The sequence below is a fragment of the Bacillus sp. R86525 genome (assembly GCF_042466195.1).
Classification (GTDB): Bacteria; Bacillota; Bacilli; order Bacillales; family Bacillaceae_G; genus Bacillus_A; species Bacillus_A nitratireducens.
Map to the genome: position 1 here is coordinate 170,343 of NZ_JAXHPX010000007.1, position 115,343 is coordinate 285,685.

The 115,343-nt window shown below is 36.8% G+C and carries 113 protein-coding genes, 2 pseudogenes and 1 riboswitch (1 of these 116 only partly in view); of the genes and pseudogenes, 84 read left to right on the forward strand and 31 right to left on the reverse strand.

Annotation, left to right across the window (positions count from 1 at the left end):
- Positions 1-31 precede the first annotated feature (31 nt).
- The 3 genes and pseudogenes from SJY24_RS03265 to SJY24_RS03275 all read right to left on the reverse strand — a co-directional run bounded on the left by SJY24_RS03265 (position 32) and on the right by SJY24_RS03275 (position 2,088).
- Positions 32-733, reverse strand: coding sequence for a methyl-accepting chemotaxis protein (locus tag SJY24_RS03265; protein WP_377867206.1), 702 nt, complete (start codon positions 731-733; stop codon positions 32-34).
- Between the two features lie 102 nt (positions 734-835).
- Positions 836-1,330: pseudogene (locus SJY24_RS03270) on the reverse strand (protoglobin family protein); the annotation flags it as partial.
- A 125-nt stretch (positions 1,331-1,455) separates the two neighbouring features.
- Positions 1,456-2,088 carry a trimeric intracellular cation channel family protein gene (locus tag SJY24_RS03275; protein ID WP_000924379.1) on the reverse strand — a complete coding sequence of 211 codons (633 nt, stop codon included), beginning with the start codon at positions 2,086-2,088 and terminating at the stop codon, positions 1,456-1,458.
- Positions 2,089-2,583: 495 nt separating this feature from the next.
- Between SJY24_RS03275 and SJY24_RS03280 the strand changes: the two genes are divergently transcribed.
- The 8 genes from SJY24_RS03280 (at position 2,584) to SJY24_RS03315 (ending at position 11,880) form a co-directional block, all read left to right on the forward strand.
- Positions 2,584-4,035, forward strand: coding sequence for an O-antigen ligase family protein (locus SJY24_RS03280; protein ID WP_377863731.1), 1,452 nt, complete (start codon positions 2,584-2,586; stop codon positions 4,033-4,035).
- 95 nt (positions 4,036-4,130) lie between these two features.
- Positions 4,131-5,240, forward strand: a complete 1,110-nt coding sequence (locus SJY24_RS03285) for a glycosyltransferase family 4 protein (protein WP_377863732.1) — start codon at positions 4,131-4,133, stop codon at positions 5,238-5,240.
- A gap of 21 nt (positions 5,241-5,261) precedes the next feature.
- Positions 5,262-6,002: a WecB/TagA/CpsF family glycosyltransferase gene (locus SJY24_RS03290; RefSeq protein ID WP_377863733.1), complete on the forward strand. Its 741-nt coding sequence runs from the start codon at positions 5,262-5,264 to the stop codon at positions 6,000-6,002.
- Between the two features lie 155 nt (positions 6,003-6,157).
- Positions 6,158-7,357, forward strand: a complete 1,200-nt coding sequence (locus tag SJY24_RS03295) for an MFS transporter (RefSeq protein ID WP_377863734.1) — start codon at positions 6,158-6,160, stop codon at positions 7,355-7,357.
- A 210-nt stretch (positions 7,358-7,567) separates the two neighbouring features.
- Positions 7,568-8,284, forward strand: coding sequence for a LytR/AlgR family response regulator transcription factor (locus SJY24_RS03300; protein ID WP_377863735.1), 717 nt, complete (start codon positions 7,568-7,570; stop codon positions 8,282-8,284).
- Positions 8,285-8,406: 122 nt separating this feature from the next.
- Positions 8,407-10,482 (forward strand): carbon starvation protein CstA, encoded by a 2,076-nt coding sequence (cstA, locus tag SJY24_RS03305; RefSeq protein ID WP_377863736.1) that lies wholly within the window; start codon positions 8,407-8,409, stop codon positions 10,480-10,482.
- On the forward strand, positions 10,475-10,678 hold the full coding sequence (locus SJY24_RS03310; protein WP_097831403.1) for a YbdD/YjiX family protein: 204 nt from the start codon (positions 10,475-10,477) through the stop codon (positions 10,676-10,678). Before cstA ends, SJY24_RS03310 begins: the two co-directional genes overlap by 8 nt.
- A gap of 146 nt (positions 10,679-10,824) precedes the next feature.
- Complete coding sequence (locus SJY24_RS03315; protein ID WP_377863737.1) at positions 10,825-11,880, forward strand: diguanylate cyclase; 1,056 nt, start codon at positions 10,825-10,827, stop codon at positions 11,878-11,880.
- A gap of 96 nt (positions 11,881-11,976) precedes the next feature.
- Here the strand turns inward: SJY24_RS03315 and pdxK are convergent, their stop codons facing one another.
- Positions 11,977-12,801, reverse strand: coding sequence for a pyridoxine/pyridoxal/pyridoxamine kinase (gene pdxK, locus SJY24_RS03320; protein WP_377863738.1), 825 nt, complete (start codon positions 12,799-12,801; stop codon positions 11,977-11,979).
- A gap of 134 nt (positions 12,802-12,935) precedes the next feature.
- On the opposite strand from pdxK, the gene SJY24_RS03325 reads away from it, so the two are divergent.
- The 3 genes from SJY24_RS03325 (at position 12,936) to SJY24_RS03335 (ending at position 15,996) form a co-directional block, all read left to right on the forward strand.
- On the forward strand, positions 12,936-14,507 hold the full coding sequence (locus tag SJY24_RS03325; RefSeq protein ID WP_377863739.1) for a GAF domain-containing sensor histidine kinase: 1,572 nt from the start codon (positions 12,936-12,938) through the stop codon (positions 14,505-14,507).
- A gap of 21 nt (positions 14,508-14,528) precedes the next feature.
- Complete coding sequence (locus SJY24_RS03330; RefSeq protein WP_098322702.1) at positions 14,529-15,176, forward strand: response regulator; 648 nt, start codon at positions 14,529-14,531, stop codon at positions 15,174-15,176.
- Positions 15,177-15,369: 193 nt separating this feature from the next.
- Positions 15,370-15,996, forward strand: coding sequence for an FMN-dependent NADH-azoreductase (locus SJY24_RS03335; RefSeq protein ID WP_377863740.1), 627 nt, complete (start codon positions 15,370-15,372; stop codon positions 15,994-15,996).
- A gap of 57 nt (positions 15,997-16,053) precedes the next feature.
- Here SJY24_RS03335 and SJY24_RS03340 read toward each other — a convergent pair whose 3' ends face one another.
- A complete protein-coding gene (locus tag SJY24_RS03340) occupies positions 16,054-16,725 on the reverse strand; it encodes a transcriptional regulator YeiL (protein ID WP_377863741.1) in 672 nt (223 codons plus the stop codon).
- Between the two features lie 106 nt (positions 16,726-16,831).
- Here SJY24_RS03340 and SJY24_RS03345 point away from each other — a divergent pair, with 106 nt between their 5' ends.
- Entirely contained in the window at positions 16,832-17,527 is a 696-nt protein-coding gene (locus tag SJY24_RS03345; protein WP_377863742.1) for a YjjG family noncanonical pyrimidine nucleotidase, read from the forward strand.
- Positions 17,528-17,714: 187 nt separating this feature from the next.
- Here the strand turns inward: SJY24_RS03345 and SJY24_RS03350 are convergent, their stop codons facing one another.
- Positions 17,715-18,944: a chloride channel protein gene (locus SJY24_RS03350; RefSeq protein ID WP_377863743.1), complete on the reverse strand. Its 1,230-nt coding sequence runs from the start codon at positions 18,942-18,944 to the stop codon at positions 17,715-17,717.
- 319 nt (positions 18,945-19,263) lie between these two features.
- Positions 19,264-19,368, forward strand: a riboswitch (SAM riboswitch).
- Between the two features lie 230 nt (positions 19,369-19,598).
- Here SJY24_RS03350 and SJY24_RS03355 point away from each other — a divergent pair.
- The 3 genes from SJY24_RS03355 (at position 19,599) to SJY24_RS03365 (ending at position 23,221) form a co-directional block, all read left to right on the forward strand.
- Positions 19,599-20,897 carry a bifunctional O-acetylhomoserine aminocarboxypropyltransferase/cysteine synthase gene (locus SJY24_RS03355; protein WP_377863744.1) on the forward strand — a complete coding sequence of 433 codons (1,299 nt, stop codon included), beginning with the start codon at positions 19,599-19,601 and terminating at the stop codon, positions 20,895-20,897.
- On the forward strand, positions 20,881-21,786 hold the full coding sequence (metA, locus tag SJY24_RS03360; protein ID WP_377863745.1) for a homoserine O-acetyltransferase MetA: 906 nt from the start codon (positions 20,881-20,883) through the stop codon (positions 21,784-21,786). The genes SJY24_RS03355 and metA overlap by 17 nt, the downstream gene beginning before the upstream one ends.
- 139 nt (positions 21,787-21,925) lie before the next feature.
- Positions 21,926-23,221, forward strand: coding sequence for a homoserine dehydrogenase (locus SJY24_RS03365; protein ID WP_377863746.1), 1,296 nt, complete (start codon positions 21,926-21,928; stop codon positions 23,219-23,221).
- A gap of 29 nt (positions 23,222-23,250) precedes the next feature.
- On the opposite strand, the gene SJY24_RS03370 is transcribed toward SJY24_RS03365, so the two are convergent.
- Entirely contained in the window at positions 23,251-23,877 is a 627-nt protein-coding gene (locus SJY24_RS03370; protein WP_097831415.1) for a YczE/YyaS/YitT family protein, read from the reverse strand.
- Between the two features lie 97 nt (positions 23,878-23,974).
- Here SJY24_RS03370 and SJY24_RS03375 point away from each other — a divergent pair, with 97 nt between their 5' ends.
- The 5 genes from SJY24_RS03375 to SJY24_RS03395 all read left to right on the forward strand — a co-directional run bounded on the left by SJY24_RS03375 (position 23,975) and on the right by SJY24_RS03395 (position 28,439).
- Positions 23,975-24,952 carry a LacI family DNA-binding transcriptional regulator gene (locus tag SJY24_RS03375; RefSeq protein ID WP_377863747.1) on the forward strand — a complete coding sequence of 326 codons (978 nt, stop codon included), beginning with the start codon at positions 23,975-23,977 and terminating at the stop codon, positions 24,950-24,952.
- Positions 24,953-25,033: 81 nt separating this feature from the next.
- The gene (locus tag SJY24_RS03380; RefSeq protein ID WP_098271146.1) at positions 25,034-25,843 is read left to right on the forward strand and encodes an SGNH/GDSL hydrolase family protein; all 810 of its coding nucleotides are present in this window, start codon (positions 25,034-25,036) and stop codon (positions 25,841-25,843) included.
- Positions 25,840-26,757 (forward strand): ABC transporter ATP-binding protein, encoded by a 918-nt coding sequence (locus SJY24_RS03385; protein WP_377863749.1) that lies wholly within the window; start codon positions 25,840-25,842, stop codon positions 26,755-26,757. Before SJY24_RS03380 ends, SJY24_RS03385 begins: the two co-directional genes overlap by 4 nt.
- The gene (locus tag SJY24_RS03390) at positions 26,750-27,742 is read left to right on the forward strand and encodes an ABC transporter permease subunit (protein ID WP_001206485.1); all 993 of its coding nucleotides are present in this window, start codon (positions 26,750-26,752) and stop codon (positions 27,740-27,742) included. The genes SJY24_RS03385 and SJY24_RS03390 overlap by 8 nt, the downstream gene beginning before the upstream one ends.
- Before the next feature lie 19 nt (positions 27,743-27,761).
- Complete coding sequence (locus SJY24_RS03395; RefSeq protein ID WP_377863750.1) at positions 27,762-28,439, forward strand: uracil-DNA glycosylase; 678 nt, start codon at positions 27,762-27,764, stop codon at positions 28,437-28,439.
- 52 nt (positions 28,440-28,491) lie between these two features.
- On the opposite strand, the gene SJY24_RS03400 is transcribed toward SJY24_RS03395, so the two are convergent.
- The 3 genes from SJY24_RS03400 to SJY24_RS03410 all read right to left on the reverse strand — a co-directional run bounded on the left by SJY24_RS03400 (position 28,492) and on the right by SJY24_RS03410 (position 31,437).
- Positions 28,492-28,782 (reverse strand): DUF3817 domain-containing protein, encoded by a 291-nt coding sequence (locus tag SJY24_RS03400; protein ID WP_002144657.1) that lies wholly within the window; start codon positions 28,780-28,782, stop codon positions 28,492-28,494.
- A gap of 209 nt (positions 28,783-28,991) precedes the next feature.
- Positions 28,992-29,813, reverse strand: coding sequence for a Cof-type HAD-IIB family hydrolase (locus tag SJY24_RS03405; RefSeq protein ID WP_377863751.1), 822 nt, complete (start codon positions 29,811-29,813; stop codon positions 28,992-28,994).
- A gap of 340 nt (positions 29,814-30,153) precedes the next feature.
- Positions 30,154-31,437 (reverse strand): purine/pyrimidine permease, encoded by a 1,284-nt coding sequence (locus SJY24_RS03410; RefSeq protein WP_377863752.1) that lies wholly within the window; start codon positions 31,435-31,437, stop codon positions 30,154-30,156.
- A 95-nt stretch (positions 31,438-31,532) separates the two neighbouring features.
- Here SJY24_RS03410 and SJY24_RS03415 point away from each other — a divergent pair, with 95 nt between their 5' ends.
- The 3 genes from SJY24_RS03415 (at position 31,533) to SJY24_RS03425 (ending at position 33,251) form a co-directional block, all read left to right on the forward strand.
- Positions 31,533-32,525 carry a potassium channel family protein gene (locus SJY24_RS03415; protein WP_377867207.1) on the forward strand — a complete coding sequence of 331 codons (993 nt, stop codon included), beginning with the start codon at positions 31,533-31,535 and terminating at the stop codon, positions 32,523-32,525.
- A gap of 6 nt (positions 32,526-32,531) precedes the next feature.
- On the forward strand, positions 32,532-32,819 hold the full coding sequence (locus SJY24_RS03420) for a YwdI family protein (RefSeq protein ID WP_377863753.1): 288 nt from the start codon (positions 32,532-32,534) through the stop codon (positions 32,817-32,819).
- A 63-nt stretch (positions 32,820-32,882) separates the two neighbouring features.
- Positions 32,883-33,251, forward strand: coding sequence for a DUF423 domain-containing protein (locus tag SJY24_RS03425; RefSeq protein ID WP_002016371.1), 369 nt, complete (start codon positions 32,883-32,885; stop codon positions 33,249-33,251).
- A gap of 31 nt (positions 33,252-33,282) precedes the next feature.
- On the opposite strand, the gene gerQ is transcribed toward SJY24_RS03425, so the two are convergent.
- The 4 genes from gerQ to hemQ form a co-directional block, all read right to left on the reverse strand.
- On the reverse strand, positions 33,283-33,711 hold the full coding sequence (gene gerQ, locus SJY24_RS03430) for a spore coat protein GerQ (RefSeq protein WP_377863754.1): 429 nt from the start codon (positions 33,709-33,711) through the stop codon (positions 33,283-33,285).
- A 27-nt stretch (positions 33,712-33,738) separates the two neighbouring features.
- A complete protein-coding gene (gene cwlJ / locus SJY24_RS03435) occupies positions 33,739-34,161 on the reverse strand; it encodes a cell wall hydrolase CwlJ (protein ID WP_000538152.1) in 423 nt (140 codons plus the stop codon).
- A gap of 174 nt (positions 34,162-34,335) precedes the next feature.
- A complete protein-coding gene (locus SJY24_RS03440) occupies positions 34,336-35,613 on the reverse strand; it encodes a serine hydrolase (protein ID WP_377863756.1) in 1,278 nt (425 codons plus the stop codon).
- A gap of 195 nt (positions 35,614-35,808) precedes the next feature.
- Entirely contained in the window at positions 35,809-36,552 is a 744-nt protein-coding gene (gene hemQ, locus SJY24_RS03445) for a hydrogen peroxide-dependent heme synthase (protein ID WP_377863757.1), read from the reverse strand.
- A gap of 278 nt (positions 36,553-36,830) precedes the next feature.
- Here hemQ and pta point away from each other — a divergent pair, with 278 nt between their 5' ends.
- Together pta and SJY24_RS03455 are read left to right on the forward strand one after the other, a co-directional pair.
- Complete coding sequence (pta, locus tag SJY24_RS03450; protein ID WP_377863759.1) at positions 36,831-37,802, forward strand: phosphate acetyltransferase; 972 nt, start codon at positions 36,831-36,833, stop codon at positions 37,800-37,802.
- Positions 37,803-37,945: 143 nt separating this feature from the next.
- Complete coding sequence (locus tag SJY24_RS03455) at positions 37,946-38,362, forward strand: hypothetical protein (RefSeq protein ID WP_377867208.1); 417 nt, start codon at positions 37,946-37,948, stop codon at positions 38,360-38,362.
- A gap of 40 nt (positions 38,363-38,402) precedes the next feature.
- Here the strand turns inward: SJY24_RS03455 and lipL are convergent, their stop codons facing one another.
- Together lipL and SJY24_RS03465 are read right to left on the reverse strand one after the other, a co-directional pair.
- Entirely contained in the window at positions 38,403-39,248 is an 846-nt protein-coding gene (lipL, locus tag SJY24_RS03460; protein ID WP_377863760.1) for an octanoyl-[GcvH]:protein N-octanoyltransferase, read from the reverse strand.
- 128 nt (positions 39,249-39,376) lie between these two features.
- Positions 39,377-40,072, reverse strand: a complete 696-nt coding sequence (locus tag SJY24_RS03465) for an RsfA family transcriptional regulator (protein WP_377863761.1) — start codon at positions 40,070-40,072, stop codon at positions 39,377-39,379.
- Between the two features lie 287 nt (positions 40,073-40,359).
- On the opposite strand from SJY24_RS03465, the gene SJY24_RS03470 reads away from it, so the two are divergent.
- From SJY24_RS03470 to SJY24_RS03495, 6 genes are all read left to right on the forward strand, one after another.
- Positions 40,360-40,584, forward strand: coding sequence for a YuzB family protein (locus tag SJY24_RS03470; RefSeq protein ID WP_000526075.1), 225 nt, complete (start codon positions 40,360-40,362; stop codon positions 40,582-40,584).
- Positions 40,585-40,819: 235 nt separating this feature from the next.
- On the forward strand, positions 40,820-41,875 hold the full coding sequence (locus SJY24_RS03475) for a FecCD family ABC transporter permease (protein WP_000388282.1): 1,056 nt from the start codon (positions 40,820-40,822) through the stop codon (positions 41,873-41,875).
- Positions 41,872-42,888 (forward strand): FecCD family ABC transporter permease, encoded by a 1,017-nt coding sequence (locus SJY24_RS03480; RefSeq protein WP_002089808.1) that lies wholly within the window; start codon positions 41,872-41,874, stop codon positions 42,886-42,888. The genes SJY24_RS03475 and SJY24_RS03480 overlap by 4 nt, the downstream gene beginning before the upstream one ends.
- Positions 42,889-42,903: 15 nt before the next feature.
- Complete coding sequence (locus SJY24_RS03485; RefSeq protein ID WP_000212073.1) at positions 42,904-43,716, forward strand: ABC transporter ATP-binding protein; 813 nt, start codon at positions 42,904-42,906, stop codon at positions 43,714-43,716.
- A 201-nt stretch (positions 43,717-43,917) separates the two neighbouring features.
- Positions 43,918-44,856 (forward strand): ABC transporter substrate-binding protein, encoded by a 939-nt coding sequence (locus SJY24_RS03490; protein ID WP_377863762.1) that lies wholly within the window; start codon positions 43,918-43,920, stop codon positions 44,854-44,856.
- Between the two features lie 145 nt (positions 44,857-45,001).
- Positions 45,002-46,306, forward strand: a complete 1,305-nt coding sequence (locus tag SJY24_RS03495; protein ID WP_000262736.1) for an HD domain-containing protein — start codon at positions 45,002-45,004, stop codon at positions 46,304-46,306.
- 39 nt (positions 46,307-46,345) lie between these two features.
- On the opposite strand, the gene SJY24_RS03500 is transcribed toward SJY24_RS03495, so the two are convergent.
- Complete coding sequence (locus tag SJY24_RS03500; protein WP_001147171.1) at positions 46,346-46,531, reverse strand: 2-hydroxymuconate tautomerase; 186 nt, start codon at positions 46,529-46,531, stop codon at positions 46,346-46,348.
- A 112-nt stretch (positions 46,532-46,643) separates the two neighbouring features.
- Here SJY24_RS03500 and SJY24_RS03505 point away from each other — a divergent pair, with 112 nt between their 5' ends.
- Both SJY24_RS03505 and SJY24_RS03510 read left to right on the forward strand, forming a co-directional pair.
- Positions 46,644-47,318 (forward strand): site-2 protease family protein, encoded by a 675-nt coding sequence (locus SJY24_RS03505; RefSeq protein ID WP_070145628.1) that lies wholly within the window; start codon positions 46,644-46,646, stop codon positions 47,316-47,318.
- A 25-nt stretch (positions 47,319-47,343) separates the two neighbouring features.
- The gene (locus tag SJY24_RS03510; protein WP_000136685.1) at positions 47,344-47,853 is read left to right on the forward strand and encodes a YwhD family protein; all 510 of its coding nucleotides are present in this window, start codon (positions 47,344-47,346) and stop codon (positions 47,851-47,853) included.
- A gap of 33 nt (positions 47,854-47,886) precedes the next feature.
- On the opposite strand, the gene SJY24_RS03515 is transcribed toward SJY24_RS03510, so the two are convergent.
- Both SJY24_RS03515 and SJY24_RS03520 read right to left on the reverse strand, forming a co-directional pair.
- Positions 47,887-49,938, reverse strand: a complete 2,052-nt coding sequence (locus SJY24_RS03515) for a transglycosylase domain-containing protein (RefSeq protein ID WP_377863763.1) — start codon at positions 49,936-49,938, stop codon at positions 47,887-47,889.
- 100 nt (positions 49,939-50,038) lie between these two features.
- Positions 50,039-50,764, reverse strand: a complete 726-nt coding sequence (locus SJY24_RS03520; protein ID WP_377863764.1) for a glycerophosphodiester phosphodiesterase — start codon at positions 50,762-50,764, stop codon at positions 50,039-50,041.
- Positions 50,765-50,916: 152 nt separating this feature from the next.
- On the opposite strand from SJY24_RS03520, the gene SJY24_RS03525 reads away from it, so the two are divergent.
- The 4 genes from SJY24_RS03525 to speB all read left to right on the forward strand — a co-directional run bounded on the left by SJY24_RS03525 (position 50,917) and on the right by speB (position 54,598).
- On the forward strand, positions 50,917-51,324 hold the full coding sequence (locus SJY24_RS03525) for a MerR family transcriptional regulator (protein WP_070145622.1): 408 nt from the start codon (positions 50,917-50,919) through the stop codon (positions 51,322-51,324).
- 5 nt (positions 51,325-51,329) lie between these two features.
- Positions 51,330-52,493 carry an MFS transporter gene (locus SJY24_RS03530; RefSeq protein WP_377863765.1) on the forward strand — a complete coding sequence of 388 codons (1,164 nt, stop codon included), beginning with the start codon at positions 51,330-51,332 and terminating at the stop codon, positions 52,491-52,493.
- 186 nt (positions 52,494-52,679) lie between these two features.
- Positions 52,680-53,507: a polyamine aminopropyltransferase gene (gene speE, locus SJY24_RS03535; protein ID WP_000424696.1), complete on the forward strand. Its 828-nt coding sequence runs from the start codon at positions 52,680-52,682 to the stop codon at positions 53,505-53,507.
- Between the two features lie 218 nt (positions 53,508-53,725).
- A complete protein-coding gene (speB, locus tag SJY24_RS03540) occupies positions 53,726-54,598 on the forward strand; it encodes an agmatinase (protein ID WP_001209821.1) in 873 nt (290 codons plus the stop codon).
- A 213-nt stretch (positions 54,599-54,811) separates the two neighbouring features.
- On the opposite strand, the gene SJY24_RS03545 is transcribed toward speB, so the two are convergent.
- Positions 54,812-55,849 carry a PTS sugar transporter subunit IIC gene (locus SJY24_RS03545; protein WP_000996331.1) on the reverse strand — a complete coding sequence of 346 codons (1,038 nt, stop codon included), beginning with the start codon at positions 55,847-55,849 and terminating at the stop codon, positions 54,812-54,814.
- A gap of 234 nt (positions 55,850-56,083) precedes the next feature.
- On the opposite strand from SJY24_RS03545, the gene SJY24_RS03550 reads away from it, so the two are divergent.
- Positions 56,084-56,446, forward strand: coding sequence for a YxeA family protein (locus tag SJY24_RS03550; protein WP_002130097.1), 363 nt, complete (start codon positions 56,084-56,086; stop codon positions 56,444-56,446).
- 25 nt (positions 56,447-56,471) lie between these two features.
- Here the strand turns inward: SJY24_RS03550 and SJY24_RS03555 are convergent, their stop codons facing one another.
- Positions 56,472-57,458, reverse strand: coding sequence for a S66 family peptidase (locus SJY24_RS03555; RefSeq protein WP_377863766.1), 987 nt, complete (start codon positions 57,456-57,458; stop codon positions 56,472-56,474).
- Positions 57,459-57,660: 202 nt separating this feature from the next.
- Here SJY24_RS03555 and SJY24_RS03560 point away from each other — a divergent pair, with 202 nt between their 5' ends.
- From SJY24_RS03560 to SJY24_RS03570, 3 genes are all read left to right on the forward strand, one after another.
- Entirely contained in the window at positions 57,661-58,098 is a 438-nt protein-coding gene (locus SJY24_RS03560; protein WP_000744340.1) for a YwiB family protein, read from the forward strand.
- Positions 58,098-59,768 (forward strand): arginine--tRNA ligase, encoded by a 1,671-nt coding sequence (gene argS, locus SJY24_RS03565; protein ID WP_377863767.1) that lies wholly within the window; start codon positions 58,098-58,100, stop codon positions 59,766-59,768. The genes SJY24_RS03560 and argS overlap by 1 nt, the downstream gene beginning before the upstream one ends.
- A gap of 1,605 nt (positions 59,769-61,373) precedes the next feature.
- Positions 61,374-66,896, forward strand: a complete 5,523-nt coding sequence (locus SJY24_RS03570; protein WP_377863768.1) for a Cna B-type domain-containing protein — start codon at positions 61,374-61,376, stop codon at positions 66,894-66,896.
- 748 nt (positions 66,897-67,644) lie between these two features.
- Here the strand turns inward: SJY24_RS03570 and SJY24_RS03575 are convergent.
- Positions 67,645-69,045 (reverse strand): M28 family metallopeptidase, encoded by a 1,401-nt coding sequence (locus SJY24_RS03575; RefSeq protein WP_377863769.1) that lies wholly within the window; start codon positions 69,043-69,045, stop codon positions 67,645-67,647.
- 553 nt (positions 69,046-69,598) lie between these two features.
- Positions 69,599-70,393 carry a type I methionyl aminopeptidase gene (gene map / locus SJY24_RS03580; RefSeq protein ID WP_377863770.1) on the reverse strand — a complete coding sequence of 265 codons (795 nt, stop codon included), beginning with the start codon at positions 70,391-70,393 and terminating at the stop codon, positions 69,599-69,601.
- Positions 70,394-70,550: 157 nt separating this feature from the next.
- Between map and SJY24_RS03585 the strand changes: the two genes are divergently transcribed.
- The 4 genes from SJY24_RS03585 to SJY24_RS03600 are packed head-to-tail and all read left to right on the forward strand — an operon-like array spanning position 70,551 to position 73,914.
- Positions 70,551-71,453, forward strand: a complete 903-nt coding sequence (locus SJY24_RS03585; protein WP_377863771.1) for an ABC transporter ATP-binding protein — start codon at positions 70,551-70,553, stop codon at positions 71,451-71,453.
- On the forward strand, positions 71,450-72,184 hold the full coding sequence (locus tag SJY24_RS03590; protein WP_377863772.1) for an ABC transporter permease: 735 nt from the start codon (positions 71,450-71,452) through the stop codon (positions 72,182-72,184). Before SJY24_RS03585 ends, SJY24_RS03590 begins: the two co-directional genes overlap by 4 nt.
- On the forward strand, positions 72,185-73,315 hold the full coding sequence (locus SJY24_RS03595) for a sensor histidine kinase (protein ID WP_377863773.1): 1,131 nt from the start codon (positions 72,185-72,187) through the stop codon (positions 73,313-73,315). It begins immediately after the preceding gene.
- Positions 73,312-73,914, forward strand: a complete 603-nt coding sequence (locus SJY24_RS03600) for a response regulator transcription factor (protein ID WP_377863774.1) — start codon at positions 73,312-73,314, stop codon at positions 73,912-73,914. Before SJY24_RS03595 ends, SJY24_RS03600 begins: the two co-directional genes overlap by 4 nt.
- A 12-nt stretch (positions 73,915-73,926) precedes the next feature.
- Here the strand turns inward: SJY24_RS03600 and SJY24_RS03605 are convergent, their stop codons facing one another.
- Positions 73,927-74,250, reverse strand: a complete 324-nt coding sequence (locus SJY24_RS03605) for a bacillolysin (RefSeq protein WP_377863775.1) — start codon at positions 74,248-74,250, stop codon at positions 73,927-73,929.
- A 50-nt stretch (positions 74,251-74,300) separates the two neighbouring features.
- A complete protein-coding gene (locus tag SJY24_RS03610) occupies positions 74,301-74,486 on the reverse strand; it encodes a hypothetical protein (protein ID WP_377863776.1) in 186 nt (61 codons plus the stop codon).
- A 175-nt stretch (positions 74,487-74,661) separates the two neighbouring features.
- Here SJY24_RS03610 and plcR point away from each other — a divergent pair, with 175 nt between their 5' ends.
- Complete coding sequence (gene plcR, locus SJY24_RS03615; RefSeq protein ID WP_377863777.1) at positions 74,662-75,519, forward strand: transcriptional regulator PlcR; 858 nt, start codon at positions 74,662-74,664, stop codon at positions 75,517-75,519.
- A gap of 87 nt (positions 75,520-75,606) precedes the next feature.
- Positions 75,607-75,753, forward strand: a complete 147-nt coding sequence (locus SJY24_RS03620; RefSeq protein WP_002034882.1) for a quorum-sensing peptide PapR — start codon at positions 75,607-75,609, stop codon at positions 75,751-75,753.
- Between the two features lie 17 nt (positions 75,754-75,770).
- On the opposite strand, the gene SJY24_RS03625 is transcribed toward SJY24_RS03620, so the two are convergent.
- The 3 genes from SJY24_RS03625 to cls form a co-directional block, all read right to left on the reverse strand.
- Positions 75,771-78,449: a DUF4084 domain-containing protein gene (locus tag SJY24_RS03625; RefSeq protein WP_377863778.1), complete on the reverse strand. Its 2,679-nt coding sequence runs from the start codon at positions 78,447-78,449 to the stop codon at positions 75,771-75,773.
- Positions 78,450-78,577: 128 nt separating this feature from the next.
- The gene (uvsE, locus tag SJY24_RS03630; protein WP_377863779.1) at positions 78,578-79,531 is read right to left on the reverse strand and encodes a UV DNA damage repair endonuclease UvsE; all 954 of its coding nucleotides are present in this window, start codon (positions 79,529-79,531) and stop codon (positions 78,578-78,580) included.
- A gap of 32 nt (positions 79,532-79,563) precedes the next feature.
- Positions 79,564-80,757: a cardiolipin synthase gene (gene cls / locus SJY24_RS03635; protein ID WP_377863780.1), complete on the reverse strand. Its 1,194-nt coding sequence runs from the start codon at positions 80,755-80,757 to the stop codon at positions 79,564-79,566.
- 389 nt (positions 80,758-81,146) lie between these two features.
- Here cls and SJY24_RS03640 point away from each other — a divergent pair, with 389 nt between their 5' ends.
- From SJY24_RS03640 to pyrG, 8 genes and pseudogenes are all read left to right on the forward strand, one after another.
- Entirely contained in the window at positions 81,147-83,255 is a 2,109-nt protein-coding gene (locus SJY24_RS03640) for a (Fe-S)-binding protein (RefSeq protein ID WP_377863781.1), read from the forward strand.
- Positions 83,256-83,264: 9 nt separating this feature from the next.
- Positions 83,265-84,548, forward strand: a complete 1,284-nt coding sequence (locus SJY24_RS03645; protein ID WP_128856191.1) for an acetyl-CoA C-acetyltransferase — start codon at positions 83,265-83,267, stop codon at positions 84,546-84,548.
- 55 nt (positions 84,549-84,603) lie between these two features.
- Positions 84,604-85,455 (forward strand): 3-hydroxybutyryl-CoA dehydrogenase, encoded by an 852-nt coding sequence (locus tag SJY24_RS03650; RefSeq protein WP_002078025.1) that lies wholly within the window; start codon positions 84,604-84,606, stop codon positions 85,453-85,455.
- Positions 85,456-85,527: 72 nt separating this feature from the next.
- Complete coding sequence (locus SJY24_RS03655; protein WP_377863782.1) at positions 85,528-86,658, forward strand: acyl-CoA dehydrogenase; 1,131 nt, start codon at positions 85,528-85,530, stop codon at positions 86,656-86,658.
- A 21-nt stretch (positions 86,659-86,679) separates the two neighbouring features.
- Entirely contained in the window at positions 86,680-87,819 is a 1,140-nt protein-coding gene (gene acdA, locus SJY24_RS03660) for an acyl-CoA dehydrogenase AcdA (protein ID WP_071744053.1), read from the forward strand.
- Between the two features lie 65 nt (positions 87,820-87,884).
- Positions 87,885-88,513 (forward strand): annotated as a pseudogene (locus tag SJY24_RS03665) (TetR/AcrR family transcriptional regulator).
- A gap of 154 nt (positions 88,514-88,667) precedes the next feature.
- Entirely contained in the window at positions 88,668-89,204 is a 537-nt protein-coding gene (rpoE, locus tag SJY24_RS03670) for a DNA-directed RNA polymerase subunit delta (protein ID WP_377863783.1), read from the forward strand.
- Positions 89,205-89,461: 257 nt separating this feature from the next.
- Positions 89,462-91,069 carry a CTP synthase gene (gene pyrG / locus SJY24_RS03675; RefSeq protein ID WP_000170445.1) on the forward strand — a complete coding sequence of 536 codons (1,608 nt, stop codon included), beginning with the start codon at positions 89,462-89,464 and terminating at the stop codon, positions 91,067-91,069.
- 31 nt (positions 91,070-91,100) lie between these two features.
- On the opposite strand, the gene SJY24_RS03680 is transcribed toward pyrG, so the two are convergent.
- Complete coding sequence (locus SJY24_RS03680) at positions 91,101-91,625, reverse strand: DUF2529 domain-containing protein (RefSeq protein WP_377863784.1); 525 nt, start codon at positions 91,623-91,625, stop codon at positions 91,101-91,103.
- 200 nt (positions 91,626-91,825) lie between these two features.
- Between SJY24_RS03680 and spo0F the strand changes: the two genes are divergently transcribed.
- From spo0F to SJY24_RS03755, 15 genes are all read left to right on the forward strand, one after another.
- Complete coding sequence (gene spo0F / locus SJY24_RS03685) at positions 91,826-92,194, forward strand: sporulation initiation phosphotransferase Spo0F (protein WP_000398592.1); 369 nt, start codon at positions 91,826-91,828, stop codon at positions 92,192-92,194.
- Between the two features lie 211 nt (positions 92,195-92,405).
- Positions 92,406-93,263, forward strand: coding sequence for a class II fructose-bisphosphate aldolase (locus SJY24_RS03690; protein WP_001131858.1), 858 nt, complete (start codon positions 92,406-92,408; stop codon positions 93,261-93,263).
- Positions 93,264-93,612: 349 nt separating this feature from the next.
- Complete coding sequence (gene murA / locus SJY24_RS03695; RefSeq protein WP_377863785.1) at positions 93,613-94,902, forward strand: UDP-N-acetylglucosamine 1-carboxyvinyltransferase; 1,290 nt, start codon at positions 93,613-93,615, stop codon at positions 94,900-94,902.
- Positions 94,903-95,023: 121 nt separating this feature from the next.
- Entirely contained in the window at positions 95,024-95,989 is a 966-nt protein-coding gene (gene glpX / locus SJY24_RS03700) for a class II fructose-bisphosphatase (RefSeq protein WP_098500505.1), read from the forward strand.
- Between the two features lie 503 nt (positions 95,990-96,492).
- Positions 96,493-97,764 (forward strand): transcription termination factor Rho, encoded by a 1,272-nt coding sequence (rho, locus tag SJY24_RS03705; protein WP_001053894.1) that lies wholly within the window; start codon positions 96,493-96,495, stop codon positions 97,762-97,764.
- Between the two features lie 426 nt (positions 97,765-98,190).
- Positions 98,191-98,436 (forward strand): type B 50S ribosomal protein L31, encoded by a 246-nt coding sequence (locus SJY24_RS03710; RefSeq protein WP_000643447.1) that lies wholly within the window; start codon positions 98,191-98,193, stop codon positions 98,434-98,436.
- 110 nt (positions 98,437-98,546) lie between these two features.
- Entirely contained in the window at positions 98,547-99,131 is a 585-nt protein-coding gene (locus SJY24_RS03715; RefSeq protein WP_377863786.1) for a thymidine kinase, read from the forward strand.
- Between the two features lie 273 nt (positions 99,132-99,404).
- Complete coding sequence (gene prfA / locus SJY24_RS03720) at positions 99,405-100,472, forward strand: peptide chain release factor 1 (protein WP_128856224.1); 1,068 nt, start codon at positions 99,405-99,407, stop codon at positions 100,470-100,472.
- The gene (gene prmC / locus SJY24_RS03725; protein ID WP_377863787.1) at positions 100,472-101,323 is read left to right on the forward strand and encodes a peptide chain release factor N(5)-glutamine methyltransferase; all 852 of its coding nucleotides are present in this window, start codon (positions 100,472-100,474) and stop codon (positions 101,321-101,323) included. The genes prfA and prmC overlap by 1 nt, the downstream gene beginning before the upstream one ends.
- 112 nt (positions 101,324-101,435) lie before the next feature.
- Positions 101,436-102,299 (forward strand): stage II sporulation protein R, encoded by an 864-nt coding sequence (spoIIR, locus tag SJY24_RS03730; RefSeq protein ID WP_377863788.1) that lies wholly within the window; start codon positions 101,436-101,438, stop codon positions 102,297-102,299.
- A 49-nt stretch (positions 102,300-102,348) separates the two neighbouring features.
- Positions 102,349-102,807 (forward strand): GNAT family N-acetyltransferase, encoded by a 459-nt coding sequence (locus tag SJY24_RS03735; protein ID WP_377863789.1) that lies wholly within the window; start codon positions 102,349-102,351, stop codon positions 102,805-102,807.
- 108 nt (positions 102,808-102,915) lie between these two features.
- On the forward strand, positions 102,916-103,956 hold the full coding sequence (locus SJY24_RS03740; RefSeq protein ID WP_377863790.1) for an L-threonylcarbamoyladenylate synthase: 1,041 nt from the start codon (positions 102,916-102,918) through the stop codon (positions 103,954-103,956).
- A 77-nt stretch (positions 103,957-104,033) separates the two neighbouring features.
- Positions 104,034-104,582, forward strand: coding sequence for a manganese efflux pump MntP (locus tag SJY24_RS03745; protein WP_113936188.1), 549 nt, complete (start codon positions 104,034-104,036; stop codon positions 104,580-104,582).
- Between the two features lie 19 nt (positions 104,583-104,601).
- On the forward strand, positions 104,602-104,733 hold the full coding sequence (locus SJY24_RS03750) for a hypothetical protein (protein ID WP_001037634.1): 132 nt from the start codon (positions 104,602-104,604) through the stop codon (positions 104,731-104,733).
- Positions 104,734-104,814: 81 nt separating this feature from the next.
- Positions 104,815-105,093 (forward strand): DUF3935 domain-containing protein, encoded by a 279-nt coding sequence (locus SJY24_RS03755; RefSeq protein ID WP_000197479.1) that lies wholly within the window; start codon positions 104,815-104,817, stop codon positions 105,091-105,093.
- 190 nt (positions 105,094-105,283) lie between these two features.
- Here the strand turns inward: SJY24_RS03755 and SJY24_RS03760 are convergent, their stop codons facing one another.
- Positions 105,284-105,895, reverse strand: coding sequence for a flavin reductase family protein (locus SJY24_RS03760; protein ID WP_377863791.1), 612 nt, complete (start codon positions 105,893-105,895; stop codon positions 105,284-105,286).
- 179 nt (positions 105,896-106,074) lie between these two features.
- On the reverse strand, positions 106,075-106,461 hold the full coding sequence (locus tag SJY24_RS03765; protein WP_377863792.1) for a DoxX family protein: 387 nt from the start codon (positions 106,459-106,461) through the stop codon (positions 106,075-106,077).
- Between the two features lie 387 nt (positions 106,462-106,848).
- On the opposite strand from SJY24_RS03765, the gene SJY24_RS03770 reads away from it, so the two are divergent.
- The 14 genes from SJY24_RS03770 to atpA form a co-directional block, all read left to right on the forward strand.
- Positions 106,849-107,346: a PTS sugar transporter subunit IIA gene (locus tag SJY24_RS03770; protein WP_002016294.1), complete on the forward strand. Its 498-nt coding sequence runs from the start codon at positions 106,849-106,851 to the stop codon at positions 107,344-107,346.
- A gap of 315 nt (positions 107,347-107,661) precedes the next feature.
- A complete protein-coding gene (locus SJY24_RS03775) occupies positions 107,662-108,102 on the forward strand; it encodes a low molecular weight protein arginine phosphatase (RefSeq protein WP_377863793.1) in 441 nt (146 codons plus the stop codon).
- Positions 108,103-108,198: 96 nt separating this feature from the next.
- Entirely contained in the window at positions 108,199-108,642 is a 444-nt protein-coding gene (rpiB, locus tag SJY24_RS03780) for a ribose 5-phosphate isomerase B (RefSeq protein WP_000869917.1), read from the forward strand.
- A 66-nt stretch (positions 108,643-108,708) separates the two neighbouring features.
- Positions 108,709-109,281 carry a TIGR01440 family protein gene (locus tag SJY24_RS03785; protein WP_002130064.1) on the forward strand — a complete coding sequence of 191 codons (573 nt, stop codon included), beginning with the start codon at positions 108,709-108,711 and terminating at the stop codon, positions 109,279-109,281.
- A 253-nt stretch (positions 109,282-109,534) separates the two neighbouring features.
- Complete coding sequence (glyA, locus tag SJY24_RS03790) at positions 109,535-110,776, forward strand: serine hydroxymethyltransferase (protein ID WP_141535361.1); 1,242 nt, start codon at positions 109,535-109,537, stop codon at positions 110,774-110,776.
- Positions 110,777-111,048: 272 nt separating this feature from the next.
- Positions 111,049-111,678 carry a uracil phosphoribosyltransferase gene (upp, locus tag SJY24_RS03795; protein WP_000517539.1) on the forward strand — a complete coding sequence of 210 codons (630 nt, stop codon included), beginning with the start codon at positions 111,049-111,051 and terminating at the stop codon, positions 111,676-111,678.
- Between the two features lie 375 nt (positions 111,679-112,053).
- On the forward strand, positions 112,054-112,167 hold the full coding sequence (locus tag SJY24_RS03800) for a DUF4024 domain-containing protein (protein ID WP_033712414.1): 114 nt from the start codon (positions 112,054-112,056) through the stop codon (positions 112,165-112,167).
- Between the two features lie 26 nt (positions 112,168-112,193).
- Positions 112,194-112,418: an AtpZ/AtpI family protein gene (locus tag SJY24_RS03805; RefSeq protein WP_001171218.1), complete on the forward strand. Its 225-nt coding sequence runs from the start codon at positions 112,194-112,196 to the stop codon at positions 112,416-112,418.
- Positions 112,418-112,810 (forward strand): ATP synthase subunit I, encoded by a 393-nt coding sequence (locus SJY24_RS03810; RefSeq protein WP_000567600.1) that lies wholly within the window; start codon positions 112,418-112,420, stop codon positions 112,808-112,810. Before SJY24_RS03805 ends, SJY24_RS03810 begins: the two co-directional genes overlap by 1 nt.
- Positions 112,811-112,817: 7 nt before the next feature.
- Positions 112,818-113,537, forward strand: a complete 720-nt coding sequence (atpB, locus tag SJY24_RS03815) for a F0F1 ATP synthase subunit A (RefSeq protein ID WP_061680019.1) — start codon at positions 112,818-112,820, stop codon at positions 113,535-113,537.
- Between the two features lie 56 nt (positions 113,538-113,593).
- Positions 113,594-113,812 carry a F0F1 ATP synthase subunit C gene (gene atpE / locus SJY24_RS03820; RefSeq protein WP_000052064.1) on the forward strand — a complete coding sequence of 73 codons (219 nt, stop codon included), beginning with the start codon at positions 113,594-113,596 and terminating at the stop codon, positions 113,810-113,812.
- 128 nt (positions 113,813-113,940) lie between these two features.
- A complete protein-coding gene (atpF, locus tag SJY24_RS03825) occupies positions 113,941-114,447 on the forward strand; it encodes a F0F1 ATP synthase subunit B (protein WP_212088650.1) in 507 nt (168 codons plus the stop codon).
- A complete protein-coding gene (gene atpH, locus SJY24_RS03830) occupies positions 114,444-114,986 on the forward strand; it encodes a F0F1 ATP synthase subunit delta (protein ID WP_090813717.1) in 543 nt (180 codons plus the stop codon). The genes atpF and atpH overlap by 4 nt, the downstream gene beginning before the upstream one ends.
- A gap of 11 nt (positions 114,987-114,997) precedes the next feature.
- Positions 114,998-115,343, forward strand: the beginning of a protein-coding gene (gene atpA, locus SJY24_RS03835) for a F0F1 ATP synthase subunit alpha (RefSeq protein WP_000027511.1). Its footprint extends 1,163 nt past the window's final position; the window shows 346 of its 1,509 coding nt (coding positions 1-346); it begins with the start codon at positions 114,998-115,000; the stop codon falls past the right edge of the window.

The following is a 115,343-nucleotide window of genomic DNA, read 5'->3' on the forward strand; positions in this document are numbered from 1 at the left end:
ATGAAGAATCTCCACTTTATATCGATTCGTCTTATCGGTTTAGTTCTAGTTGTAAATTATCCGCTGTTAAGGCCATTGTTGAGGAATCGTCTTGAATACTCTTCATTACTTGTGAGATAGTCTCTAATTCATTTTCAATTTTTTTATTTTGTTCTTTAGAGTTAGACATATCTTTTACGATTTCTTGGAAATATTGATCTGTCGCATGCATACTATCTGTCCCTTCAGATACGAGAGAGCTTATTTGTTCCACGGAAGAAGAGACGTGTATAATTTGTTCGTTAGTTTTTTCAACGAGTTTTGTAACGTTGGAAATTGATTCTTTCGTTTGCTCTGATAACTTTCGGATTTCTCCCGCTACGACTGAAAAACCTTTACCAAATTCGCCAGCACGTGCAGATTCAATAGCAGCATTTAATGCTAGTAAATTTGTTTGCTCGGCGATTGATTTTACAATATCAATGATTTCGTTAATTTTGTTAGAAATATCAAGAAGTTCACGAGTATCAGTAATAATAGTTTCCATATTTGCTTGAATGCTTTCCATTCGTTTGTTTTGCAAATTTAATTGTTCTTTTCCTTTATTGGCCTTTTCTTCTGATGTCGTAGCTAATGATGTACCTGTTTTTGCAATTCCTACGATACTTTCTGATTTAGATGTTAACTGTTGAATAGAAGAGCTTGTTTTTTCAGATACTGCCGCTAGTTCTGTTGCAATATGTGTAATCGTCATAGCTGTCAGCTCTTTTTCTTTTTCATGTTCTTTTTGAATTCTTTCATATTCAGATTCATAAGCCGCAATAACAAGTTCTTGCTCTAATGTGAATAATTTATTTATTACATTTATAGAATAAGAAAAATCATCTATCGTTGAAATTTTCGTTTGTAAAATCTTCATGACGGAGCGGAATAATTCTTGATAAGCTGCAGTATACCATTTTCTATGTAAACCAATTTGTACATGCCTTTTTGCAATTCTAACACGTTGTTTAATAAAATCTTCATTCATATCCCCGCTGAACAATTCTTTAATATGTGTCTTTAAAGTTTGCTTTAATTTTGGAATAGAGCTGTAGCGTTCAATAACAGCAATTAAATTAGGTTGTTTTGTGATGTTGGTGTAAAATTTTTCTGTTATCCAATCTATTTCCTCATAAATAAACGGCTGTAACACTTTTACAATTTGTAAATCTTCCTTTGAAATATGTAGCATATCCATTTGAGTTTTTAGTTCAGAATTAGCAGGCACGTTAAATATTATTTGTTGGCCCTTACTTAATTCGAGTATACTGGTGTTTGTTTTATTTTTTTTGAAAACCCCAAGCATCATTCTTCCCCCTGTTTGTGAAGCGTTTTCATTTTTGTTATTATTATATAATTATATATTTTTATATACAATTACTCTATAGTATATGGAATTGTATATAAATTAAGAGAATTCTAGGTAGAATTCTCTTAATGGCCTTTATTAATTTTTGCATGTGTTTTAAAGAAAACTGGGAAATGTACATTATATATTACGGTGACTACACGAATAATGAATGTTATTAATAAACAAACATAGAAAGCTAAGACGTGTGCCCCCATTGCATGTGTAATTAGGAAACTAACTGCTCCTAAAATAGAAGCAATTGCATATATTTCTTTCCGGAATACATACGGGATATCTTGAGCGCAAATGTCGCGTAAAATACCGCCCCCAATACCTGTAATAACTCCCATTGAAACGACTAAAAACGAGGCGTCAACGTGATGTGACATTGCTGCATTTGCACCAATAGCTGTAAATACACCTAAACCAACAGCATCAGAAAGCATAATAACAACTTGAAGTTTATTAATGCGCTCAAAAAACATACATGTGAATAATGCTGATAGTACACTTACGAAAAAGTAAATGGGTTTTACAAATGCGACAGGAGGCAGGTTACCAATCATAATATCACGAATAATACCGCCGCCGAGCGCAGTAGCTACAGCTAAACAAAGGACACCAAATAAATCTAGATCTTTTTTCAAACCAACTAATGTACCAGAAATGGCAGCGGCGATAATGCCAAGAAACGTAAATATATCGATTAACAACATGGCTTTAATTCCTTCCTCTTAAAGATGTTCCAGAGAAAAAATATACACTAAAGTTTTGGAAATAACAATTACTTTTCGTTACATGTAGAAAAATGGATGAAATAGCTAAAGAAAGCGTTTGAAAATGCTTGATAAGTAGCAATAAAGTAAAGCGAAAAAGTGTGGAAAAATTCGTTGTATAGTTTTTTGATGTAGCTTAGTTGGATGGATGGTACAATAAGAGAAGTCCGATTTGTACATTTGTATAAAATGATAAAAAAATATTTTTGTGCGGTCGAAAATAAGTGTATATGTGTTAGATAGTTTTTATAGGGATAGGGAAGGATAGCTAAAGGACAATGTTTTCGGTTACTAATAATGCTGGATTTGACTAGTTTTGGCATGAAAAATAGTTCTCAATTTAAATATGAGTTATGTTATAATTGCTAGGTGTGTTTAAACAGTAGAAAACTATGATTAAAAGATAATGTAAAGATTTTGTATGGAGGTCTTGGAATGTTAGCAAATCAAGCTAGGGTTAGATTTGAGCATTTTTTGCTCTTTTTTATTATTTTACAGCCTGTTTTAGATTTATTAACGTCTCTTAGCATCGTTTTATTAAAATCAAATGCCACTGTTGGGATTTTGGTCAGATTTCTTATTATGGCTGTGGGTGGTATTTACATTTTAATTCAGGCAAAAGAGAAGGAAAATAGGAAGTTTTTAATTTACTTAATATTATTAGCAGTAGTTTTAGGGATAGGGTTTATTAATAATAAACTAGTTAAGAATCCTATTGTACTTAGTGAAGAAGTTAAGTTTGTTGCGAAGGCATTATATATATATATCATGCTAGGATCATACATTTTAGCTTTAAAATCATTGAAAAAGAAAGTAAATATTAGCGACAAAGTCAGAAATAGTATTGTGTATTCAACATTAATCATTAACGCTATTATGGTTATTTCTATTTCGACATCTACAGACTTTGGTAGTTATCAATGGATGAAGGTTGGTTCCCGAGGATGGTTCTATGCAGGTAATGAACTAGGGTCGATCTTAGCTATTATTTTCCCTATTGTAGTACTATATTCTATTCAAAAAACAAAGAGCGTGAAGCACGTTTTATATTGGATTCCATCGCTTCTAATGATTTACTCTTTAATTCAAGTTGGTACGAAAGTAGGAATGGGCTCAATTGGTGCTACATTAGCGGCAGCAATCGGGATTATTGTACTACAATTATTATTTGATAGAAAAAACCCGAACAAAAAATCTCTTGTACTTAATGGATTAATTGCTATTGTTCTATTAGCTGGTGTTGTCGGAACGTTTAAAATGACGCCATTAGCACAAAATATGGGTATTCATAACAACTATTTATCAGAACAAAATGTAGCGCAGCAAGGTCAAAAAGAAAAAGAAATTAAAGAGAAAATTAAAAAAGAAGAAAAACAACATAAAGTTGAGAAGCCAGAAGAAAAGGCGAAGGTAGAAGCGGAAGTTAAGAAAGAGCTTGAGAAAGAGCAAAAGAAAGAAAATCAAGAAAATCTTATTTTCAGTGGACGTCAAGTATATGAAGAGAGACATAAGCAATTCTTTAAAGAAGCGCCAATGTCACAAAAGTTATTAGGAATGGGTTATGCAGGTAACTATAAATATAATGAACAAAAGCAGCCAGATCCAAAGCTAATCGAAATGGACTTCCATGATTGGTTTTATGATTTCGGAATTATTGGTTTTGCGTTAATGATGATTCCATTTATTTATTACGGCGTAAGAATCCTACTAGCATTTGTTACAAGATTTAAGGAAATATTTAATGTGAAATATGGAATGATTACAGCGAGCTTAGTATTAGCATTAGGTATTGCATATATTGCAGGACATATTTTGACAGCACCAGGAGTAGGGATTTACTTTGTAGTGGTGTTAGCTTATCTAATCGTAGATCTAGAAATTGAATGATAAAAATAAAAGCTAACTTTTGTTAGCTTTTATTTTTTAGTACAGTAAAATAAAGATAGATGGAAATGTAGCGAGGATTTAAAGGAGGAAAAAATATGAGGATATTGCATATGAATGCAGGAGCAGAAGATGGTGGAGGAAAAACACATATTATTTCACTGCTCGATCAGTTTCCGGATGGTGAAGTAGAATTAGCAGTATTTGAAGATGGAATTGTTGCGAAAGAAGCAAGAGAGCTAGGAATAAAAGTTCATGTGTTTTCACAAAAATCTCGCTATGATTTATCCATTTTAAAAAACATAAGTGAATTCATTAATAAAGAAAAATTTGATGTAGTTCATACACACGGTCCTAGGGCAAATTTCTTTGTTTCTTTAATGAAAAAGAAATTCGCGGCAAAATGGGTAACGACAATTCATAGTGATCCATTTCAAGACTTTACTAAACAAGGTCTAAAAGGTTGGATTTTTACTAAGTTAAATTTAAAAGCTTTAAAAAATATAGATTTATTTTTTGTTGTAACGAATAGGTTGAAAAAAAGCTTAGCGGCAGTAGGTATTTCAGATGAAAAGATGCATGTTATTTATAATGGTATTGAATATGATCAGGAAAAAGCAGCTGGCTATAATAAAAAGGAAATGTTTAATATTGATGAAGATGTGTTTACGGCAATCCAAGTAGCACGTCTGCATCCTGTTAAAGGACATGAAGTTTTATTCGATGCGTTACAACAAACAAAATTGGAGAAGATTAAAGTATTATTAGTTGGTGACGGGCCGTTAGAAGGAGAGTTAAAGGCGTTAGCTACTGAAAAAGGAATTAATGATAAAGTTGAATTTTTAGGGCACCGTCAAGATGTGAAACAATTATTTGCTTCATCACATGTAAATTTATTAACTTCCCATAGCGAAGGATTTCCATTAGTTTTATTGGAAGCAGCAAATCAACGTGTACCATCAATTGTGACTAGAGCGGGAGAAATCGAGCCGTTAATTGCAGATGAAACTTACGGATGGATTGTGCCAACTGGTGATGGAAAAGCATTAGCATCGGCATTAGAAGAAGCGTATGATAAGTGGAAAACTGGAGAGTTAGCAGCAATGGGCAAACATATTTATGAGCATGCTACTATGAACTTCTCACTTCAAAAATTATATGAAGATACGAAAGAAACATATCAGCAATTAATAACGAAAAACCTTTAATGATAGAGAGGATAGTTAAATATGGCAGTACAAACAGTTGATATTCTAGGTGTTCCTTTCTCTACAATGACAATGGATGAAACAATCCAATATTTAAAGAAACAACTAGAATTGGAGCAAACTCATACTTTTCAGGTAGTAACAGCGAATCCTGAAATTGTTATGTGCGCAAAAAAGGATGAAAAATTCCATAAAACATTACTAAATACAGATTTAATTACACCTGATGGTATCGGGGTTGTTAAAGCAAGTGGTATGCTTGGTACACCTTTAAAAGAGCGGGTAGCTGGATTTGATTTAATGAGTAATTTATTTGCAAAGTTATCAGAAGAGAATAAATCAGTATCTGTTTTCTTATTAGGTGCAAAACCACATGTTGTACAAGCCGCAGCTGATCATTTAACGAAGACATATTCGGCTGCATCTATCGTGGGTATACAAGATGGATATTTTAAACAAGAAGAAGAAGAGAATATTGTTTCACGTATTCAAGAAGCAAAACCAGATCTATTACTTGTTGCACTTGGCTTCCCAAGGCAAGAAAACTTTATCCAAAACAATAAGCATCGCTTAGAAACGAAAATGGCCGTTGGAGTAGGCGGTAGTTTAGATGTGTGGGCTGGAGAGGTAAAGCGTGCGCCAAAATGGATTCAAGCTATTCATTTAGAGTGGTTTTACAGATTGTGTAGTAATCCAACACGCTGGCGTCGTCAGTTAGTATTAGCCGAGTTTTTAAAAGAAGTAATGCGTTCAAAAAAGTAGCGGAATATCGCTACTTTTTTTATTTGTTCATTTTTGATAAACATTTTATTTTTTGGGAATGATGAAGGAGAAATTTTTTACACGAAAGTATTTTACTTATGCAATACACACATGTAAAATGATGTGTAAAGACAGCTGTGTAAGGAGGACTTCTTGTGAGCAAGGTAAAAGAAATTTCGAAGCGAAAGCTACTTGGTATAGCAGGGCTTGGATGGCTATTTGACGCAATGGATGTTGGAATGCTTTCATTTGTAATAGTGGCGTTACAAAAAGATTGGGGATTAAGTACTCAAGAGATGGGTTGGATAGGTAGTATTAACTCAATTGGTATGGCTGTAGGAGCACTCGTCTTTGGGGTGCTATCAGATAAAATAGGACGGAAATCGGTCTTCATTATTACATTATTACTATTTTCTATTGGTAGTGGCTTAACAGCCTTAACGACGACACTCGCAATGTTCCTCGTATTACGCTTTGTAATTGGTATGGGACTCGGCGGAGAACTCCCAGTTGCATCTACCCTTGTATCAGAGAGCGTTGAAGCGCATGAACGTGGGAAAATAGTTGTACTATTGGAAAGCTTTTGGGCTGGTGGCTGGTTAATTGCAGCACTTATCTCGTATTTTGTGATTCCTAAATACGGTTGGGAAGTTGCGATGGTATTAAGTGCAGTTCCGGCTTTATATGCTTTATATTTAAGATGGAATTTACCCGACTCTCCAAGGTTTCAAAAGGTTGAAAAGAGGCCATCTATTATTGAGAATATAAAATCAGTTTGGTCTGGGAAGTATCGTAAAGCAACAATTATGTTATGGATTTTATGGTTTTGTGTTGTCTTTTCCTATTATGGAATGTTCCTTTGGTTACCTAGTGTAATGGTACTGAAAGGTTTTAGTTTAATAAAAAGTTTCCAGTACGTACTTATTATGACATTAGCTCAATTACCAGGATATTTTACAGCCGCATGGTTTATTGAACGTCTTGGTCGTAAATTTGTATTGGTTACTTACTTAATTGGTACAGCATGTAGCGCTTATGTGTTCGGAATCGCTGATTCATTAACAGCATTAATAGTTGCGGGTATGTTATTATCCTTCTTTAACTTAGGTGCTTGGGGTGCATTATACGCTTATACACCTGAACAGTATCCAACAGTTATTCGCGGTACAGGTGCAGGAATGGCAGCGGCATTTGGACGTATTGGTGGTATTCTTGGACCATTATTAGTAGGGTATCTAGTTGCTTCACAAGCTTCACTATCGCTAATATTTACGATTTTCTGTGGATCAATTTTAATTGGGGCACTTGCTGTGATTATGCTTGGGCAAGAAACGAAACAGCAGGAATTGGTATAAAGTAAAACTTTAATTAGTGGAGGTTTCGCCCGTTTCCCGCTGATTATTAGCACGCACCAATCGAGATAAAAGAAAAGGGGAAACCAAAGTGGTTTCCTTTTTTCTGTTTTTTTAGATAAATAATGGTATAGTAAGAAAAAGGGATTGTTTCTTACTAAAGCGAATGTATACAACAGGACATATGGACAAAGGAATTAGGTGGTTGGATAAATGAAAATTTTACTTATCATGGAAGAGACAGAAGAGCGAAGAAAATTAGTTGAGTACTTTACTGAGAACATTCGAAATGTAGAATGTTTTGAAGCGAGAACCGGAACAGAATCTTTGCTAATAATGAAAAAACATACACCTGATTTTGTTTTTTTAAATTCGCAATTAGTAGACGGCACGGGTTTTGAATATTCGAGCTTGTTACGAGAAGTGAATTGTTATACAAAATTTATTTTTATTGGTGAGGATATAGAAGAGACAATTACAGCTTTTCGTTTCCAAGCATTTTATTATTTATTGCAACCATTTCGTGAAGAAGATTTACAATTCATTTTATATAAAATGGGGAAAGAAAAAAGTGAGAAAGCAAAGAGTCATTTGCGTAAACTGCCGATAGAAGTCCATGAGGGAATTAGATATATTTTTCCAGAGGATATTATATATGTAAGTAAAAATAAGGAAAATAAAACAGTTTCAATTTATACAACGAATAATCATCATATTTCAACATATACACTTCAGGAATTAGAAAATAAGCTTAATGCATATGATTTTTTACGTGTACATAAAAGTTATTTAATTAATATGTTATATGTACAAGAACTTAAGCCTTATTATAATGGCACGTATAATTTGTATTTAGACGGGTACGATGAGCAACCGATTCCAGTAAGTCGTAATTATGTAAAACGACTTCGAAATAAAATTGAACTATGACAAGTAATGAGAGAATTTTAACATGATAAACTAGAAATCCTTCATGATAAGGAGGATTTAACTTAAATATTCAGAAAATTTAGTACAATCTCCACTAAGAAGTAGTAATGGGGGGATTGTATGTGAAAACGTTGAAATCAATTTTACTTTGGGGAGTTATTGCAGCACTAGGAGCATCTGCTTTTGGTGTAATAGCCTTATCTCAAGGCGAAACAATTAATGCTATATGGCTATTAGTTGCTGCTGTATCAGTGTATGCGATTGCTTATCGCTTTTATAGTAGATTTATAGCGAGGAAAGTTTTCGGACTAGATAATAATAGGCAAACACCTGCTCATACATTAAATGATGGGAAGGATTATGTTCCGACAAATAAATGGGTTTTATTTGGCCATCACTTTGCAGCGATTGCAGGGGCAGGTCCTTTAGTAGGCCCAATTTTGGCGGCGCAGATGGGCTATTTACCCGGGACGATTTGGATTATTGTTGGAGTAGTTATTGCTGGAGCTGTACAAGATTTTGTAATTTTATTTGCTTCAATGAGACGTAACGGTAAATCATTAGGAGAAATGATTAAAGATGAGATTGGTCCTGTTACAGGATTAATTGCGATGATTGGTATTTTAGGTATTATGATAATTTTATTAGCAGTATTAGCTTTAGTAGTGGTGAAGGCGCTTGTTGGAAGCCCATGGGGAATGTTTACAATCGCAGCAACGATTCCGATTGCTATTTTAATGGGAGTTTACATGCGTTACATTAGACCAGGGCGAGTAGGGGAAGGATCAGTAATTGGTATTGTTTTACTAGTCCTATCGCTTATTGGTGGACAGTATGTAGCAGAAAATCCAACACTTGCAAGTATGTTTACTTTTAGTGGCGAAACAATTGCTATTATGCTTATCGTATATGGATTCATTGCATCGGCATTACCAGTTTGGATGCTCCTTGCACCACGTGATTATTTAAGTACATTTTTAAAAATAGGAACGATACTTGGATTAGCAATTGGTATTTTAATTGTAGCTCCAGATTTGAAGATGCCGGCAGTATCTAAGTTTATTGACGGAACAGGCCCTGTTTTCTCGGGGAATTTATTTCCGTTCTTATTTATTACAATAGCTTGCGGTGCTGTGTCTGGATTCCACGCTCTCGTTTCATCAGGTACGACGCCGAAAATGATTGAGCAAGAAGGTCATGCACAGCCAATTGGTTATGGGGCAATGTTAATGGAATCATTTGTAGCAGCGATGGCTATGATTGCAGCTTGCGTATTAACACCAGGAACTTATTTTGCAATTAATAGTCCAGCAGCACTGATAGGAACAGATGTATCACAAGCGGCTCAAGTTATTTCTTCGTGGGGATTTGCTATTACACCGAATGAATTAAAAGAACTTGCTGTTAACGTCGGAGAACAGACTATTTTATCACGTACAGGTGGCGCACCAACATTAGCAATTGGTATGGCACATATATTTTCACAAGTAATAGGTGGAACGGCGATGATGGCATTTTGGTACCATTTTGCCATTCTTTTTGAAGCACTATTTATTTTAACAACGATTGATGCTGGAACACGTGTAGGACGATTTATGATTCAAGATATTTTAGGGCATGTGTACAAGCCGTTTGCGAAAACAGATTCCACAATAGCGAATGTGGTTGCTACAACGTTATGCGTATTAGGCTGGGGGTACTTCTTATATCAAGGGGTGGTAGACCCTCTTGGCGGAATTAATACGCTATGGCCACTTTTCGGTATTGCAAATCAAATGTTAGCAGGGATTGCACTATTACTTGGAACGACAATTTTATTCAAAATGGGAAAAAAGGCATACGTTTGGGTAACGCTTATTCCGACTATAGGATTACTTATTGTAACGATGACAGCTGGTTATCAAAAGCTATTTCATGAAAATCCTAAAATAGGATTTCTATCCCATGCAAAGGTGTTTCAGGGAGCATTAGATGAGGGGAAAGTGTTAGCGCCAGCTAAAAATGTCGCTCAGATGAAGCAAATTATTTTCAATGATTATATTGATGCAGCACTTTGTGGGATTTTTATGATAGTTGTAATCGCTGTATTAATCTCTGCACTTCGAATTTGGATCCAAGTATTAAGAAATAAGCCGATGCCGCTAAAAGAGGCGCCATATATTCCTAGAGATGAAAGTGAGTCGAGGAACTATGCTTAAAAGTTTACGGAACGTATGGGGAAAGAGAAAGCAATTTATTAGTTTACTTGTTGGAGTTCCGAGTTATGAAACGTATGTAAATCATATGAAAGCACATCATCCAGAAGAGAAAATTCTATGTCAAAAGCAATTTTTTGCTGAGGCACAAGAAGCTAGATTTAATGCAAAAGGTGGAAAGATATCACGATGTTGTTAATGGGGGAGACGAAATTTCGTCTCCTTTTTATTTTGCTGTTCCACGTGGAACAGTAAAATGAAAAATATTGGGAATTATAGGGATTCCGTAATACAATAGCATATAGAAAGGGATAGATGGAAAAGAAAAAGTAGGGAGATTATTTTATGTTCAGAGATCTATTTGTAAATATGACAATCATTCTTTCCTTTATCTTTGTGGGTGCTCAGCTTTTAAGAGATAAGCCATTAAAAGAAGGATTCTCTTTTTGGCAGAAATGTTTGATCGGTATTTTAACTGGAATATTGAGTATATTGTTGATGCATTTTGGTGTACATATTGAAAATATTATGTTGGATTTACGTTATTTAGCTGTTGTTTTGGCAATTATAATTGGCGGCCCAATAGCTAGTAGTATAACAGTTATAATCATTTTAATAACGCGGGTATTTTTTACTGAGTATTCTTTAGCCTCTGAATTGGCTTGCTATACTATCGTGGCAACAGGGATTGGCATTACCCTTATTTGGCGAATGGAAATTTCTATATTTACAAAATGGATATGGTTTAATGTGTACAGTTTGTCTATTTTAATACTGCCACTTTATATTTTATTTAAGGATATATATGTAGTGTCATTATATTTAGTTTGTTGTATTGTAGCGGCATACATCACATTTGTAAGTGCAAGTTACGTATTGCAATCGAATGAATTATTTCAAACGATGAAGCATTATGCAACGATAGATGCATTAACGAATCTAGGGAATGTAAGGCAATTTGATTTAGAGATGAATCGTCATATTGGTAACAAGTATATGAAAAATGATTCACTCTGTTTATTACTTATCGATATTGATCACTTTAAGTATGTAAATGATACATACGGTCATCCTGCTGGGGATGAAGTGTTAAAACAAGTAGGGCGTATTTTGTTAGAGAATGGACCATTCTCTAATTTGGTTTTTCGAAAGGGTGGCGAAGAATTTGCCCTGTTGATACCGAAAAAGGGATTAGTATTTGGGACTCGTATAGGGGAACAAATTCGACTAGCTGTTGAAAAGCATTCATTCCACCTGAAAAACGGGACAAAAATTAAAATTACAGTTTCTGTTGGGATTTCAGAGTATAAAAAATCACCTGAGCAATTTATTCAAGCAGCGGATGATGCATTATATTATTCAAAAAGAAATGGTAGAAACCAAGTTAGTTCAGCATCATAGAAATTAGGGGAGTACTTTAAAACATTTTGCAAAACATACTAAAACCGACAGAACAATGAATGCTCTGCCGGTTTTAGTATGTTTTTTAATTTATTATTAGACAAGCTCTTTCTGTGCAACGAATTTGCGGTATGCACCGTGATGTGTTGGTCCTACATATTCGTTAATTTTGAATGAATGACGAATCGCAGCTGTGATGAATTCTTTTGCAGTTTTTACCGCTTCTTTTACAGTTTTTCCTTTTGCAAGTTCTGCTGTAATTGCAGCAGAATATGTACAACCTGCACCGTGTGTATTTGTCGTATCAATCTTTTCTGATTCTAGAAGATCGAATGTTTCACCATCATATAATACATCAATAGCAGTTTCTGTACCTAGTTTGCTACCACCTTTAATTAGTACGTATTTAGCACCTAAAGCATGGATTTTCTTTGCAGCTTCTTTCATGTCCTCAAGAGAATTAATTTTCACACCACTTAATTGATACGCTTCAAATAAGTTTGGCGTTACAACTAATGCCTTTGGAACAAGAACGTCACGTAAACAATCATTCGTTTCAGGATGTAATGCTTCATCAGCACCTTTACATACCATAACAGGGTCAACTACTACATTTTTGAAATTATGTTTTTCGATTGTTTCAGCAACCATTTCAATAATTTCTACTGATCCAAGCATACCTGTTTTTAAAGCATCTACTCCAACACCTTCAATTGTCGTTTCTAATTGTGGTTTTAATGTAGAAGCTGGGATTGGGAATACGTTATGTGCCCAACCGTTATGTGGATCCATCGTTACGATTGTCGTAAGAGATGTCATTCCGTATACACCAAGTTCTTGGAATGTTTTTAAATCTGCTTGTATACCAGCACCGCCACTTGTGTCAGAACCAGCGATAGTAAGTGCCTTATTTAATGTCATTATGAAAGCCCCCTCAAGTGATATAATGAAAACTATGTTTTCACCATTATATCAATGTTACGAATAAGTACAAAGTGAAAAGTAGATGATTTACTTTAGGAGAGATTTAAAATCTTGTATGTAGGAGATTAGGTATGTTTCGAGATAATCGTACAAATGAATTAGTTATATTAAAAGAAATTGCAGAAACGCTAAATACATCAAATGATACATATCATGTATTGCAAGCAGTGCTAGAAAAATTACTTAGTGTAACAGGTTTAACGACAGGATGGATTTTTCTTGCGGATGAAAATGGGAGATATACGAAATTAATCGATTACCAGTTACCAGAGGCACTTACATATGAAAACAAACGCCCGATGTGTGAAGGTGAATGTTGGTGTTTACGTGGCTTTGTGGATGGAAAGTTAGAGCGAGCTGTTAATATTATTGAATGTAAAAGAATTAATAATGCAATTGAATATAATTGGGGAGATACAGAAGGAATTCTTCATCATGCTACGGTTCCTTTAAAGGCTGGAGGGGAAAAATTTGGTTTGTTAAATGTGGCAAGCCCAGGTAAAACACATTTTTCAGAAGAAGAATTAGTATTGCTTCAATCAGTTGCTTTCCAAATTGGAACGGCTTTAAAACGAGCAAAGTTATATGAAAATGAAAAGCGAAGAGCGCATTATTATGTGAAATTAGAACGGTTCATTCAAGTTTTAAGAACGATTCATCAATTTAATATATTGCCTGAAAAAGTTGTAAATCAATTAGGTGAAGTGTTTCAGTGGAATCAAGTCGCATTCTTTATTAGGGAAGAGAAAGAATTAGCTTTGCGGGCATCTTATTGCCAGGAAGAATTACAAGAGGATATAAAAGAAGCAGCGAAAGAAGCACTAGAAAAAGGTGAACCTATTTTATTAAACCATCAAATCAGTCATAAGATAGCCTCTAATAGGACGGTTATTGCCTCACCAATACAAATTCAAAGTCACATATTTGGTGTTTTATGTGTTAGTTCAAATAATGGTGAATTTGATGTGAATACGACAGATGTACTTCAAGCAATAACAAATCATATTTCTTTCGTGATAGAAAATTTAAGGTTAAATGAGCAACGACGCGAACTTGTACGAATGGAAGAAAGGAACCGGTTAGCAAGAGATTTACATGATTCTGTTTCACAAAAGCTATTTTCGTTAACCTTTATGACAAAAGGGGCTGAGGCAGTTTTAAAAGGTCAAAATGAAAAGGTGGATCGATCTTTGCATGAGATGCGTGAACTAGCGCAAGGTGCCTTAAAAGAAATGAGGACGTTAATTTGGCAACTACGTCCAGCGGGATTAGAGAAAGGACTATTACCAGCTTTAAAACAATATGGTGAAAGTTTGGGATTGAAAATTCGGGAACAAGTTACAGGTGTTCGTGATTTGCCCCGCGTAGTAGAAGAAGCGCTCTGGAGAATTGGACAAGAAGCTTTAAATAACGTAAGTAAGCATGCAAATGTCAGAGAAGCGACGATTTATTTCAAAGTGACGGAGAAGAATGTATCATTAGAAATAGTCGATCAAGGAAACGGCTTTGTAGAAAAGGATATAAAAGAGAAGAAATCACTCGGTATGACTACGATGCGCGAAAGAGTAGAATTAGTTGGTGGGACGATTAAAATTACAAGCAGCGAGAAACGAACGAGTGTAAAAGTAAATGTACCATTATGATGTGAAAAATGAGGGAAGTTTGTGAAAATAAAAGTATTGTTAGTTGATGATCATACAGTCGTTTTAAAAGGATTAGCGTTTTTTCTAAGTACACAGGAAGATTTTGAATTAGTTGGTGAGGCCAATAATGGAAAAGAGGCGTTAGTGAAAGTAGGCGAAACGAGTCCAGATGTCGTATTAATGGATTTATATATGCCTGAGATGGATGGAATTGAGGCAACAGCCTGCATTAAAAAAGAATACCCAAATGTGAAAGTAATTGTCTTAACTAGTTTTTCTGATCAGGCTCATGTATTGCCAGCATTGAAAGCTGGAGCAAGTGGTTATATTTTAAAAGATGTAGAACCAGATCAACTTGTTGAAGCTATTCGAAGCGCGTATAAGGGTAATATTCAATTACATCCCGATATAGCAAATGCTCTTCTCTCTCAAACATTACCGGAGGAAGAGAAAGAAGAAGAGCCTTCCATTCAAGTGGATGTGCTAACAGCAAGAGAAAATGAAGTATTGCAGCTATTAGCGAAAGGAATGAGTAATAAAGAAATCGCCGCTGTTTTAGTTATTACAGAAAAAACTGTTAAAGCTCATGTGAGTAGTATTTTGAGTAAGTTACATTTATCCGACCGCACACAAGCAGCGTTATATGCAGTGAAAAACGGAATTGTATAAGACCAAAGTCGTAGGACCTAGTTCGCCTTTAGAAGGTGGACTTTTTTTATGAAAAAATACGTCTATGTGAGGACGAAATTGTCTTGATATAAAGATAAAATATATTTGTAAGCAACAACAATTACAAGGGAGTAACCCTTTTTCGTAAGTAATATATAACAACATAAGAGTGAGTAGTAGGAGGAAAAGAATCATGGCAACAGTTTTATTTGTAAAAGCAAACAACCGCCCAGCGGAACAAGCAGTAAGTGTGAAATTATACGAGGCATTTTTGGCAAACTATAAAGAAGCACATCCAAATGATACAGTAGTAGAACTTGATTTATATAAAGAAGAATTACCATATGTAGGCGTAGATATGATTAATGGTACATTCAAAGCAAGCAGAGAATTTGATTTAACAGAAGAAGAAGCAAAAGTAGTAGCAGTTGCTGATAAGTATTTAAATCAATTTTTAGAAGCTGATAAAGTTGTTTTCGGTTTCCCATTATGGAACTTAACGATTCCAGCCGTATTACACACGTATATTGATTATTTAAACCGTGCTGGTAAAACGTTTAAATATACACCAGAAGGTCCAGTTGGACTTATTGGAGATAAGAAAATTGCGTTATTAAATGCACGCGGCGGCGTATATTCTGAAGGACCGGCAGCTGAAGTGGAAATGGCTGTTAAATATGTAGCAAGCATGATGGGCTTCTTCGGTGCAACAAACATGGAAACGGTAGTTATCGAGGGACATAACCAATTCCCAGATAAAGCAGAAGAAATCATTACTGCAGGTCTTGAAGAAGCAGCTAAAGTAGCAAGCAAATTTTAATTTAAATTATAATCGCCACTCAAAAAACAGCATTAACTTTTATGTTAATGCTGTTTTTTATATTTTCAGCTCGTCAGCAAGTTTTTCTAATTGATTTCGATCTTGTATATAATATGTTCGGCCTTCTTTCTTTAAATAGTTTTGCTGGCAAAACTGGTTTAATACATATAAAAGGTGACGGTAGCTGACATTTAAGTATTCCGAAGCCTCGGTATGTTTTTCTGTATAACTGTTATTTTGTTCTGTTAATAGAATAAATGCTGCTAATCGATTTTCGAACGGATAACTATTGTTTTTTGCGTAACTTTCTGTTCGGGTAATTGTTTTTTCGCCGATAAATTTGCATAGTTTCTTTAGAAAGGTAGCATCTTGCAATAAAAGATGCTGACAATCTTTAAGAGGAAGTGCTAAGCACATACAATTTTCAATCACTTCCACCGTTTTCGTAACGGACTCTACGCCAATTAACCCTAATTCTCCAATGAACGAAGGTGCTTGAATAAGGTTAATTAAGGAGACCCTTCCATTTTTGTGACTCATATATATTTTCGCTTTTCCAGAAATTAAGTAATAAAGATAAGGGAAATCAACTCCTTCATTACATATCCTTTCTTTCTTTTGAAAGGAATGTAGTTCAACATACGGTAAGACATCAAAAGAAAAAAGGGTATGGAAGTTGTGAGTTTGCATGTAATGAGAGATTTCTTCGCTATTTTTACTGACTTTCATGTTTTCACCTCATGTTTAGTATGAGATATCTCCTATTATTTTTACAAGGAAGAATGATACGATTTATGTAAATTTGTTTTTGTAGAAAAGAGAGTGTGAGGGGTTTATGAAAAAATATAAAACATTGCTATTTGATGTAGATGATACATTGTTAGATTTTCAGAAGGCGGAAAAAGTGGCGTTACGTATGCTCTTTGAAGAGAAAGGGATTCCTTTAACTAGCGAGGTTGAAGCGCAGTATAAAAAAATTAATAAAAGCCTTTGGGATGCTTTTGAAGAAGGTGAAATAAACCGTGATGAAGTCGTAAATACACGATTTTCGATTTTGTTTAAAGAGTACGGGGAAGAAGTAGATGGGATATTATTCGAAAATAATTATCGTATCTACTTAGAAGAAGGAAACCAACTCATGCAAGGTGCATTTGAATTTATAAATCAAATTCAAAGTGAGTATGATTTATATATAGTGACAAACGGTATTTCTAAGACGCAAGATAAACGTTTACGTAATGCAGGATTACATTCATTGTTTAAAGATATTTTTGTTTCTGGAGATACGGGATTCCAAAAGCCAATGAAAGAGTATTTTGATTATGTTTTTGAAAGGATTCCTAATTTCGCTTTTGAAGAAGGGCTCATTATTGGGGATTCGTTAAGTGCTGATATTAAAGGTGGATATGTAGCGGGAATTGATACTTGTTGGTTTAATTCAGAAAAGAAACCAAATAATAGTGAGATTGTGCCAACATATGAAGTGCATAGTTTTGAAGAGTTATACGCGCTATTAAAGCAGCATGTTTAATAAAGTGAAACTTTAATCAGTGTGGATTTTGGCCATCCCCCACTGATTATTAGCCTTCACCAATCGGGCAGTAAGACTCCCACCCAACTCCCTCGCACTTGCCGGATTTTGAGGTGGGAGTCTTACTGCTCGCAAATAGCGGGATAAAAACAGGCGGTGGAACTTTTGTCCCTACTGCCTGTATGTATTAGTTTGTAGCTTCATTGCTTTTAGGAAGTGGAAATGCATTACCAATTGCTGCCGCTCCGAGCATTGGTAATAATAAATTGAGCGGGAAAAACATGAGTAATAGTAATGTTATAGCTATTGGTTTTCTTAATGCATAGCTTGAAATGGCTGTGGTGACAATGGCCACAGAGGCTATTGGATCTATAGGGATAATAGAAGCTATAGCATATCCGATACTTGATCCAGCGAATATAATTGGGAAAATATGTCCGCCGCGCCAACCCGTATTTAAACAAACGGCAGTAATACATAATTTTAAAACCCCGGAAAGAAGTAGTACCCAGAAGGATAAATGGCTCCATTCAACGACTAAATCTTTTAATTGATGTTCCCCTGAAAATAACGTGTACGGGAGAAAAGTTCCTGTGATCCCCAATAAAATACCGCCTATAATTCCAAGTGATACCTTGTATTCCTTGAAGGGGTGGATTAATTTCTCTAATGTGAATTCTAATTTGAAATAAAAGAAACCAACTATAGCACCAATGCTAGCAAGTGGTAGAAAGGCGATCCATTCATTAAGAGAAAGGGAACCTTCCCCGAAATCAACAATAAAGGATCCACGATTATCGAGTTTACTAAGCAATAAATAAACGGAAAAACCAGCAAAAGTGGTAGCTAAATATACAATTGCTTTTTTTCCTTTAGAAAATTCGTTAATTTGTTCACCCTCATTTTCATTCGGGGCTAAGTAACCGAATAATGGTGCATTAAAAATTACACTTAAAGTAGCGCCAATTCCAACCTCTGTTAGTTCATTCATTCCCTTTAAAGCAAATTTAAAGCGATCTCCTACCCATGTACAAAGTCCGCCGATAATTCCAACAAGTGCTGCTTCCGGGCCTAAACTAGCTCCAAATATTAAAACGATAATCGCAGTTAAAGTAGCTTTATGTACAAAAGTGTATTCAATTCTACCTGTTTTTTTATATTCAGCCATCACTTCGGGCATGAGACGTGGATATGTACCGAAGTATTTTTGTGTTAAACCAACGAGGATACCACCGATAATTGTTACACAAATGGTGTAATAAGGGGGAGAAGAGAAAATAGTAGGTAAGTATCCCCAAATAAAGTGAATTCCGATATTTATCGTAACTAAAAATAACCAGACTGTAGCTCCTACTATAGAGCCTAAAAGAATGCCATATAGGACGAGTATATAGTGCCTGTCCTTTTTATTTGTCATGTTATACCTCCGTTATGTAAGTTTTAATGTAGAAAGGATTAAATATGCTAGTGTGAAATGAATTGAATATATATAGTATCTTTTTGAAAGGTTGGCTTATTCAATATATTGAGGTCTCGTGAGAATCTTGAACCTATACGCTTAAACTACTTATTTAATTCTATATATTGATCGAAGTTTTTAAAAGGTCTTTTTTAAATGAATATGGAATATATTTCTTTTGTTGTTTATATTAAAGTTCTCGCATTTAATTTAGAACATTCAGAAAAACAGATTGACATCAGGAAATTATTGCTATAAAATCAACGGTAATTGCATAGTCTTATCAAGAAAAGGTGGAGGGACAGGCCCGATGAAACCTTGGCAACAGCCGTATAACGGAATTGTGCCAAATCCTGCAGGTAATAATCCTGAGAGATAAGAAAGAGCCTTTAGAGCGTGTTTTCAAACTGCTCCTTTCTTATTTTCAGGAAAGGGGCAGTTTTTTATTTTGCATAAAGTGAAACTTTAAATCAGTGGGGTTTTGTCCCTCCCCACTGATTATTAGCCCACACCAATCGGGCAGTTATCTCCCGCCTAACTTGCATTCGCTGAATTTTGAGGTGGGAGTCTTATTGGCCGCAAATAGCGGGATAAAAGAAAGGAGAATGAGAGATGGGAGAATCATGGGGGAAAGGAACTATTTGTGTGCAAGGTGGCTATACGCCAAAAAATGGTGAGCCGCGTGTTTTGCCACTTTATCAAAGTACAACGTATAAATACGATACTTCAGATGATTTAGCGGCATTATTTAATTTAGAGGCAGAAGGATATATATATACGCGTATTGGAAATCCTACTTTAGCTGCATTTGAGCAGAAGTTATCAGATTTAGAAGGCGGTGTAGGGGCTGTTGCGACAGCTTCTGGGCAGGCGGCCATTATGCTAGCAGTTTTAAATATTTGTAGTAGTGGAGATCATCTTCTTTGTTCTTCAACAGTTTACGGGGGAACATTTAATTTATTTGGAGTAAGTTTACGTAAGCTTGGCATTGATGTTACGTTCTTTAATCCTAATTTAACAGCAGATGAAATTGCGGCACTTGCTAATGATAAGACAAAACTCGTTTATGCGGAATCGCTAGGAAATCCAGCAATGAATGTTTTGAATTTCAAAGAACTTTCAGCGGCAGCAAAAGAATTAGAAGTACCTTTTATCGTTGATAATACATTAGCGACGCCTTATTTATGCCAGGCGTTTGAACATGGGGCAAATATCATTGTCCATTCCACAACGAAATATATTGATGGCCATGCAAGTTCTCTAGGCGGCATTGTAATAGACGGAGGGAACTTCGATTGGACAAATGGGAAATATCCTGAACTTATTGAACCGGATCCAAGTTATCACGGTGTAAGTTACGTTCAAAATTTTGGTGCAGCAGCTTATATTGTGAAGGCACGTGTTCAATTATTAAGAGACTACGGAAACTGTATGAGCCCATTCAATGCGTATATTAGCAATATCGGCTTAGAAACGCTGCATTTAAGAATGGAGCGTCATAGTGAAAATGCTCTCGCAGTTGCTAAGTGGCTTGCTAATCATGATCGTATTGAGTGGGTGAATTATCCAGGATTAGATAGTAATGAAAATTACTCGTTAGCACAAAAGTATTTGAAAAAAGGTGCTAGTGGAGTTTTAACTTTTGGTATTAAAGGCGGATTAGAAGCAGCAAAAGAATTTATCGCAAATGTAAAACTTGCAACTCTCGTAACGCATGTAGCTGATGCGAGAACTTGTGTAATACATCCTGCTAGTACGACGCACAGACAGTTAAGCGCAGAAAATCAGCGTTTAGCTGGCGTTACATCTGATTTAATCCGTTTATCGGTCGGTATAGAAGATGTTTCTGATATTATTGCAGATTTAGAAGCGGCGCTAGTCGGAGGCAAACAACATGCCGATCATAATTGATAAAGACTTACCAGCTCGCAAAGTATTGCAGAAGGAAAATATTTTTGTAATGACGAAGGAGCGAGCAGTAACACAAGATATACGTGCTTTGAAAATTGCCATATTAAATTTAATGCCTACAAAGCAAGAAACAGAGGCGCAATTACTGCGTCTAATTGGAAATACACCGCTGCAATTAGATGTTCATTTACTTCATATGGAATCGCATCTGTCTCGCAATGTAGCGCAGGACCATTTAACGAGCTTCTATAAAACATTCCGTGATATTGAGAATGAAAAATTTGATGGACTCATTATTACGGGAGCCCCAGTTGAAACTCTTTCTTTTGAAGAAGTAGATTATTGGGAAGAGCTTGGACGTATTATGGAGTACTCAAAAACGAATGTAACATCTACGCTTCATATTTGCTGGGGGGCACAAGCGGGTTTGTATTATCACTATGGTGTGCCGAAGTATCCTCTTGTGGAAAAAATGTTTGGTGTATTTGAACATGAGGTTCGTGAGCAACATGTGAAATTGTTACAAGGGTTTGATGAAGTATTTTTTGCTCCACATTCTCGTCATACAGAAGTACGAGAGAGCGATATTGAAAACGTAAAAGAATTAACGTTATTAGCCAATTCTGAAGAAGCGGGTGTTCATCTTGTTATTGGGCAAGAGGGAAGGCAAGTTTTTGCACTCGGACATAGTGAATATAGTTGTGATACGTTAAAGCAAGAATACGAACGGGATCGCCAAAAAGGATTAAATATTGATGTGCCAAGAAATTACTTTAAACATAATAATCCAGATGAGAAGCCGCTTGTTAGGTGGAGAAGTCATGGGAATTTATTATTCTCTAATTGGTTGAATTATTACGTGTATCAAGAAACCCCTTATGTATTGTAAAGAAAGATTGTGTAACACGTGGTAGCGTTTTCCTTGTAAAGATTAACCTTTATTTTTCCGAATGTTCTAAATTCATTGTTTTTCAGATTTTTCGTCTATATAATTCATCTAAACACAATTTTGAGGGGTGGACAGTATTATGAAAGAAATTCAAGTGGGCTTATTAGGTCTTGGGACAGTTGGTAGCGGTGTAGTTCGTATTATTACAGATCATCAAGAACGGCTTATACACCAAGTAGGTTGTCCAGTGAAAGTAACGAAAGTGTTAGTGCAAAACATTGAGAAGGAGAGGGAAGTCGAGGTATCTTCTACTCTATTAACACAAGATGTGAATGAAATTTTAGATAATCCTAATATTGATGTTGTCATCGAAGTAATGGGCGGCATTGATGATGCAAAAGCATATATTTTACAAGCTTTACAGAGTGGGAAGCACGTTGTGACTGCAAATAAAGATTTAATGGCGTTACACGGAGCGGAATTATTAGCGGTAGCAAAGGATAATAAGGCTGATCTATTTTATGAAGCAAGTGTAGCGGGAGGAATTCCGATTTTACGAAGCATCGTAGAAGGACTTTCTTCAGATCTTATTACGAAAGTAATGGGAATTGTAAATGGAACGACAAATTTTATTTTGACGAAAATGTCAGACGAAGGGAGAGCATATAACGACGTGTTAAAAGAAGCTCAGCAGCTTGGATTTGCAGAAGCAGATCCAACATCAGACGTAGAAGGTTTAGATGCAGCAAGGAAAATGACGATTTTGGCTACTCTCGGTTTCTCTACAAATGTAGAGCTTGGAGATGTGAAGGTAAAAGGAATTACTTCTATTACAGCAGAAGATATTGAATATAGTAAGAGCTTAGGCTATACAATTAAATTAATTGGTCTTGCAAAGCGAGATGGTGAAAAATTAGAGGTTACAGTTGAACCAACTTTACTTCCAAATGCACATCCTCTTGCGGCAGTGCAAAATGAATATAATGCTGTGTATGTGTATGGTGAAGCGGTAGGAGAAACGATGTTTTATGGACCGGGAGCAGGAAGCTTACCGACAGCGACAGCTGTTGTGTCAGATCTAGTTGCTGTAATGCAAAATATTAGGTTAGGTGTAAACGGAAATAGTGCGGTATCTCCTCAGTATAAAAAAGTATTAAAAGAGCCAGATGAAATTGTTGTGAAAAAGTTTTTAAGACTGCATGTGAAAGATGAAATTGGTGTGTTTGCAAAAATCACGTCATTGTTCTCAGAGCGCGGTGTTAGCTTTGAAAAAATTATTCAAATGCCGCTTGAAGAGAAAGGAAAAGCAGAAATTGTAATTGTAACGCATCGTGCGTCTCTTGCTGATTATGATTATATTCTACATACGTTGCAAGGGTATGAAGAAATAGATTGTTTGAAAGCAAACTATCGAATTGAAGGAGATGCTAAGTAGTATCTCTTCTAATAAAATGAAAAAACCTATTAAGCGGCTTGCTTAATAGGTTTTTTTCTATTTAAAATTTGCGTACCAACTTGAATAAATGCTTGAATAATCCAACCTGTTGTAAAGGATAAGATAATTGTTCCAAAATAGATTGGCCCATCCAATAAGAAGCTTAATGTTAAAAATAAAAAAGCTAATGAAATTTCTGTTCTTCTAAATGTCCATTTCTTTTTCTCAGCAACAGTTAAAACGAAAGCCTCTTGAGGTGCTGCGCAAAGGTTTGTAGAGACGTAAAGACCGATTCCGGCTCCGATGAATAGATTTCCACAAATAAGTGTTATATATTTTGGAAGAGAGCGGATAGCGTCCATAATAGTTGTAATAGAACCAACCCAATCAACAAAAAGAGAAATAAGAATCATCGTTACAATTGTGCCGATTGTAATTTGTTTTTTGTCCCAAAAGAGTACGATAAGGGTAAAAACAAAGTTAATCATGAAAATCCAAAAACCAATACTTATGCCGAAATTTTGATATAGTGCAATAAAGAAGGAATCATAAGGGCTAAGTCCAAAAGAAGTAATTGTCGTCATCATATTAATACCGATGGCGAGAATGAGTAAACCGCCAATGAAAAATATATATTCTAATTTGAATCGAAGCATAGTTGTATATCCTTTCAAAATGTATTTGCTAGGAAAGGATATATTGTGAAAAGCTTACCAGGTCAAGGGAGAATTTTTGTGAGAAGAGGAAAATGAGATGACGAATATAAGAAAGATTGCTGAACTCGCTGGGGTATCTGTTTCAACAGTTTCACGTGTGCTTAATAACCATCCGCACGTAAATGAACAGAAACGAAAAGAAATTTTAGCAATTATAGAAGAATTGAATTATACGCAAAATATAAATGCAATTCATTTAGTGAAAGGAAAAACAAATGTAATCGGTGTTTTATTGCCGCATGTAAATGATCAATATTATAGCGCTATTATTGAGGGAATATCAAAGGAAACAGCACAGAAAAATTATAATATGATGCTTTGTCAGACGAATTATAGTGAGGAAAGAGAATTAGAAATTCTGAATATGCTAAAAATGAAAAAGCTTGATGGGGTTATTATATGTTCCAGGGCAAACAGTAAGGAGAAGCTTGAAGAATATACGAAATTTGGTCCAATTGTTATGTGTGAAGAAATAGATTCAAAATACATTTCAAGTGTACATATTGATTACTATAAAGTTTTTTCGCGCGGTATGAAAAACTTAATAGATAACGGCCATACACGTATTGGATATTGCATTGGAAGAAGTAATAGCATTAATAGTCAAAGAAGAAAACAGGCGTATGAGGATTCGCTTCAACAGATTGCTGTAACACCGTTAGAGGCCTGGAAATTTAAAGGTTGTTTTACAGTAGAAGATGGGCGTAATGTAGTCAGGGAATGGGCTCGTATGTCTGTAAAACCGACGGCGTTTCTTGTATCCTGTAACCATATTGCTGCGGGAATGGTAACAGAAGCGAAAAAACAAGGAATTCGAATGCCAGAAGATATTATGATTATCGGATGTGATGATCAAGAAGTGGCAGATATATTAGGTATAACAACGATTTCGCATCCTAGTAAAAATGTTGGGATAAAAGCGTTTGAATTATTATATGAAAAGGTTAATGAAGAGAAATTAGATGTGAAGCATGTAGAGTTATTACCAGAGTTAGTAGATAGAGAAACAACTTAATGGAGAAGGTGTGAAAATCGCTTTTCAAAATTGCGTTTGGTATAATTATGGACAATCTATGAGGGCTAAAGGGGTTTTGATATGAGATCAAAAGTAGTAAAAGTAATTCTACTCATTACAATTGCATCTTTCTGTTTATTTGCATATGGCTTTGTTTCAGGTGTAAATGATGTATTAAATCCGAAAGCTTCAAATTTAATTAAAAAGACCGATGTAGTGGCAAAAGAGAAAAAGAAAACGGGAACGTTACAAATCGTTAGTTTAGGTGATTCATTAACACGTGGTGTTGGTGATAAAGAAGGAATTGGCTATATTGGACGTATGAAAGAGGATTTACAAAAAGATTATAAGCAAAAGGTTGCGTTAACAAATTTAGCTGTTAGTGGTGCGAAAATGCCCGACTTATTAAAACAAATTGAGAGTAGTGGCGCTCAATATTCAATTAAGCAAGCAGATGTAATCGTTTTGACAATTGGAGGAAATGATTTATTTCCAGGTTGGGAATCGCTTGGAAAGATAGATTTAGAAACATACCGTCCTGATACAGCGACGTTCCAAAATGAAGCAAAGAAAATAATAGAAGAAATTCGTAAGTTAAATACAGATAGCCCTATTTTTTGGCTGGGTTTATACAATCCTTTTGAAGATGTAGAAGATTTAAAAGGTTCTTCAAACATCGTTGTAGACTGGAATGCATCTTTAGAAAAATTAGCGCTAAATGATAAAAATGTATATATTACACCGACATTTGATTTATTCCAAAACCGCGGGAAAGAATTATTATACTCCGATCATTTTCATCCGAATGAAGTAGGGTATACATATATGGCAGACCGATTAGTTCAAAATGTAGTGAGTAAATTAAAACTAGAACAAGGAGGGGTAAAATGACGACGATACTTTCCGTACGAGACGTGAAGAAGGTAATTGGAAAGAAGACAATTGTAGAGAATATTTCCTTCGATGTAAAACAAGGGGAAGTGTTTGGCTTCCTAGGGCCGAATGGTGCCGGAAAAACGACTACAATTCGAATGTTAGTTGGATTGATTAAAGAAACAGAAGGTACGATTTCTATCGGTGGTTATTCTATTAAGGAAAATTTCAGAGAAGCGATGCGTCAAATAGGGAGTATCGTTGAAAACCCAGAACTGTATACATATTTAACTGGATGGGAAAATTTAAAACAATTTGCCCGTATGCTAGGTGGTATATCAGATGAACGTATTGTTGAAATTGCTCAAATGGTTCATTTGGATGAAAGAATTCACGACAAGGTAAAAACATACTCACTCGGTATGAAACAGCGCCTTGGAATTGCCCAGGCGCTTCTTGGAAATCCCAAATTGCTCATATTAGATGAGCCAACAAATGGTTTAGACCCAGCTGGAATTAGAGAACTTAGGGAATTTATACATAAGCTTGTGAAAGAAGAAAATATGAGTGTGTTTATTTCAAGTCACTTGCTAAGTGAAGTACAAATGATATGCGATCGTGTTGCTATTATTCATAAAGGAAAAATGATAACAGTTGCACCGATTGAAGAGTTAATTAAAACAGCAAGTGATCGTGTGGAATGGATTGTTACACCGATCTCTAAGGCGAAAAATATGCTTGAAGATGCTGAGGAAGTAAGGGAAGTGAGTATAGAAGGTGACCGATTATTATGCCGCATGGATATTGCATCTATAAGTAGTTGGAATAAACTCTTTGTAGAAAATGGGATAGATGTGCATAGCGTTAAGGAATTGGTATTTACGCTAGAGGATTTATTTATTGAACTCACAAGGGGTGAGCAGCATGCGTGAATTTGCGAATTTAGTTTTAAATGAATCGGAGAAAATTTATCGTAAGAAACGTATTTTTGTTGTCATGCTTATTTTAGCAATCTTGATCCCACTTTTCGTGTATGCTCAGTATCGCGAAATAGAAACAACACAAAAAAGACTTGGTACAACGGATTGGAAAGTTTCATTACAACAACAAATTGTTGATTCACAGAACCGTTTGAACAACTCTAGATTGCCAGAAGAATGGCGTGATTGGCTAAAAGTAAGAGTGGAGCAACAACAATATTATTTAGATCATGATATTAACCCGATGGCGCCGGGCGCGCCGACTTTTGTAAGAGCATTTATTGAGCAAGGAATTACATTATTTATTCCGCTTCTTGTAATGATTGTCGCTATTGATATTGTTTCAGGAGAACGAAGTGATGGAACGATGAAGATGTTACTTACGCGGCCGATCCGGCGCTGGAAAATACTTCTTAGTAAGTACGTGACGATGTTATTTTTCATTTCACTCATACTGCTTCTTGTAGGTTTGTTTGCTTACGTATTATCCGGTCTTGTATTTGGATACTCTGGATGGAACTTGCCTGTTTTAACAGGATTCGTCATTGATAAGGAGACATTAAATACGAATTTTGTACATCTTATTCCGCAGTGGCAATACATCTTAATGGCGTATGGATTAGCTTGGTTTGTTGCTATCGTTGTCGGAACTATATCATTTATGGTCTCTGTTTTAATTCGTAATACACCAGCTGGTATGGGCGTTATGCTAGCCGCATTAATTGCAGGAGGCATTTTAAGCTCATTCGCAACATCTTGGGAAGGTGCGAAATATATTTTTAGTGTGAACTTAACGTTAACGGATTATTTATCAGGAAAATTACCTGCATTACAAGGTTTATCGATGGGATTTTCTTTAATGAATTTAACTGTTTGGGCAGTTGTTTCCCTTATTATTTCGTTTGTAGTATTTACAAGGCAGGATATGGTGAATTAATTGGACAGGAAGTGAAAGCATGAAAAATGTTTTAAAGAATGATTGGGGGCCATTATTGGCACCAGAATTTGAGAAAGAATATTATCGTACGCTAGCTGATTTTTTGAAAGAAGAGTACAGTACACATGTTGTTTATCCAAAGGTAGAAGATATTTTTAACGCTCTTCAGTATACAAGTTATGAAAATACAAAGGTTGTCATTTTAGGACAGGATCCATATCATGGACCGAATCAAGCGCATGGTTTAAGCTTTTCTGTACAACCTGATATTAAGACACCACCGTCATTGTTAAATATGTATAAAGAACTTCGAGATGAATATGGTTATGAAATTCCAAATAACGGTTATTTAGTAAAGTGGGCGGAGCAAGGAATTTTATTATTAAATACTGTATTAACAGTTCGACAAGGTGAAGCGAACTCTCATAAGGGAAAAGGATGGGAGCATTTCACAGATCGCGTAATTGAGCTATTAAATGAACGTGAAAAGCCAGTTATTTTCATACTGTGGGGACGTCACGCGCAGGCGAAGAAAAAGTTAATTACGAATACGAATCATCATATTATTGAATCTGTACATCCAAGTCCATTATCAGCAAGACGAGGTTTCTTTGGTAGTAAGCCCTACTCTAAAGTAAATGAGATTCTATCTAACATGGATGAAAAAGAAATCGATTGGCAAATTCCGAATATATAAACGCAAAAAAGGTAGCTAACAATTGTTAACTACCTTTTTACTCTTTTTACTATTACTGTTCATTTTTTAGTTTTGCATCTAGTACAAAAGTACCAAATGGGATAACTGATGCAACAAGCGCACCAAGTGCCCATAAAATTGTTTTACGGTGTACGATTGTTACTTGAATTACCGCAAAGATGAATAGAATAAATAAAACGCCATGAGCCATACCTGTAATTTTAACAGCTGTTGCAAACCCTGCAAAATATTTTAATGGCATTGCTACAAATAATAGTAATAGGAAAGAAATCCCCTCAATTAAGCCGATTGCTCTTAATCTTCCGATTGGTGTAGATAACATGAAGTAGCCTCCTTTAATGTATGCTTGTTTATAGTAAATTTGTATTCTTTTTCAAAATGAAATAGTCTATTTTGTTTCATTATATACAAAAAGAAAGTTTACACTACGAGAATAGTGCAAAGTTCAAAATATAGTCACAAAAGCGTTGTAATTTAAATAAAAACCTATTTGAAGTATTTGACTTCAAATAGGTTTTATGAATGAAAATATTAAACAAGTACTTCCGTTTTTAAAACGAATTTCTCTACAACTTTTGCAACGCCATCGTTCATATTTGTATCTGTCACGTAGTTTGCAATTTCTTTAATATCATCTGGTGCATTGCCCATTGCAACACCAAGACCGGCGAATTCAATCATTGCTTGGTCATTATAGCTATCGCCCATTGCGATAACTTCTTCACGCTTAATACCAAGTTTTTGGATTAGCTGGTTTAGGCTTGTTCCTTTTGTAACACCATATTCAGTAAATTCTAAGAAGAATGGTTTAGAACGCATAACGCTTAATTGGCCGTCTAGTTGTTTTTGTAGTTTCTTTTCTACTTCAACAAGGCGTTCAGCTTCTTTATTCATTAATACTTTTACTACAGGCTCTTTAACAGCAGCCTTAAAGTCATCTACTACAACAATTGGCATACCAGTAATATCGCCCTCAATTTCAGTATAAGGATTATTTTCTTCTGTCACGATATCATCGCCAATATAAGTATGAATCCATACATCTTCAGTTTTACTAATTTCAAATAGGTTGTGAACGATTTCAGGAGATAGCGTACTACTAAAGATCTCTTCGTTTGTTCTACAGTTAATAATTTTTGCACCATTAAAGGATAGAATGAAACTGTCGTATTCTTCTAAACGAAGTTCCTTTGCAACATTACGCATACCAAACGTTGGACGCCCAGAAGCCAGTACAACTTTAACTCCTTGCTCTTGTGCTGTCATTAAAGCCTCTTTCGTACGAGGTGAAATGGTATGGTCATCACGTAATAAAGTATCATCTAAGTCTAAAACAATCATTTTATAAGTCATATAGAAAATTCCTCTCTTTGTTGGAATAGAAATAAATTTTTATGAAGATATTGGGGAATATATAGTAAGACATCGAACCTCTTTGCATGAAGATAAGAAAGGTTCTGCATTGTTAGTATAAAATATCATGAGCGTGTTGCCCATGATATTTTATCCCGCTATTTGCGGGCAGTAAGACTCTCACCTCAAAATTTAGCTGGGAGATTAACTACCCGTAAACGCCCGATTGGTGTGGGCTAATAATCAGTGGGGATGAACAAAAACCCCACTGATTAAAGTTTCACTTTATCATTATCGTAACAACTCTAAAGGTAGAGTGCAATAATGGAAGTTTTCCAATTTACGATAGTTGCTTTTCGTTCGAACGAGAAAATAGTATTTCCAGCAAGATAGCCATTACGGATCCGAGAACGAGACCATTACTTAAGAATGATGCTAAAAATGGTGGTAGCGTAGAAAATGCTCCTGCCGGAATGAACATAACTCCCACTCCTGTAAATATTGAAAGACCTGCTACTTTAAATAATTGTTCTTTATTTTGTACAGTGTTATATTCGCGAAAAGCGAGACCAATCATGCTTGCAAATACAGGGTAAATCGCAGCATACCCAACTGCAACGGGGATTGCTGCAAAGAATGAAGTAATCTTTGGGAAGATACTAACAAGAATGATAAAGCTTGACCCTAACATAAATGGGAGGCGTTTATAAATATTTGTCGTTGCGATAAATCCTGCTGATCCAGAAATGGCAACAGGACCAATGGCTGAAAATAGGCCGCCTAGTAATTGATTTATTCCTGTTATAATGCCAGCTTGTTTGAAGCGATCTGGAGCGGCATCTTTTTCATATTTAGAAACAACCTTTTGTACAACGCGAATACTTGCTAACATATTTGTTAGAAGTAGTAGTGTGACGAAAACTACTGTAATTGCCATGTTCCATTCAATGCGAGGCATTCCGAAAACAAATAGAGATGGAAGACGAATTATATCTGTCACAGGTGTCACTGGATTAGATAATCCGAAGCATGCGAATAATATCCAGCCGAAGACGATACTGAAAAGAACGGAATATTGTCCAATAATAGGTAGCTTCATAATGAAAAAAGATAGTAAAATAACAATGAGTGAAAGAATAAATACGTTAGCCTGTACTTCTGTGTGTTGTCCATCAAGACCAAACATGCCTTTTAAGAAGGAGCCACTAAGTTGTGCGACAAGAAGGAATAGATATGTTCCAATTACTGTCGGTGTAAAGTAACGAACTAGTTTATCGATAAGTCCAAAAACACTAAGAATAATACAAATGATTCCGCTTAATAGGAAAGCGTACTGGAGGACCTTAAGCGTTTCATTGCTTGATCCAAATAATACGACGCCTAAACTTGCATAAAGGGAGAAAATTCCCCACCAAAGGCCTGCAGGACCTTCTTGGATAGGAAGTTTATGCCCAAATATAGCTTGCAAGAGACCAGCAAATCCGAGAACAAATAATGTTCTTTGTACAAACGCGATGGCTTCAGCGCCATCAAGACCGTAACTAGTTGCGACACTAATTGGTACAATAAGACTTCCAGCTAAAATAAATAGTGCCCATTGCAAGGCAGAAAGAAATATCTTCATTATATCGACCTCTTTCATAGATTCCGTTTCTAGTATATACGTATTTCATTTCCTCTGGCAAAGATTGTAGATAGAGAAAAGAGTTGAAACATAATATGAGTGCACGTAAGCAATTATGGATAGCAGTTGTATGTATGACTTTTGTTGTAATTCTAGGAACACTAGGATTTATGACAATTGAAGAGATTAGTTTATTTCAAGCATTTTGGATGACGATGATTACTGTGTTAACTGTTGGATATGGAGATGCGGTTCCTGTAACGCAGGCGGGAAAAGTTTTTGCTCTTCTTATTATACCTATTGGCGTCGGTATCGTTACGTATGCAATTGGGGTAGTAGCAGCTATGATTATTGAAGGGAATTTATTTCATGCAGTGCGGAGGAAGAAGATGGATAAACAAATAGCACAGTTAGAAAATCATATTATAGTGTGTGGATGCGGTAGAGTAGGGCTTCAAGTTGTACATGAATTGCAGGAAAAGAAAATTCCATTTGTAGTTGTGGATAAAGATGAAAGTATATTGGAGCAGGAAAAACTTTTATATGTACACGGAGATGCAACGGAAGATCAAGTATTACATAACGCTGGAATTTCGAAGGCAGCGGGTCTAGTTGCTATCGTAGCAAACGATGCTGAAAATGTATTTATTACATTAACAGCAAGGGGACTGAACGATGCAATTAAAATTGTAGCAAGAGCTGAAAAGCCAGAAACAGAAGAGAAATTACGACGCGCTGGTGCAAATAAGGTTATTAATCCATCTAGTATGGCAGGAATTCATATCGCAAAAGGTATTGCGAATCCGTTAACAGTTCATTATATTGATACAGTATTGTATGGAATAGAGCAATCCTTTGTAATTGAAGAAATTCAGGTGGGGGAAGGTTCTATTTTAGCCCAAAAATCCTTACTAGAGAGTGATGTAAGGAATCGATTTGATGTAACGATTTTAGCGATTTTAAGAGATGGGTATATTATCCATAATCCAACAGGGCAGGAAAAATTGCAAGAACATGATATGATAATAGTATTTGGTTCAGTGGAGAAACTGGGGCAATTTGAGAAAGAACTACAAAGTAAGAGGTGACAAGGAATGCAAGTATCTAGCGATAAGGTTTTAAATAAAATGGCGAGTGAAATTGCAAAGGCAAAAAGTAGTGAAGGACAAAAATCAAAAGAGCATTTATTAGTTGTGCGTGCATTATGTGATTTATTATTAGATGAACAAGTCGAGCCTCCTACGTATAGAGAACCACAAGTTCAATCACAAATAATCGGATCTCAGCCTATAACAACAGTTCAACCGGTTATGCCAGTTTCTGGAGAGCCTGTGTATATAAAAGAAGAAGGTGCAAATGGTAATTCTTTATTTGATTTTTAAGGATTAAATCGTTTGGATTATATGTGAAAATTGCTTATGATAAAAATAAAAAGGGGAATTAAGATGAAAATTTTCTTTTTACTAGGTTGTATTGCAGCAGGATTATCTGTTGCATTAGGGGCTTTTGGAGCACATGGTTTAGAAAATAAAATTTCTGCAAAAATGTTAGAGGTGTGGAAAACAGGCGTTACATATCAAATGTTTCATGCAGGTGGCTTATTTGTAGTTGCCCTATTAATGGACAAAATGCAATCATCACTTTTAAGCACTGCAGGTTGGCTTATGGTAGCTGGGATTATTATGTTCTCAGGTAGTCTTTACGCATTAAGTACAACAGGTATTAAATTCTTTGGCCCAATTACACCTCTCGGTGGTGTAGCGTTTATTGTGGCGTGGATCTTAGTCGGAACTGCAGTTGTAAAAGGGTTATAAAAAACAAAAGCTGGCATTCGCCAGCTTTTTTTTATGGTCTTGGAGCATAAGTTGCTTGTTGACCAGGTAAATACGCAATTTCTCCTGGGAATTCTACATAATCTAAATAAATCATTAGTAGTAAAAAGCGTTTTCCAGATTTTGGCTCACTAATAACGATATGATCACGGCCGGCTGCCTCGATGATCCCTGTATAAGATTGTGTGCCAAGCGAGCTACCACGTTCATAAGTCATTACAACTGTAGCCTGCTTACCTTTGTTTAAACGAAGGATATTTTCAATATAAGATTGCTCTAGTGGTAACATACCTTGAGAAACTGCAAGTTGAGCTTGAGCAGCTTGTTGTTGCATCGCTTGCTGTTGTTGCTGTTGCTGCGCGGTCATTTGTTGCGGTTGTACATAAGTTCCAGATGGTTGATAAAAACCTGTTCCATAGTATGGATTTTGTTGCTGTGCCATTCAAAAATCCCTCCTCATTTTCATTCCTTAATATACGCTTGGACAATCCTCACCGGATGGTTGGAAGAAGCAGTGCTTTTTAAACCGTCCAGAGTTTTGTTGGTCATACCAAGTTGGTGGGCAAGGACCTTCAGGTCTGAAAAACCATAAAGCGAAATTTGCAGGCCAAAAACGTTGTCCTTGAATGGTCCGTCTTGCTAAGGCAATGTCTTGTTCGCGTGCTCGTTGATAAAAATACCCTTTTTGAGTAGCTTCAAAACCACCAGGATTTTGATAAACCATCTGACGTAAGTTCCGTACTTTTTTAAAATCTAAACAATTTCCGCGGACACGATTTACACCGACATTTCCAACCATTAGCATGCCTTGTTGGCCTTCTCCTTCAGCTTCAGCACGCATGAGTCTAGCTAATAACTTTACATCTTCTTCTGTATGTGCGATAACACCCATTATGTGTCACCTCTCTTTTTGGAATACCCTTTGGAAAGAGGTTTTTTCTAGATGAAGTGTGGAACAATTACTAGTTCATACGTATGAGAAAAAGGACTCAGATATGACAACCAAACGAAGTTTTACATTTAGAGGGGAAAATAAAAAAGCTAGCTCGCGCTAGCTTTTTTATCATTAAAATATTTTAGACCATAAGTTTGAGAAGAAATCACCAACGGAACGCATTGTTAATACGAACCAATTTGCTTTTTCTACTTCTTCTGTCGTTTTTGCAGTAACTTTCATACTTTTATTTCCGTCTAAGAAACCGTATTTATCAGTTGGTTCTAAAACGATGGAACCGACCTTTGCATCTTTCTTAATAGGAGCAACTAAATGTCCATCTTCAGCGAGTGACTTATCCGCTTCAGTAGAAATTTTGTAAGGTGCTTTGCTACCCTTTGCAGCAACTACTGTCACTTCTTTTTCTGGTGCAACTGTTATGTAGTCTTCTTTGCCTTTTACTACAGAAATTTTGTTGTTTTTATCTACTTTTAATTTCTGTTTTTCGAAGTTATTAAACCCATATTCAATTAATGCACGAGATTCTGTGAAACGCTCATCCATTGATTTTGTTTTAATAATAACTGAAATAAGGCGTAAATCACCACGTTTTGCTGTAATAGTGAATCCATATCCAGCGGTATCAGAACTTCCTGTTTTTAAACCATCTGCTCCTTCATAGGAGAAAGCAGCACCTGGTAACATCCAGTTCCAATTTTCCATACGAATTGGTTTCGGATGATTATCTGGGAAGTTTCTAAATCTTTGTTTTGTATCCTCTAGCATTTCTGGATACTTTGTAATAATTGTTTTTGAAAGAATACCCATATCGCGGGCTGACATAGAGTTTTCTCCATTCGGATCAGTTCCTTCAGGATGTTTCCCTTTTAAATCAGCGTTATTCAACCCAGTAGCGTTTACAAATTTATATTTCTTTAACCCTAGTTTTTTTGCATGTTCATTTGCAAGATTTAAGAAGTTTTTCTCACTGCCTGCAAGTAATTCTGCTAAAGCAATACTAGATCCATTCGCAGAGAAGATAACGATAGAATGATATAATTCTTTTACAGTATATTGGCGTCCCTTTTCGAACGGTACGTTAGAGAATTCATTATTACGTGAAACTTCATAAGCGTAATCAGAAATGTTTACTTTCGTATCCCAAGTGATTTTTCCTTCTTTAATTGCTTCTAATACGGCATAAACAACAATTAATTTTGACATACTAGCGATAGCTAGTAATTCATCTGGATTTTGTTCATGCAGTATTTTTCCTGTATCTGCATCAAATAGCAGTGCAGCAGCTGCCTCTATATGTATTTTTTCTTCCGCATGGGATGTTGTTACTCCTAAGGAAGAAATTGACAATAGAAACGCTAGTAAAATAGACAAGATTTTCTTCATATACATTATCACCTTCGCATCGTTATTAGCATATAGCTCGTACCATTTTAGCATAAACTTGGATGTGAAAAGGTTACAATCTTACAAGAAATTTGAAAAGAATTTGTCGATTTTTGTTCAAATTTGCAGAGAAAAGAAGTTTTTTGTGGGTAAATATAGAGGATAATAAAAAAAGGAACGAAATTCGTTCCTTTTTCATTATTATATGTGAAAAAATTTCTCTACTTTTTCGTCTGGTAAAATGTTCCCAACGAAGAATGTACCGAATTCACCGTAACGAGCACTTACTTCATCGAAGCGCATTTCATATATAAGCTTCTTAAATTGAAGAACATCGTCAGCGAATAATGTTACGCCCCACTCGAAATCGTCGAATCCGACTGATCCTGAAATTACTTGGCGTACTTTCCCTGCGTATTGGCGACCGATTTTACTGTGACTGTACATCATTTTTTTACGTTCTTCCATAGGAAGCATGTACCAGTTGTCATCACCTTGGCGACGCTTGTCCATTGGATAGAAGCAAATATGATTTGCTTTTGGTAACTCAGGATATAAGCGAGCTAAGATTTGTGGGTTTTGGTATGGATCTTCATCAGCTGGAAGGTAGTTGCTTAGTTCAACAACAGATACGTAAGAATATGCAGGAACTAAATATTCAGCTAATGTTGTTTTATTTAATTCTGTTTCGATTTCATTTAATTCTTCCATTGTTGGACGTAAGATCATAAGCATAATATCTGCTTTTTGACCAACAACTGTATACATTGCATGACTGCCTTTTTTCGCAGCAGCTACTTCGTTCCATTTTTCAACGACATTTAAAAATTCAGACATTGCTTGTCCGCGTTCGTCATTAGATAATGTTTTCCATGCTGCCCAATCAATAGAACGTAAATCATGTAAACAATACCAGCCATCTAACGTTGTTGTTGCTTCACTCATTCTATTCACCTCAGTTAATGATATTTTACACGTTAACTATAGCATATATAGGATTAAAAACATCTACATAAAGTTTCGGCGCATAAAATTGTCACATTTAAATTTACTTAAAAATAGGAGGAGATAAGGCTTAAAGGGGCTTTATTTCTATGCTGAATTTTATGAAAATATAATCATTTTCATTTTATCTATTTTTTGGGAGCTATAAGTTTAAAATATAGAGGAAAAGCAGTATTCTTAAAGATAGAGTTTTTTAACATATGTAGGAGGGTTTATTCGTGAGCAACTTATTTACAACAGTAAAAGAAAAAGTTCAAGGGAAAGGCATTTCTATCGTACTTCCTGAAGGAACTGATGAAAGAATTTTAGGCGCTGCAGAGCGTTTAGCAAAAGAAGAGTTAGTAAAACCAATCTTAGTTGGTAATAAAGAAGAAATTAGCGCAAAAGCAGCTAGCATGAGCTTAACATTAGCAGGCGTTGATATTTATGACCCAGCTACATATGAAGAGATGGATGCAATGGTAGCATCTTTCGTTGAACGCCGTAAAGGTAAAGCAACAGAAGAAGATGCTCGCAAAATCCTTAAAGACGAAAACTACTTCGGTACGATGCTTGTATACATGGGCAAAGCACAAGGTTTAGTAAGTGGTGCAGCTCACTCTACAGCTGATACAGTTCGTCCAGCACTTCAAATTATTAAAACAAAACCAGGCGTTACAAAAACTTCAGGCGTATTCATCATGGTACGTGAAGAAGAGAAGTATGTATTCGCTGATTGCGCAATTAACATTGCACCAAACAGCCAAGATTTAGCTGAAATTGGTATCGAAAGTGCGAAAACTGCTGAACTATTCGGCATTGATCCACGCGTTGCTATGTTAAGCTTCTCTACAAAAGGTTCTGCGAAATCTCCAGAAACAGAAAAAGTTGTAGAAGCAACTCGCATTGCTAAAGAAATGGCTCCTGAATTAACTTTAGATGGAGAATTCCAATTCGATGCTGCATTCGTACCATCTGTAGCTGAGAAGAAAGCTCCAGGTTCTACAATTAAAGGTGATGCTAACGTATTCGTATTCCCAAGCCTAGAAGCTGGTAATATCGGCTACAAAATCGCTCAACGCTTAGGTAACTTCGAAGCAGTAGGACCAATCTTACAAGGTTTAAACATGCCTGTAAATGACCTATCTCGTGGATGTAATGAAGAAGAAGTGTACAAGTTAGCTTTAATTACGGCAGCTCAAGCACTTTAATTCTATAATGAATTAGTATGAAAAAAGACCACCCTATTTCTTTTGAAATGTGGGTGGTCTTTTTTGTTTATCCTTTAAAAAATTAAGTAGTTTTAAACCTTTAAGGAATATATATAATTTTAATAATAGGGGGAGGGATGAAAGTGACAGTACACCACTTTATTGCGGCAAATAAAGAACCACCAGTAGGGGATTACGGAATGATTGAAGGGGATTTTATAACGATTGTGAAACTAGAAACGTACTATGAGCTAATCAAAAAACACTTTCATAAAATGTTCGTATATGAAATGGGTGGATATTTAGGGAGACCGGGGGAAGGTGTGAAAGTATTATTTCATTATATACATAGCAATTTAAATGATGGTGAAGAAATAGAAATCTACAGTTGTTTAGATGGAGAAGAGGAACATGAGAAAGATGATAAGCTAGACCTTACAATTGATTTGAAAAACCTTCAATTCGGCAAGCACATTAAGTTAAATAAGAAAAAATATATTGAACAATTAGGAGAAACATTTTTCTTAGAAGATAAGCAATTTGTTGTGGTGAAAAAATAAAAGCATGTATATAAAAAAACCGTCGCTATAGCGGCGGTTTTTATTTCTCTAAGCCAAGTGCTTTATTGTTACGATCAATAATACGTTGTAAATTTGTCTCATATAAAGGAACTTCATCTACTGTTAGCTGAGATGGTGTTAACTTTGGAGCGAATTGTTGCAACGTTTTTAAAAGGCGCATCATTAAATCTTGTACTGTAATTGTTTCGCCAAGTAATTCGGAGAGTGAAGCCATCGTACTCGGTACAATTTCAGGGTACGTAAATCGCGTTTCTTCTCCTTGAATTGCTACGTTGTAGAAATCACGAACGAGTGCGGCACGCTCAGAACCGCTTCCTGTCGCGCATAAGTAAATTTGTACAGCAACGCCTCCGCGAATACGACGCTGAGAAATACCAGCAAATTTTTGATCGCGAATGCTCAAATCATAGCTACCAGGACAATAAGAACCAACAATCTCTTTTGCCTCGATAGTAACGTCGTAATCTTTTAACATTTCCTTAATTAAATGCCACATCGTATCGTATCCAAGATCGATGTCGATACCTTTTTCTGTTTCTTGGAATAAAAGTGATACGTTTAAAACACCTTCATCAAGTACGACCGCAAGTCCACCGGAATTACGAACGATAACATTGAAGTCGTTTTCTTTTAAAAAGGAAATACCTTCTTCTAAATGCGGCAGGCGTGAATCTTGAATGCCAAGAACAATTGTATTGTAATGAACCCAAGAACGCATTGTTGCAGCGGATTGGCCTTTTCCGATGCTTGTGCATAAAGTGTCATCCATTGCGAATGACTGAAGTGCATGAAATGTTGGTCCTAAACTAGACTGATCCACAATACGCCACTCTGGCTGAGATAAAATCGAACGGGAATTGCTCATATAACTAACCCCTTATTTTTAAAATGACAATCTCTATTATAGCAAAAAATGTAGAAAGGGGTTTTCTCATATATAAAGGGAAAGTTTAGAGGTGAAAGAATAAAAAGGATGCATTTCATGCATCCTTCTTATTCTGCAATTTTTTCTAAATTACCATTTCGATCCATTCGGAAAGATGTTTGTGAGCGTTCCTCATCATCCATTACTGCTAATTTACGAGCACGGTTCATAATATTCATAAGTGTTTCGTAATCCTCTTGTACAGTATGAGATTGTTGTTCTAATTTTTCTAGTTTCTTTTCTAGTTCTTCATTTCGCAAGATTTGCGCTTTAATTTCTTGCTTCAATCTCGTATTCTCGTTTTCAAGAGCTGTTACTTTTATATTTGAAGATCCAACGGTTTGTAAAAAGTAAATAACATCTTGCATTGTTATTGAGTTTTTTGAAGCAGGAACAGTCGGCTCTTGATATGGAGTAGCTTCTGTATATTGAACAACTGTTTCATGCGGTACGTGTTCTTCATAATCAGTTATCGCCGCCGCTGAAGCTGGTGGTGTATAAAGCAAACGTTTTTTTGCCTGTTCACCGCCCGCAGCACGCATTTTATCTTTACGATGTTTTTTTGCTAGTTGAAGAGCTTGTTCATAGCTATAGCGAACAACAGCATTCCAGCGGAAACCACAAGCAGCAGATGTGCGGTTTAACTGATCTCCTACTTCTTCAAAAGCATTTAATTGAGTACTTCCTTCTCGAACATGGCGAAGCACTGTTTCAGCAAGTAATAAATCGTCCTCGTCTGTCCAAGCATCTTGTCTTACTTTCATAGATTCAACTCCCTTTCTTTTTATGAACTTCCTATTTTTATAATGGGCAAAAAAATGAGCTTTTATACAAAGCTTTTAAAAATATGGTAGATTTCAATGAAGAGAAAAAATGTGGCTATGAATGATGAAAGCTTTTGAAGGAGAAAATATAAAAAATAGGTAGCCTTATATAGGAATAGAGCTATGCCCGGAGACTTGCAACAAGCTTCAAAGAACGGTAAAATACCATTTAGTGTTTATTTTTAAATGTACTTGTGAAAAGTTTAAAATAGAGGAAGTGTTATATAATGGGAAACGAATTTCGTGTGTGTGATGATTGTCAGGCAACGAACGTTAAAACGTTGATTCCGAAGTTAAAAAAAGTAGATTCATGTGCAACGATTGAGGTTGCATGTCAGTCTTACTGTGGCCCTGGTCGTAAAAAATCATTCGCGTTTGTAAATAATCGTCCAGTTGCGGCTCCAACAGAAGACGAATTAATTGTAAAAATTGAAGCAAAGTTAAATAAGTAAGAAAAAGAAGAGTGAACAGATTACTCTTCTTTTTTTATGTCCATAAGATAGCGTTTTGTATGAATTCGTATTTCAAAATAATGGTTGACAGTCTTTTGACGTGGTAGGTAGAATAGAAAGTGTCTGATTCTGAGAATCATTATCAGGAGAATATCAATTCATCTAATTTTTTATTACTATTTGAGAATAAATTTCATTTTATTAAATATATGTTGTTGGTTAGGATGGTTGAGGGATGGAAGCGAGCGCAAGGAGTATAGAACAGCAAGATGTGAATGTTAAAGAGATTAAGAGCAGACCGCTCGTTGCCTCTATTATTTTAATAGCAGGCACAATTTTGTTAGCCTTAAGCATGGCAGTTTCTATTTCGTTTGGTGCTGCAGATATTAGTTTAAAGACCGTTTGGCAAGCTGTATTTCAGTTTGATGGGTCTATAACGCATCATAACGTAATTCAAGAACTTCGCATGCCTAGAGCAATAGGAGGCGTAGTTGCAGGTGCCTTTTTAGCAGTATCAGGAGCAATTATGCAAGGGATGACACGGAATCCACTTGCATCACCATCGTTAATGGGGATTACAGATGGTGCTGTATTCGGGATTGCAATTATGTATGCATTCTTCCCTAATTCACCTTATTTAATGTTTGTTATAGCATCTTTTATTGGAGCTGCGTTTGGAGCGAGCATTGTATATGGTATTGGGTCTTCTTCACCAGGTGGATTAACACCTGTGAAATTAGCTTTAGCTGGAGCTGCAATTAGTGCTTTATTAGGAGCAATTTCATCTGGAATCGCATTGTACTTCAATCTTGCCCAAGAGGTGAGTATGTGGAATGCAGGCGGCGTTGCCGGAGTGAAATGGCAAAGTATTAATATGTTGGTACCGATTGGTCTTGTTTGTCTCATTATAGCAATTATGATGTCGAGATATATTACCATTTTAAGCTTTGGTGAAGAGATTGCGATTGGGCTAGGTCAAAATACTACATTAATTAAATTCATTGGGACAGTACTTGTTCTTGTATTAACGGGTTCTGCGGTTTCTATGGCAGGATCAGTTGGATTTGTTGGTCTTGTAATTCCACATATGACTCGTTTCCTTGTAGGCTCAGATTATAGATGGGTTATTCCATGTTCTGCGGTCTTAGGGGGATTGTTAATTGAATGTGCAGATATGTTATCTCGCGTTATTAATCCACCATTTGAAACGCCAATTGGAGCAATTACAGCGCTAATTGGAGTTCCATTCTTCCTCTACTTAGCACGTAACGAAGGGAGAGGGAAAATGTGAGGACGAGCGTCTTAACAAAGAAGAACGTTTCTATTTTAACGATTTTAGTAGGATTAATCGTTGCTGTATTTTTAGTAAGCTTAAATACAGGAACATTTAAAATACCTCCAATGGATGTATTAAAGTCATTGGTTGGATTAGGTGCAGAAGATCAATCTGTTATTTTATTTGAATTTCGTATGCCACGTATGGTTATTGCTATATTAGTTGGTTCTGCATTAGCTATGTCAGGTGCAATTTTGCAAGGGTTATCACGAAATCCACTTGCTGATCCAGGTATTATCGGTATTAACGCCGGAGCGGGATTAACAGTTGTTGTATTCGTCTACTTTTTCTTTGGAAAAGTTGGAACTGGTACATTTTTATCTGTATTTATCCTTCCATTCTTCGCGCTAGTTGGTGCGATATTGGCAGCGGTTATTATTTATTTACTAGCATGGAAAGACGGCGTTTCATCAACTCGATTAATTCTTGTTGGTATCGCTGTTGCAGCCGGATTTGGTGCTGTTAGTTTAATTTTTTCCATGAAGATGACATCGAACGACTTCCGCTTTGCAACGATTTGGTTGGCAGGAAGTTTATGGGGAACAGATTGGAAGTTCGTACTAAGTGTACTCCCATGGATGGTTATTTTCTTACCACTTGCCATTAGTAAAGCGCACATATTAAATGTAATGAATTTAGGCGACTCTACAGCAGTTGGCCTTGGTGTAAACGTAGAAAAAGAAAGACGTAAATTATTATTTATTGCAGTTTGTTTAGCGGGTGCATCTGTCGCTGTTGCGGGCGGCATTGGTTTTATCGGTTTAATGGCTCCGCACTTAGCGAGAAGCCTCGTTGGTGGTAAACATCAAATTATGCTACCAACAGCTGCATTAATAGGAACGTTCTTGCTTTTATTTGCAGATGTAATTTCAAGAAGTGTGTTACCAACTTCAGAAATACCGGTCGGTCTTGTTATTTCTGTAATTGGCGCACCATATTTCATATATTTACTTATGAGGACAAAATAAAGGGAGGCTTTTTGTATGGCAACTTTAGCAGTTGATGCGGTATCTGTTGGCTATAATGAAGGGTTAATTATAGATGGATTAACAGTTGAAATTCCGGAAGGACAAATTACAACGATTATTGGACCAAATGGTTGTGGGAAATCCACATTATTAAAAACGGCTTCTCGTATTTTGAAAGCAAAGCGAGGTACTGTTTATCTTGATGGAAAAGCAATTGAGAAACAGCCAACGAAAGAAATCGCAAAGAAAATGGCGATTTTGCCACAAACTGCAGAAGTGCCAACAGGCCTTACTGTGTTTGAACTTGTTTCATATGGACGTTTTCCTCATCAAAAAGGATTTGGAACATTGAAAGAAGAGGATTATCGCTACATTCATTGGGCACTTGAAGTGACGGGGATGACAGAATTTGCAAATCGCCCAGCAGAAGCTTTATCAGGTGGTCAGCGTCAGCGTGTATGGATTGCGATGGCTCTTGCACAAGGAACAGATTTACTCGTGTTGGATGAACCAACAACATATTTAGATATGGCTCATCAACTTGAAGTATTAAACTTACTGAAGAAGTTAAACAAAGAAGAAGGCAGAACGATTGTTATGGTTATTCACGATTTAAATCATGCTTCTCGTTTCTCTGATCATATGATTGCATTAAAAGCAGGTAAGTTAATGAAACAAGGAACGCCAGATGAAGTTATGACGAGTGAAACACTTCGTAACGTATTTGAGATTGAAGCGCAAATCGTTCCATGTCCAGTAAACTGTAAACCGATTTGTTTAACATACGATTTAGCGATGATTAATAATCAATTGCGTAAAAAAGCATAATTAATAGAATTTCCCCCTCTTAAAGAGGTGAGAGGGGGGGTCTAATGGACGTTGAGCTTCTTACCCATAGATGGGAAGTTGAACGCCCGTTAGAACGGGCTATAAACAACAATTAATAAAAATATATTAATTAAATGTTGTTTTCGTTTCTTATAGTTACATGCAAATTATAAGAGAAATACAGCTAGAAGGAGTGGGAATATGAAGAATTTTAAAATGGCACTATTAGCAATGGTACTAGTTGTTACTTCTGTACTATTTGCAGCTTGCTCTAACAAAGAAGAAGAAAAGAAAGCAGATGCGAAGGTTGAAGAGCGCACTGTACAGCATGCAAAAGGGGAAATTAAAATTCCTGCAAATCCAAAGAAAATTGCTGACCTTAGTGGTTCAACAGAAGAATTATTAATTTTCGGTATGAAACCGATTATTACTGCAAATACAACACAAGAAAAAATTGATGGACATATTGCAAAGAAATTAGAAGGTGTGAAACCAGTAGGTTCTGCTTGGGGCGATAAAATTAACATCGAAGCAGTAGCTGCCGCAAAACCAGACTTAATTCTTGTAAACAATCGCCAAGAAAAAATTTATGATCAATTATCTAAAATTGCACCAACAGTTATGTTGAAAACTCCATTAGACCAATGGCGTCCAAAATTCGAAGAAGTAGGTCAAATCTTAGGTAAAGAGAAAGAAACAAAAGAATGGTTCAAACAGTATGATGAAAAAGCAAGCAAATTACATGACAAAATCATCGCTAAAACTGGTGATGCAACATTCATGAAAATGGCTGCATATCCAAATGCTTTCCGCGTATACGGTGACTACGGTTACGGTAGCGTAATCTTTAATGACTTAAAGTTACCAGCAGTTAAAGGTACACCAACGGACAAACCGCTAGTACAAGTACAAAAAGAAGCTTTAATCGATTACAATCCAGATTACTTATTCGTATTTACAACTGGTGACGGTTCTCAGCGTCTAAAAGAATTCCAAGAAGAATCAATTTGGAAAAATATGAACGCTGTTAAAAACAATCACGTATTCACAATTAGTAATGAAGACCTAAACAAAGGATACTTCCCACTAGGTAAAGAAATGATCTTAGACGAAGTTGCTGAGTTTGTTTTAGGAAAATAATATATAAAGAAAAATCACTTTTACGTCGGTAAAAGTGATTTTTCTTTATATAACAGGAATTAATATAGTCTTTCATTTCTTTCTGTTTCTTATTTCGTTTATAATATAAAGTAAGAATGTAGTAAAGGAAGGGGGATGTCGGAAGGTGGTATATTTAAACGACAAACTCAGCGAAACAAAAGTGTTTAAAGACCCAGTACATAAATATGTGCACGTGCGTGATCGCGTTATTTGGGATTTAATCGGAACGAAAGAATTTCAACGCTTGCGCCGTATTAAGCAGCTTGGAACGACATTTTTTACATTTCACGGTGCAGAGCATAGTCGCTTTACTCATTCGTTAGGTGTATATGAAATTATTCGTCGTATGATTGATGATGTGTTTGATGGCAGACCGAACTGGAATGCTGAAGATAGATTGTTATGTTTATGTGCGGCATTACTTCATGATGTCGGTCACGGCCCATTTTCTCACTCGTTTGAAAAAGTATTTTCGTTAGATCATGAGAAATTTACGCAAAAGATTATCGTTGGTGATACGGAAATTAATCGTGTGCTAAGCCGTGTTGATAAGGATTTCCCGCAAAAGGTAGCAGATGTCATTGCGAAAACATCTACTAATAAATTAGCGATTAGTATGATTTCAAGCCAAATTGATGCTGATCGTATGGATTATTTATTAAGAGATGCATATTTTACTGGTGTAAAGTATGGGAACTTTGACATGGAGCGCATACTGCGTGTCATGCGCCCGTACGGTAATCAAGTTGTCATTAAAAATAGTGGTATGCATGCTGTAGAGCATTATATTATGAGCCGTTATCAAATGTATTGGCAAGTATATTTCCATCCGGTAACACGTAGTGCAGAAGTTATTTTAACGAAGATTTTACACCGAGCTAAATCGTTGCATGAGAAGTATTATGCGTTTAAAAATCATCCTGTTCATTTCTATTCTTTATTTGAAGAAGAAGTAACAGTAGAGGATTATTTAAAGTTAGACGAGAACGTAATGTATTATTACTTCCAAGTATGGCAAGACGAAGAAGATCAAATTTTAAGTGATTTATGCCGCCGCTTTATGAACAGAAATCTATTTAAATACGTAGAGTTTACTGATAAGCACGGTTTAGATAATTGGATGGAATTAAGTAGCTTATTTAAAAAGATTGGACTCGATCCAGAGTATTATTTAGTTGTTGATTCAACATCAGACTTACCGTATGACTTTTATCGTGCAGGAGAAGAAGAAGAACGTCTACCAATCTTACTTCTTATGCCGAATGGGGAACTTAGAGAGCTTTCGCGTGAATCGGATATTGTTGAGGCGATTACAGGTAAGAAGCGAACGGATCAAAAATTATTCTATCCGCATGATTTAATCTATGAAGATGGAAGAAGAGGAAAATATAAAGAGAGAATTATCGAGTTGTTAGAGGGAAAGAAATAAGAAGCAGCTAAGAACTGCTTCTTATGAAAAAATTTGAGATTATTTGTCGCTTAAGCGTTTTCCACCAACTGCATAATGGTTTTTAGACATTTCTTCGATGAAAACAACGATGTTTTCTTCAGGAGCACCAGTTGTTTCGCTTACTGCTGCTGTTACTTTCTCAGCAAGAGCTTTCTTTTGTTCCTCTGTGCGTCCTTCTAGCATTTTCACTGTTACGTATGGCATGTACAATCGCTCCTTTTATGTAAGTTACACTCTTATTATAGCGGATTATGAGGAAGAACAATCGAAAAAACAAATAATTTCTTTTTTTGACATATTGAAGAGGAGATGAGTTATGGATCAGTTATTTAGATACCCGTTGCAACAAATTCCATTGGTAGCAATGGCGATTATTATTGCGCTATCTGTGCATGAATTTGCACATGCGTATGTTGCATATAAATTTGGAGACGATACAGCGAAAAAGCAAGGACGTTTAACGTTATCACCGATGGCTCATTTAGATCCTATCGGTATGATTGCTGTACTAATTCTTGGATTCGGTTGGGCAAGACCAGTACCTGTTAACCCGTATAACTTTAAAAGACCGCGTCTTGCGGGAATATTGGTTTCTATTGCGGGACCGATCAGTAATTTAATTTTAAGTGCAATTGGTTTAATTATTTGGTATAGCTTAATAACATTTGGTGTGTTAGATGCGATTCCACCTGCAGTAGCAGATACGCTGGGTCAATTCTTCCAGATTTTTATTATGCTTAATATTGTTTTACTTGTATTTAACTTATTACCAATCCCGCCACTTGATGGTTATCGCGTTGTGGAAGATTTAGCACCAGCAAATATTCGTGCGAAAATGACACAATATGAAAAGTATGGAGCAATTGCGTTATTAATTCTTGTTATTACACCGCTTAGCAATTACACAATTCAACCTATTTTCAATGTTGTTATTCCATATGTATTAGTATTTTTACAAAGTATCATTGCGCCTATTTTTGGGCTCCTATAGTTATTAAGCGAGGAGGAATTTACATATGACAGAGAAAAAGAAAAAAATCGGTTTTAATATCGTGAAGAATGACTCAACAGATGGACATGGTGGTTTTGGTGTTGGGGCATTAAGCTTAGAAAATATTTCTCCTGTATTTGTTGATGTATTAGAGAAAACTGCGTTCGTTGATATCGGTGCGATGCATGCGCGTAGTACAGTAGAAAAAGGTATTAAATTTTTAACAAATAAAGATGAAGTTCCAAACGGAAAACCATTTTGGCTTGTTTGGGTAACAATTGAAAGAACACCAAATGGTGCTTATTACGCAGGTGTAACTGCTTGTGAAATGACAGTTGACCGTGAAATTCGCCGCGGATATAAATCACTTCCGGAGCATGTAAACAAAATGGATAAATCATTAAAGCGCCACATCATGATTGATCATATGGATGAATCATCTAAGAAAGTACTTGGTACATTCTTAAAAGAGCATAATGAAGCAATTTGGAACGAGTCTAGTGAAGAATTGCGTCATGCATTATTAGGTGAATAAAAAATAGCTGACGGGCCACCGTCAGCTATTTTCTTACCATGGAAGATATTTTTTCCACCAACTTGTTTTTTTCTTTTCCTCAGTAGTTTTTTCAAATTCCTCTTTATCATCGACATGATCCATACAATATTCAGTCGGTTCTGTGCCTTTAGCGAAATACATTTTAACTGAAATTGGACAATTTTTTGTAGCAATCTTACCGTTTTCAGGGTTAACATCGACTGCAACAACATCTGTTGGCTGTTTGAACTCTTTTTTAGGCTGTCCATCCAATCCTTTTTCCATTGTATCGGTCCATATTTTTTTCGCGTATCCTTGTTCTGCTACATTTGAAATGGATTTAGGTTGATCGTATCCAATCCAAACCCCTGTTACAAGTTGCGGAGTAAATCCGATCATCCAACTATCTGTTTCAGTAGAACCAGACTTTCCGGCATATGTTCTTGATAGTTTGGATAACATCGATTGTCCGGTCACAGCGGCATAACTACTTAGTTTTTTATTAAACATGCCTGTCATCATTTCTTCCATCACAAATGCTTTGCTCTTATCGAGAACTTGTTTACTCTCCAAATGAGCGTCGTATAACATGTTCCCTTCATGATCCATAATGCGGCGAATAAAGATAGGTTTTACTTCTTTTCCGCCGTTTGCAAACATGCTATAAGCGTTCACCATTTCAATCGGTTTTACAGGAGACGTACCGAGGGCTAGAGAAGGCACATCTTTTAATGCACTCTTAATTCCGAATTGCTTTGCTGTTTTTGCGAGCGTGTCATCTCCTAAAAACAAATTTGTTTTCACAGCATATATGTTATCAGAGACTGCGAGAGCTTGTGCCATCGTTACGAAATCATCTGCATAATAATCTTTATAGTTTTTCGGTTTATACTTTGAAACGCCGTCACCTAAAGTGAATACAGTGTATTCGCTTTTTAAGCGCGTAGTAGGGGTGAATCCTCGTTCCAAGGCTGCGTAATATAGAAATGGCTTAAATGTAGAGCCAGGCTGACGAACAGCTTGTGTAGCCCTGTTAAATTGACTCGTATTATAATCAGTTCCTCCAACGAGAGCAGCCACTTCACCTGTTTTTGGATTCATAGAGACGAGGGCAGTTTGTATATTTGCTGTTTCAGGTATATGATCTTTGACAGCTTGTTCTGCTACAGATTGTAACTTAGGATTTAACGTTGTATAAATACGTAAGCCACCTCGTTGTAAGGCTTGCTCATCTAATCCGATATCCCGAAGAAGAGAAGCTTGTACAGCATCTTGGAAATAAGGCGCGACCTCTGCCACTTGTTTCGTATCTAATGAGGCGAAAGTTAGCGGTTCTTTTTTTGCTGAAGCTGCTTGCTGTTTCGTAATATACCCTTGTTCTACCATTTCATCTAATATGAGAGATTGGCGTCCCTTAGCACGTTCTTCTTTTAAAAAGGGAGAGTAGACACTAGGTCCTTTCGGGATCCCTGCAAGCATACTAGCTTCTGCTAATGTTAATTTTTTTGCAGTTTTATCAAAATACAGGCGAGAAGCAGCTTCGATTCCGTAAGCACCGTGCCCGTAATAAATTGTATTTAAATAGCCTTCTAAAATATGATTTTTATTGTAGTTTACTTCAAGGCGAACGGTATACATTGCTTCTAATAGTTTACGTTTCCACGTTTTATCATGATCTAAGTATAGGTTACGAGCATACTGTTGTGTAATCGTACTAGCGCCCTGTACTTTTGCCATTGCTTTTAAATCGGCAACAATGGCACCAACAATGCGCTTCATATCAAAGCCATGATGTTTGTAGAATCGTTGATCTTCAATAGATAGTGTCGCCTCTTTTACATAAGGAGAAATTTCATCAAGAGATACATTATAGCGTTTTTGTATTTCATTACTTTGTCCTATAACGGTGTCATCATTAGCGTAAAAGACACTCGTTTGCGGAACTGCAACAGGGGGAGGTCCCATAATTTTTGCAGCTATAATGATAATGAAAAAGGAAAAAACGAACAAAAGAACACAAGAAAACATTACGGTGAAGAAAAGACGTTTATATTTTTTAAGTTTTGGATTCATAGTTTGATCCATCTTTTTCAGCCCCTCATTAATACAAGCATTATTGTATTAGTATTGAGGGTTTTGGTTTATTTTAAACAATGAAATTTTGAAAACAAAAAAGCCCCTTCAATTAAGAAAGGAGCTCAAAGGCACGTGCTGGCCAATCGGTAATGATGACATCTACGCCATAGTCAATCATAGTTTGTAAATCTTTATATTCGTTAATTGTATAAGGGCGGAAAACGTACCCTTGTTTTTGCGCAAATTGAACAAATTCTTTTGTTAATAGCTGAAAGTTTGGATGTAAACCAGTTGCTTCTCTGATTTTAGCTTCAGCAATAGGATCAGCAAGTGGCGTATCATATAAAATCGCCCTTGGGATTTCAGGGGCTATCTCTGCTAATAATGAAACAGAGTCATGGTTAAATGATGAGAATACAATTTGATTAGATAGATGGTATTCTCGAACAAGAGCAACAACTTTCTCTTCAATATTAGGATAGTGAATCACATCTGTTTTTAACTCAATGTTAAGTTGTAAATTTGTTGTAGATAGCCAAATGAATACTTCGCGTAACGTTGGAATTTTTGCTTCATGGAAAGAAGGATCTTTATGGCTACCAGCATCTAGAGTTTGTAATTCCTCTACAGTTTTTTCAGAAACAAGTCCTATACCATTTGTCGTACGATCGACAGTTTCGTCGTGAATTACGACAAGTTCACCATCTTTTGATAAATGGACATCAAGTTCAATTCCATGAGCACCAATGCGCTCGGCTTCTTGAAAGGCAATCATCGTATTCTCTGGATGTGTCCCTTTTACCCCGCGGTGAGCGAAAATAAGTGGTTTATTCATGTGAAAATCTCCTTATCATCTCTTTTTCTTCATTATGAAACTGCCTTGGAAAAAATACAATTGAATAGGACAAACATTTACAAAAGTCTAACAGTTGCATAAAAGTTAACGTTAACGTAAAATGTAATAATTAAGTGAAGGGAGGAATAAACATGTATAAAATCGATGAAGTAACAAAGCAAGTTGGTTTAACAAAGCGTACACTTCGTTATTATGAGGAAATTGGTTTAATTCATCCCCCAGAACGAAGTGAGGGGAACATTCGCCTGTATACAGATGAGGACATTGCAAGAATTAAAAAGATTGTGGAAGCGAAAGAAGTGCTAGGAATTACGCTTCAAGAAATGCAACATTTCTTATCGTTAAAAGAAAGAATGGAACAAAGAAGAAATAGTGAAAATCCTCGTGACCGTGAAGTTATTCATGAGATTAAAGAGATGCTCGAAAAACAAGTGCAAACGTTAGACGAGAAAATGGAGCAAATGCAGCGCGTGAAGGCGGAGCTAGAGGATAGTTTAAGCCGAGCGGTTACATTTTTAGAGAATACAAAAGGAGAGTAATCAAAATGGAGAGCAAACAAAAATTAGGGAGATTGATTACAGTGGTGGCTACCTTCCTTGCCTTTTCAGGTATAGGAGTAGTCGATCCAATTTTACCAAGTATTGCTGAACAAATTGGTGCTTCGCATTGGCAAGTCGAGATGTTATTTACAGCCTATATTTTGACGATGGCAATTATGATGTTACCAGCTGGAATATTTGCATCAAGATTTGGTGATAAACGAATGATGACGATCGGTCTTGCGATTGTAACTGTATTTGCATTTATATGTGGTATATCGCAAACGATTGCTCAATTATCTCTTTTCCGCGCTGGGTGGGGATTAGGAAATGCGATGTTTTTTGCTACAGCAATGACACTTTTAATAGCATTAAGTAAAGAAGTTCATGAAGCAGTAGGATTATATGAAGCAGCTATCGGTTTAGGGATGGCAGGTGGTCCATTGTTAGGTGGTATATTAGGTGGACATTCTTGGCGTTACCCATTTTTCGCAACGAGTATTTTAATTTTTTTAGCATTTATTTTAGTTTTCTTTTTTGTAAAAGAACCGGAGCGAAAAGTGAAGCGTAAAGCGGCAGGCGTAGGGGAATTACTTAACCTGGTGAAATATAAGCCGTTTATGCAAGGTGCTATTTCGGGAATGTTATACTACTACGGATTTTTCGTCGTGTTAGCATATTCACCACTGATTATGCATTTATCTGCTATTCAATTAGGATTTGTATTTTGCGGATGGGGATTAGCGTTAGCTTACGGATCAGCAATTTTAGCGCATAAGCTAGAAGGTAAATTTGAACCAAAAACATTGTTAAAAGGTAGTTTACTCGTATTTGCGATTTTCTTAATTGCACTATTTTTCGTTAAAATCATGTGGTTACAAATCGCGTTAATCGTTCTATCAGGATTAGCATCCGGGTTAAATAACGCGTTATTTACAAGTTATGTAATGGATATTTCACCTTATGAAAGATCTGTTACATCAGGTGTTTATAACTTCGTTCGTTGGTTAGGAGGCGCGATTGCTCCAATTTTATCAGGAATCATCGGTCATACAGTTTCACCACAAAGTCCGTTTTTAGTCGGTGGAATTGTTGTGTTAGTTGGTTGCGTAATGATCTTAATTCCGATTCGTAATCCGGTAGAAATAGAGACAAAAACCCTTTCTTAAGAAAGGGTTTTCTTTCCTATTACAAAGCAAACCCTTTTCGCATATATGTTAGAACCCTCTGACTAAAATATATTTTCGGTATTTTTGTACTTTTAACTATACTTTTTGGATGTTTTGTTTTATTTTTGTTAGGGGACATTAATGATGTCCCTATTATAAATTTGCATTGAAAGGCGTGATTGTACGATGGAACTATGGTTCACTGAAAAACAAACAAAGCATTTTGGAATTACGGCGCGTATTAACCGCACATTACATACGGAGCAAACAGAATTCCAAAAACTTGATATGGTTGAAACGGAAGAGTTCGGAAACATGCTTATTTTAGATGGCATGGTTATGACAACAGAAAAGGACGAGTTCGTTTATCATGAAATGGTAGCGCACGTACCTTTATTTACACATCCAAACCCTGAAAACGTATTAGTTGTAGGCGGTGGCGATGGTGGTGTTATTCGTGAAGTGTTAAAACACCCAAGCGTAAAGAAAGCAACTCTTGTTGAAATCGATGGAAAAGTAATTGAGTACTCTAAACAATACTTACCATCAATTGCAGGCGCATTAGATAATGAGCGTGTAGAAGTAAAAGTAGGAGACGGTTTCCTACACATCGCAGAAAGCGAAAATGAATATGACGTAATTATGGTAGATTCTACTGAGCCAGTAGGCCCAGCAGTAAACCTATTTACAAAAGGCTTCTACGCTGGAATTTCTAAAGCGTTAAAAGAAGATGGTATTTTCGTTGCACAAACGGACAACCCTTGGTTCACACCAGAACTAATTACAACTGTGTTTAAAGACGTAAAGGAGATCTTCCCAATTACTCGTTTATACACAGCGAACATTCCAACTTACCCAAGTGGACTTTGGACATTCACAATCGGATCTAAAAAACATGATCCACTAGAAGTAAGTGAAGAGCGTTTCCACGAAATCGAAACGAAATACTACACAAAAGAATTACACAATGCAGCATTCGCATTACCGAAATTTGTTGGCGATTTAATTAAGTAAGAGCGTTAAATTGAAATAAATAAAGTGTAAGTAACTCATTTAAGGTGTTTGTCTAGAAGGCTTGAACATGCTAGTTACTTACACTGCTACAAATGAAGTAGTCTTCTTGTGATAACAAGAAGGCCCAGGTAAATCGAGAAAGAGGAGCAATGCGCTCCAAATTTGAGAAATAGTGAAAGGTTGGGATACCTTAAGTTCCACATAAGGAGGAAAAGAATATGCGTTTTGATGAAGCTTATTCAGGTAAAGTATTTATTAAAAGTCATCCAAGTTTTGAAGAGTCAGAGGCAGTTATTTACGGGATGCCTATGGATTGGACAGTAAGTTTCCGTCCAGGATCTCGCTTTGGCCCTGCACGTATTCGTGAAGTATCAATCGGTCTTGAAGAATATAGTCCGTATTTAGATCGTGAACTAGAAGAGGTAAAATATTTTGATGCGGGTGATATCCCATTACCATTCGGAAATGCACAACGCAGCTTAGACATGATTGAAGAGTATGTATCAAAACTTTTAGATGCCGGTAAGTTTCCACTAGGTCTCGGCGGTGAGCACTTAGTGTCTTGGCCAATTTTTAAGGCAATGGCAAAAAAATATCCGGATTTAGCAATCATCCATATGGATGCCCATACTGACTTACGTGAGTCATATGAGGGAGAGCCTTTATCCCACTCTACACCAATTCGTAAAGTGTGCGATTTAATTGGTCCGGAAAACGTATATTCTTTCGGTATTCGTTCTGGAATGAAGGAAGAATTCGAATGGGCAAAAGAAGTAGGTATGAACTTATACAAATTTGACGTGTTAGAACCGTTAAAAGAAGTATTACCGAAACTTGCAGGACGTCCAGTCTATGTCACAATTGACATTGACGTATTAGACCCAGCTCATGCTCCTGGAACAGGAACGTTAGAGGCTGGAGGTATCACATCTAAAGAACTATTAGATTCCATCGTAGCAATTGCAAATTCAAATATAAATGTAGTTGGAGCAGATTTAGTAGAAGTAGCTCCAGTCTACGACCATAGTGATCAAACACCAGTTGCAGCAAGCAAATTCGTGCGGGAAATGCTGCTCGGCTGGGTGAAGTAAAAGCGGAGATTCTAGCTGCTGTAGCTAGATAAAATAAAAGTGAAGCCGACTCAAAAAGTGTTTTGAGCCGGCTTCTTTTATAATAGGTAGGTTATTATTGTCTTATTTAGTAGTTAAGTCGATATATGTGGAGTTGTGTTCAAAATAATTTCACTTACCGTCACGCGACATAAAAAAGAGCTATTCTCAAACGATGAGAATAGCTCCATTTCTTTACGCAACTTTCTCTTCCGAAGTAATTCCGCGAATTTCATCAGCAGAACGGATTGGATATTTGCGGAATACAATTGATCCGATGTATCCAACAATAGTGGTAACGATTCCACATAGTACAGCAGCGAGCGTTACTTTTATTACATCATTGAATCCGAACAAGACGAGAAGTCCTGGAATTGGTGATGCTGTCCCTGGTGCATTATTAACGAGCTGGAATAGCGACGTAATAATACCGGCAAGCGCACCGCCAACAAAGTTGGTCATATAAATAGGGATTGGGTTTGCTGAGACAACATCGGCTTGTGTTAACGGCTCGATTGCTACAGCGATTGTATCTTTCTTTGAACAAATTTTTAGTCGTTTAAAGAAAATAAAGTTCATTGGTGCAGAAGCTGCTACGGCAAGACTACCAATTGCCATTGGTAAACCTGTTAATCCAAGCATTGCAGTTAGTGCCATAGAACTTAATGGAGATGTAGAAATAACTGTTATTAATCCACCAAGCATAATACCCATAATGATAGGACTTTCTGTAGTTGCAACTGAAATCATAGAACCGATTTTACCAAGTGTTGCGTTAACGAGTGGATCCATAAGCATGGCCATTCCACGTGAAATTGGTGCAGCGATAAATAGAATTGCTAAAAACTCTACACCAGCTGGTAATTTCTTTTCGAGAAACTTCACGACAAAGGCACAAACGTATCCAGCGAAAAATCCTGGTAAAATACCGAATCCGCTAGTAGCGATACCGATTAAAACAGCGTATACGGGTGAGACACCGATTGCTAATGCGACTAAAATTGCCGCTGCGACACCGCTCATACTACCAGAAGCTTCTCCTACTGATTGCAAAAAGTCATTATGAAACATTTCTCCACCAATATAACGGTGAAATGCTTCAATAAGAAAACTTGCGATTGCTGCATTAGCTAAAGCACCCATCGCTTTCATTCCGTAAGGCGCACGGTAACTGAAAAGTGTAAATAGACAAAGTACAACAAGTAATAGTGCTAAACCTTGCAAGATAGCCATTTGAAAACTGTCTCCTTTGATTTTTGTAATAAAAATTTGTATCATTCAATAATAATATAAAAGTTTGTTAAACGGAAAAATTTTTTATTGGGAAATTACTGTAAGGTGAAAAACTCTTACAATAATGTAAGGAAAGTGTAAGGCATTTCGATAGAGTATAGTATGCTTTTTTTCGTATAATACAGGTATAGACATACGGTTAGTGAGAAAGCAGTGCAAACAGGAGGCGCATTTATGAAATTGGTAATTAAAGTTTTAGCTGTGTTCGCCATTATTTTAGGAGGAACAGCGTATTATTTAAACACAAAAACAGAAGGTGTGCATGCTTTTGTAGACAACTTCTTTTCAAATAAAGAAATACAAGATTATTATGCTGTTATAGATAAAAGTGAGAAAAAAGACGATGAATATTTGTATACATTTAAAGGGTATACAGAAGATGGAAAGCTACAAGTTATTAAAAGAATGGTGAACCGTGAATTGCATACGGGTGCTTTTATAAAAATTTATGCAAAAGGTATGCAGGGAAAAGGATGGGCTGAAATCTCGAAAGAATCAATCCCGCAAAAAGCGTTGCAAAAAATAGAAAAACCATAAAAGGAGCGAATCGTTCGCTCCTTTTTTAGTGCGTTAAAATGGTGATAGCTGAACTTTCTTTATTAGAAATGATTTTTGCCCTTCCGCCAATTGGGAAAGTAAAGATTGGAGTTGTATGTCCGAAATTTGCATTTGCAATAATAGGGATATGTGCAAGTTCAGGCTTCGAAGCAATCATTTCTTGAATGTCCTCTATCATACATTCTGCTCCTTTTTGCATTCTTCCTATAACGATACCTTTTACGTATTCAAAATCAGTTTGCTGCATAAGAGAGTGTAAATATCGATCGAAAGTTTTAAGTGTAGCTTTTCCCGTTAAACTATCTTCTTCAAGAAATAAAACTTTATCTCGTAAGCTTGGCATATATGGTGTACCTTGTAGTAAATTTAAAGTGCTCATATTTCCGCCGATAATATCCCCTGTAGCTTCTCCTTCTTGAATCGAAATATATCCTTCATTTTTAATAAATTCTCGATTTTTCTGATCTATATACCAAGAATCATCGCTCCACGTTTCAGATGGTAGGATTTCAATAGAATCATTAGAAGTTAAGCATTTAAAAAAGTAATCGGTTGTATACTCGAGACCTTTCTCCATTCCAAATGAAGAGAAGTGAGGACCTGAATATGTAATAAGACTTGTTTTTGTATAAATTGCGTTATTTAAAGCAGTAATATCAGAATAACCGCAGAAAAACTTTGGGTTTTCGCGAATTAAATCGTAATCGAGATGTTTCAATAAGCCGTTAGAGTTATATCCGCCAAGTGTCGTCAAAATTGCTTTTACATTAGGGTCTCTAAATGCTGCATGAAGATCTTGAACTCGTGAAGAAATAGAGGAGGAAGAAAAACGATCTATCTCATCAGCGTTTTTTGAGAATGTGACTTGAAAGCCCATATCGGTTAATCTTTTCGTAGCAAGCTCTCGGTTCATATTTGAGACAATACTTAAACTACAAGATGGTGAAATAACCCTTATTTCATCACCTTTTTTCAATTTTTTTGGTAACATTAGATTCGCTCCTTTAAATGAAGGAATATTTAGATTTAAAAAATATTTTAACATGTGAAATAAAGGGGCGGTGAATTATTTTTTGAAAAGGAGTTTTCCTGATTTTTCAGCAGACAGACAGCATCTTTTTTTGATATGATAGGAAAAGTGATTTATTATAAGTAATATTTAATATCTATAACATTTGAAGGGTGTGCAAGACGTGAAGAAACAACTTGCAGGCTTGCCGGTACACGTTCATTTCGTAACAGAAATCCGTGAAGGGGCGAGGAAGGAAACCGTTGCTTTTGAAGCAAATGGTCAATACTATGTAAAAGGTCAAGGTACATATATAACATTCCAAGAGCCGAACGAACAAGGCGAAGTGAAAACAATTATTAAAATTCAAGATGAACAAGTTCTCATTATGCGTTCAGGTGCTATTTCTATGCGTCAGACGCATGTGAAAGGTGAATGGACAACTGGTACGTATACGAGTGAACTTGGTACGTTTGCATTGCAAACGAAAACTGATAACGTTCTTTTTAAATGGTCGGATGAAAAGAAAAAAGGACAACTCTTCTTAACGTACGCATTGCTTCTAAGTGAACAAGAAGCTGGCAGATATACAATTACAATTAATTTGAAGGAGGCAAAATAATGAATTCTTTAGAACAAGTAAAAGGATTGATTAAAGAAGAAATTCAAGCCGCTGTATTAAAGGCAGAATTAGCAACAGAAGAACAAATTCCAAGCGTTGTATTAGAATCTCCAAAAGATAAAACAAATGGTGACTTCTCTACAAATATGGCAATGCAACTTGCACGCGTTGCGAAAAAAGCACCTCGTATGATTGCAGAAGAATTAGTTGCAAACTTCGATAAAGCAAAAGCTTCTATTGAAAAAATTGAAATCGCAGGTCCTGGTTTCATTAACTTCTACATGGATAATAGCTACTTAACAGACTTAATCCCAACAATCGTTAACGCTGGCGAAGCTTACGGTGAAACGAATACTGGTAAAGGTGAAAAAGTACAAATTGAGTTCGTATCTGCGAACCCAACAGGTGACCTTCACTTAGGACATGCACGTGGTGCGGCAGTAGGTGACACTTTATGTAACGTATTAGCAAAAGCAGGGTACGATGTATCTCGTGAGTACTACATTAATGACGCTGGTAACCAAATTCATAACTTAGCTCTTTCTGTTGAAGCTCGTTACATGCAAGCTTTAGGTCTAGAGAAAGAAATGCCAGAAGACGGATACCATGGTGCGGACATCATTGGAATCGGTAAACGTTTAGCTGAAGAATTTGGTGATCGTTATGCAAAGGCTGATGCAGAAGAAAGCTATGAGTTCTATCGTTCATACGGTTTAAAATATGAGTTAGCAAAACTTCAAAAGGACTTAGAAAGCTTCCGTGTTAAGTTCGATGTATGGTTCTCAGAAACATCATTATACAAAAATGGAAAAATCGATGCTGCACTTGCAGTATTAAAAGAGCGTGATGAGATCTTTGAAGAAGGCGGAGCAACTTGGTTCCGTTCAATGACTTACGGTGACGATAAAAACCGTGTGTTAATTAAAAACGACGGTTCTTACACATACTTAACACCGGATATCGCTTACCATCGCGACAAATTAGAGCGTGGTTTTGATAAGCTAATCAACATTTGGGGTGCTGACCACCACGGTTACATTCCTCGTATGAAAGCTGCTATTCAAGCGCTAGGTTACGATAAAGAAACACTTGAAGTAGAAATCATCCAAATGGTACAACTGTACCAAAATGGTGAAAAAATGAAGATGAGTAAGCGTACAGGTAAAGCAGTTACACTTCGTGAGCTTATGGAAGAAGTAGGCGTGGACGCAATGCGTTACTTCTTCGCAATGCGTAGCGGTGATTCTCATTTAGACTTCGATATGGACTTAGCTGTATCAAAATCTAATGAAAACCCAGTATACTATGCACAATATGCTCATGCTCGCGTATGCAGTATCCTTCGTCAAGGTGAAGAGTTAGGATTAGCTACAGGCGGAGACGTGAATTACAAACTTGTTACTTCTGAGAAAGAAGTAGAATTACTGAAAAAACTTGGTGAATTCCCAGCTGTAGTTGCGGATGCAGCGCAAAAGCGTCTGCCACACCGCATTACAAGCTATGCATTTGAATTAGCAGCAGCATTACACAGCTTCTACAATGCAGAAAAAGTATTAAACCAAGATAACTTAGAATTAAGTAAAGCTCGTTACGAATTAATGAAAGCAGTACGCACGACACTTCAAAATGCATTAGCAATCGTAGGAGTATCTGCACCAGAAAAAATGTAATAGACAAAAGAAAAGATACTTATTTTTGTTTAGAAGTGATATACAAGTTGATATAAAGACATCTAATCAGTCTATACACTGATTAGATGTCAAAAAAGAAGATCAACGAAAAGACGTATGGGGGAGAGCCTCACGTACGTCTTGATGAGGGTAAACTGAAATAAAAAAGAGATGGCAGAGCTGTCTCTTTTTTTTATTTCAGTTTATTAATATAAATATATGTGACAAGTATATGTTATGGTGATGAAGTGAAAATAGTAAAGTACCAATTAACTATTGATTTTTAGGAACGATTCTAGAATAATAGACTGCTGGGGGTAAAATTATCAAAAATCCATATATGTATTATTAGTTGGTGGAATGTTACTAGGAAATGGTGCGATTGTTGTAAAAAAACATTGTTACAGCTATGCCAAATACTAAAATAACAATTCATCTAACAAAGTATCTAACCAATTAGTAATTAATCTTGAAAACTTCCAGCTTAGTCAAGAAACTAGGAGGATATGTTTAAAATAGTACATATAGTACAATTGAAGTTTTCATGATTTGATAAAAAATAATGAAAGGATATAAATCTCTCGGTTTTGATATTATCATCATATATAAGCTCATTTTAATTCTTCGACATAGCCATGGAACCCATTAGGCAAAGTGTTTTTTCTCGACACTCATTTATATACTCCAAAAATGAAAAGGCTGAATTTCGTATTTCTATGCGATTTACATGAAATCAGTTGACAATCATACTCTTTTTTATTTACCCCCAAATTCGGTCCACTGTATTCAAATTTGGAGAATATGACTATCATCTTGCATAGGCAAACAATACTTCATCCAGAGCGTTTTTAATTATATAATGCTGGCTGTGGAACGCTTCTTGTTCTACTTGTTTCGGTGTGTAGGTCGGCTGTGTAACTAAACACAAAAGGTTTTAACATATGGCCAATTTCACCGCAAATTATAATGGCAGAAAACGCATCTTCAATAACATCTTTTAGAATACGAGTATCCAAGTATGTTTCACAGTTCGAACTTTCCTTGGCTGATATGCTAATTTCGATTATAGATGGTACTTCTTGTTATTCTTTAGGAGGATAAGTAAGGAAGTTGACCAAATGCATATTTACTGTGAAGTAGCTATGCCATACTTGTCGGTAACGAATTTTTCTGTATTTATAGAGCAAACGTTTGCGCTGAATATGAAGAAATTTCGAGAACTCTACGGCATAATAAGACGAAAGACTGTTATGAGTTTTATCGTGAGTGTTTTTCGAACTGTCTTCTTCTGACTTTGAAGTTATTCTATGGTCCGTTCATGTGTACTTGTAATTTGAATTTCTTTATCAAAATTTGTCCTATATCTGTTTTTGTTAAACAGTATATACGAGAAATGAAATGTCAGAGATATTAGATGAATCTATATAAGAGCCAAACTGCAAGTTTCTAAGTAATAGAAGGATTGAAAAAGAGAAAAAGATGATAATAGCTGTCAAACATATTTTAGTAAATTGGCTTAATGACATTGAATTGTAGAACCTTTGTCATAGTATGCTTGTACCAGGATTTATCTATTTTTAATTTTATAGGAGGATAACATAATATATGTATTTAAAAAGAGTTACTTCGATTTTTTCGATTATAATGATTTTCATGTTTACTATAGGTCAGAGTTTGCTACCTATAGTAGCAAATGCACAAGAGTTAAACACAGCAGGACTTGTAGATAGTTTTAAGATTGATAAAACAGACCTTTTTATCGGACAACAGACTAAAGTCACTGTAAACTTCAGTGAAAAAGATGGCCTTAAGCTGAAGTCTGGAGACACACTAACATTAACATTGCCTCCAGAATTAAAAGGATTAGATACAGAGTTTCTATTAAATGACTATGGTACTTGTAAAGTCACTGCAGGTACTGTGGTATGTACATTTAATGATAAAGTGAGTACACATGAAAATATTGAAGGGTATTTAAACTTTTTCGTGGAAGCTGCTAATGTAGGAACGGATGAAAAGAAAGAAATTGAAACCAATTTTGGTACAAATGTAGATAAGCAGTCTGTAACAATTACCGGTCCAACAAGCGGTGGTGGTACAGATCCTGGAAAGGGGCCGTTTTTTTATAAAACTGGTGATATGAGAGGTAAGCCGGGTGAGGTGCGTTGGTTCTTAAATGTAAACTTAAATAAAGAAGAGTTAAGTCGTGATATTGTTGTGACTGATAATTTACAGGAAGGTCAAACACTTAATAAGGATAGTTTCTATATAAGTATAGATGATAATCTAGGTCGACGATCTTTAACGTTACAAGAGTTTGAAAAGCAAGGTTACGGAACGATTGCCTTTAATGATGACAATTCATTTAAAGTTGTGCTTAATAAGGATAAAGCACGCCTTGCTGCCTTTACGATTGGTTATACATCTACTATAACGGAAGCTGGGAAGAAGCAAGATTCTTTTAAGAATGATTATACGATTGATTACCAAGTTCCAAACGAAGAACTAGTTATTGAATCGGGTACTCATCCAGTCGAAAATATGACAGCTGGCGGTGGTGCTACTGGTAACAAGGTTCCAAAAGGAAAGCTGAAAATTGTTAAGCATATTGAAGGAAATAAAGGAAAAGTAATTCCGAATGTTTCGTTTAAGTTGTATAAAGAGTCTGGTGAACAAGTTGGGGACGAATATAAAACAAATGAAAAAGGGATAGTTGAAACTCCTCAATTATCACCAGGTAAATATTATGTACAAGAGGTTTCAGCTCCAGACTATATTGATTTCGATCCTCAGAAAAAAGTAGCGTTTGAAATAAAATCAGATGATGAAAATGGAGTCGAACTGGATATTCCAAATAAAGTAAAAACTACATCTGTTTCAGGAACGAAGATGTGGGAAGGCGACAACGAGAAAGATCGTCCAAGTTCAATCAAAGTAGACTTACTACAAAATGAGAAAATAGTAGACACGAAAGAAGTAACAGCGGCAGACGGTTGGAAATACAAATTTGACAACCTAGCAGTCTATGATGCAAATGGAGTAGCGTACAAGTATGAAGTGAAAGAACAACCGGTAGATGGATATCAAACAGAAGTCAAAGGTTATGATATTACGAATACAAAAGTGGTACAAACAACAAAGGTAGAAGGAACAAAAACATGGAAAGGCGATAACGGGGAAGATCGTCCAAGTTCAATCAAAGTAGACTTACTACAAAACGATAAAGTAGTAGATACGAAAGAAGTAACAGCGGAAACAGATTGGAAGTATGAATTCAAAGAATTAGCGGCATATGATGCCGAAGGTAAGGTATACGAGTATAAAGTGAAAGAACAGCCGGTAGCTGGATATGAATCAAAAGTAGAAGGTTACGACATCACAAATACAAAAGTAGGCAAGATATCAGTTTCAGGAACGAAGAAATGGAACGATAACAACGCAAAAGATCGTCCAACAACAATCAAAATAGACTTACTACAAAACGATAAAGTAGTAGATACGAAAGAAGTAACAGCGGAAACAGATTGGAAGTATGAATTCAAAGAATTAGCGGCATATGATGCCGAAGGTAAGGCATACGAGTATAAAGTGAAAGAACAGCCGGTGGCTGGATATGAATCAAAAGTAGAAGGTTATGACATCACAAATACAAAAGTAGGCAAGATATCAGTTTCAGGAACGAAGAAATGGGAAGACTACAACAACAAATTCAACACACGCCCAGGAAGTATCACAGTACAATTACTTCAAAATGGAGCAGAGTTCCAAACAAAAGAAGTGAAAGCTGATGAAAAAGGCAACTGGACTTTCAGCTTCAAAGATCTACCAAAGTACGATGAACAAGGAAATGAGTTTAAGTACACAGTAAGTGAAGTGAAAGTTGACCGCTACGAAACAAAAGTAGAAGGAACAACAATTACGAATACTTACAAGAATACGGACAAAACAGAAGTAAGTGGTAAGAAAGTCTGGGAAGACTACAACAATAAGTTCAACACACGTCCAGAAGGCATCACAGTACAATTACTTCAAAATGGAGCAGAGTTCCAAACAAAAGAAGTGAAAGCTGATGAAAAAGGCAACTGGACTTTCAGCTTCAAAGATCTACCAAAGTACGATGAACAAGGAAATGAGTTTAAGTACACAGTAAGTGAAGTGAAAGTTGACCGCTATGAAACAAAAGTAGAAGGAACAACAATTACGAACACGTACAAAAATACAGAAACAACAGAAGTAAGTGGTAAGAAAATCTGGGAAGACTACAACAACAAATTCAACACACGTCCAGGAAGTATCACAGTACAACTGCTTCAAAATGATAAAGTGTTACAAGACGTGAAAGTGGAAGCAGATAAGGAAGGAAACTGGAATTTCAATTTCAAAGACCTACCGAAGTACGATGGACAAGGAAATGAGTTTAAGTACACAGTAAGTGAAGTAAAAGTTGATGGCTACGAAACAAAAGTAGAAGGAACAACAATTACGAACACGTACAAAAATACAGAAACAACAGAAGTAAGTGGTAAGAAAGTCTGGGAAGACTACAACAACAAATTCAACACACGTCCAGAAGGCATCACAGTTCAATTACTTCAAAATGGAGCAGAGTTCCAAACAAAAGAAGTGAAAGCTGATGAAAAAGGCAACTGGACTTTCAGCTTCAAAGATCTACCAAAGTACGATGAACAAGGAAATGAGTTTAAGTACACAGTAAGTGAAGTGAAAGTTGACCGCTACGAAACAAAAGTAGAAGGAACAACAATTACGAACACGTACAAAAATACAGAAACAACAGAAGTAAGTGGTAAGAAAATCTGGGAAGACTACAACAATAAATTCAACACACGTCCAGGAAGTATCACAGTACAATTGCTTCAAAATGATAAAGTGTTACAAGACGTGAAAGTGGAAGCAGATAAGGAAGGAAACTGGAATTTCAATTTCAAAGACCTACCAAAGTACGATGAACAAGGAAATGAGTTTAAGTACACAGTAAGTGAAGTGAAAGTTGACCGCTATGAAACAAAAGTAGAAGGAACAACAATTACGAACACGTACAAAAATACAGAAACAACAGAAGTAAGTGGTAAGAAAGTCTGGGAAGACTACAACAACAAATTCAACACACGTCCAGAAGGCATCACAGTTCAATTACTTCAAAATGGAGCAGAGTTCCAAACAAAAGAAGTGAAAGCTGATGAAAAAGGCAACTGGACTTTCAGCTTCAAAGATCTACCAAAGTACGATGAACAAGGAAATGAGTTTAAGTACACAGTAAGTGAAGTGAAAGTTGACCGCTACGAAACAAAAGTAGAAGGAACAACAATTACGAACACGTACAAAAATACAGAAACAACAGAAGTAAGTGGTAAGAAAATCTGGGAAGACTACAACAATAAATTCAACACACGTCCAGGAAGTATCACAGTACAATTGCTTCAAAATGATAAAGTGTTACAAGACGTGAAAGTGGAAGCAGATAAGGAAGGAAACTGGAATTTCAATTTCAAAGACCTACCAAAGTACGATGAACAAGGAAATGAGTTTAAGTACACAGTAAGTGAAGTGAAAGTTGACCGCTATGAAACAAAAGTAGAAGGAACAACAATTACGAACACGTACAAAAGTACAGAAACAACAGAAGTAAGTGGTAAGAAAGTCTGGGAAGACTACAACAATAAGTTCAACACACGTCCAGAAGGCATCACAGTTCAATTACTTCAAAATGGAGCAGAGTTCCAAACAAAAGAAGTGAAAGCTGATGAAAAAGGCAACTGGACTTTCAGCTTCAAAGATCTACCAAAGTACGATGAACAAGGAAATGAGTTTAAGTACACAGTAAGTGAAGTGAAAGTTGACCGCTACGAAACAAAAGTAGAAGGAACAACAATTACGAACACGTACAAAAATACAGAAACAACAGAAGTAAGTGGTAAGAAAATCTGGGAAGACTACAACAATAAATTCAACACACGTCCAGGAAGTATCACAGTACAATTGCTTCAAAATGATAAAGTGTTACAAGACGTGAAAGTGGAAGCAGATAAGGAAGGAAACTGGAATTTCAATTTCAAAGACTTACCAAAGTACGATGAACAAGGAAATGAGTTTAAGTACACAGTAAGTGAAGTGAAAGTTGACCGCTATGAAACAAAAGTAGAAGGAACAACAATTACGAACACGTACAAAAGTACAGAAACAACAGAAGTAAGTGGTAAGAAAGTCTGGGAAGACTACAACAATAAGTTCAACACACGTCCAGAAGGCATCACAGTTCAATTACTTCAAAATGGAGCAGAGTTCCAAACAAAAGAAGTGAAAGCTGATGAAAAAGGCAACTGGACTTTCAGCTTCAAAGATCTACCAAAGTACGATGGACAAGGAAATGAGTTTAAGTACACAGTAAGTGAAGTGAAAGTTGACCGCTACGAAACAAAAGTAGAAGGAACAACAATTACGAACACGTACAAAAATACAGAAACGACAGAAATCAGTGGTAAGAAAGTCTGGGATGATAACAACGCAATAGATCGTCCAATATCCATTAAAGTAGACTTATTACAAAATGGAAAAGTTATTGACACGAAAGAAGTAAGCGTGGCAACAAACTGGAAGTACACGTTTGAAAAACTACAAGTATATGATGCAAACGGAGTAGCGTACAAGTATGAAGTGAAAGAACAACCAGTAGCGGGATACAAATCCGAAGTAAATGGTTATGACATCACGAATACAAAAATCAAGGACGAATCAGGTGTAGATCCAAAAGACCCAAGCACAGATCCAAAAGATCCAAGCACAGATCCAAAAGACCCAAGCACAGATCCAAAAGATCCAAGCACAGATCCAAAAGACCCAAGCACAGATCCAAAAGATCCAAGCACAGATCCAAAAGACCCAAGCACAGATCCAAAAGATCCAAGCACAGATCCGAAAGATCCAGGTACAGTTCCAAACACAAATACAGACAAAAATAGCGATTCAAAAGTTCCACCTACTACAGAAAATGATAAGCCAACATTACTTCCTAACACAGGAGGAACATCAGCAGAAATGAGTTCAATTCTTGGAGGTATGGTATTGTTCCTTTTAGGTGGAATCCTACTCGCTCGTCAGCGAATAAAATAATAAAAAGATTTAGGTTATTGATTACACTGTAATCTTAGTAGCAGACAAATTAAAAAATTACTATTGGTATTACGCCCTTTAGGTAAGTATTCAAAAAACTTCACGATAAAGTGAAGGGAAGAATGCAACCTGAAGGGTTTTTTATAGAAAAAAGAGAACAGTTTCAAGTTGGACTCAACCAGCGTCCGAATAATATAGGCAGCTTTCATAGAGGTAAGCGGCTCTAAAGTGATATTGAAAACGCTTTCGAAAAGCCTGTTATCCATTGGACCATAAGCTTAGAATGTGGTGTAGTATCTCATGTAATTTAAAATCAATGCCCATGTTCCATTAAGTTTTGGCTGAACGCATAGTCATTTTTATAGCTAATTTAGAAATAGTATTTTGTAAAGCTTTGTTTTTGCGTAGCTGCTGCAACGTTTATTTCAGGAATAAAAGCATTAGTTCCTGAAATAACTGTTGAAACTAACACAACTGCAAGAATAATTTTTTCATAATAGAAAGCCTTCTTTATTAGATGTAATTACTATTATTACAATTTTTATTCTACATGGTAATACCATTAAACAATACAATCGAATTAATATATTACATTTTATATTATACACTATAAATCGTGTAATTAATATACTACAATTTATATATTAAGACTTTTTCGGGTAATAATTCTATGCAATAAATATACTTTTATACATATTTATTTCTCCTTAATAAAAAGCCACCGATTAATCGGTAGCTTGAAATAGTATTAAGCAGCTTTTTGCCCTGTTTGAGTAACAGGTTTTTGAAGAGTGTTATAAACACCAGTTCCAATAACTTCCAATGCCATTTTCATACGTTCTGGTGAAATGTTCTCAAATACATTATCTTGAGGCGTGTGATATACCTTTTCGATATGATAGATTAATGGATTCCAACTATCGACACCCATCCAAATAAATAGTGCAGAAGGAATACCCACTTCAGCAAATGGTACGTGATCACTAGAGCCGAATTTTCCTTGAAGAACGAGATCATTATTTAATTGTTTACCTGCTTGTAAGGCAGCATCTGTTACAAGGTTCGTTGATCCATCAGGAGTCATTGCATATAAATTCTTTGCTTTATCATAATTTGTTGCAACCATGTCTGCGTTAAAGACACCTAAAATTCGATCGCGTTCTTTTTGGGATAGACTATTAACATAATAATCAGAGCCAAGTAAGCCAGTTTCTTCAGAACCAAAAGCAATAAAACGAATTTCTTTATCAGTTTCTACATTTTGAAAAGCACGAGCTAATTCTAATACTAATCCTGTACCAGAAGCATTATCATTTGCCCCAGGTGCTCCAACGACACTATCATAGTGTGAACTTACAACAACAGCTTTTTCATTACCTGTACTATTTTTTGGTTTCTTTTTAGCGATGACATTTAGTGATGTTAAATTAGATTCATGTCTCGCTTTTAGGGAAAGCATTGTTGTCTCTTTTTTAGCAATTTCTTCTTTAAACGCGTTTCCTTGAGCATAAGCAAGACCAAAGACAGGGATAGACTGCTTTTTAGTTAAGCGAGGATTGAAGGTTTGTCCGTAGTTGCCACGACCTCCAATTAAGCTGTATAAAAGCACCCCTTTTGCCCCTTTACTAACAGCATTTTCAACTTGTTTATTATAATCTGCTACTGTTGCCCCTCTTTCGAATAAAACAATTTTTCCGTTTACCTCATTTGGAATATCGTCCAACTTTGTACCACCTTGAACAAAGATAAGCGGAGCTGTAACAGCTTCTGTAGAAATTAGTGCATTTGGAGCAGCGCCAGCTTGCCAATTACGCTTTGTCCCTAATGGTGATTCGATAAATCCAACGTATTGATCCGGCACTTGAAAGGGCTGATATTCTACCTCATATCCCATTGATTTAAGCTTCATACCAACATAGCGAGAAGCCCATTCTTCTGATTTTGTACCACCTGGACGAGGACCGATTGTTTCGGATAAGAAACGGATATGCTCGATGGCACGGCTTGCATCAACTTGTTTTGTAATAGATGGAGTTTGTGTAATTTCTGACGTGGAATCAGCTTTTGCTTGTCCGATTGGAGCTAAGCTAACAGCGAGTGATACAGCAAGCAAGGAGCTTACTATTTTTTGTTTCAGTGATTTTCTCATTTTTTCCTCTCCCATTCTTCTATTCTCTCTGACTGACAAAAGAAGACGGATAACGACCTTATTTTATCTTTTGATTTCTGAAATTTCAATCTATTGATATTGAGAAATAAAGTGAAACCTTAATAAGTGGGATAATAAACGTTATATGCACATTTGCATATTTTTAGCGGATATATGTATGCTATCATTTTAAATGAAGGATCGCTTTCTGTTTTGAAGGCTCCTACATTGCATGAATCTAGTGTACCCAAACTTTAGATTATGTAGGGAAAAGAGATCCGTTATAGGATTTCTTTTCTTTTGTTTGAATCATGTGATGATAACTATGTTTCCGCATTTCATAATTATCATCAGTGATATATGTAAGGCATCCATATGAAAATACGAGGCTGTTCAAGAGTTTTCCGTACTTTTGGACAGCCTCACCCCGTTAAAAAGGTGATACTTTGATGTATCACCTTTTTATTTTTATAAGCCTTCTGTTTATGGGGATGTTACATAATAAAAAACAGCCGCTTTAGTAGAAGGAATCTACAAAACGGCCATTTTTTTATTATAGTTGAGTTAAAATAATCGGTTCACCACGTGTTACAACGATTGTGTGTTCACATTGTGCAACAAGGCTTTTGTCTGGTGTAACGAATGTCCAACCATCATCACCGCGCTCAATAATATGATCTGCTTTCATTGAGATGAATGGCTCTACAGCGATAACAAGACCGTCTTTTAGAAGTGCATTATCCATTGGATCATAGTAGCTTAAAATGTGGTTTGGAGCTTCGTGTAAGCTAAGACCAATGCCGTGACCAGTTAAGTTTTGGATTACGTTATAGCCACTTTTATGTGCAAAGTTAGAAACAGCACGACCAATTTGATTTTGTTTTGATCCAGCTTTTATTTTTTTCATTGCTTCCCAAAATGCATCTACTGCAGCTTGGCATAGCTTTTCTTTTTCTTCATCTTCTCCAAGAACAAAAGAGATACCTGTATCTGCATAATAGCCGTCAAGTGCTGCCGATACGTCTACGTTTACTAAGTCGCCTTCTTTTAGTACACGATCGCCTGGAATGCCGTGAGCAACTTCTTCATTTACACTAATGCAAGTTACACCTGGGAATTTATATTCTTTTTCAGGCGCTGAAATAGCACCGTTCTCGTCTAATACTTTTTTACCAATTAAATCAAGCTCTTTCGTTGTCATACCTGGCTTCGCTTGTTTCTTCATTTCTTCGCGTGCAAGTGCAACGATGCGGCCGATTTTTCGTAAACCCTCTAAATCTTGTTCATTACGAATAATCATGAAAACCACTGTCCTTCCTCGAATATATGTCTTATCCGATTGTATCATGTTTGTTTTTGTACTGCTACTCGCGTGCGGTATGCGGGTTGATTCCTCTCATAGAGAATACATGACAATTGTCATATGGATGTCATGACGCATCATACTGTTTCCTAACTTTTCCAGAGCATACAATGTAAATATAAGAAACGGCGGGGGTGGAGAGATGGAAAAGATTATTGAAGTAAATGGTGTTTCTAAAACATTTAAACATAAAAAAGCAGTAAATAACGTTTCATTTCATGTGAATAAAGGGCAAATAGTAGCATTACTCGGCCCGAATGGTGCGGGGAAAACAACGACAATTTCAATGATGCTTGGGTTAAAAGATCCAACAGAAGGGAATATCTCTATATTTGGAAAGAGTCCGAAGCATAGAGAGGTTCGCAATAGCCTCGGTGCGATGCTGCAAGAAGTAAGTGTGATTGATAGCATCACGGTAGAAGAGGCAATCGAGTTATTCCGTAGTTATTATACGAATCCTGTAGAGAAAGAAACATTACTGCAGTTGTCAAACTTAGAATCAGAACGAAAGCAAAGATGTGAGAAATTATCGGGCGGTCAAAAAAGAAGGTTAAATTTTGCGCTAGCACTTGCAGGGAATCCAGACTTGTTATTTTTAGATGAACCAACTGTAGGGATGGACATTACATCTCGAAAAACGTTTTGGGAAACGATTAGAAAATTAGCAAGTGAAGGGAAAACGATTATTTTAACAACACATTATTTAGAAGAAGCGGATGCATTAGCAGATCGAATTTTATTATTTGCGAACGGAAAGATTATCGCAGATGGCACACCGGATGAGATGAAAGCGACGATTTCTCGAAAAACAATCTCGTTTTATTCGAAAGAGAAAATTCCTAAGAGTTTACTAAAGGAATTACCCCATGTAACAGAAGTACAGTCAAATGAAGGGCGCTTCACTTTAACGACGGAAGATACAGATGCCACTTTACAAGCAATTTATCAGAGGAATCTACCTGTAACTGACGTTTCAGTTGAACGTGGAAGCCTTGATGAAGCATTTGAACAGTTTGTTGCAAATCAGAAGGAGGGAATCGCATGAGAGCATTATGGATGCAATGTAAAATAGAGGTTTTACGTACGTTCCGCAATAAATTATTCATCTTTTTCTCATTATTAATGCCAGTTATGTTTTATTACATCTTTACAAATGTTGTTCAAGTCCCGCAAAACGGAGATGCATGGAAAGCACATTATTTAATTTCAATGGCGACTTTCAGTATTGTAGGGACTGCCCTTTTTAGTTTCGGTGTGAGACTTTCTCAGGAAAAAGGGCAAGGGTGGACACATTTGTTGAAAATTACACCACTTCCAGAGGGGGCATATATAACAGCCAAAATCATCGCTCAAACTGTAGTGAATGCTTTTTCAATCTTAGTTATCTTTATCGCAGGAATATTAATTAATCATGTTGAGTTAACAGTAGGGCAATGGATTGGCGCTGGATTATGGTTATTGTTAGGTGTAACACCATTTTTAGCGTTGGGAACAGTAATAGGTTCTATTAAGAAGGCGGATGCAGCAGCAGGATTAGCAAATATTTTAAATATGTGTTTAGCGATTCTTGGTGGTCTATGGATGCCGATCGAAGTATTTCCGAAAATATTAAGATCTATTGGTGAATGGACACCAACATATCACTTCGGAAGCGGTGCATGGGATATTGTAGCTGGAAAATCAATCGGGTGGGAAAATATTGCGGTATTAGGAGGTTATTTCCTTATATTTGTTGTAGTATCAATATATATAAGAAAAAGACAGGAAGCGGTATAAATGATAGAGAAGAAGAGGATTGAGATTTTTCCGAAACATATGGGGTTCTTCCCGTATATGTTTCTCGTGTATTTATTATTTCCAATTTACCATTTATCGCAGGCGTCAGGGTGGAAGCTTGTAATTGGAAGCGGTATGTTGATAGTTTTCATCATCACATACCGTCAGCTTTATTTTGTGCAGAGGACGTTTGTTTTTTGGGCATGTATTCAAATGGTACTCATCTTTTTATTTGCTTTATTTTACAATCCTTTCATGATATTCTTTGGCTTTTTCACAGCAAGTGCGATGGGATTTGCGCCAAATAAGAAAGTTTTTCGAGTGCTATTATGTTTGTTAGTTATAATGCTTGGAGCATTTGTATTTGTAAATATGAATCAACTAACAACTACAAGTTTAGTAAATATTGTTCCGATGTTTATCTTAATGCTTCTTACGCCATTCGGGATGCGTAATTTTAATCAAAAAAAGATGTTAAAGAATCAATTAAACGAAGCAAACGAACAAATTAAGGACTTAGTCAAACGTGAAGAGCGGCAACGGATTGCAAGAGATCTTCATGATACGTTAGGGCATACGCTATCTCTTATTACGTTAAAAAGTCAGCTTGTGGAGAAGTTAATTGTAAAAAATCCGGAGCGTGCAAGTGCGGAAGCGAAAGAAATTACACAAACATCTCGTACCGCTTTAAAGCAGCTAAGGGAATTAATTTCTGATATGCGTATGATTACAGTGGAAGAAGAGCTTGAGCAAATAAAGGCGATCTTACAAGCGGCTAATGTCGAACTAGAAGTGAAGCAGGAAGCAAGTTCGAGTTCGTTATCACCAATTGAGCAAAATATTGTGGGGATGTGTTTACGTGAGGCTGTTACGAATGTTGTAAAGCACAGTAAGGCAACATGTTGCACAGTTTCTGTACTAGAATCACAAGGTGAATTGATTTTGACAGTAGAAGATAACGGAATCGGTTTAGCAGATCAAAGCCACGATGGGAATGGCATTCGTGGTATGAAGGAGCGCATCGCTCTTATTGATGGGTTTGTTGAACTGGTTACGATCAATCCAGGGACACTATTAACAGTAAAAGTTCCAGTTGTTATTAGAACAGGAAAAGATGAGGTGAGGGCATGATTCGAATTATTATTGCAGAAGATCAGCGGATGCTTCGTGGTGCATTGGGGGCCCTACTTGATCTAGAAGAGGATATTGAAGTAATTGGGCAAGCTGCGAACGGGGAAGAGGCACTAAAATTAATCGAATCGCTAAAGCCTGATGTAAGCATTATGGATATTGAAATGCCGATTCAAAGTGGATTAGATGTTGCGGAAACGTTAAAGAAAGAAAAATCAGCATGCAAAGTAATGATTTTAACAACCTTTGCGCGCCCTGGATATTTTGAACGAGCAATGAAAGCTGGCGTGCACGGATATTTATTAAAAGATAGCCCAAGTGAAGATTTAGCTGCAGGGATTCGTAATGTAATGAAAGGAAAACGGGAGATCTCTCAAGATTTAATGTTCGGCCTATGGCAGGAGCAAAATCCGTTATCAGATCGCGAAAAAGAATTATTGCTACTTGCTAAAGAAGGAAAAACGGCAAATGAAATTGCGAAGGCACTTTATCTTTCACCGGGTACAGTACGTAATTACATTTCTGAAGTATTAACGAAGCTAGATGCGAAAAATAGAATTGAGGCAATTACAATTGCAGAAGAAAAGGGATGGATATGAAAAGAAGTTTACCTATGAGTGGTAAGCTTCTTTTTTCTTATAAACAACGGTTTCACTAGAGAATTCCGTCTCAGCTGAGTCGCTTGGAATTTGAAGTGTAGTACGTAATGTAGATTTTACTTCATTTTTCGACAAAAAATTTGTTATAGTAAGATTAGGTTGTTGGTCTAAATTTTGGACAGATTTGCCACTAACAATTGTAATTACTCCATTTTTATCTACTTTTACAATGAGATCTTGAACATATACTTTATAGTTTTTGTAAGTTTGTGCAAGGCGAACTTCGGTTTTATTTTCTTTGGTATCTTTATTTGTAGGTTGGGAATCTACATTCATTTCAGTTGTCACTCACTCTTGTTGAGCTTTAGCCTCGTTTATCTCATCGTTTAAATACTTTTTCGCCATATTTTTTTCGTATTATTTTGAGGTTGTGTTAATTTTTTTATCTTTAAACTAGGCTGAGCAATTTCAACTTTTACTTCATTTTTGTCTAATTCTTGGGTGTGAACAGCTTCTGCTGATAAAGGATAAAGAAGACCGAATGTAACGAAAAGCACGAGCAATTTTTCCATAATTTACCTATAAAACTTCTAATCTATTATTGTATGTGAGATGAATTGTATGAAAAATTTGCCGAATTTTATATATATTATGCATTATTTCATATCAAAAATTGTCGAATTCACATTATTGTAGTGGTATGACAACTTAACAAATTAGATTGTTATAATGGGACGGTGAGCAAGTATGCACGCAGAAAAACTAGGAAGCGAAATAAAGAAAATTAGGGGAATGAGAGGATTAACACAGAAACAACTCTCCGATAATGTATGTCATCAATCGGAGGTGAGCAGAATTGAGTCGGGCGCGGTATACCCAAGTATGGATATATTGCAAGGTATTGCAGCAAAGTTACAAGTTCCCATTATTCATTTTTATGAGGTACTCATTTATTCCGATATTGAGAAGAAAAAGCAGTTCAAAGATCAAATTATTGTACTTTGTAAGCAAAAGAAATATAAAGAAATTTATAATAAAGTATGGAATGAGCTGAAAAAGGAAGAATATCACCCTGAGTTTCAGCAGTTTCTTCAATGGCAATATCATGTATCTGCGTATGTGTTGAAGAAGATTGATTATGAATATTGTATTTTGGAGTTAAAAAAGCTACTAAATCAACAATTAACTGGGATAGATATGTATCAAAATCTTTATATAGAAAATGCAATTGCAAATATTTATGCTGAAAATAGCTATTTTAAGAAGAGCATTGAGTTATTTGAAGATATATTAAAACAATTAGAAGCATTGCATGATAATGAAGAATTTGACGTGAAGGTAAGGTATAATCATGCAAAAGCATTATACTTAGATGATCAATATGAAGAGTCACTTTATCAAGTAAATAAAGCGATTGAAATATCGTGCCGAATTAATAGTATGGCATTAATTGGACAGCTATATTATCAAAGAGGTGAATGCCTAGGGAAGTTGGAGTATGATGGGGCAGAGATTGAAGATGCATATAAAAAGGCAAGTTTCTTTTTTGATATATTAGAAATGCATGCATATAAAGAAGCGCTCGCAAATAAAATCAGTAGATAAAAATCCTAAAAAATGGATATGCATAATTGCATACGATATGGATAAATTTTCATGATATATTAAAAGAAAAAACGTGGGTGATGGAATATGAAGAAACTACTTATTGGTAGTCTATTAACGTTAGCAATGGCATGGGGTATTTCACTAGGGGATACAGCTTTAGAGAAAAGCCAAGTAATTTCTCATAACGATCAAGAGGTACAATTAGCGGCGGATCTACCTTTTGAATATTAAAAAAACAACCGTCTTACTTAGACGGTTGTTTTTTTGTGGAGTAACATCCAAACGTCTTTACTAGAAACAGGTTTGCTAAAGAGGAATCCTTGAATGTGGTCACAGTTTTGTTCGTGTAAAAACTTCCATTGTTCTTCTGTTTCTACACCTTCCGCAATAACCTCTAAATTTAATTCTTTCGATAGCTTAATAATGGAAGCGATAATCGCTTCTTCTAAAGGGCTATTTGTAATTCCACAAATAAACTCTCGAGCAATTTTTAATGTATTGATTGGATATTTCGTTAAATAAGCTAAAGAACTATAACCAGTTCCAAAGTCATCAATTGAAATTTGGATACCGAGATTTTGAAGTTCTTCTAGTTTAGCAACTACAGATTGATTTTGATTAATTGCAATACTTTCCGTAATTTCAATATCTAGTGCTTCTGGTTTTAGTTCTGTTTCTTCTAAAACCTTTGAAATAGTTGGAATTAAATCTGCATGGTTAAATTGAACAACAGATAAATTTACACCAACCTTTAAGTGAGAAAATCCTTGGTTATGCCACCTTTTTGCCTCTAAGCAAGCAGTACGTAAAATCCAATTTCCAAGTTCAATAATAAATCCGGTTTCCTCCGCTAGAGGAATGAATTGGGCAGGAGATACGATGCCGAGTTTTGGATGCTTCCAACGAATTAATGCTTCAAAACCGATAATTTGTTTTGTTTTTGTGCTTACTTGTGGCTGATATTCAAGGAAAAATTCATTTTGTTGCAGAGCCTTTGAAAGTTCACCTTCTAGGAAGTGTAGTTCATTTTGCGCAACACTCATTTCTTTTGAGAAGAAAATGAATCTATTTTTCCCATTAGCTTTTGCTCGGTACATAGCCATATCTGCATTTTTCATTAATTCGGTTACATCGGTTCCGTATTCCGGAAACATTGCAATTCCGATACTCGGTGTAACAGAAAGTTCTTCATCTTTAATGAAGTAAGGCTTATTTAAGATGGTTAAAATTTGTTCGGCTATAAAAGCAGCACTTTTTTCAGAGTACATATCTGGTAATAGGATCGTAAATTCATCTCCGCCTTGGCGGGCAACGATATCTTTTGAACGCAAACATCCACGTAATCTTTTTGCCACTTCAATTAATAATAAATCTCCGACATCATGACCGAGTCGATCGTTAATTTTTTTAAATCGATCTAAGTCGAGGAACATGACGGCAACGTCATTAGTGTTGTTTTGCGCTGTATTTAAAATCGTTTTTAAATCTTTTTCGAATTTTCGTCGATTCGGTAGTCCTGTAAGTGCATCATGGAAAGCCAAATGCTCTACTTGTTTTTGTTTTTCATATAAAGTTGTAATATCACGTGCTATACCAAACATCCCAACAACTTCTTTATTTATAAAAATAGGGATGAATGTAATGTGAAGATAATAATAATAGCCTTCTTTTTCTTTTGTACGAATTTCTAGAGTTTGTGGCCTACCTTCTTTTGTACTTTGTAAAGATTTCTTCAATAATTCATGATCTTGTGGATCAATGAAGTGTATAAGAGAATAGCTTGTTACTTCACAGTAATAGGCTGTAAATAAACTTTCACAAGCCTTATTAGATTGTTGAAAAATCCCGTTCATATTTAAAGAAAAAACAGCATCAGGATGATCTTCGAATAAAGACTTATAACGCTGTTCACTTTTTGATAGGGCAGATGCACCTTCTTCGACTTTGCCTTCTAGTTGTGTAGTCAACTGTTCGTACGTATCGATTAATACTTGATTATCTTTCCACATATAAAGTTGTCGTAGGAATAATAAGATTAGTGATAATACTAGACCGATTAGCATGAACTTATCATCCCAAGGCTGAATGACAATAAAGGAAAAAGTAATGATTATACTAAAATAAGGTAATATAAAACGTACATAGTCGAATCGATAATATTTCGTTTTCGTTTCATGTTGCATGGGCTTATCCAAAATGTACAGTATGGACGATAAGCCGATTAGTAAAATCGAAGCAGTATGTATTAAATAAGAGACTTCAGAAGAAGTTTCCATTCCTTTGTTTAATTGGAACAGATGTATATATCCGTACACAAGTATGATAGTAAAGCCGATAATCAATGAAATTCTACTAGAAGAATATTGTTCCCTTCTATATAGGCTAATAACGGCGTAAATTACTAATGATTGTGCAATAAAGTATCCAATTAAAACCCATGTACCTGTTGTTAACATACGAAAGGTTGAAAGATCCAAAATAAAAGTTAAGGTGAAATAAATATTCATAATAACAATAAAGATGCTATCGAATGAAAATTGAGCAAGACCTCTAATGGAGTAATGTTTTATAAACTTTATAGCAAAGCCAGAAAAAAGCAAAATATATTGTATGATGAAAAAAGGTAGTGCTTTATATGAGAATATGACTTGATCATAAATAGAAAGTGAATGAAGAAATAAAGTTATTTCCATAATTAGTCCACATATGCAAGTACATAGTAGTAAAACCCAAAATAGTTTGTCACTGCTTTTCATCTTCTTAATTGCTTTATATAAGCAATAGCAAGAAAAGAGTGCCGCAAAACAAAATAAGAAGAGAATTCCAATTTCTTTTATATTTAAATTCCTAGGGATAAGGAATATCCAAAGAGAAAATATAATTATATACATCATGACAAATTGTACATATTTCTTTTGATTAATCATATTATGACTCCATTTCAATAAAGTTGAATCTCAGGTGGAAAATGCTAATTCCAATCATAGCATATAAAATAGGGTGTTTTTTACTATAAAAATTACTTTTTTTGAAAAAAATAGCGCAACATTACAATTTACCATTGCAATGTTGCGCTATTTATTCTTTTTATTCCTCTTATAGAGGATAGTTCACATATTAATTGTAGCATTGCTAAATCTTTCTGTTTACTTTCAATCATAATATCGAAATTATGATTGTTTTTTTTTGCAATGTGTAAGAAAGGCTTAATAAACTCTAAATCAATATATTCAGCGTGAGCCCTAAATTCTTTTTTTGATTTAGGGGAAGAAATGTGAACTTTAGGAGGGATATTTGTATGTGACCAAGTTTTAAATATCATAGGAAGTAATTCTTCTAGCGGTTCATTACAAAGGTTCGCTATGTGATGATGATAATCGAACACGAAAGGGATTTTTTCTTTTTGGCAAATAGCCAAAGTTTCAGAAGTAGTATATGTTTTATCATCATTTTCAAGAGTCATCTGTCTTTTTATATGGTAGGGAAGTTTTTGTATGTTTTCATGAAAACGTTCGATTGCCTTCTCCTTATTTCCATACGCGCCACCTACATGGATATTAATGTAGGAAGAATCTGCAATTCCCATAGCATTTAACACGTTATAATGATAGGTCATATCTGTAATGGCATTAGTTGTAATATGTGGTTTGTCGCTTGTAAATAGTGTGAATTGGTTTGGGTGAAAACTTACGCGTAAATTGTGTTCTTGAATTAATGCTCCTATTTTACGCCATAGTGGAGCAAATAGTTGAATGTAATCAAATTCAACTTCAGGATGTGTTGCAAGCGGAACGATAGAAGATGATAAACGATATAATGGAATTTCGTGTGCAATATTGTAATGAAGGATGCGTATTGTGTGTTCTAGATTTTGTAGTGTGACATTATATAATTTATCTTCACGTTCTTGTTTTTTTAGTTTTTTCCAGCTTGTAAATGTCATTGTTTTGGCAGGCGAACAGTCCCACAATGCCATTGCATGTGAGACATATCCAAACCGTATAATCATAAAGGATACACCTCTTTTATTCATCACCTTTCCTATAAAAAGAACGCAAGTATCGTTCCTACCCATTCTTTGCCCTTATCAATAAGGGAAAGTGGGCTGACATCATCAAAGGAAAGTAATGACGCATTTTTTAGATCTTCATGGAATGTATTTTTTACTTCTTGTATGAAATGTTTATCGTATAAAAGGCAGTTGATTTCATGATTAATATATAAACTTCTCATATCAAAATTAGCAGTTCCAATATCACAAATATGATCGTCTACTATAATGATTTTTGCGTGAAAAAATCCTTGTTGAAAAGCGTAAATATTACAACCAGCTTGTATTAACTTTCGGCAATATGGGAATTTTGCTTCTCGAACGAGGGCGTGATCGGCCTTTTGTGGAACGAGAATAGTTATTTGAACCCCACGTTTTTGTGCGTTTAATAATGCGTTCATAATTTTTTTTCCAGGAATGAAATAGGGTGTACCGATAAAGATTTCTTTTTTCGCGCTTTCGATTAATTGTAAAAATGTATTTTGTAAATAGGCACCATCAGTAGGGATAAAGCGATGTAGAACGGTCCCTGGTTGTTGCTTAGGAAAATAAAGAGATGAATCTAATAAATTTTGGCCTGTATCGTCGAGCCAATCATGCAAAAATTGTTTTTGTAAATCTTGTATCCCTTCTCCTGTAAGACGTAAATGATAATCTCGCCATAATCCTAACTTTTGATTATGCCCTAAATATTCCTCGCCAATATTAAATCCACCAATATAGCCAATTTTCCCGTCAATAACTGTAATTTTTCTATGATTTCTTTGATTTGCAGAAAAGAAAGGAAAAGGAAATTTTACTTTGTGACAAAATGAAAAAGAGACACCATGCTTTTGTAGCGAGTAAATCGCTTCTTTTGATAAATAATGACTGCCAAACCGGTCGAGTAAAAGTCTTACTTCAATCCCTTCTTGTGCTTTATCGATAAGTAACTTTAAAAACTTACGACTTATCTCATCATTTTTTACAATGAAAAATAAAACGTGCACATGGTGTTTGGCTTGTTTTATATCAGTAAATAGGGCGTCATACAAATCTTTTCCGTATGTATAAAGGTGAAAATCACTTTGACGTAAAGGGAAAGAACGAGAACGTACACGCTTTAAATGAACAATTCTCCCATATGAAAGGTCGATTGTAATCCAGAGAGCGCTACCTATTAACAAGAGAGATAAGAAGAACATAAGTAAATTCCCTCCTTCACGGTCTTTTCACCAGCAGTTTTTTACAAATCAAAATTTCACTTTACCCCGCATTAACGGGCAGTAAGCCTCCTACCTCAAAATTAGGCTTACTCAAAGGAGCCAGGCGGGAGGCAACAGCCCGTAAAAGCCCGATTGGTTCAACTAATAATCAGTAGGGAATAAACAGCTCCCTACTGATTAAAGTTTCACTTTATAGTTTCACCCAAATAAACAGCTTTATTAAAAAATGTGTTGTTGTATAACAAAAAACTGTTGACTGAATGCTCACTCATTATATAATGGGAATAGGGGATACAATTCAGAAAATTATATATTTTCGAAGATTCTAAAAAAGAAAGAAGGCTTACAAAGAGAGGGGTAGCATAAAAATGAATAGCTTACTAATCATTAATTGGCTGGCTGCCATTGCTGTTATTGCTTATGCGGGATATTTGTTTGTATATCTTATACGAACGAGGATGGCCTACATACAATTAGGAAAAAAGATTGAATTTGACCGTCGTTTTAAAGAGCGTTGGGATCTTCTTAAGGTCAATGTTTTCGGTCAGAAAAAGCTGCTGAAAGATAAAAAGAGCGGCATCATTCACGTTATGTTCTTTTACGGATTTATTCTTGTCCAATTTGGAGCAATTGACTTCGTTTGGAAAGGGCTCGCACCAGGATCACATCTTCCACTTGGACCACTATATCCTGCATTTACATTCTTCCAGGAAATTGTCACACTTGTTATTTTAATCGCAGTCTTTTGGGCTTTTCATAGACGCTATGTTGAAAAGCTTGTTCGTTTAAAACGTAATTTCAAATCAGGTCTTGTTCTTATCTTTATTGGTGGCTTAATGATCTCTGTGCTACTCGGTAACGGGATGGGAATTATATGGCACGGCGAGGAGCTTTCATGGAGTGAACCAATTGCTTCTGCAATCGCTTACGTTTTCTCAGGTATAAATGAAACCGTAGCCATTTCATTGTTCTATTTCTCTTGGTGGGTGCATCTATTAATCTTGTTAACGTTTTTAGTTTATGTACCACAATCAAAACATGCGCATTTAATTGCTGGACCAGTTAACGTATTTTTTGGTCGTCTTTCAAACCCAGGAAAACTTGAAAAAATAGATTTTGAAGATGAAACGCAAGAAACATTCGGTGTTGGTAAAATTGAAGACTTTAGACAAAATCAACTTATCGACTTATATTCTTGTGTCGAATGTGGTCGTTGTACAAATATGTGTCCGGCAACAGGAACAGGGAAAATGTTATCACCGATGGATTTAATTTTAAAACTTCGTGATCATTTAACTGATAAAGGAGCAGCGGTAACATCAAAAGCACCGTGGGTTCCAGTTGTTGCTTTTAATAATACACAAGGAAATCAGTTAGCGATGATGGCAGCCGGAAAAGGGCAGCAAGAATCAGCAGCAACGTTCGCTTACGATCCAAGTTTAATCGGGGACGTTATTACAGAAGAAGAGATTTGGGCATGTACAACGTGCCGTAACTGTGAGGACCAGTGCCCAGTTATGAATGAGCATGTTGACAAAATTATTGATTTACGCCGCTATCTCGTTTTAACAGAAGGGAAAATGGATGCAGAAGCGCAGCGTGCAATGACAAACATTGAGCGTCAAGGGAATCCATGGGGTCTGAACCGTAAAGAGCGTGAAACATGGCGTCAAGGTGATGATGAGGTAACCGTTCCAACTGTGAAAGAGAAATCAAAAGCTGGCGAAGAGTTTGAATACTTATTCTGGGTTGGATCAATGGGTTCGTATGACAACCGCAGTCAGAAGATTGCGATATCATTTGCGAAGCTAATGAACGAAGCAGGCATTTCATTCGCAATTCTTGGCAATAAGGAAAAGAACTCTGGTGATACACCGCGCCGCCTCGGAAACGAATTCGTATTCCAAGAGATGGCAACGAAAAACATTGAAGAATTTGAAAAAGCAGGAGTGAAGAAAATCGTTACGATTGACCCTCATGCTTATAACACTTTTAAAAATGAGTACCCGGACTTTGGCTTACAAGCAGAAGTCTATCATCATACAGAATTACTAGCCCAGTGGGTGAAGGAAGGACGTTTAAAACCTGTCCATTCTATTGAAGAAACAGTTACGTACCACGATTCCTGTTACTTAGGAAGATACAACGAAGTATATGAGGCACCGCGCGATATTCTAAAAGCAATTCCAGGTGTAAACCTTGTAGAAATGGCGCGTAACCGTGAAACGGGAATGTGCTGTGGTGCAGGTGGCGGCTTAATGTGGATGGAAGAAACGGCTGGTTCTCGTATTAACGTTGCTCGTACAGAACAAGCGCTGGCTGTACAACCGTCAATTATCGGTACAGGATGCCCATATTGCTTAACGATGATTAGTGACGGTACGAAAGCGAAAGAAGTTGAAGAAACAGTTCAAACTCTGGACGTAACAGAGATTTTAGAACGCTCAGTTATCGGACAGAAGAAAGAAGCAATCTAGTTTGTGGGAATGCATACAACTTTAGAAAGAGGTGCAATTATTGCACCTCTTCTCAACGTAGGAATACCGAGCGAGCGCTCGGCGTTAAAAAAAGAAATGGGGGAAAGAAACATGAGTAAAACAGTTATTTTAAGTGCTGCAAGAACACCGGTTGGAAAATTTGGAGGGACTTTAAAAGACGTGAAAGCAACAGAACTTGGAGGAATCGCAATTAAGGCAGCGCTTGAAAGGGCGAATGTTTCCGCGAGTGATGTTGAAGAAGTTATATTTGGAACGGTTATCCAAGGAGGACAAGGACAAATTCCATCACGCCAAGCAGCAAGAGCGGCTGGCATCCCTTGGGAAGTGCAGACAGAAACAGTAAATAAAGTTTGTGCATCAGGGCTTCGCGCAGTTACTTTAGCGGATCAAATTATTCGTACTGGTGACCAATCACTGATTGTAGCTGGTGGAATGGAATCGATGAGTAACAGTCCTTACATTTTACGAGGAGCAAGATGGGGATACAGAATGGGTAACAACGAAGTTATTGATTTAAATGTTGCAGACGGTTTAACATGCGCATTTTCAGGTATACACATGGGTGTTTATGGTGGAGAAGTTGCAAAAGAAGACGGGATCTCTCGCGAAGCACAAGATGAATGGGCATATCGTAGCCATCAACGTGCGGTTTCAGCACATAAGGAAGGTCGTTTTGAAGAGGAGATTGTACCAGTAACAATTCAGCAAAGAAAAGGCGATCCTATCGTCGTGGCTAAGGATGAGGCGCCACGCGCGGATACAACGATTGAAAAATTAGCTAAATTAAAGCCTGTATTTGATAAGACGTCAGCGGTGACAGCTGGTAATGCTCCTGGACTAAATGATGGCGGTGCGGCGCTTGTGTTAATGAGCGAGGACAGAGCGAAGCAAGAGGGAAGAAAGCCATTAGCGACAATTTTGGCGCATACAGCAATTGCAGTAGAATCGAAGGATTTCCCAAGAACGCCAGGTTATGCAATTAATGAGTTGCTGAAAAAGACAGGTAAGACAATTGAAGAAATCGATCTATTTGAGATCAATGAGGCATTTGCGGCGGTAGCAATTGCAAGTACTGAAATTGCAGGGATTGATCCGGAAAAATTGAATGTAAATGGCGGTGCTGTAGCAATGGGGCATCCAATTGGAGCGAGCGGAGCACGTATTATCGTTACACTTATCCATGCACTGAAGCAGCGCGGCGGTGGAATTGGAATTGCTTCTATTTGTAGTGGTGGCGGTCAAGGTGACGCAATTATGATTGAAGTTCGTTAATTTACGTGTAGAGGATTTTGGTTTATTAACAACTTATATTAAGGGGGAAGAAAGAATGGGTGTACAAAAAATAGTTGTAATTGGTGCAGGACAAATGGGTTCAGGTATCGCACAAGTGTGTGCAATGGCAGGCTATGATGTGAAAGTGCAAGATTTAAAGCAAGAGCAATTAGATAGAGGGCTAGCTGTTATTACGAAAAATTTAGCTCGTCAAGTAGAAAAAGGTCGTATGAAGGAAGAAGAGAAAGAAGCGACTTTAAATCGTCTTACATGGACACTCGATTTAAATAGTGTAAAAGAAGCGGATCTTGTTATTGAAGCTGCTGTTGAGAAAATGGATATTAAAAAGAAAATTTTTGCGAATTTAGATGAAATCGCTCCAGAACACGCAATTTTAGCAACGAATACGTCGTCGTTACCAATTACGGAAATTGCAGCGGTAACGAAACGTCCTGAGAAAGTAATCGGCATGCACTTTATGAATCCAGTTCCAGTTATGAAACTCGTTGAAATTATTCGTGGTTTAGCTACAGATGATGCAGTGTACGAAACGATTGAGGATATTACGAAAAAAATCGGGAAAGTGCCAGTTGAAGTAAATGATTTCCCTGGATTTGTATCGAACCGTATTTTATTACCTATGATTAACGAAGCGATCTATACGTTATATGAAGGTGTAGCGACGAAAGAAGCGATTGATGACGTAATGAAGCTCGGTATGAATCATCCGATGGGGCCACTTACATTAGCTGATTTTATCGGTTTAGATACGTGTTTATACATTATGGAAGTGTTGCATGAAGGATTAGGGGATAGTAAATATCGCCCATGTCCATTATTACGTAAGTATGTGAATGCAGGATGGTTAGGACGTAAAACGGGTCGTGGTTTCTACGTTTACGAATAAAGGCCTCCCTTTATTGAAGTAGTGGTCTTACCAGATTGTTAAAAAGATATATAGCAAACGGAGGCGAAGTACATGAATTTTCATTTTACTGAAGAGCAACAAATGATGAGGAAAATGGTTCGAGATTTTGCGCAGAAGGAAATAGCTCCCTTTGTTCCTAGTATGGAACAAGGGGTGTTCCCGAAAGAGATTTTGCAAAAGATGGGTGAGCTTGGACTAATGGGTATTCCAGCGCCTGCAAAATATGGCGGGGCAGAAATGGATTTTATTTCTTACATTCTAGCAATTGAGGAAATTTCAAAGGTAAGTGCAACGATTGGTGTAATTTTAGCTGTACATACGTCAGTTGGAATGAATCCGATTTTATACTTCGGAACAGAAGAACAGAAGCAGAAATATGTTTCTAAATTGGCGACGGGTGAGTATCTAGGTGCATTTGCTCTAACAGAACCAAATGCAGGATCAGATGCAGGTAGTTTGAAATCAAGAGCTGTAAAGAAAGACGATCACTACATTATCAATGGATCGAAAGTATTTATTACGAATGGCGGCGAAGCAAGTACATACATTGTATTCGCTTCTACAAATCCAGAGGCGGGGAAAAGTGGTATTTCTGCATTTATTGTAGAGAAAGATACACCAGGCTTAATCATCGGAAAAGATGAGCATAAGATGGGGCTTCTTGGTTCTCGTACAGTACAACTTACGTTTGAAGATATGAAAGTGCCGGCCGAGAATTTACTTGGTAAAGAAGGACAAGGATTTAAGGTGGCAATGGCGAATTTAGATGTTGGACGAATTGGGATCGGAGCGCAGGCATTAGGAATCGCGGAGGCGGCGCTTGCATGTGCGATTGATTATGCGAAAGAGCGAGAGCAATTCGGCAAGCCAATTGCGGCGCAGCAAGGAATCGGATTCAAACTTGCAGATATGGCGACTAGCGTAGAAGCAGCGCGATTACTTGTATATAGAGCCGCATCGCTAAGAGCACAAGGATTACCATGCGGTAAAGAAGCTTCTATTGCGAAATTATTTGCTTCTAAGACGGCTGTTGAAGTTGCGATTGAAGCGGTGCAAGTATTTGGCGGTTACGGTTATACGAAAGATTATCCAGTAGAAAGATTTTTCCGTGATGCGAAGATCACGCAAATATATGAAGGAACGAGCGAAATACAAAAGCTTGTAATTAGTCGAGCTTTATAAAAAGACAAGGGGGAGACGGGAATGCATTTTAAATTATCAGAAGAACATGAAATGATAAGAAAAATGGTTCGGGATTTTGCAAGAAATGAAGTAGCACCGACGGCGGCAGAGCGTGATGAGGAAGAGCGATTTGATCGTGCTTTATTTGATCAAATGGCAGAGCTTGGTTTAACCGGCATTCCGTGGCCTGAAGAGTATGGTGGAATTGGAAGCGATTACTTGGCGTATGTAATTGCTATCGAAGAATTATCCCGCGTATGTGCTTCTACAGGTGTAACGTTGTCTGCACATACTTCACTTGCTGGTTGGCCAATTTTTAAATTTGGAACTGAAGAGCAAAAGCAAAAGTTTTTACGACCGATGGCAGAAGGAAAGAAAATTGGCGCATACGGTTTAACGGAACCAAGTTCCGGTTCAGATGCTGGCGGAATGAGGACAACTGCGAAACGAGATGGAGACCATTACATTTTAAATGGATCGAAAATCTTTATTACAAATGGTGGCATTGCTGATATTTATGTTGTTTTTGCATTAACAGACCCTGAATCGAAGCAGCGCGGCACGAGCGCATTTATTGTGGAAAGTGATACACCAGGATTTTCAGTTGGTAAGAAGGAAAGTAAGTTAGGGATTCGCTCTTCACCAACAACTGAAATTATGTTTGAAGACTGCCGCATTCCTGTGGAGAATTTACTAGGGGAAGAGGGGCAAGGATTTAAGGTAGCGATGCAAACATTAGATGGCGGTCGTAATGGTATTGCGGCGCAAGCGGTTGGTATTGCACAATCCGCTTTAGATGCTTCCGTAGAATATGCAAGAGAGCGTCATCAGTTCGGGAAGCCAATTGCGGCGCAGCAAGGAATTGGCTTTAAACTTGCGGATATGGCAACGGATGTAGAGGCGGCGCGTCTTTTAACATATCAAGCGGCTTGGCTTGAATCTGAAGGGCTTCCGTACGGGAAAGAGTCAGCGATGTCAAAAGTATTTGCAGGTGATACAGCGATGAAGGTAACGACTGAAGCAGTACAAGTATTTGGTGGTTACGGTTATACGAAAGATTATCCAGTAGAGCGTTACATGCGCGATGCAAAGATTACACAGATATATGAGGGAACGCAAGAGATTCAAAGGCTTGTAATTTCTCGTATGTTAACGAAATAGGAACGAAAGCGTAGGTGTTTTCCTACGCTTTTTCCTTCCAAAAATAATAGAGAGAGGTGAAGGGGATGGTTAAACATAATGTACATGCATCAGTGAAAGATGAAAAATTAGTTGCGTTAAGGCGTGAACAAATGATTAAAGGTGCGGTGCAACTGTTTAAACAAAAAGGGTTCCCACGTACAACGACGAGAGAAATTGCGAAGGCGGCTGGGTTTAGTATTGGAACACTTTATGAGTACATTCGTACAAAAGATGATGTTTTATATTTAGTTTGTGATAGTATATATGAACATGTAAAAGAGCGGTTAGAGGAAGTAGTGTGTACAGAAAAGGGAAGTATAGAAAGTTTAAAGATAGCAATAATGAATTATTTTAAAGTGATGGATGAATTGCAAGAAGAAGTATTAATTATGTATCAAGAGGTACGCTTTTTACCGAAAGAATCACTCCCATATGTATTAGAAAAAGAGTTTCAAATGGTAGGAATGTTCGAGAATATTTTAGAACAGTGTACGGAAAATGGAACATTTACATTAAATAAAAAAGAAATACAGCTTCTTGCACATAATATTTTCATACAAGGACAAATGTGGGGATTTAGACGTTGGCCCTGCAAAAACTGTATACGCTTGAAGAATATACAGAAATGCAAATTAGATATGTGTTGCAAGGGGCGCACATGCTTCCCAAATAAGTAAAGGTCAAATTATAATTTTATCGCCATATAAAAGTTTCCCGTTTTTTTTGTAGCATATTTGTGCGACTTTTGTTTATAATGAATAGTATGGATTTTTTTAAGCAGACCGTTATATATAAGCTTATATTTGAAGAAAGGAAGTGCCGCATAAGTGGGTTTTAAGCAATATTCACCAGAAGAGCTAAAAGAATGTTCAATGATTGAAGTTGTACATAGTGTTTTAGGGGATAAAAGACAAGCAACGACATTCAACGAGTTGGTTCAAGAAATCGCTCAAGTGCTGGGACTATCTCAAGAGCAAGTTAATGCGAAACTCGCACAATTTTATACAGATTTAAACATCGATGGACGTTTCATTAATTTAGGAGAAAATCGTTGGGGACTACGCAGCTGGTACCCATATGAGCAAATTGATGAAGAAATCTTACCTCAGCCAAAGCCGAAGAAGAAACGTAAAGTTGAAGAGGACGGTTTTGACGAATACATCGAAGAAGATGAAGATGAATTCGACGATGCAGACGGAAATGCAGACGAAGAAGATGTAGAAGATTTGGACAAAGTTCTTGAAGAAGAAGACGCAGATGACGAAGATGATGATCTTGATGATTTAGAAGAAGATGATGAAGAATTCGCAGAAGAAGAACTTGAGTACGATGAAACTGAAGAAGAAGAAGAGGAAGAGCGGTAGTTCTTGACTTTTCATTATCGTCCATGTAGAATCATTTTTGGGCTCTTTAAAAAAGGACGATAATACTTTTAAAGTGTAAATATAAAAGAAAATTGCTCCCTACTTATTACTTTATGTGATGAGGGGAGCAATTTTCTTTTTTGTTTTTTGTTTAGAAAATAAAAAGAGTCTAACAATAAGATAGGTACAGTGTTATCTACATACGTTGCGCTTTGCAACGGTGATTATATAACAACGAGGTAGAAGGGAGTATTTTCATGACTAAGTATATTTTTGTAACAGGCGGTGTAGTATCGTCTTTAGGTAAAGGTATTACAGCAGCATCTCTTGGAAGACTTTTAAAAAATCGTGGTTTAAACGTAACTATTCAAAAGTTTGATCCATACATTAACGTAGACCCGGGGACTATGAGCCCATACCAACACGGTGAGGTATTCGTAACAGATGATGGTGCAGAAACGGACTTAGACCTTGGTCACTATGAGCGTTTTATCGACATCAACTTAAATAAATACAGCAACGTAACAACAGGTAAAATTTACTCTTCAGTTCTTCAAAAAGAGCGTCGTGGTGAATACTTAGGAGGAACAGTTCAGGTTATTCCTCACATTACTAACGAAATTAAAGAACGTGTATATCGTTCTGGTCGCGAAACAAACGCGGACGTTGTTATTACAGAAATCGGTGGAACTGTTGGTGATATCGAGTCTCTACCATTCTTAGAAGCAATTCGTCAAATTAAGAGCGACATCGGTCGTGACAATGTAATGTACATTCACTGTACGTTAATCCCGTACTTAAAAGCTGCGGGTGAAATGAAAACAAAACCAACGCAACATAGCGTTAAAGAGCTTCGTAGCTTAGGTATTCAACCAAATATTATCGTTGTTCGTACAGAACTACCTGTTTCTCAGGACATGAAAGATAAGCTTGCATTATTCTGTGACATCGATACAAAAGCAGTTATCGAAGCACGCGATGCAGATACTTTATATGCGGTTCCATTATCTCTTCAAGAGCAAAACATGGATCAAATCGTTTGCGATCACTTGAAATTAGACAATCCAGCTGCAGATATGACAGAGTGGACTGCGCTAGTTAATAAAGTACGTAACCTTTCTAAGAAAACAAAAATCGCTCTTGTTGGTAAATACGTAGAACTTCAAGATGCATACATTTCTGTTGTAGAAGCACTTCGTCATGCAGGTTATTCATTCGACACAGATGTAGAAGTAAAATGGGTAAATGCTGAGCACGTAACAGCAGAGAACGTGAAAGAATTAGTTGGCGACACAGATGGTATCCTTGTACCAGGTGGCTTTGGCGATCGTGGTGTAGAAGGTAAAATCGTTGCAATTCAATATGCTCGTGAAAACAAAGTTCCATTCTTAGGAATTTGCCTAGGTATGCAACTTGCATCAATCGAATTCGCACGTAACGTATTAGGATTAGAAGGAGCTAACTCTTCTGAAATTAATCCTGACACACCTTATGCAATCATCGACTTATTACCAGAACAAAAAGATGTAGAAGACTTAGGTGGTACACTTCGTCTTGGTCTATACCCATGTAAGCTTGCTGAAGAAACAAATGCTTACAATGCTTACAACGAGCCGGTTGTATATGAGCGTCATCGTCATCGTTATGAGTTCAATAATCAATTCCGTCCGGATATGGAAAAAGCAGGATTTGTATTCTCTGGTACAAGCCCAGACGGTCGTCTAGTTGAAATCATTGAATTAAAAGACCACCCTTGGTTCGTGGCAGCACAGTTCCATCCAGAACTTGTATCTCGTCCAAACCGTCCACAACCATTGTTCCATGACTTCGTAAGTGCTTCTATTACGAATAAAGAGAGCAAGTAATAAAAAAAGCGCCTGAAATAGGGCGCTTTTTTTAATATTCGTTTAACATTTCATCAATTGTAAATTTAATTCCGTGATAAGCAAATAAAGCTACAATTAAACTTGGGAAACCGTAGCGGTTACCTTCATCATCTGGAATAAGACCTTTTAACAGCTTTGTATCAATATGTACATCTGTATATTGCTCAAGTGATTCAGGACCTTCTTGAATAGCAGAAATTCCAACAATAGATTGGCCTTCTTCATGAAGTTTTTTCGCGGTTTTTATAATTTCTTCATCTGTCGAAAAACGACTAATAAGAAGTACGCGGTCCGCAGAAGTCACTGCTGCCAGTTCACCGTTTTCTAGTAAACGTTTTGCTTGCTTCATTGGTTCAGCACCAAACAATGCTTCAGCAACAACGCCCTCCATTTCATTTGTACCATGTAAATAAATGAAACCATCGCCAACTAGTGCTTGAGCAAGTAGACGAGCGCTATCTTCTATATTCATTTCCTCTTTTTGAGAAACTCTGGAGAAATAACCACTTAATTGAGTTGAAAAAATTTTTAACATAATGTTACTCCCTTCGTACGTGTTTGCCGGCTTTCATTATAATTTATTTTTTTAGAAAGGTGAAATCGTAGGTAGCATAACAAAATAGGAAACGGTAAAATAAGAAAGAATAGGAAGGAATTTGCCAAAGAATAGCGAAAATAAATCGATAAGATATAAGAAGCTGTAAATCTTGTATTTACACAGAAAGGTTGGGAGTTATGGAAGGGAAAATTTTAATCGTTGATGATCAATATGGCATTCGTGTGTTATTACATGAAGTGTTCCAAAAAGAAGGTTATCAGACGTTCCAAGCAGCGAATGGATTTCAAGCTTTAGATATCGTGAAAAAAGATAATCCAGATTTAGTAGTGTTAGATATGAAAATCCCAGGTATGGATGGTATAGAGATTTTAAAACATGTAAAAGAAATTGATGAGAGTATTAAAGTGATTTTAATGACTGCTTATGGAGAATTGGATATGATTCAAGAAGCGAAAGATTTAGGAGCTTTAATGCACTTTGCTAAACCGTTTGATATTGATGAAATTCGTCAAGCAGTGAGAGATCAGCTTGCTGTAGAGGCGTAAAAAATGAATTTTTTATAAAAAATATGGAAAAAAGCGTTTACATGGACTATTGAGCAGGTGAATACAGTTGAGTTTTTGAGTACAAGTTGTTATCCTATTGAGTGTAGAAAAAAGTCCGGTATGTAAATATACATAATTTACCTTATTCTGGTCATACTACCAGCGATAAGAATTTATTGGATACAAAAAACGTTTTTTAGGAGGATTCACCATGCCTTTAGTTTCTATGAAAGAAATGCTAAACACAGCACTAGAAGGAAAATACGCAGTTGGTCAATTCAACATGAACAACTTAGAGTGGACTCAAGCTATCTTAGCTGCTGCGGAAGAAGAAAAATCTCCTGTAATCCTAGGTGTATCTGAGGGTGCAGCTCGTCATATGACTGGTTTCAAAACAGTTGTAGCTATGGTTAAAGCTTTAATCGAAGAAATGAACATCACTGTTCCTGTAGCGATTCACCTTGACCATGGTTCAAGCTTCGAAAAATGTAAAGAAGCAATCGATGCAGGTTTCACATCTGTAATGATCGACGCTTCTCACCACCCATTCGAAGAAAACGTTGAAACTACTAAAAAAGTGGTAGAATACGCACACGCTCGTAACGTATCTGTTGAAGCTGAGCTTGGAACAGTTGGCGGACAAGAAGACGATATCATCGCTGAAGGCGTAATTTACGCTGATCCAGCAGAGTGTAAGCACCTTGTTGAAGCAACAGGTATCGATTGCCTAGCTCCAGCTTTAGGTTCTGTACACGGTCCTTACAAAGGTGAGCCTAACTTAGGATTCGCTGAAATGGAACAAGTTCGTGACTTCACTGGCGTACCTTTAGTATTACACGGTGGTACTGGTATCCCAACTGCTGATATCGTAAAAGCTATTTCTTTAGGTACTTCAAAAATTAACGTAAACACTGAGAACCAAATTGAGTTTACAAAAGCTGTTCGTGAAGCATTAAGCAAAGACCAAGAAGTTTACGATCCTCGTAAATATATTGGACCTGGCCGCGACGCTATCAAAGCAACTGTTGCTGGTAAAATGCGTGAGTTCGGTTCTAACGGTAAAGCGTAAGAATAAAATTCCGTTTTGGAAACCGTCTAGTCTTTTAGACGGTTTCCTTTCGTTGTATAATGAAAGCGTGAACAAGTCTAAAGATTTTATAAAGTGAATTTTTAGTTTGCAAATATAGAAAACAATGTGCATAGTCCTATTAATAAATGTGGTAAGTATCTGAATTGAGAAATTTGATTCGATGAATAGTTAATCTTCGTCTATTTGTATAGCAGGGGAGCTACAGGTGATGATTTTCTACTTATTGAGTTTTAGGGTGGAAAGAGTGATTGAGATTTTTAAGGGGAACCTTCTACTTCTTTTTATAAAGTAGTAGAAGATAAATACATTCACAAGAAGGGAGCTCAATATGGAAAAATTGCTAATTGAAGGCGGAAGAGCTTTAAATGGAACAATTCGTGTGAGTGGTGCAAAGAACAGTGCTGTTGCATTAATTCCAGCGACAATTTTAGCAGATACTCCAGTAACTATCGGTGGCGTCCCTAATATTTCAGATGTGAAAATGTTAGGAGACTTACTAGAGGAAATTGGAGGGAAAGTAACTTATGGGCAGGAAGAAGAGATGGTAGTCGATCCTTCTAACATGGTTGCGATGCCTTTACCAAATGGAAAAGTGAAAAAATTGCGCGCCTCTTATTATTTAATGGGTGCAATGCTTGGCCGTTTTAAAAAAGCTGTTATTGGGCTTCCAGGTGGATGTCATTTAGGGCCACGACCGATTGATCAGCATATTAAAGGGTTTGAAGCGTTAGGGGCACATGTTACAAATGAACAAGGTGCCATTTATTTAAGAGCAGATGAACTACGCGGGGCACGTATTTATTTAGATGTTGTTAGTGTAGGAGCCACAATCAATATTATGCTAGCGGCTGTACGAGCGAAAGGTAGAACTGTTATTGAAAATGCAGCGAAAGAACCAGAGATTATTGATGTGGCCACATTATTAACAAGTATGGGAGCGCGCATTAAAGGTGCTGGTACAGATGTAATCCGAATTGATGGTGTGGATTCCCTGCATGGTTGTCACCATACTATCATTCCAGATCGTATTGAAGCTGGTACGTATATGATTTTAGGAGCTGCATCAGGAGGAGAAGTAACAGTTGATAATGTTATTCCTCAGCATTTAGAGTCAGTAACTGCGAAGCTAAGAGAAGCTGGTGTCCAAGTTGAAACGAATGATGACCAAATTATAGTGAACGGTGATAGAAGGTTAAAAGTAGTTGATATAAAAACGCTTGTATATCCAGGTTTCCCAACAGATTTACAACAGCCGTTTACAACGCTTTTAACAAAGGCGCACGGGACGGGAGTTGTCACGGATACAATTTACGGCGCACGTTTCAAACATATTGATGAATTGCGCCGTATGAATGCGCAAATCAAAGTAGAAGGTCGTTCGGCAATTGTAACTGGTCCTGTTTTATTGCAAGGTGCAAAAGTGAAGGCGAGTGACTTACGAGCTGGGGCTTCCCTTGTTATTGCAGGGTTAATGGCGGATGGAATTACAGAAGTAACCGGACTTGAGCATATTGATCGAGGCTATGAAAATATAGTAGACAAGCTTAAAGGGCTTGGTGCAAACATTTGGCGAGAACAAATGACAAAGCAAGAGATTGAAGAAATGAAGAACGCTTAAAGTGATGATACTTCCGCAAGTGGGGGAGCGAAGAATCACCACTTGCGGAAGTACACTTTATAGAAAAACACGGTTCACAAAATACGGCAGAAATATAAAGACTTAAAGGAGAGGGATTATCGTGGAAAGAAGTTTATCTATGGAGTTAGTACGTGTAACAGAGGCTGCAGCATTATCATCAGCGCGTTGGATGGGGCGCGGGAAAAAAGATGAGGCAGACGGTGCAGCAACATCAGCTATGCGTGATGTATTTGATACAGTTCCGATGAAAGGTACAGTTGTAATTGGCGAAGGTGAAATGGATGAAGCACCTATGCTGTATATCGGGGAGAAATTAGGTACAGGATATGGCCCACGCGTAGACGTTGCAGTTGATCCTTTAGAGGGGACGAACATCGTAGCAGCTGGCGGATGGAATGCACTTGCTGTTATTGCAATTGCAGATCATGGTAATTTGTTACATGCTCCTGACATGTACATGGATAAAATTGCGGTTGGCCCAGAAGCAGTTGGGGCAGTTGATATTAACGCACCTATTATCGATAACCTACGTGCCGTTGCGAAGGCGAAGAATAAAGATATTGAAGATGTTGTAGCGACAGTTTTAAATCGTCCACGTCATCAAGCAATTATCGAAGAAATTCGTAAGGCCGGTGCTCGTATTAAGTTAATTAACGATGGAGATGTAGCTGGAGCAATCAATACAGCATTTGACCGTACAGGTGTAGATATTTTATTCGGTTCTGGTGGGGCTCCTGAAGGTGTACTAGCTGCGGTTGCGCTAAAATGCTTAGGTGGAGAGATTCAAGGAAAGCTCTTACCACAAGACGAAGCTGAATTAGCACGTTGTAAAAAAATGGGCATTGAAGATATAAATCGCATCCTTCGTATGGAAGACTTAGTAAAAGGTGACGATGCAATCTTTGCTGCAACAGGTGTAACAGACGGAGAACTATTACGCGGCGTTCAATTTAAAGGTAGCGTAGGAACAACACAATCCCTTGTTATGCGTGCGAAGTCAGGTACAGTACGCTTCGTAGACGGACGTCATAGTTTAAATAAAAAACCGAATTTGGTTATTAAGTAAAAAGCGTAAGCAGCTCGTTCAGAATGGGAGGGGGATGGAGCTTCTGACGTAGAGGCGCTTTTTGCCTCATAGGAAGAAGTGAAGCCATCGACCATTCTAGCTGCTGAAGCTGGATTAAGTAAAAAGTGGAGGCGGCTCGTTCAGAATCGCAGGGCATTGGAACTCCTGACGAAGAGGCGCTTTTTGCCTCGCAGGAAGGGGTGAAATGACCGGAGATTCTAGCCGTCGGAACTGGATTAAGTAAAAGCAGAAATGCCTTATCTATTCTGCCTTAAAATTAGGTGAGTAGAAAAAAGTAAGGAATATAAAAGGCGAAGACAAATTTTCTTGTCTTCGCTTCTTGTATTTGTGTTTCAACGTATTGATTAAAACTAGATAAAAGGGTTACAATAGTGAATATTATCCTACTTGAACTTATTGCCTTTCATTATTATTTATTTGCCTTCCGTATTTTTTCCCTTTACCCATGTGAAAAGAGAATAAAGTTAAAGTGTGGTGTCTGAATGAATTTGTCAATTGCAGCATTAGAAAACATGAAATTAAAAGAGTTATACGAGCTTGCGAAAGAATTTAAGATTTCGTATTACAGCAAGTTAACGAAAAAAGAGCTGATTTTCGCCATCTTAAAAGCTCGAGCAGAAAAAGAAGGTTTCTTTTTCATGGAAGGCGTATTAGAAATTATTCAATCAGAAGGATTTGGATTCCTACGTCCTATCAACTACTCTCCAAGCTCAGAAGATATTTATATCTCGGCTTCGCAAATTCGTCGTTTCGATTTACGTAATGGAGATAAGGTTTCTGGTAAAGTACGACCTCCGAAAGAAAATGAACGCTATTTTGGATTATTACAAGTTGAAGCTGTAAACGGAGATGATCCAGACTCAGCAAAAGAGCGTGTGCATTTCCCTGCATTAACACCGTTATACCCAGATCGCCAAATGAAATTGGAAACGGAAACGAAAAAGTTACCGACACGCATCATGGATTTAATCGCACCAGTTGGATTTGGACAACGTGGTTTAATTGTTGCGCCTCCAAAGGCTGGTAAAACAAGTCTGTTAAAAGAAATTGCACATAGTGTCACAACAAATCATCCGGAAGCAGAATTAATTGTACTTTTAATTGATGAGCGTCCAGAGGAAGTAACAGATATTGAACGTTCTGTTAAAGGTGATGTTGTAAGTTCTACTTTTGATGAAGTGCCAGAAAATCATATTAAAGTAGCTGAGCTTGTATTAGAGCGTGCAATGCGTCTTGTAGAGCATAAAAAAGACGTTGTCATTTTAATGGATAGTATTACCCGTTTAGCGCGTGCTTACAACCTTGTTATTCCGCCAAGTGGTAGAACTCTATCAGGTGGTATTGATCCAGCTGCTTTTCATAGACCGAAGCGTTTCTTTGGGGCTGCGCGTAATATCGAAGAGGGCGGTAGCTTAACGATTTTAGCAACAGCACTTGTTGATACAGGATCCCGTATGGATGATGTAATTTATGAGGAGTTTAAAGGAACTGGAAACATGGAACTTCACTTAGATCGCTCATTAGCTGAGCGCCGTATCTTCCCAGCGATTGATATTCGTCGCTCTGGTACGCGTAAAGAAGACCTATTAATTCCGAAAGAACATTTAGACAAGCTGTGGGGTATTCGTAAAACAATGCGTGATACGCCAGACTTTGTTGAAGGCTTCTTACGTAAACTTCGTCAAACAAAGACAAATGAAGAGTTTTTACAAAACATTGTTGCAGATTCAAAAAGGTATGTAACAAATAAGTAAAGGGAAAAGATTGGGACTCGCTTATTTCGTAGTAAGCGAGTTTTTTATGTTTTTTAAGGGAATATTAGAGAGAGTAATATATGGAAATAATTATGTTTTTTGAGATGAAAATCATATTTTGTGTTAGAGCGGGGTGAGTCACCTCCATTTTCAGGTGCTATCCAGCTCCGGCGGCTAGAATGGTCGGTGGCTTCGCGTCTTCCTACGAGGCAAAAAGCGCCTCTATGTCAGAAGCTCCATCCTCCTTCCATTCTAAGCGAGCCGCTTGCGCTTTTAATTTTTAAAAAGACAAAAACAGGTAGTTGCAAAATGGAGTTAGCCTTGTTATAATTTCATCATATGTGTTTCATCAATATAGTTGTGTAAGCAGCTGAAGATGAAAAACTCTGTTTCGAAAATGATTCAGGGCGGAAGGAGATGAAAAGAATGAAAGCAGGAATCCATCCAAATTACAATAAAGTTGTATTTATGGACACGAACACTGGCTTCAAATTCTTAAGCGGGTCTACTAAAGGCTCTAGCGAAACTGTTGAGTGGGAAGATGGTAACACTTATCCATTACTAAAAATTGAGATCAGTTCTGATTCTCACCCATTCTACACTGGACGTCAGAAGTTTGCTACTGCAGACGGACGTGTTGACCGCTTCAATAAGAAATACGGCATCAAGTAATAAAGAACATAAAACAGGCAAGTGTATGTATTCGCTTGTCTGTTTTTTTTGCAAAAATATTAAACCTTTACCCTACTTTGGAATAGGAAAGTAGATGAAAGGAGAGCTCAATGTACTTAATGAATCAAAATGGTTGGATTGAAGTGATTTGCGGGAGTATGTTTTCTGGAAAATCAGAAGAGCTCATCCGCCGTATACGCCGTACGCAATTTGCGAAACAAAATGCGATTGTATTTAAACCATGTATTGATAATCGTTATAGTGAAGAAGATGTTGTATCACATAATGGATTAAAGGTTAAAGCAGTTCCTGTTTCAGCTTCAAAAGATATATTAAACCATGTAACAGAAGAAATGGATGTTATTGCAATCGATGAGGTACAATTTTTTGATGGGGACATTGTGGAAGTGGTGCAAGTATTGGCAAATCGTGGCTATCGTGTCATTGTAGCTGGATTAGACCAAGATTTCCGAGGTCTACCATTTGGACAAGTTCCTCAGCTGATGGCGATTGCTGAACATGTAACTAAATTGCAGGCAGTTTGTTCTGCATGTGGGTCTCCCGCAAGTCGTACGCAACGTTTAATCGATGGAGAACCAGCGGCATTTGATGATCCAATTATTTTAGTTGGGGCTTCAGAATCGTATGAACCACGTTGTCGTCATTGTCATGCAGTACCTACAAAACAAAGATAAATGAAACTCGCTATGTAGAGCGGGTTTTTTTCGAAAATAGATGAAGATTGGTGGCCAGCTCTTCGCACAGCTAAGAACTTTAGGCAATCAGAGCTGTGCGAGCCGCTTGTGCGTTTAAATATTATCTAGTTCCGGTGGCTAGCTCTTCGTATCTAAGAACCTTAGCTGGCCAGAGCTGAACAAGCCACCTGCGCTTTTAAATATAATTTGCGTTTTTTTGATTAAGTACCATATACTATTTGTATTAGATACTAGGATGTAGAGGTGAATGGTGTGTTAGATCGTTTGCAAGCTGTAGAAGATCGTTATGAGAAGTTAAATGAATTGTTAAGTGACCCAGAGGTTATTAGCGATACAAATAAGCTTCGTGAGTATTCAAAAGAACAATCTGATATGCAAGAAACGGTAGAGGTGTACCGTGAGTATAAAGATGTTCGTGAGCAATTACGAGATGCAAAAGCAATGTTAGAAGATAAGCTAGACGCTGATATGCGTGAAATGGTTAAGGAAGAAGTCTCTGAATTAGAAGGACAAGAGAAAACATTATCAGAACGTCTGAAAATTTTACTTGTTCCAAAAGACCCTAATGATGATAAAAACGTTATCGTTGAGGTTCGTGGTGCTGCTGGTGGTGATGAGGCAGCTTTATTTGCTGGTGATTTATATCGTATGTATAGCCGTTATGCTGAGGTGCAAGGTTGGAAAACTGAAATTATCGAAGCGAGTTATACAGAGTTAGGTGGATATAAAGAGATTATCTTTATGATTAACGGTAAAGGTGCTTTCGCGAAGCTGAAATTCGAGAATGGTGCTCACCGTGTACAACGTGTTCCTGAAACGGAATCTGGTGGACGTATTCATACATCTACAGCAACTGTAGCTGTATTACCAGAGGCAGAAGAAGTAGAAATTAATATTCATGAAAAAGATGTTCGTGTTGATACATTTGCTTCTAGTGGTCCTGGTGGACAGAGTGTTAATACAACGATGTCAGCGGTACGTTTAACGCATTTACCGACTGGTGTAGTTGTATCTTGTCAGGATGAGAAATCACAGATCAAGAATAAAGAAAAAGCAATGAAAGTATTACGTGCACGTGTTTATGATAAATTCAGACAAGAAGCGCAAGCTGAGTACGATCAAAACCGTAAACAAGCTGTTGGTACGGGAGACCGTTCAGAGCGTATCCGTACGTATAACTTCCCGCAAAACCGTGTTACTGACCATCGAATCGGTTTAACGATTCAAAAGCTAGATCAAATCCTACAAGGTAAGTTAGATGATTTCATCAATGCCTTAGTGATGGAAGATCAGGCTCAAAAGATGGAGGCAGCTGAGTAATGCGTGTCTATGAAGCCCTGAAATGGGCTTCTTCTTTTTTACAGGAAAATGGACGAGATGAAAATGCGGGAGAACTTGTCCTTTGTCATGTATTAAAGACGAACAGAACAGGAATGCTCATGAATATGCGTGAAGAAATAACTGCGGAACAAGAGAAAAGTTTTGCAGAATTTATCCACAAGCACGTGGAGGGTATTCCAATCCAATATATGCTCGGGTATGAAATGTTTTATGGCCGATCATTTTTTGTAAATGAAGAGGTATTAATACCAAGGCCAGAAACAGAGGAACTTATAGTTGGAGTCCTAGAGAGAATTGAGCGTCATTTCGGTAATGAGGAGCTTCATGTAGCGGACATTGGCACAGGTAGTGGAGCGATTTCTATTACGCTCGCTTTAGAAAATAAAAATCTTCATGTGTATACGGTAGATATTGCACAGGAATCGATTGAAGTTGCAAAAGAAAATGCAAAGGCTTTAGGAGCGGAAGTAACTTTCTATCACGGTGATTTACTGTCGCCGTTTTATGAAACTGGTCAGAAGTTAGATGTTGTTGTTTCAAATCCTCCGTATATACCGGAGGAAGATTGGCGTGGTCTTTCTACTGTTGTGAAAGAGCATGAGCCGAAAAGGGCACTTGTTGGGGGTGAAGATGGACTGGATTTCTATCGTCGCTTTATGGAGGAATTGCCGAACGTATTAAAGAAAAGGGCGATTGTCGCGTTTGAAATTGGTGTAGGGCAAGGTGAAGATGTAAAAGCATTATTACAGCAAACTTTCCCGCACGCTCACGTTGAAGTTGTCTTTGATATCAATGGAAAAGATCGCATGGTATTTGCAGAGATGGAGTAAGGTTAAAACCTTACTCTATTTTTTTGTGGGAAAATTCATATAGATTTTGAATTTAATAGTTTAGAAAGATGAAAGTCTGTCCACACTGTTTGTAGAGGGGACGGTGGAGGAAATGAAAAAACAAGTTATTGCTTATCTTCTTCTATTATTAATTGGTGCACAGTTACTTGTGCAGTTTGGATATATGAAAGCTGATGCGAAAGGGCCTTCTGTTATTCCGAAAGAGGCCGTTCGATTACGAATTTTAGCAAATAGTGATTCAGATAAAGATCAGGCGTTAAAGCGTAAAGTACGCGATGAAGTAAAAGCACAAATTGATGGATGGGTAGCAGATTTAACGTCATTTGAAGAGGCGCGAAAGGTAATTCAAAGTCATATTCCAGAAATCGAAAAAACAGTGGAAAATACGCTGAAAAAGGAAGGCAGTACAGATTCATTCCGAGTGAAATTTGGTAAGAATGTAAAATTCCCTACAAAGGTATATGGGAACTTTATTTATCCAGCAGGAGAATATGAAGCGGTACTTATTACAATTGGAAAAGGTGAAGGTGCAAACTGGTGGTGTGTATTATTTCCACCGATGTGTTTCCTAGATTTTTCGAGTGGTACAGCTGTAAGGAAAGAAGAACATGTTGTGAAAGCTGAATCTCCTGAAGAAGAGCAGGTGAAACAAGCAGATGAGGAAGTAATGGACGTATCGGAGAAGAAAGAGGATAAGGTGAAAGAAAAGAAAGTAGTAAAGCCGGAAAAAGCTGAAAAAGTAACGGCACCTGAAAAGAAAGTAGTGAAAAATGAAACGCAAGTAGAAGAACAGCCTGTAAAAAAAGTAGAAACAAAACCTGTGGAAAAAGTGGAGAAATCTGTGGAGCAAAAACAAGAAAAGCAAAATGAGTATGTAAAAATAGAAGAGGAAGAAGAAAAACCAGAGGTTAAATTGTTTATCGTCGAAGCTTTTACATCTTTATTCTCTAAATAGTACTATTAGTAAATCCCTCCTCATATATAAAAATGAGGAGGGATTTACTATGAAGAACGTGTATTTTGCTACGAAAGCAGATGTAGAAAGATTGCATTCTTTTTTCGGACAAGCTAATAAAAAAGATGATAAAATAAATGAGTTGTACGCACAATTTATGATTTTGGAAGAGGCGGGAGAAATACGAGCTGTAATTGGATATGAACAAAGTGAAGAAGATGCACTTATTCGTTCTTGTTTATTCACACCTAATGTGGATAAGCAGACTTTCTTATATTTTTTTGAAATGTTTTTGCAGTATATGAAAGAAAAAAATATTCGACAATTGTACTTACTCACAAATCATCCACAATCTGAAACAGTCTTTCAGTTTTTTGACTTTGTCATTATAGGGACAGAGAAAGTTCCAGAGGGAATTCGACAGTTAGAACACTTTTGTAAAAATATAAAAGAGCCAAATGCAATAATACTAAATTGTCAGCTATTCACAAAGTTATCCACGGATTAACAAGGTTTATCCACATTTTGTGGATAAACCTTGTTTGTCTTTTGGATAAATCTCATAGTAAACTAAAAATAGACAAGTATTTCATGGTAGAAAAGGACGTGGGAAAAAATGCATACAAATATGTGGGTTGTGGATAATGTTGTGGAAAGAAAAAAATATTATCCACAATTAAAAGAAGCAGCGAGATTATTAAGAGAAAATGAAGCGGTGGCCTTCCCGACAGAAACGGTATATGGGTTAGGAGCAAACGCAATGGACGACGAAGCGATAGCGAAAATTTTTGCAGCGAAAGGGAGACCGAGTGATAATCCACTGATTGTCCACATAGGAACAAAATCTCAGTTAGATGGTATTGTAAGAGAAATTCCACCGGTTGCAGAAAAGTTAATGGAGCATTTTTGGCCAGGGCCATTAACAATCATTTTACCGAGAAAAGAAGGGATTTCAGAGAGGGTTACGGCGGGACTTAATACAGTCGGAGTAAGGATGCCAGATCATCCAGTAGCGCTCGCTCTTATTGAAGAAGCAAACGTGCCTGTTGCAGCACCGAGTGCGAATCGTTCTGGACGCCCAAGTCCAACATTAGCTTCTCATGTGTATGAAGATTTAAACGGGAAAATTGCTGGTATCGTTGATGGCGGGGCGACAGGAGTAGGTGTTGAATCAACTGTAATTGATTGTACGAGCGAAGTTCCGACGATTTTACGTCCTGGTGGGATTACGAAGGAACAATTGGAAGCAGTAATAGGACATGTTTCTTTAGATCCAGCTTTAAAGGATGAGAAAGAAAAACCGAAATCGCCTGGAATGAAATATACACATTATGCACCGAAAGCGCCACTTAGTATTGTTGAAGGATCCCGTGAGTTTATTCAGTGTATTGTAGATGAGAAAAAGAAAGAAGGATTTAAAGTAGGTGTATTAACGACTGAAGAGTATCAACATGTATATAGTGCTGATGTTGTATTATCTTGTGGCATGCGAAGTGATTTAGCTAGCGTTGCGACTAAATTATATGATGTGCTTAGAACGTTTGATGCAAGTGAAGTAGATGTTATCTTTAGTGAATCATTCCCGAATGAAGGAATAGGGAATGCAATTATGAATCGTTTAACAAAAGCAGCGGGACATCATATTATCACTGAATGATAATGTACCTTTAGCAAACAGAATATTTCTCCTCGGATAAGCATATTGTGAAGTAGCACGTCCGAGGGGGGACATGAATGACACTTGAACAGCTAATACCTTTAATAATTATGGCATTCGCCCTAGGGATGGATGCATTTTCAGTGAGCCTTGGCATGGGGATGGTAACATTAAAATTAAGACAAATCCTTTATATTGGTATGACGATTGGGATATTTCATATTATTATGCCGTTTATCGGAATGGTACTAGGACGTTTTCTATCAGAGAAGTATGGGGATGTCGCGAATTTTGCAGGAGCTATTTTATTAATTGGGCTAGGGTTCTATATTGTATATTCGTCTATTTTAGAAAGTGAAGAGACTAGAACTGCTCCAATTGGAATTAGTTTATTTGTATTTGCATTTGGTGTCAGTATAGATAGTTTTTCAGTAGGTCTTAGTCTTGGGATTTACGGAGCTGAGACAATTATTACGATATTACTGTTCGGACTAATAAGTATGTTACTGGCGTGGATGGGTTTATTACTCGGTAGGCATGCCAAAAATATGCTTGGTACATATGGTGAAATAGTAGGTGGTATCATTCTGGTTGGATTTGGATTATATCTCCTTTTTCCTATATAATTTTATATAGGAGGGAATTATGAACAAGTTATTGGAATGGTATGTTAAGTTTTTAACCTTCTTTCCTAGATGGCTAAGAAGGCTAATAATCTGGGGTATTATTTTGCAAATTTCGATGTTAGGTTGGATTAAGTTAATTCGTGAATGGTGAGACCTTTCCTTTCTGTGCATAGTTTTGTTTGTACCATATTGATCGCACTAAAAAATTACAAATATAGAAAGGATGAGATGGATGACGAGATTGAAGCAAGTTTTTGGTATTATTATTAGTTTTTTTGTTTTTTGGTTTAGTATGCTCGGTGTACAAATGTTTGCTGAGTTTTTAGATATTGAGTCATTGAAATTTGTTGCGGGGAAAACGGAGGCAGCGCGTACTTTTTATTCTCCGTACCCGTTTTTAATTGTTTTCCTTATTACATTGCTTTCCTTATACTTCTTTGTAATAAAGCTTGGTAAATCTAAAAAAGAGAAATTACCTGCATTAGAAGAGAAGAAGGAAGAATTACAGTGAAAAAATCCCCCGCTTTTAGCGGGGGATTTTATGTTTGAGTGCTGGAAGTGAGCGGGCCACTTCCGCTTTTAGATGTATCCAGCTCCGGCGGCTAGAATGGTCGGTGGCTTCGCGTCTTCCTGCGAGGCAAAAAGTGCCTCTACGTCAGAAGCTCCATCCTCCTCCCATTCTGAACGAGCCGCTTCCGCCTTTAAATGGGCCTTACTAATTCAAATTGTTCTCCTAGTTTTGCGTAGTTGTGACCTGCTAGGCGGCTTACTGGTTTTAGTTCTTCGGCGTGAATTCGGCCGTTTTCGTATAAGTGTTCTGCGACGTGGAAGCGAACGACGCGGCCAATTAGTAGGTCGCAAGCTGGTGAGTCTTCAGTTCCGCCGAGCGGGATAGCGCGTTCTAATACGCATTCCATTCGAATGTTGGCTTCTTTCACCCCTGGTACTGAAATGACATCACTGTCGATTGGTGTTAGTTTTGCCAATTCGATTTCACTTTCATTAGGAGGTAGGTTGGCCGCTGTTTCGTTAATTGCTTCTACGTAAGATTCATCAGAAATATGTACGACAAATTCCCCTTTTTCGATTGCGTTTCGGGAAGTGTCTTTTGGTTTTCCTTCTTTTCGTTGTACTGAAACCGAGATAAGTGGTGGATTGGCAGCGACGATATTGAAATAACTATATGGTGCACCGTTCAATACACCATCTTTAGTTACAGAAGTAACGAATGCGACAGGGCGTGGAATGATACTTCCTGTAAGTAATTTATAATTATCTTTTTCGGTTTGTTCGTTTGGATTAATGGATAACATGTTGTAATCCCCTTTCTAAATATGAATACTTATTGTTTGTTTACAAGATACTAGTGGGAAACTCCTGCTGAAAAAATATTTTTTTGACGTTTTTTGTATCGCTACGTAAAAAAGGCCTACTTCAAATTTTACTGAAGTAAGCCTTTTTTGAATAGGTATCTCAAATCCGAGATAAATGATTAAAGTAAAACGTAAGCACCAGGGCCAATTAAAGCTACACCAACAGCGACAGCGATTAACATTAAATTATATTCAAATCCGTCTTGTGTTACCCAGTAACCATTTTTTCCGTGAACAGTGAAGATTGCCATTAACATTGTTCCGACGATAAATAATGAACCAATTGTAATGAAAATACCTGATGCAAATAAGAAACCACCTAATAATTCAGTTGCGCCAGCCATAAATGCCATGAATACACCAGGGCGTAACCCGATTGATTCCATCCAGCCACCTGTTCCTTTTAAGCCATAACCGCCGAACCAACCGAATAATTTTTGAGCACCATGACCCATGAATGTAATACCTATAATAAGGCGAATAATAAGAAGACCGATATCCATCATTTTAAAAAACCTCCTAAAAGTTATTAACTTATCTTATGTAAGTAATAATAAAATAGTTACTTACTTAAGTCAAGTGGATTTTAACAAAAATTTGAAAGAAATTTTACAAATTAACAACAAAAAACAAAATGTAGTAAAGACCTCTAGACAAGTAAGTGAAAAAAGGAGAAAATATAAGTAGAAGTTAACTTCTTATTGTTATTCAGACAATCAGAATTGACTGGAATTTTGTGAGGCGCTACAATAAGAGTCTAGTAGTAATGGCATAATTTATTTCGAAAGCGTTTTTACAGTATAACATTCGAAGTATGAAGTCTTACGTGTATTTCGATCTTGAATAGAGATTGCCCTATAAACTTTTAGGTAAATTATAAGGAGGACTATCCTATGTTTAAAAAATTATTCGGTTTTGGTTCAAAAACAAATGAAGAAACAATCGTAGCTCCATTAACTGGAGCAGTGAAAAATATTGAAGAAGTACCAGATCCAGTATTCGCTGGTCGTATGATGGGTGATGGTGTTGCAATCGATCCTACTGAAGGTGTAGTTGTATCTCCAGTTGATGGTGAAATCGTACAATTATTCCACACGAAACATGCTATTGGAATTAAAGCGAAAAACGGTACAGAAATTTTAATCCACGTTGGATTAGAAACTGTAAAAATGGAAGGTGAAGGTTTCGAAGCTCACGTTTCTGAAGGACAAGCTGTAAAAGCTGGAGATAAATTAATCTCATTCGACTTAGAATTAATTCGTGAAAAAGCGAAAAGCACAATTACTCCAATCGTTATTACAAACACAGATGCAGCTGAGTCTATTAAGACAACTGTAGGTGTAACAGCTACAAAAGGTTCAACAGAAGTAATGAAAGTTACAATGAAATAATTATTGTATGAAAGGAATCTGTTTCGTATGAAATGGATTCCTTATTTTTTTTGTAGTGCGTTCATCATGTATGGAAAAATACTTTGGGCACTTGGAAATAGGGTTTCACATATATGTGGATAAGGCGCATTTTTCTTAGAAAAAATATAAGAGAAATGCGCCTTTCATATATTCACATTTCTTTTGTTCTATTCTAATGTACGCTATGATAAAGTGAAACTTTAATCAGTGGAGGGGGCTGTTCATCCCCCTCCGATTATTAGCCTTCACCAATCGGGGATAAATGGTAGGAAATAGAAAAAGGGGTGGGTTTAGATGAAACGAGTGTTATTTGTTTGCACTGGAAATACATGCCGTAGTCCGATGGCTGAGGCTTTGCTTCGTCATTACGGAGAAGGTAAATTTGAAGTGCAATCTGCTGGTGTTTTCGCCTATCCTGGAAGCGATGCGTCGGTACATGCAAAGGAAGCTTTAGCTGAAAAAGGAATTGCAATCGATCATGCCGCGCAGCAGGTAAATGAAACTTTGGTTGATTGGGCGGATATTGTAGTAACAATGACGGAAAACCATAAGCAAATTGTACTTGGGCATTATCCGAGTGTTGAAAAGAAATTGGATACATTATATGGATTAATTGAGGGTATAAGTAAGGATATTTCAGATCCATTTGGCGGATCGCTTTCTATTTATAAAGAAACGCTAGAAGAGATGGAAAAACTTGTACAAACTTTCCTGAAAAAACATTCAGAAGGTTGATGTTTCGTGTATAATACGATATTGGAGATCACTTCGTTCCATTAAGGAAGCGAGTGTGAAATGAAGATAATTGATTGAAACTCTGGAGGGGTAAAAATGAAAGTAGTAGTAGCATCTGATCACGGCGGTATGAATATCCGTAAAGAACTTGTAAGTTTATTAGAAGAATTAAATATTGAATATATTGATTTAGGTTGTGAATGTGAAGCTGGTTCTGTTGATTACCCTGATTTTGCGTTTCCAGCAGCAGAAATGGTCGCAAATGGGGAAGTAGATCGTGGTATTTTAGTTTGCGGGACAGGCATTGGTATGTCAATCGCGGCAAACAAAGTAAACGGTATTCGTTGTGCGTTAGTTCATGATACTTTCAGTGCGAAAGCGACGAGAGAGCATAATGACACTAACATGCTAGCGATGGGCGAGCGTGTAATTGGGGCTGGTCTAGCGCGTGATATCGCAAAAATTTGGTTAACAACTGACTATGAAGGTGGCCGTCACGAAAACCGCGTAGGAAAAATTAAAACGTACGAAACAAAGTAATAGATTCTAACTATAAGTAGTATGAAATATAATTTGGTGAACCAACCTGTGAAAGGAAGAGGCGTAATGACAGAAATCGTAAAGGTAAGAGAACAGCTACAAATGTCGCTTTCTGATTTCCAAGAACAAGCCACGCTGCAAAGTGGTCAAATTTTTGTAGTGGGGTGCAGCACGAGCGAAGTGCTAGGTGAAAGAATTGGAACATCAGGAACGATGGAAGTGGCAGAGGCGATTTTTTCTGAATTAAAGCAATTTCAAGAACGAACAGGTATTGAATTGGCGTTTCAATGTTGCGAGCATTTAAATCGTGCTTTAGTAGTTGAGAGAGATGTAGCGATGAAATATCAATTTGAAATTGTAACAGTTACGCCTGTTAGATCAGCAGGTGGTGCATTAGCGACGTATGCGTATCACAATTTTAAAGATCCGGTAGTAATTGAGTTTATTAAAGCAGATGCAGGAATGGATATCGGTGATACATTTATCGGTATGCATTTAAAACATGTAGCTGTTCCGGTTCGTACAAGTGTGAAGGAAATAGGAAGTGCGCATGTAACGATGGCGAAAACACGTGGAAAACTAATAGGTGGAGCACGTGCTGTTTATGCGGCAAATGAAGAAGCTATTCCTTGCCGTTAAACGTGAAAAATTATAAAGTCGCATAATAGCTTTATATCGAAAGATAAAAGGTATGTAGTCTGACTTTATAATAGAAGAAAGAAAAGACCGATTTCGGTCTTTTTTTTTCTTTTATGATATAGAAAGTCATGTTAGAATGTAGTTGAAAACATGAAGGTTCGAAAGAATTACAACCTGAATTTTCGTTTTTTCTGAATAAATGAGAAAAAACTATTGGGAATCGATGTAATTCGTTCAGAAAAGGGGGATTTTGGTGGATCATTTAAAACGTCAAGATGAAAAGGTATTTGCTGCAATTGAGGCAGAACTAGGAAGACAGCGTTCAAAGATTGAGTTAATTGCTTCGGAAAACTTCGTAAGTGAAGCGGTAATGGAAGCGCAAGGTTCTGTTTTAACGAATAAGTATGCTGAAGGATATCCTGGAAAACGTTACTATGGTGGCTGTGAGCACGTAGACGTAGTGGAAGATATCGCACGTGATCGCGCGAAAGAAATTTTTGGTGCAGAGCATGTAAATGTTCAACCACATTCTGGTGCACAAGCGAACATGGCAGTATACTTCACAATTTTAGAGCAAGGCGATACAGTACTTGGTATGAATTTATCCCATGGTGGTCACTTAACACACGGAAGCCCTGTTAACTTCAGTGGAGTACAATATAATTTCGTAGAATATGGCGTGGATGCTGAATCTCACCGTATTAATTACGATGATGTATTAGCAAAAGCGAAAGAACATAAACCAAAATTAATCGTTGCAGGTGCAAGTGCATATCCTCGTGTTATCGATTTCAAACGATTCCGTGAGATTGCAGATGAAGTGGGTGCATACTTTATGGTTGATATGGCACATATCGCTGGTTTAGTAGCTGCTGGCTTACATCCAAACCCAGTACCACATGCACATTTCGTTACAACGACAACACATAAAACATTACGTGGTCCACGTGGTGGTATGATTTTATGTGAAGAGCAATTTGCAAAACAAATTGATAAATCAATCTTCCCTGGTATCCAAGGTGGTCCACTTATGCACGTAATTGCTGCAAAAGCTGTTGCATTTGGTGAGACACTACAAGATGAGTTTAAAACATATGCACAAAATATCATTAATAATGCGAACCGCTTAGCTGAAGGTCTTCAAAAAGAAGGACTTACACTTGTTTCTGGTGGAACAGACAATCATTTAATCTTGATTGATGTTCGTAACTTAGAAATTACAGGTAAAGTAGCAGAGCACGTATTAGATGAAGTTGGTATTACAGTGAACAAAAATACAATTCCATTTGAAACAGCAAGCCCATTTGTAACAAGCGGCGTACGTATCGGTACAGCAGCTGTAACATCTCGTGGTTTCGGTTTAGAAGAAATGGATGAAATTGCGGCACTTATTGCTTATACATTAAAAAATCATGAGAATGAAGCTGCATTAGAAGAAGCAAGTAAGCGTGTAGAAGCGTTAACGAGCAAATTCCCAATGTATACAAATCTATAATAGATTGAAAAAGACTGCTGAAACGTAATTGTTTTAGTAGTCTTTTTTTTGGACATATATTGTTTTTAAAGTATGTATACAAATGATGAATAAATTTTGGCGATATAATGAAGGATACACCTCCCATAATTGGTAAAGATACTAGATAGATTCATCACAAAATCATGATTTTGCCAAATTTGCCCTTGAATATTAGTAGCGTTTTCTTTACAATCGTAAATAGTGTAAAAAAGCGTGTAAACGCATGAATATCATCTAAAGGAGAGATTCACATGGGAAAACTGTATGTATTTGATCACCCGTTAATTCAACATAAGATTACATATATTCGCGATAAGAATACAGGTACGAAAGATTTTCGTGAATTAGTGGACGAAGTAGCAAGCTTAATGGCTTTCGAAATTACTCGCGACCTTCCACTTAAAGACATTGAAATTGAAACGCCTGTAAGCAAGGCGACAACAAAAGTGATCGCTGGTAAAAAACTTGGTTTAATTCCGATTTTACGTGCAGGTTTAGGAATGGTTGATGGAATTCTGAAATTAATTCCAGCAGCAAAAGTAGGACACGTTGGTTTATATCGTGACCCTAAAACATTGCAACCGGTAGAATACTATGTGAAACTTCCAACGGATGTAGAAGAGCGTGACTTTATCGTACTAGATCCAATGCTAGCAACAGGTGGTTCTGCAGCTGAAGCAATTAATTCTCTGAAAAAGCGCGGTGCAAAGCAAATTAAATTAATGTGTATCGTAGCTGCTCCAGAAGGAGTAAAAGTAGTACAAGAAGAGCATCCTGATGTTGATATTTATGTAGCGGCATTAGATGAGAAGCTAAATGACCATGGTTATGTAGTTCCAGGTCTTGGTGATGCTGGTGACCGTTTATTCGGAACGAAGTAAGACAACAGACGAGAGGGGAGTCCCCGCTCGTCTTTTTTTTCGCCCTGAGTGTGCGGGGGAGGGGGAGATAAATATACAGGGTGTATACAACATATGTTGTATACACATCACATATAATATAGAAGTCTTACGTCTTGGGAACACTATATTATGGAAGGAAAGCGCTATATCTTAAAAATATAATAGTGACAAACTTGTGAACATTTTCTTCTATTATAAAGAGAAAACTGTTAGAAATTGCATATCTCTAACCAGTATTTAGAAGGGGAACGTTTTCATTTTTGGGAGGAAATGACTAATACTCAAATTTTTTGATTTTTTACGATTTCTCGTTGACACTGTTAATACCCTATTGTATGCTAACAACGGGGATAGATGGTAGGGCTTTCAGTGACAAAAATACATCTATTCCGTGACGAAAATGTAAACTTTTTATTTTGTATAGAATTTATGCAGAAAAATGAGTTATTATTAACACATCGTGAATGAGGGTTACATATTGGAGGGATGAATCCTTGCAAAAAAACGATCGCAGCCATATAAAAGCATATGCTTTAATGTCAGGAATTCTTGCTCAGTTAGTCGGTTCTATTCTTATTGGAATCTTTGGTGGGCAATGGATTGATAATAAGGTTGGAACGTTTCCATTGTTTCTTATTATAGGGTTATTACTCGGTTTAGGAACAGGGATATACGCAATGATTCGACTCATTCGACATTACTATTCGGGAGAGCAATGATGATAGACGTACATGGACTTGTCCAAAGACAAAAGAAATATATGTACTACTTGCTTGCGCTTCTAGTGCTAGGATGGGGATTTACCTCTTACAAGGATGTATTTCTTGGGCTGATTATCGGAACGATTTTCAGTTTTCTTAGTTTGCGCATCATTGCACGTAGAACAGACAAGCTATTAGATCGCGTGACAAATGGAGAAAACGTGAAGTTTAAGGCAACAGCGGTAAGTACATATTCAAGATTTGCCACGATTGGGTTATTAATTTTATTTGCAGCCAAATATCAAGAGTTAATTGCGATGTGGGGCCTAGGTGTAGGATTGCTGACAGGATACCTTGTCATGATCATAGATTTTCTTTATTTAGAGTATAAGAGCAGGGAAGAGAGGTGAATTACTAGTGGAACACGGTAAATTAGTTGAATTTCTAGGTTTAACGTTCGATTTGTCATCAGTTATGATGGTTACTGTAGCAGCAGTTATTGTTTTCTTAATCGCTGTTATCGGAACTCGCAGTTTAGCTCTTCGCCCAACAGGAATGCAAAATTTCATGGAATGGGTATTTGACTTCGTGAAAGGGATTATCAATAGTACGATGGACTGGAAAACAGGTGGACGTTTCTTAACGCTTGGCGTTACGCTTATCATGTTTATCATCGTATCGAACTTCCTTGGTTTACCATTCATGTATTCAACAGTTGAGGCTGGCGAACATATTGCATGGTGGAGATCACCAACGTCTGATCCAGCAGTTACATTAACATTAGCCGTGATGGTAGTTACCCTCACCCATTATTATGGAATTAAGATGAAGGGTACGAAAGAATACGTTAAAGGTTATTTCCAACCAATGAAATTCTTATTCCCATTAAAGGTTATTGAGGAGTTTGCTAACACATTAACGTTAGGTCTTCGTTTATTCGGTAACATTTATGCAGGTGAGATCTTATTAGGATTACTTGCTAAGTTAGGCGGAGCATCATTCCTTGGAGCATTAGGTGCACTTGTACCGATGTTAGCATGGATGGGATTCAGCGTATTCGTTGGATCAATCCAGTCATTTATTTTCGTTATGTTAACGATGGTTTATATGGCTCATAAAGTAAGTCATGACCATTAATATAATTTAAGTAAGAAAAAATTTATTTTTTTATAATACAAAGGAGGACAAATTAAATGAGTTTAGGTGTAATCGCAGCTGCAATTGCAATTGGTTTATCAGCATTAGGTGCAGGTATTGGTAACGGTCTTATCGTATCACGTACAATCGAAGGTGTTGCTCGTCAACCAGAATTAAAAGGCGCACTTCAAACAATTATGTTCATCGGGGTTGCTTTAGTTGAGGCACTTCCAATCATAGGTGTAGTTATTGCTTTCATCGTAATGAACAAATAAGGGAGACTCCCCTTACATAGATGGCGAAGAGTGTTTTATGAACTTTCTTCGCCATTGCTTTATGAACGAAACGTATGTCTTTTTTTTTCATATGATCAATTTAGATATTTTGAAGGGAGTGAATCCTTGTGCCAACTTTATTATTAGGGGCTGCCATTCCATTTGGAACGATTGCTTATACATTGTTCATTTTCTTACTTCTATTAGTAATGCTACGCAAATTTGCGTGGGGTCCTTTAATGGGAATTATGAAAGAACGTGAAGAGCATGTTACTAATGAAATCGACGCTGCAGAAAGAAGTAACACTGAAGCGAAGAAATTAGTAGAAGAACAACGTGAAATGTTAAAACAATCGCGTGTTGAAGCACAAGAGTTAATCGAAAGAGCGAAAAAACAAGCTGTAGATCAAAAAGATGTTATTGTTGCTGCTGCGAAAGAAGAAGCAGAATCAATTAAAGCATCTGCTGTACAAGAAATTCAACGCGAAAAAGAGCAAGCGATTGCTGCTTTACAAGAACAAGTCGCTTCTTTATCTGTTCAAATTGCTTCTAAAGTAATTGAAAAAGAATTAAAAGAAGAAGATCAAGTGAAGTTAATTCGCGATTATATTAAAGAAGTAGGAGAAGCGCGATGAGCAATGGGATTGTAGCAAAACGTTATGCTGTCGCTCTTTTTAAAATTGCAAAAGAAAAACACGTATTAGAAATGTTTGAAGAGGAATTACGCCTTGTACAAAACGTTTATGTAAAGAACGGAGAACTACATAGCTTTTTAACGCAACCGAACATTTCAAAAGAGCAGAAGAAAACGTTTCTTGCAAACGTATTCGGATCTGTTTCTGAGTCTATTTTAAATACGTTATATATTTTAATTGATAACAAGCGTATTGATATCTTACCTGAAATTGCAGATGAATATGTTGTTCTTGCTAATGAAGAACGTAACGTAGCGGATGCAACTGTATATTCTATTCGTCTTCTATCTGAAGAAGAGAAGCTTAACGTTGCAGAAGCATTTGCAAAGAGAACAGGAAAAGATGCAATTCGCGTGAAAAATGTTGTAGATGAAGATTTACTAGGCGGCATTAAAGTACGTATTGGAAATCGCATTTATGACGGAAGTTTACAAGGAAAATTAGCACGTATTCAACGTGAATTAATGAAGAATAGATAGGGGTGAAGCACATGAGCATCAGAGCTGAAGAAATTAGCGCACTGATAAAGCAACAAATCGAGAACTATCAGTCTGAAATCGAAGTTAGTGATGTTGGTACAGTTATCCAGGTCGGTGACGGTATCGCGCGTGCTCATGGTCTTGATAACGTTATGGCTGGTGAACTTGTAGAGTTCTCTAACGGCGTTATGGGGCTAGCACAAAACTTAGAAGAAAACAACGTAGGTATCATTATCTTAGGACCTTACACAGAAATCCGTGAAGGTGACGAAGTTCGTCGTACTGGTCGCATCATGCAAGTACCAGTAGGAAAAGAACTAATCGGTCGTGTTGTAAACCCATTAGGTCAACCAGTTG

Bases quoted from the DNA above. Each gene is read 5' to 3' on its own strand.
- SJY24_RS03265 (WP_377867206.1), bottom strand. From the start codon at position 733: ATGACGATTACACATATTGCAACAGAACTAGCGGCAGTATCTGAAAAA.
- SJY24_RS03275 (WP_000924379.1), bottom strand. From the start codon at position 2,088: ATGTTGTTAATCGATATATTTACGTTTCTTGGCATTATCGCCGCTGCC.
- SJY24_RS03280 (WP_377863731.1), top strand. From the start codon at position 2,584: ATGTTAGCAAATCAAGCTAGGGTTAGATTTGAGCATTTTTTGCTCTTT.
- SJY24_RS03285 (WP_377863732.1), top strand. From the start codon at position 4,131: ATGAGGATATTGCATATGAATGCAGGAGCAGAAGATGGTGGAGGAAAA.
- SJY24_RS03290 (WP_377863733.1), top strand. From the start codon at position 5,262: ATGGCAGTACAAACAGTTGATATTCTAGGTGTTCCTTTCTCTACAATG.
- SJY24_RS03300 (WP_377863735.1), top strand. From the start codon at position 7,568: ATGAAAATTTTACTTATCATGGAAGAGACAGAAGAGCGAAGAAAATTA.
- SJY24_RS03310 (WP_097831403.1), top strand. From the start codon at position 10,475: ATGCTTAAAAGTTTACGGAACGTATGGGGAAAGAGAAAGCAATTTATT.
- SJY24_RS03315 (WP_377863737.1), top strand. From the start codon at position 10,825: ATGTTCAGAGATCTATTTGTAAATATGACAATCATTCTTTCCTTTATC.
- pdxK (WP_377863738.1), bottom strand. From the start codon at position 12,801: ATGACATTAAATAAGGCACTTACTATCGCTGGTTCTGACACAAGTGGC.
- SJY24_RS03325 (WP_377863739.1), top strand. From the start codon at position 12,936: ATGTTTCGAGATAATCGTACAAATGAATTAGTTATATTAAAAGAAATT.
- SJY24_RS03335 (WP_377863740.1), top strand. From the start codon at position 15,370: ATGGCAACAGTTTTATTTGTAAAAGCAAACAACCGCCCAGCGGAACAA.
- SJY24_RS03340 (WP_377863741.1), bottom strand. From the start codon at position 16,725: ATGAAAGTCAGTAAAAATAGCGAAGAAATCTCTCATTACATGCAAACT.
- SJY24_RS03345 (WP_377863742.1), top strand. From the start codon at position 16,832: ATGAAAAAATATAAAACATTGCTATTTGATGTAGATGATACATTGTTA.
- SJY24_RS03350 (WP_377863743.1), bottom strand. From the start codon at position 18,944: ATGACAAATAAAAAGGACAGGCACTATATACTCGTCCTATATGGCATT.
- SJY24_RS03355 (WP_377863744.1), top strand. From the start codon at position 19,599: ATGGGAGAATCATGGGGGAAAGGAACTATTTGTGTGCAAGGTGGCTAT.
- metA (WP_377863745.1), top strand. From the start codon at position 20,881: ATGCCGATCATAATTGATAAAGACTTACCAGCTCGCAAAGTATTGCAG.
- SJY24_RS03365 (WP_377863746.1), top strand. From the start codon at position 21,926: ATGAAAGAAATTCAAGTGGGCTTATTAGGTCTTGGGACAGTTGGTAGC.
- SJY24_RS03370 (WP_097831415.1), bottom strand. From the start codon at position 23,877: ATGCTTCGATTCAAATTAGAATATATATTTTTCATTGGCGGTTTACTC.
- SJY24_RS03375 (WP_377863747.1), top strand. From the start codon at position 23,975: ATGACGAATATAAGAAAGATTGCTGAACTCGCTGGGGTATCTGTTTCA.
- SJY24_RS03380 (WP_098271146.1), top strand. From the start codon at position 25,034: ATGAGATCAAAAGTAGTAAAAGTAATTCTACTCATTACAATTGCATCT.
- SJY24_RS03385 (WP_377863749.1), top strand. From the start codon at position 25,840: ATGACGACGATACTTTCCGTACGAGACGTGAAGAAGGTAATTGGAAAG.
- SJY24_RS03390 (WP_001206485.1), top strand. From the start codon at position 26,750: ATGCGTGAATTTGCGAATTTAGTTTTAAATGAATCGGAGAAAATTTAT.
- SJY24_RS03395 (WP_377863750.1), top strand. From the start codon at position 27,762: ATGAAAAATGTTTTAAAGAATGATTGGGGGCCATTATTGGCACCAGAA.
- SJY24_RS03400 (WP_002144657.1), bottom strand. From the start codon at position 28,782: ATGTTATCTACACCAATCGGAAGATTAAGAGCAATCGGCTTAATTGAG.
- SJY24_RS03405 (WP_377863751.1), bottom strand. From the start codon at position 29,813: ATGACTTATAAAATGATTGTTTTAGACTTAGATGATACTTTATTACGT.
- SJY24_RS03410 (WP_377863752.1), bottom strand. From the start codon at position 31,437: ATGAAGATATTTCTTTCTGCCTTGCAATGGGCACTATTTATTTTAGCT.
- SJY24_RS03415 (WP_377867207.1), top strand. From the start codon at position 31,533: ATGAGTGCACGTAAGCAATTATGGATAGCAGTTGTATGTATGACTTTT.
- SJY24_RS03420 (WP_377863753.1), top strand. From the start codon at position 32,532: ATGCAAGTATCTAGCGATAAGGTTTTAAATAAAATGGCGAGTGAAATT.
- SJY24_RS03425 (WP_002016371.1), top strand. From the start codon at position 32,883: ATGAAAATTTTCTTTTTACTAGGTTGTATTGCAGCAGGATTATCTGTT.
- gerQ (WP_377863754.1), bottom strand. From the start codon at position 33,711: ATGGCACAGCAACAAAATCCATACTATGGAACAGGTTTTTATCAACCA.
- cwlJ (WP_000538152.1), bottom strand. From the start codon at position 34,161: ATGGGTGTTATCGCACATACAGAAGAAGATGTAAAGTTATTAGCTAGA.
- SJY24_RS03440 (WP_377863756.1), bottom strand. From the start codon at position 35,613: ATGTATATGAAGAAAATCTTGTCTATTTTACTAGCGTTTCTATTGTCA.
- hemQ (WP_377863757.1), bottom strand. From the start codon at position 36,552: ATGAGTGAAGCAACAACAACGTTAGATGGCTGGTATTGTTTACATGAT.
- lipL (WP_377863760.1), bottom strand. From the start codon at position 39,248: ATGAGCAATTCCCGTTCGATTTTATCTCAGCCAGAGTGGCGTATTGTG.
- SJY24_RS03465 (WP_377863761.1), bottom strand. From the start codon at position 40,072: ATGAAAGTAAGACAAGATGCTTGGACAGACGAGGACGATTTATTACTT.
- SJY24_RS03470 (WP_000526075.1), top strand. From the start codon at position 40,360: ATGGGAAACGAATTTCGTGTGTGTGATGATTGTCAGGCAACGAACGTT.
- SJY24_RS03475 (WP_000388282.1), top strand. From the start codon at position 40,820: ATGGAAGCGAGCGCAAGGAGTATAGAACAGCAAGATGTGAATGTTAAA.
- SJY24_RS03485 (WP_000212073.1), top strand. From the start codon at position 42,904: ATGGCAACTTTAGCAGTTGATGCGGTATCTGTTGGCTATAATGAAGGG.
- SJY24_RS03490 (WP_377863762.1), top strand. From the start codon at position 43,918: ATGAAGAATTTTAAAATGGCACTATTAGCAATGGTACTAGTTGTTACT.
- SJY24_RS03500 (WP_001147171.1), bottom strand. From the start codon at position 46,531: ATGCCATACGTAACAGTGAAAATGCTAGAAGGACGCACAGAGGAACAA.
- SJY24_RS03505 (WP_070145628.1), top strand. From the start codon at position 46,644: ATGGATCAGTTATTTAGATACCCGTTGCAACAAATTCCATTGGTAGCA.
- SJY24_RS03510 (WP_000136685.1), top strand. From the start codon at position 47,344: ATGACAGAGAAAAAGAAAAAAATCGGTTTTAATATCGTGAAGAATGAC.
- SJY24_RS03515 (WP_377863763.1), bottom strand. From the start codon at position 49,938: ATGGATCAAACTATGAATCCAAAACTTAAAAAATATAAACGTCTTTTC.
- SJY24_RS03520 (WP_377863764.1), bottom strand. From the start codon at position 50,764: ATGAATAAACCACTTATTTTCGCTCACCGCGGGGTAAAAGGGACACAT.
- SJY24_RS03525 (WP_070145622.1), top strand. From the start codon at position 50,917: ATGTATAAAATCGATGAAGTAACAAAGCAAGTTGGTTTAACAAAGCGT.
- SJY24_RS03530 (WP_377863765.1), top strand. From the start codon at position 51,330: ATGGAGAGCAAACAAAAATTAGGGAGATTGATTACAGTGGTGGCTACC.
- speE (WP_000424696.1), top strand. From the start codon at position 52,680: ATGGAACTATGGTTCACTGAAAAACAAACAAAGCATTTTGGAATTACG.
- speB (WP_001209821.1), top strand. From the start codon at position 53,726: ATGCGTTTTGATGAAGCTTATTCAGGTAAAGTATTTATTAAAAGTCAT.
- SJY24_RS03545 (WP_000996331.1), bottom strand. From the start codon at position 55,849: ATGGCTATCTTGCAAGGTTTAGCACTATTACTTGTTGTACTTTGTCTA.
- SJY24_RS03550 (WP_002130097.1), top strand. From the start codon at position 56,084: ATGAAATTGGTAATTAAAGTTTTAGCTGTGTTCGCCATTATTTTAGGA.
- SJY24_RS03555 (WP_377863766.1), bottom strand. From the start codon at position 57,458: ATGTTACCAAAAAAATTGAAAAAAGGTGATGAAATAAGGGTTATTTCA.
- argS (WP_377863767.1), top strand. From the start codon at position 58,098: ATGAATTCTTTAGAACAAGTAAAAGGATTGATTAAAGAAGAAATTCAA.
- SJY24_RS03570 (WP_377863768.1), top strand. From the start codon at position 61,374: ATGTATTTAAAAAGAGTTACTTCGATTTTTTCGATTATAATGATTTTC.
- SJY24_RS03575 (WP_377863769.1), bottom strand. From the start codon at position 69,045: ATGAGAAAATCACTGAAACAAAAAATAGTAAGCTCCTTGCTTGCTGTA.
- map (WP_377863770.1), bottom strand. From the start codon at position 70,393: ATGATACAATCGGATAAGACATATATTCGAGGAAGGACAGTGGTTTTC.
- SJY24_RS03585 (WP_377863771.1), top strand. From the start codon at position 70,551: ATGGAAAAGATTATTGAAGTAAATGGTGTTTCTAAAACATTTAAACAT.
- SJY24_RS03590 (WP_377863772.1), top strand. From the start codon at position 71,450: ATGAGAGCATTATGGATGCAATGTAAAATAGAGGTTTTACGTACGTTC.
- SJY24_RS03595 (WP_377863773.1), top strand. From the start codon at position 72,185: ATGATAGAGAAGAAGAGGATTGAGATTTTTCCGAAACATATGGGGTTC.
- SJY24_RS03600 (WP_377863774.1), top strand. From the start codon at position 73,312: ATGATTCGAATTATTATTGCAGAAGATCAGCGGATGCTTCGTGGTGCA.
- SJY24_RS03605 (WP_377863775.1), bottom strand. From the start codon at position 74,250: ATGAATGTAGATTCCCAACCTACAAATAAAGATACCAAAGAAAATAAA.
- SJY24_RS03610 (WP_377863776.1), bottom strand. From the start codon at position 74,486: ATGGAAAAATTGCTCGTGCTTTTCGTTACATTCGGTCTTCTTTATCCT.
- plcR (WP_377863777.1), top strand. From the start codon at position 74,662: ATGCACGCAGAAAAACTAGGAAGCGAAATAAAGAAAATTAGGGGAATG.
- SJY24_RS03620 (WP_002034882.1), top strand. From the start codon at position 75,607: ATGAAGAAACTACTTATTGGTAGTCTATTAACGTTAGCAATGGCATGG.
- SJY24_RS03625 (WP_377863778.1), bottom strand. From the start codon at position 78,449: ATGATTAATCAAAAGAAATATGTACAATTTGTCATGATGTATATAATT.
- uvsE (WP_377863779.1), bottom strand. From the start codon at position 79,531: ATGATTATACGGTTTGGATATGTCTCACATGCAATGGCATTGTGGGAC.
- cls (WP_377863780.1), bottom strand. From the start codon at position 80,757: ATGTTCTTCTTATCTCTCTTGTTAATAGGTAGCGCTCTCTGGATTACA.
- SJY24_RS03640 (WP_377863781.1), top strand. From the start codon at position 81,147: ATGAATAGCTTACTAATCATTAATTGGCTGGCTGCCATTGCTGTTATT.
- SJY24_RS03645 (WP_128856191.1), top strand. From the start codon at position 83,265: ATGCATACAACTTTAGAAAGAGGTGCAATTATTGCACCTCTTCTCAAC.
- SJY24_RS03650 (WP_002078025.1), top strand. From the start codon at position 84,604: ATGGGTGTACAAAAAATAGTTGTAATTGGTGCAGGACAAATGGGTTCA.
- SJY24_RS03655 (WP_377863782.1), top strand. From the start codon at position 85,528: ATGAATTTTCATTTTACTGAAGAGCAACAAATGATGAGGAAAATGGTT.
- acdA (WP_071744053.1), top strand. From the start codon at position 86,680: ATGCATTTTAAATTATCAGAAGAACATGAAATGATAAGAAAAATGGTT.
- pyrG (WP_000170445.1), top strand. From the start codon at position 89,462: ATGACTAAGTATATTTTTGTAACAGGCGGTGTAGTATCGTCTTTAGGT.
- SJY24_RS03680 (WP_377863784.1), bottom strand. From the start codon at position 91,625: ATGTTAAAAATTTTTTCAACTCAATTAAGTGGTTATTTCTCCAGAGTT.
- spo0F (WP_000398592.1), top strand. From the start codon at position 91,826: ATGGAAGGGAAAATTTTAATCGTTGATGATCAATATGGCATTCGTGTG.
- SJY24_RS03690 (WP_001131858.1), top strand. From the start codon at position 92,406: ATGCCTTTAGTTTCTATGAAAGAAATGCTAAACACAGCACTAGAAGGA.
- murA (WP_377863785.1), top strand. From the start codon at position 93,613: ATGGAAAAATTGCTAATTGAAGGCGGAAGAGCTTTAAATGGAACAATT.
- rho (WP_001053894.1), top strand. From the start codon at position 96,493: ATGAATTTGTCAATTGCAGCATTAGAAAACATGAAATTAAAAGAGTTA.
- SJY24_RS03710 (WP_000643447.1), top strand. From the start codon at position 98,191: ATGAAAGCAGGAATCCATCCAAATTACAATAAAGTTGTATTTATGGAC.
- SJY24_RS03715 (WP_377863786.1), top strand. From the start codon at position 98,547: ATGTACTTAATGAATCAAAATGGTTGGATTGAAGTGATTTGCGGGAGT.
- prmC (WP_377863787.1), top strand. From the start codon at position 100,472: ATGCGTGTCTATGAAGCCCTGAAATGGGCTTCTTCTTTTTTACAGGAA.
- spoIIR (WP_377863788.1), top strand. From the start codon at position 101,436: ATGAAAAAACAAGTTATTGCTTATCTTCTTCTATTATTAATTGGTGCA.
- SJY24_RS03735 (WP_377863789.1), top strand. From the start codon at position 102,349: ATGAAGAACGTGTATTTTGCTACGAAAGCAGATGTAGAAAGATTGCAT.
- SJY24_RS03740 (WP_377863790.1), top strand. From the start codon at position 102,916: ATGCATACAAATATGTGGGTTGTGGATAATGTTGTGGAAAGAAAAAAA.
- SJY24_RS03745 (WP_113936188.1), top strand. From the start codon at position 104,034: ATGACACTTGAACAGCTAATACCTTTAATAATTATGGCATTCGCCCTA.
- SJY24_RS03750 (WP_001037634.1), top strand. From the start codon at position 104,602: ATGAACAAGTTATTGGAATGGTATGTTAAGTTTTTAACCTTCTTTCCT.
- SJY24_RS03755 (WP_000197479.1), top strand. From the start codon at position 104,815: ATGACGAGATTGAAGCAAGTTTTTGGTATTATTATTAGTTTTTTTGTT.
- SJY24_RS03760 (WP_377863791.1), bottom strand. From the start codon at position 105,895: ATGTTATCCATTAATCCAAACGAACAAACCGAAAAAGATAATTATAAA.
- SJY24_RS03765 (WP_377863792.1), bottom strand. From the start codon at position 106,461: ATGATGGATATCGGTCTTCTTATTATTCGCCTTATTATAGGTATTACA.
- SJY24_RS03770 (WP_002016294.1), top strand. From the start codon at position 106,849: ATGTTTAAAAAATTATTCGGTTTTGGTTCAAAAACAAATGAAGAAACA.
- SJY24_RS03775 (WP_377863793.1), top strand. From the start codon at position 107,662: ATGAAACGAGTGTTATTTGTTTGCACTGGAAATACATGCCGTAGTCCG.
- rpiB (WP_000869917.1), top strand. From the start codon at position 108,199: ATGAAAGTAGTAGTAGCATCTGATCACGGCGGTATGAATATCCGTAAA.
- SJY24_RS03785 (WP_002130064.1), top strand. From the start codon at position 108,709: ATGACAGAAATCGTAAAGGTAAGAGAACAGCTACAAATGTCGCTTTCT.
- upp (WP_000517539.1), top strand. From the start codon at position 111,049: ATGGGAAAACTGTATGTATTTGATCACCCGTTAATTCAACATAAGATT.
- SJY24_RS03800 (WP_033712414.1), top strand. From the start codon at position 112,054: ATGGTAGGGCTTTCAGTGACAAAAATACATCTATTCCGTGACGAAAAT.
- SJY24_RS03810 (WP_000567600.1), top strand. From the start codon at position 112,418: ATGATAGACGTACATGGACTTGTCCAAAGACAAAAGAAATATATGTAC.
- atpE (WP_000052064.1), top strand. From the start codon at position 113,594: ATGAGTTTAGGTGTAATCGCAGCTGCAATTGCAATTGGTTTATCAGCA.
- atpH (WP_090813717.1), top strand. From the start codon at position 114,444: ATGAGCAATGGGATTGTAGCAAAACGTTATGCTGTCGCTCTTTTTAAA.